Genomic DNA, 115,343 nt, shown 5'->3' on the forward strand with positions numbered 1-115,343 from the left:
CACCGTCAGGGGAACCGGTGGCTTTGGTTCCACGGGCCAGCTTTAAATATCGGCTGCTTTTGGTATTTTAACTATTTTTATAACAACAGGCAACCTGTTGTTTTTTTATTCATATTTCCTGCCTGTCCCAAATAAGATAGCTATGGGGTGAGGCGAATGTTAAGCGGGATAATTCTCATTATCGTAATCTTATTTCTGGTGAGTATATCAGTCCGGGAGCGTATCCTGCTGTACAAGTACCGGGAAAAGGATTGGAGCTCTATTGGTGAAGCAAAGTCAAGTCCTCTATCGCAAGCTCTGGCAAACCTGGTCGGGGTTGCCGGCGGCATTTATATTTCCCTGGTGGTTATAGCCACTTTTATGGAAGTTCAGCTGCCTGAGCGTATTTACCTGGGAGGGCTCAGCATGGAACCATTGGCTTTTGTGTCCATTTTAATGGCTGTCGCCCAACCATACATGCAAAGAATTATTAATGCTTGGAGAAGAATATAATTAAGATAATAAGGAGGACCTTCTAGTGCGGATGGGTGAACTTGCCGGTAAGGAAATTGTAAATTTATATAACGGGTCGCGTCTTGGCGTGGTGGGAGAATCCGACCTGATCCTGGACACAGAATCGGGGGAAATCCGTTCAATTATCCTGCCCAAGAAAAACAACCTGATTAATATCTGGATCGATAGACAGCACCTGGTTATACCCTGGGAAGCGATCAGAAAGGTTGGCGCGGAGGTTATTATTGTCGATTTAGATCAGACAAGTCCAAGTTACCAGCGATACAGCTCGAACTTTTAAAAACATCTGGGGTAGGGGGCAGGGGGTTATCCTCCGCTCTCTGCGCAATTCTACATTTCAGTAAGACAACATTACATCGACCGCATCTACAGACAGCCATGCGGTACCTACGCGCTATTTAAGCTTTTCTGCAAGCTATGCACGCGCTAAGGAACGCATCCAAGTGCTCCGTTCGCTGCGGATAACCCCCTGCCCGCAAGTCGGGTCTTTTTGAAAGCATTTCTAATATGCATTAACTAATCCTCCATGCTGGTCATGGAGTTTTTGTGTGCGTAGTTAAGGTCAAACTTAAATTATTTTGATTGTTATTAATCCAGGCTGAAATGGCATAATAAACGTGTTGACAAAATAACCGGAGGCGTAACATGGCCCGTGAACAAAGGGTTGCGTTAATCAAAAAAATATCTGAGCTTAGAGGTTCTAAACTGCTTTGCTATATCACCGGCGACCGTGAGAACGTCAACACCAGGATTGCCCCGGATGTTACGCCGGTCTTCTACAGGCATCTGGAAATGTTTGGTGAATGCAAGCAAATTGACCTGTTTCTGTATACAAGGGGGGGGGACGTCCTAACGCCGTGGCGTCTGGCTCATCTGATTAGAGAATATACCAATCGTTTTGCTGTTCTGGTGCCATTTCGTTGCTACAGCGCCGGAACTCTCTTGTGTCTGGGAGCGGATGAAATAGTGATGGGTAAAATGAGTGAACTTGGGCCAATTGACCCCAGCGTTGTGAATGCTTTTAATCCACAGGATCCCAATAACCCTGCTGCTAAGATTCCTGTGAATATTGAAGATGTCTATTCGTACCTTGCCCTGGCCGGTGAAAAAGCCGGTGTATGCAGCACCGACCAGCAGGTTAAGGCTTTTACCCTGCTGGCAGAACGTATTCACCCGCTGGCTTTGGGAAATGTGCACCGAAATTATCTGTTGATCAGGTCACTGGCTAAAAAAATGCTTGCGTTGCACCACTTGCCTCTGAAAGAAGGACGCATTGAACACATTGTGGACAATCTCACTGAAAAACTATATGCGCATAACCATATGATTTCCCGTCGGGAAGCTATGGACGAGATTAACCTGGCTGTATCAATACCGGACACAAGCTTTGAACCGTTGATGTGGTCATTATACCAGGACTACGCCGAAGAGTTGGCCTTGTCTGAGCCATTTAATCCGTCTGAAAAGCTTATAGGGGCCAAGACTGAATTTGAGGTGGTTAGCGGATACGTTGAATCGATGCAGGGCGCAGACGCTTTTGTTTTTTCGGGTGTGGTCGAAAAGCGTGATTTTCCCGAGGCCAGCCAGGTAAACGTAAGCATACTTAAACAGGGGTGGAAAACAATATCATAATGGGAGATGAATATGCATGGAAGAAAGCCGGACAGCCTTTGATAACAAGAAATTGCATTTTAATTATTATACAGATACCACAAAGTATTATCTTTTGACAGGCGGGTCTGGTTACCCGCTGGCTGATTTCGATTTTTCCAATATCCCTTCACTAAAGCAAACCAGCTTTGTAATACCTAAAAAATAGTGCATGCTTGTCTAATTTCATAAAACACAACACCGTCCTGACTGTTTCTATACAGGGCTATTTTGTTTTCAAGTCCTGAATTAATATTGACATAAACAATTATATATAAGAAAATTAATTTTAAAAGTCAAAGGGGTTTCTTCTTTCGGGATTAGCTGCTTAAAGGAGGCATACTATGATTAAAGTTATCGTCACCGGGGCTTATGGAAAGATGGGCCGTGAGGTGGTGAAATCGGTCCTGCGAACCGAAGATATAGAACTTGTCGGAGCAGTCGACAGTGTTGGTGAGGGTACAGATGTAGGTTCACTGGCCGAAGCAGGCAGTACAGGGATAATTATTGAAAAGGATCTTGAAGAAGTGCTGACGCGGGTACGTCCTGACGCAGCAGTGGACTTTACCGGTCCACATTCTGTTTACAATAACACGATGATCTACCTCAAGCACCGGGTCCGCCCGGTCATTGGAACGACCGGCTTAAGTCCGGAGCAAATCAATGATATTGTCGCATATTCGGAGAATCTGGGAGTAGGTGGATTAATAGCGCCCAACGTTGCTATCGGAGCTCTGTTGATGATGAAGTTTGCGGCAGAAGCATCCCGTCATTTCCCCCATGTTGAAATTATCGAACTGCACCACGATCAGAAACTGGATGCGCCTTCGGGCACGGCTATTAAAACGGCCGAAGCTATTATTGAACAGAGGGGTACGGAAATCCAGCAGGGTTCGGCAATGGAGGTTGAAAGATTGGCCGGAGCGAGAGGCGGAGAATTTGCCGGGGGTATACGCATTCACAGCGTAAGGCTTCCAGGGTTGGTGGCGCACCAGGAAGTGATCTTCGGAGGACTCGGCCAGACTCTGACCATCAGGCATGATTCAATAACCCGGGAATCTTTTATGCCCGGTGTATTGTTGGGTATTCGCAAGGTAATGCGTCTTGAAAGGGTGGTTTATGGATTAGACCGGTTGCTCTTTGAATAAAGACATCTAAATACGAGGTAAATGCAGGACAAGCACCTCCGTTTAACGGAAAACATATACTGTACTGTATTTTGGGGTAAACGTGTTTAGGGGGGCAAAACTATGCGGCCAAACCTTAAGGGGTTGAAGGTTGCCGTTATGGGCGGTGATGCTAGAGACCTGGTTATTGTGGAAGAACTGGCTGCTTCCGGAGCGCTGGTCAATGTTACCGGCCTGCCGGCCAAGGTGAAGCCGGGGGTTGCCGCCTTCCAGGAGCAGGAAGAGTGTTTGCATGGGATTAACGCCCTGGTTTTACCGGTACCCGGTATCAATGAGGACGGGCTTATATACGCCCCGTTGGCGGATCAGCCACTGACCCTGACCGAGCAACTGATTTCAATTATGCCCTCCAACATCCCGGTCTTTGTCGGGGTGGCCGGACAGAAGCTGGTAAGGTTAATGGAACAAAAGGAATTGCGTCTTATAGAACTAATGAAAATTGATGAGGTCGCAATTTACAATTCCATACCTTCCGCTGAGGGAGCCATACAAATGGCTATGGAGATGCTGCCCATTACTATTCACGGCTGCACAGCTTACGTCCTTGGCTTTGGCAGAACCGGCGCCACGCTGGCGCGCCTGCTCGGCGCCATGGGGGCAAAAACACGGGTAGCGGCAAGAAGGAAAGAACCCCTGGCACGTATTGCTGAGATGAACCTTACCCCAATACCGTTTGACCAAATGTCAAAATCCCTGAGAGAAGCGGATGCCATTTTCAATACTGTCCCGTCTATGGTCCTGACGGGTGAAATACTGGAAAATGTATCACCTGAGGCCGTAATCATAGATCTTGCATCGGCTCCAGGAGGTACAGATTTCCAGGCGGCTAACAAACTCGGGATTAAAGCAGTCCTGGCGCCGGGGTTGCCCGGTCGTGTCGCGCCCAAGACGGCAGGCCGTATACTGGCCAGGACCATACTCGGGTTTCTGGCGGAGGAGATGGCCGGCAGGTAATTGGTTTCGGTTTCGGAGGTGCTTATGATGCGTTTAAAAGGGGTTAAAGTGGGATTTGCCCTTACGGGTTCTCACTGCTGTCTTGCTGATGTAATACCGCAGTTGCGTATTCTGGTTAGTGAGGGCGCTGAAATATTACCGATTATCAGCCAAACGGTTGATACTACCGATACCAAATTCGGCGCCAGTAACACATGGAAGGAAGAAATAAAAGATATAACCGGCAGGGATGCTATTACGAGCATGGTGGACATTGAGCCGATCGGGTCACAAAAACTTCTCGATATTTTGCTTGTAGCTCCCTGTACAGGCAATACTCTGGCCAAACTGGCAAATGGAATCACTGATGGGCCGGTCTTGTTTTCTATCAAAGCCCAATTGAGAAACCAGAGGGCGGTTGTTCTGGGCATATCCACTAACGATGGCCTCAGTATGAACGCGAAGAACATCGGACTCTTGCTTAACGTAAAGAACCTCTATATGGTACCATTTGGGCAAGACAACCCAACCAGCAAACCAAATTCACTTATGGCCAAGTGGGATCTGATTACTGAGACGCTCCTCGAGGCTATGAGAGGCAAGCAGTACCAACCGTTATTGTTAGGATATCATCCATAGGTTCAAAAAACCGGTATGATACCTGACCGCAACCCGGCACGTTCTTATAAAACATATGCATTTAAACTGTATTTGGAGGGGTATATTTGAAGAAGTTCAATGTAGTTATCGTTGGGGCGTCCGGAGCGGTGGGCCAGGAATTGCTCAAAATACTTGATGAAAGAAATTTCCCGGTCGGCGAATTAAGACTTTGCGCAACCTCACGCTCCGCAGGTAAAGTTATGCTTTTCAAAGACCAACCGTATCAGGTGGAAATCACTACACCTGACTCTTTCAACGGAATGGATATAGCTCTGTTCGCAGGGGGCATTGCAAGCAAGGAATTTGGATCTGCCGCCGTTGAGCGTGGCGCAGTCGTTATCGACAACAGCAGTAATTACAGAATGGATCCGGCAGTTCCGCTGGTGGTACCGGAAGTTAACCCCGAAGATGTAAAATGGCATCAGGGTATTATCGCTAACCCAAATTGTTCAACCATACAGCTGGTGGTTGCATTAAAACCAATACATGACGCTGCCAAAATTAAGAGGGTGGTGGTAGCAACATACCAGGCGGTGTCTGGAGCGGGACGCGAGGGTATTGAGGAACTTACGGGGCAGACCAGGGCTGTGCTTGATCAGGGTGAAATAACCCCAAAAATTTTCCCTTACCCTATAGCCTTTAATTTAATTCCTCATATAGACGTCTTTATGGATTTGGATTACACCAAAGAAGAATGGAAAATGGTCAAGGAAACCCAAAAAATCCTGCACGATGACGCTATTGCCGTAACGGCCACCACTGTACGGGTACCGGTCTACCGCAGCCATTCGGAAGCTGTTAATATTGAGACGCACCGAAAAATAACTGCTCAGGAAGCAAAGCGTTTATTTGAAAGTTTTCCGGGTATTGTAGTTATTGACGACCCCGGCGCCAAGCTTTACCCCATGCCTTTGTTTGCTTCCAACCGCGACGAAGTTTTTATCGGTCGCATCCGGGAGGATAATTCAATCCCCAACGGCTTAAACATTTGGGTGGTAGCGGATCAAATCCGCAAAGGGGCCGCTACAAATGCTGTCCAGATTGCGGAGTTGCTTGTCGAATACGGATGTTTGATGAATAATTAATGCCTCAAACTGTCATTCTCTACTGAAGCCCGCAGCAGCGTCATGGCGCCAATCGACCGGTGTCGAGGTTGAAGGCTGAAAAGGAGATTGTTTAATGAGATTTATTGTCCAGAAGTTTGGCGGCACCTCCCTGGTGAGTCAGGATAAACGGGATATTGCTGTATCCAGGGTGATCCAGGCTAAACAGGAAGGCTATGCCCCGGTTGTGGTGGTGTCTGCCATTGGACGCGCGGGGGATCCTTATGCCACCGATACCTTGCTCTCCTTTGCGTGCAGCGGCAATACAGAGCTTGCTCCCCGTGAGAGCGATCTACTAATGTCATGCGGTGAAATTATTTCGGGTGTAATTATGGCGGCAACCATCCAAAAAACGGGTTGCCCTGCTGTATTTCTTACCGGCTCACAAGCGGGTATTATTACCGACTGTGAATACAATGAAGCAAGAATATTAAGGGTTGAACCCGAGTATATAATGAAACATGCTTCTGCTGGGAAGATTGTGGTTGTGGCGGGATTTCAGGGTGTTACGCAGCAAGGGGAGATTACGACCCTTGGCCGGGGGGGGAGTGACACTACGGCGGCTGCGCTGGGTGTGGCTCTTGATGCTGCCTGGGTTGATATTTATACCGATGTCGAGGGAATAATGACGGCGGACCCAAGAATTGTAGAAGACGCCTTGCCGCTGGAAAATGTTACTTATAACGAAATCTGCCAGCTGGCTCATGAAGGGGCCAAGGTAATCCACCCCAGGGCAGTTGAGATTGTTATGCAGAAAGGAATCCCTTTGCGGATTAAATCAACCTTCAGCGGCGGGCCGGGTACGCTGGTAACCTCACAGGGTGAAATGCAAAATGGCTCCATTGATATTACCAGGGACCGGACAGTGACCGGCATTACCTATATTTCAGATATTACCCAGATAAAAATAATAGCCGATACTATTACGGATAAAATTGATTTCCAAAAAAAAATATTCAAGAGTCTGGCACTGGCCGGGATTAGTGTGGATTTTATTAACGTGCATCCCGATGTAATATTGTTTACTGTTAAAAACACAGACGTTTCGAAAGCCGTACAGGTTCTGGACAATATTGGTATCTCCCCGCAGGTGCTGCCTGACTGTGCCAAAATTGCAACCGTAGGCGCGGCAATGACCGGCGTACCTGGTGTGATGGCAAAAATCGTTGAGGCGCTCGCCCGGGAACAAATCACGATCCTGCAGTCCGCTGATTCTTATACTACTATTTGGGTGCTGGTTAAAAAGGAAGACATGGAGAAGGGCATTCGCGCTCTTCACCGTGAGTTCCGGCAACAATGAGTAAAACAAGGAAGGTGAACAGAATTGAATGTGGATTTTGGGCGGATCTTGACCGCCATGGTCACGCCTTTCCATAAGGACTTGAGCGTCAACCTGAGCCAGGCCAGGAAGTTAGCGCGCCACCTGGCTGCTTCCGGTTCGGACGGGCTGGTCATAGCCGGAACAACAGGGGAGTCGCCGACACTTACTAAGGACGAGAAGGTAGAACTCTTCCGGGCCGTGGTGGAAGAGGTAGGAGGAAAGGCCGTTGTTTTGGCTGGAACAGGCGGCAATTCAACCGCGGATAGCATTGTGTTAACCCGGGCAGCCGAAAAAGTTGGTGTTGACGGGGTAATGCTGGTAGTCCCGTATTATAATAAGCCATCTCAGGAAGGGATTTACCAACACTTTAAGACTCTGGCAGAGAGTACCGACCTTCCTGTAATGATCTATAACATACCGGGCAGAACAGCTGTAAATCTGCTGCCTGCAACCGTGGCCAGGCTCGCTGAAATTGACAATATTGTCGCGATTAAGGAAGCCAGTGGCAGTATGGATCAGGTCAGTGAATTACGCAGGCTTTTGCCGGACAGTTTTGCGATTTACTGCGGCGATGATTCTTTGACCCTGCCAATGCTGGCGCTGGGCGGGAAAGGTGTTATCAGTGTGGCATCGCACCTGGTGGGACCCCGTTTGCAGGAACTGGTTAATGCGTTTACATCCGGAAACACCACCCTGGCCAACGAAATTCACCTCGAACTGTTCCCCCTCTTTAAAGGTTTATTTATCGCCACCAACCCGGTTCCAGTAAAAACCGCCTTGAATTTGAAGGGGTGGCAGGTTGGAGCAACACGCCTGCCTTTAGTGGAAGCAACCTCGACAGAAAAATCAGCTATCAAAGAACTTCTGGAAAATATCAACCTTTTTTAAGCGCCAACCATCGTTGATAATCGAGTGTGCCAACTAAGGGGATAGAAGAGGAGTTGCTTATTAAAACGCAGCTCCTTTTTATGTATGATATGCGGTTTTTTGGGGGAAATTATGCTCTGGCCTATTTTGAGAGATTATTTGCTGCAATATCAGGCTCTTGGCTGTTAACATTATGTTTTAAATTTTGTTGTTATTGGTAATAAAATATAGTACAATTATATTTGAGTGTTTTTTAACTGTGCGGATTTCCCGGGAGCGGTCTAATTATATATTTCCCCACCTTCTCCTGAATTATCTCACCTGTTGCAAACGTGAAAAGGATTTTTTTTTGGAAATGGTTAGGAGGTGTGGATTTGTCAAAAGAACCTAAATTGTCCCTGATACCCCTTGGCGGGTTAGGGGAAATCGGCAAAAACATGATGGCGGTGAGATTTGGGGAGAAAATTTTAGTTATTGACTGCGGTTTAATGTTCCCTGAAGAAGGTATGTTGGGGATTGACATCGTTATTCCGGATATTACCTATCTTTTGGAAAACAGGGATTCCGTCCTCGGAATTGTGCTTACCCACGGTCACGAGGACCATATCGGCGCCCTGCCGTATGTGCTGCGCCAGCTAAATGTACCGGTTTACGGGACCAAACTCACTTTGGGGCTGCTGCATGGTAAACTGAAAGAGCAAAATATGATCAGTGAAACCATTCTGCACACGGTAAAACCGAGAGATGTGGTACAGGTTGGTCCTTTTAAAATCGAGTTCATCAAAGTATCACACAGCATTCCAGACGCAGTGGCGATTGCTGTGCATACACCGATTGGCGTGGTTTTTCATACCGGCGATTTTAAAATTGACCAGACGCCGGTGGACGGTCAGGTAACTGATTTTCAGCGCTTGGCTCAGCTGGGTGAAAAAGGCGTGTTGGTCTTACTTTCCGACAGCACCAATGCGGAAAGGCCCGGTTATACCATGTCCGAACGTTTTGTCGGAAACACTTTTGATGAAACTTTTCGCCTGGCAGCCGAAGACAGGATTATCATTGCCACTTTTGCCACCAACGTGCACAGGCTTCAGCAGGCCATTCAGGCAGCATACAAGCACAACCGCAAGGTTGCTGTGGTGGGGCGGAGCATGGTCAATGTGGTCAGCGTCGCCACCGAACTGGGATATCTGGACATCCCCGACGGTATCATGATCGAACTTGAGGAGGCTAACCGCCTGCCCAAAAACAGGGTTGCGATCCTTACCACCGGAAGCCAGGGTGAACCAATGTCGGCTTTGACCAGGATGGCCCTTTCAGACCACCGTCAGGTAGAAATTTTACCTGGCGACACCGTTATTATTTCGGCTACACCGATACCCGGCAACGAAAAGCTGGTTGCGCGCATTATCGACCAGTTGTTCAAGCTTGGCGCCAAGGTAATTTACGAGTCAATGTCCGGCATTCATGTCTCCGGCCACCCGAGTCAGGAGGAATTGAAGCTCATGATTAACCTGACCCGGCCGAAGTTCTTTGTCCCTATCCACGGCGAATACAGAATGATGATCAGGCATGCCGAACTCGCCAGGGACGTAGGGGTTTCACCGGAGCACATTTTTGTGGGGGAAAACGGCCAAATATTGGAATTCACTCGTCGCTCGGGCAGAGTCGCCGGCAGAGTCGCTGCCGGAAAGGTGCTTGTCGACGGGCTCGGTGTTGGAGATGTAGGGAATATTGTCCTCAAGGATCGTAGAATGCTGTCTCAGGACGGTATCCTGATCGTAGTGGTCACAATAAACCGTGAAACAGGGTTAATCATGGCAGGTCCCGATATTGTCTCAAGGGGATTTGTCTATGTCCGGGAATCCGAAGAACTGCTCGAGGAAGCAAGGATGAGAGTAAAAGCATCATTAGAAAAATGCACTTGCAAGGGAATCTCCGAGTGGTCCTCAATGAAGTCTCAGGTAAGAGACGTTTTAGGAAAGTATTTATTCGAAAAAACCAGGAGAAGGCCGATGATACTGCCAATTATCATGGAAGTTTGAGGAAAGGTTATAGCTTAATGTTTTAATAAAGAGCGCCGATGCCGTTATTCGCGGCTTTTGGCGCTCTTTTCTTTTATTAGGGGACTGTCGGCGGGAATGTTGAAGCCGGGTCTGGCCATTGCCGAAATGATAGCCAGTATGTCCAAGCCGACTATTTCGGTTGTCCTGGGAGGTGGCCACTCTATCGGCGTCCCGATTGAGTCCTTGTCACTACCCTATAGAAAAAGCCAGGAATACCAAGGCTTCGAAGTTATTTTAAAGGCTCTGAGCTCAACAAGTTAGGAGCCTTTTTTTAGCCTTATTCGCAATGGTTGTTTTTCCCCCGCAGGGTGTATTCCGATGAAAAAATTTTTAACATGGAGTGCAGAGCACGGTATGGTATAAATCATAATGCAGGAAAAACGAGGTTCTCGTGGAAATACTTATTAAGGTGATTGTTGGGAGTTGGTAGATATGGATAATGAACAATTCCAAAGGCTTGTGCTTGACCAACTGAAAATGCTTACGGAGGGCCAGAAGGAACTCGGACAAAGCGTAAAAGCACTTGAACAAGGTCAGAAGGTGCTTGAACAAGGCCAGGTAGAAATTAAAAATGAGCTTAAGTATATTTGGGCTGACATTAAGAAGATCGACAGCCGGCTTTCCACTCAGGAAGAAGAAGTAGGCATAATAAAACGCCTAAAATAGGGACGTAATTAAAATAATATCAGGAGAGTGATTTTGGTGTTCAAGAGATTGTTCGCACTTGCGGCAGTCTTTCTTTTTTTGACTGCCGTGCTGCCGGCCGTCGCCGGACAGCTCATCTAAAAAGGGGACAGGTCCCTTCTCCCACAACAATCCTATTATTACGAATCCCTGAACAGGCTGACCAAACTCAAGTTTGACAGTTAAGAGCTTACAACAACCTGAACAGATTGACCACCTTCAGCGCCGACGGCAAGAGCTACAGCTACGAATACTACGGCGACGGGATGCCCAAGGTCGTCAACTATCCCCAGCTGGCCACCTTCACCGCCAACGGCCAGACAGACCTACAGCTGTGATGCCGTTACTTGCGGCTTTTGGCGCTCTTTCTTTTTATTAGGGGCTACCAGGCACATGGGTGTATTTTTTATTTGATTTGAAACATAATAGAGAAGTCATAGAATGGTCCGCGTATATCCAAGTACAAGTCAGGAGTGAAATTCGTGTCGTCAATGCATGTTGAACCTCAGCCGGGAGTTTTCCCCTTTACCCCGGCGCCTTGTCCGGAGCCGGGGATTGCTCCTGAACCGGAAAGGCGGGAAGAACCTGATAAAGAAGCGGATCCCGGACGGGACCCGCAGCACGGTAAAAGAGTTGCCGGTAAATCCAAAGGAGCCATGGAATCCATGAAGGAAATGGGTTCGGCCCCCATTCCTGAAGTCAAGTCCAATATTCACTGCCTGACCATCATCGGGCAAATCGAAGGGCACCTGGTCCTTCCGCCGCAGAACAAGACCACCAAGTATGAGCACATGATTCCGCAGTTGGTAGCTCTGGAGCAGGCAGCCGAGGTTGAGGGTGTATTAATCATCCTTAATACCGTTGGCGGGGATGTTGAAGCCGGCCTGGCCATTGCCGAAATGATAGCCAGTATGTCCAAGCCGACCGTTTCGGTTGTCCTGGGAGGGGGTCATTCTATCGGAGTTCCGATTGCGGTTGCGGCCAAGTATTCCTTTATATCCGACACCGCCAGCATGACTATTCATCCCATTCGCCTCAACGGCCTGGTCATCGGCGTTCCACAGACCTATGAATACCTTGACAAGATGCAGGACAGGGTAGTCCGTTTTACTACAATGCATTCAAACATTACTGAAAAAAAATTTCGCGAGTTGATGTTCCGGACCGGAGACCTGGCAAGAGATATTGGGACTGTTCTTATTGGTAAGGAAGCCGTTGAGGTTGGTCTGATTGACGCGGTTGGAGGGATTGGCGACGCTGTCAATAAAATCAACACCATGGTTGATGATTGGAAGCAAAGAAGAAAAGAGGCGGTACTCCAGTGATTCTTTATACTCCGATGCAGTTGGAATTGGTATTGGAAGGCTTCGACACTACCAGGTACCCTGCGTACCGGGACATCGAATATCAGGGAGTAGCGATGGTGGTGGAATCGGCAGGGTTCGGACGTCAGAAGATTGTCAAGCTGTTAAGTACGAATCCTTTCGACTACCTGAAGCCGGAACTTGCGCCGGGCAGTATCATAAATTGTTAAACACCATTCCTGGTCTAACCAGGAATTTTTTTTGGAAGGATTTTCACAGTCCGGTCAACCTCGTGATATAATAAAAAGTATTGTGTTGAAAATCTACAAAAGGAGGTATTCGTTTGACCCTGACAGAAGCGCTGGTGCTGGGTATAATACAAGGCCTGGGAGAGTTTCTTCCTATTTCCAGTTCGGCTCATCTGGTCCTGGTTCCATGGGCCTTGGGGTGGCAATATGCCGGGCTTACCTTTGATGTCGCACTGCATATAGGAACTCTTATATCAGTGGTAGCTTTTTTTTGGAAGGACTGGCTTACACTGCTCAGCTCTGCTGTTACCAGAAAAGGGAGCAAAGAAGCTGCGCTATTCTGGTACCTGGTGTTGGGGACAATACCGGGGGGCGCTATCGGCTATCTTTTTGAAGAACAGGCCGAAACAGTATTGCGCACACCTTTATTGATCGGCGTTATGCTGATTGTGATGGGGATTATTCTTTACTGGGTCGACCGTAGAGCTGCCAGCGTAAAGAGCATAGATTCTGTCTCTCTCCTTGACAGCCTGCTGATAGGTCTCTCCCAGGCATTGGCTATTATTCCCGGCGTGTCCCGTTCCGGGATTACTATGACCGCCGGCCGGGCCCTGGGTTTTACCCGTGCATCCGCCGCCAGGTTCTCTTTTTTACTTTCAACCCCGATTGTTGTTGGAGCAGGGCTTTATAAAATGAAAGACCTGTCGCCCGGGGACCTGGACGCAGCTTTTTTGACGGGGGTAGTCTCTTCCGCGGTGGTCGGCTTTATTGCCATAGGCTTTCTGATCAGATACCTGTCACAACGCAGTTTCGCGGTGTTTGCCTGGTACCGCTTCGTTGTTGGTTCTGCCGTAATTATCCTGGCGCTGGCCAGGTAATCTCATATTGGACGCGTACTTTTGATATGCCAAATTAATTTTTCATGCTGCCCTCCGGTGGCCCCGGAGGGTTAATAGTATTTAGTTTTCTAGGATTTTTGCCGATAACTATGGTATATTATTTCTGGGGGGAGGGAAATTCATGGGAATTTTAGGTCAAATGAAGGAAGAGCTCAAATATGAAATTATCGGGATCGCCCTCATAGCCTTAGGGGTGCTTGGTCTACTCAGCATTCTGGTCCCTTCCTCCGGGCTGGTCAGTGTATGTATAGACAGGGTCTTCAAAAGTATTGCGGGAGAAGGGCGCTACCTTTTTCCATTGCTTCTTGCCATGGGAGGCGCCAGGCTGGTGCTAAAGCGGCGCAGTACCACCACGGTGTCCGAAAGAATGTATGGAGCGCTGCTCTTGTTCCTATTGATCTTGACCTTTTGCCACCTGATTATACCTGTGGACGACTCCTTCAAGGCGGGTTGGAACGGTGACGGCGGAGGCCTTTTGGGAGCTGTATTCAGCTATATTTTAAGAAAATCCTTCGGAATTGTCGGCACCTATATAATTCTTGCCGCCGCCGGGATTATCGCGCTCCTGCTTTTAACCAACCTTTCCCTGGCAACCTTGACCAAGGGATTTGCATCCGGTTTGTGGTCCGGGGTTAAAAGCAGCTTGCAGGGATTGGACAACTTTTTCTTCACCAAGGTAGAAGAAGACAAGGAGGCTCCAGCCAATGCTCCTGTCATTATAGATAATACGGAGGAACCATTCCCAACCGGGGCGCCGCCCGCAGGGCTGAAAGAACGGGCCGGTAATGAGCAGAATATCCCCATGATTTCTGACTATGACAGCAAAAAAGAGGTTGTCAACCCGGACAGGCCGGAAGCTGGACCTGGTGAAGAAGCAAAAGAAGATGAAGAATTGGATGCCCTGTTTAACAAGGACTTCTCAGGGGATCTGGGCGCTTACAAACTGCCACCCCTGACCATACTATCACGTCCCTTGAAGGCTAAAAATATTCGTTTGAGTAAAGATATCAATGAAAATATTCGTATCCTTGAGGAAACCCTGGAGAGTTTCGGCGTGAAGGCAAAGGTAATGCAGGTTTCCCGGGGACCCGCCATTACCCGCTATGAAATCCAACCTCCGGCAGGGGTTAAGGTCAGCAGAATTGTAAGCCTGGCCGATGATATTGCCCTGTCCATGGCAGCGCCGGATGTGCGGATCGAAGCTCCTATCCCCGGGAAGGCTGCGGTGGGTATCGAGGTCCCGAACAAGGAGATATCCATGGTCCACATTAGAGACTTGCTGGAAACTCAGGAGTTCGGGCAGGCCAAATCAAAGCTGACCGTAGTTTTCGGTAAGGATATTGCCGGAAACCCTATTGTTAGCGATTTGGCTAAAATGCCCCACTTGCTGATTGCTGGAGCAACAGGTTCAGGTAAGAGCGTCTGCCTCAATACCCTGATCGCAAGTATACTATTCAAAGCCACGCCCGATGAAGTAAAGTTTTTAATGATAGATCCGAAGATGGTCGAACTGGCTACCTATAACGGTATTCCCCACCTGGCGTCCCCGGTGGTTACAGACCCAAGAAAAGCGGCAACGTCTCTGCGTTGGGCGGCCCGGGAGATGGAACGCCGCTACACGCTTTTTGCGTCTGTTGGCGTTCGTGATATCACCCGCTACAATACCGTAATTAGAACAAAAGATCCGGGCGGCGCCCAGCCGCTTCCCTTCATGGTGGTAATTATAGACGAGCTGGCCGACCTGATGATAGTCGCCCCTGCCGACGTTGAGGACGCAATATGCAGGTTGGCTCAGATGGCCAGGGCTGCCGGCATCCACCTGGTGGTGGCGACCCAGCGCCCTTCCGTGGACGTAATTACCGGCCTGATCAAGGCCAATATTCCTTCCAGAGTTTCATTTGCGGTATCTTCCCAAATAGACTCGCGCACCATTCTGGATATGGGAGGGGCTGAAAAACTCCTCGGTAAGGGGGACATGCTGTTCTTCCCGGTGGGAGCATCTAAGCCGGTCCGGGTTCAGGGCGCCTTTCTTTCCGATCGCGAGGTGGACGACCTGGTCAACTACCTTAAAAAGCAGGCCGAGCCCGTATATGATGATAAGATCCTTGTTGAAACCCCTGCAGAGGAGCCCGCCCCGGAGATTGAGGATGAACTGCTGGCTCAGGCGGTTTTAATTCTTATCGAGAGCGGGCACGCCTCTATTTCAATGCTGCAACGGAGACTGCACATAGGCTATGCCAGGGCCGCGCGCCTTATTGACATTATGGAAAAGAGGGGTATCGTGGGGGGTTATGAGGGGAGCAAACCGAGGGCAATACTAATGTCACTGGAGCAGTACCAGCAAGTTTTTAAGAAGAGGTGATATGTTCTACCTTTAACTTGACAGGACTGGCGTAATATATTTACTTAAAAAAGGAGACCCTAAGATTGTATGGTTTAGCTGGACCGGCAGGTGCGCTCGATGGTTGAAGAAATAACTATTGAAGAAGCCCTAAATTTAAAAAACGCTTTATTCATTGATGTCCGTTCGGAAGGTGAGTTTGCAGAAGCGACCATTCCGGGCGCTGTAAATATCCCTGTTTTTGAAAATGAAGAGAGAGCAGCTATTGGAACCTTGTATCATCAGGCAGGGCCTGATCACGCGCGAAGGCTGGGCCTTAAGTTGGTTGCCCCAAAGCTTCCGCAAAAACTGACAGCCGTTGACCAGCTGGCAGGGGATAAAAGCCTGGCAATATTTTGCTGGCGGGGTGGACAACGCAGCCAGTTCATGGCCGGCCTGTTAGATATCATGGGCTATCCCGTTTACCGGGTAATTGGCGGCTATAAGGCTTACCGCCAATATGTCAACATCTACTTGGGCCGGGAGGAGCTTACCCAGAAAGCAGTTGTGCTGCATGGCCTAACCGGTGTTGGAAAAACCGAGGCGCTGGTTGCGCTGGAGGAAAGAGGACTGCCGGCGCTTGACCTTGAGGGCCTTGCCGAACACCGCGGCTCGGTTTACGGTAAGATCGGCCTGCCGCCCTCACCCTCCCAAAAGGCGTTTGAAAGTTCTATTGTAAAATTTTTAACCACCCTCGGAGATAACAGCATTTTTTTCGTCGAGTGTGAAAGCAGGCGGATAGGCAACCTCCTGGTACCGTCCCCATTGATGTCCTCTATTAAAAATGGAATTCGCGTTCTTCTGTACGCGCCGATTGACCAGAGGGTAAAAAGGATCCGCGACGTCTATACCTGTGGTCCTGACAATAATATCAAGGAACTGCAAAGGGCAACCGCCTCTCTCGAAAAGAAGATAGGCCGCAATAGGGTGGAAACGTTAAACAGCATGCTGGCCGAAGGCAATTTCGAACCGGTTTTCACCTATCTTTTGAAGTATTATTACGACCCCCTCTATAAGTACCCGGAAGTACCGGACGATAATTACGACCTCTGTGTGGATACCACTGATATGAAGAAGGCTGTAGATGATATTGTGGAATTTGCCAAAGGGCTCTGAAGGCAGTTTCACGGCGAGTTGGATGTTACTTTGTACTAGTTAAGCCGGCGTGGGAGGAGATCATATGGAAATCGGCAACAGCTTAAAGGAAGCCAGGGAAGCTCGCAAGTTGTCCCTGGAGGAAGTTGAAGAAGAAACCAAGATCCGCCGCAAGTACCTGCAGGCTTTGGAAAACGAGCAGTATGAGGTCCTGCCCGGTCAGGTTTATGCCAAGGCCTTTTTGAAAAATTATGCCCGGTTTTTAAACCTCAATGTTGAAGAAGTTATGGCCGCCTTTAACCACTCCCCTGCCGAAGAGGCGCCTCAACCTCAGGACAGTAACAATATCAGCCGGACTGAACCCGAATTAAAACGCGGCCAAAAACCCCGCTATTGGCTTTACCTGGCGACGGTGGTGATTGTGATGGGGCTTACTGTATCTGTCTATTACACAGTACGTAGCATAGGGTTCAACCATCCCGCCAGAGGGGAGTTCAAGACCGAAGAACAGAACCAGGCTCCTCCCAATCCATCCGTCGGTCAGCAGCCCCCGGCAGAGGAGCCAATCAACAAGCAGGAGGGGGTTCGGCTGACTTTCAGCGTGACCAAGAATACATGCTGGATGCGGGTAATTGTGGATGGCGCGCCCGCCTTTCAGGGTGAGGTGTCGGCCGGTCAGACCCAAGAGTTTACGGGCACAGAGAAAATTTCTTTTAGACTGGGCAACGCCGGTGTGGTTCAGGTACAGCTAAATGGGCAGGACCTCGGTTTTCTTGGTGAGGAAGGAGCGGTTATCGACCGGGAGTTCACATCTTCCCCGACGGGCTAAAGGAAAACTGCCGGTAACCGGCAGTTATTGAGCACAATGGGCTATATTATGCAAAAGGGTTAGCCGTATCGCTGATCCTACAGAGAAAGAGCAAACATTTGTGCGAATGAATTCGCACCTACATTTTTGGGGTATCGCTTCGTATGCCGGACTCTTGTTTTCAGGGTAGTGCCGTACCGCTGAAGCTGCGCGGTTTACTCAGTTATAAAGACTGCTCCCACCACGCCTGGCCCAACGTGTGTCCCTACAACCGGTCCGACTTTAGAAATAATCGGCTTATCGCAGTTCACAATTGGCGTTAATAATTTCAGGACCAGCTCTGCGCCTTCCGGAGCGTCACCATGTAAAACACAGCATTTGATCCTTTTACCGCCTGCTTTCTCCGCAATAATTTGCGCCAATCGTTCAATCGCTCTGGCTTTGCCCCGAACCTTTTCATATGGCTCAACAACACCCTCATTTAAGTATAGAATTGGTTTTATACTGAGGATGGCGCCCAACAAAGCCTGAGCTTTCCCGATTCTGCCGCCTTCTTTAAGGTATTTTAGACTGTCGACGCTAAAAAACAACCTGATTTTGGGAATTGTCTTATGTATGATATCCATGATATCAGCCTTGCTTTTGCCCATCATGGCAGCCCGGGCTGCCTCCAGGACCAACAGGCCGAGCCCCATACTACACGACTTGGAATCAACGACTTCGATATCACTTCCCGGAAACATATCCCTGGCCACTCGCGCTGACTGCGCAGTGCCGCTCATAACTGAGCTGATATGAATAGAAATGATGCTATATTGAGGCAGTAGGTGCCCGTAACAATCGGCAAACTCAGCAGGGGAAGGCTGGGATGTGGTTGCTGTTTGCCCCTTTTCCGTTAAGCGCTGGTAAAATTCTTCTGTTTGCATGTCCACGCCATCAAAAAACGTATCATTACCGTTAAAAATCACCTTAAGCGGCACCACTGTAATACCATATTGGGAGACCAGCTCATTTGGGAGGTCGGCGGTACTGTCGGTTACTATGGCGATTTTGTTCATGTGATATAACACCTGCTTATTCTACGGAAATTATAAAGTCATATACCGGCTGACCGCCGTTTTGCACTTCAAACTCGTGCCCGCTGAATTTCTGCATCATCTGATCAGCCAGCCTTTCAGCCTGCTCTGAAGACACTCCCTCTCCAAAGTAAAGGGTCACCAACCGTCCTTCACCATGAAGCATGGCCGCCAGCAAGTATTCCATTACTCCAGACAGATCTTTCCCGCTGGTTTTGAGGTCCCCATCAGCCAGGCCAATAATGCTGTCCTTGGTAATTTCCATCCCCGCGTAGTTGGTATCACGAACCGCCCTGGTAATCTCCCCCGTCCGGACCGATGACAGGGACAGGTTCATTTTTTGTGTCGCAACGGCAATATCGTCTCCCGGATTAAGGGTCAAAAGAGCGCTTAACCCCTGGGGTATGCTTTTAGTAGGAACTACAATAGTATCCTTAAGTGATAAACTGCCTGCCAGCTCCGCCGTCATAACCACATTTTTGTTGTTGGGCAGGATGACGACCTGTTCAGCTTTCAGCTCCTCAATAGCCCTCAAAATTTCACCGGCGCTGGGATTCAAAGTCTGCCCCCCGGCAATAACCATATCCGCCCCGAGGTTTTTCATGATCTCGATAATACCCATACCAAAGCCCACAGAGATAATACTAAAAATATTATCCGGGTCTGTCTGAGCGCCTTTTGAACGCATGGCCTTATTTTGTTCGCGCATATTTGTTATCTTTAAATCGTTCAAGGCGCCGTATTTCAAGCAGTATTCAATGACAAGTCCAGGGTGGTTGGAGTGTATATGGATTTTGGTCAGATCCCCTGAGCCAACCACCATAAGACTATCACCGTAAGTTGATAATTCCTGTTTTATTTTTTCCAGTGGCAGGCCGTTTCCAGTGAGCAAAAACTCGGTACAGTAACAAAAACCTATGGTTTCTACTGCCCTTGTGTTTCCCAATTTTACACCTGTCTCGGCCTCCCGGCCGGCGACTGGCTGCAATATGGCCTTGGCGGCCGGTGAGGCGCTTTTTAGGGCGCTCAAACATCCTTCCAGGATAACAACAAAACCTTTCCCGCCTGCGTCAACAACGCCGGCCTCTTTAAGAGCCGGAAGCTGATTGGGCGTCTCCTTCAGGGCCGTAAAGGCTTTTTTAAAAACCGCGACCATCATGCGGAGCAGATTGTTGCTGCGTTGAGCCGCAGCTTCTTCAGCAGTTTTTCTTACTACGGTTAAAATAGTACCTTCCACCGGACTCAATACCGCCTGGTAAGCCATACTGGCGCCATCTTCAAAAGCCTCTATGATATCTACAGCAGTTGCTCTTTCCTTAACCCTCAGCGATCTGGCGAACCCTTGCAGAACCTGAGAAAGAATTACACCGGAATTACCCCTTGCGCCAATAAGACCGCCCCTGGCGGCAGCCTCCGCCACCAAACCGATATGATTGGAATTTGTGGCGACGGCTTCTTTCACAGCCGAAGCCAGGGTATGGTACATATTAGTCCCGGTATCACCGTCGGGAACCGGAAAAACATTGAGAGCGTCAATACCTCCCTTTGACTGTTCCAGCAGGTCTACTGCTCCCCGAAACATCAATTTTAAATCGTCGCCGTCGAATGAATATACTCCCACAGGATTTCCCCTCGTGAATCTTTTTTATATTTATTTCGACGTTTTCACTGCTTTTCCTTTGCAGGCTACGGTAAGGGAGAAAATTGAGGCTTTTATTGAAAGATACAGAAAAAAGCCTTGTGTCTACACTGAAAATGTAGGTGTGAATTCATTCGCACAAAAGTTACATTAACCACAAAAGTCCGGCGCTAACGCGCCGTGTTAGTGAGATGACTGCCTAGTAGAAATAAATAGGGACAAGGTAAAGCTCATCAAGGTTGTTGTCAGCATCCTGGTCGTTGCCTATTATTTCTTGTTCTTGCCTCAGGTCGTCCATTCTTCAACCTCCCGATATTGATCTATCCGTTATCATAGCAGATTGGACTTGCTGTAATAAAGATATTCATTTCAGGTAACCTTTGACATTTCTCTGTTTAGGTTGTAACATTTAAAAAAATAGCAGCTAGGCAGGTGTAAAACTTTTGGCAAAAGAAAATACATTCGATATCGTTTCACAGGTTGATCTCCAGGAGGTCAACAACGCCGTCAACCAGGCGCTTAAGGAACTTCAAACCAGGTTTGATTTTAAAGGCAGCAAAAGCGGAATAACCTATGACGGCGAACAGATTACTCTTGTCGGAGATGACGAGTTTAAACTAAAGAATGTGGTTGACATTTTGGAAGCAAAGATGGTAAAAAGGGGTATTAATTTAAAAGCCTTAAGGTACGGTAAGATTGAACCCTCCGCCAGGGACACCGTCCGCCAGCGGGTTAACCTTGTCCAGGGGGTGGACAAAGAACTTGCCAAAGTAATAACCAAGCTTGTTAAGGAAAGCAAGCTTAAAGTACAGGCTGCGATTCAAAACGACCAGGTTAGAATAAGTGGTAAAAACCGTGACGACCTCCAGGAAATCATGAAGATTATCAAAGGCCATGAATTTAATATCCCGCTGCAGTTTATTAATTACCGGACATTCTAGCGCATTCCCCGCATCCGGCTTATATTGCCATATCTTTTGATGTGGCGCCGTACTGGGTTATACTATATAAAACTGCTTAAGAAAGGACATCCTGATGACTATAAAAGTCGGACTGGTCAGTCTGGGCTGCCCGAAAAACCTGGTTGATTCTGAAATCATGCTGGGACTCCTGAAGGAGTCCGGCTTTATTATTACCAACCGTGAAAAGGAAGCGGATGTCATCATTGTTAATACGTGTTCGTTTATCAACGACGCCAAAGAAGAGTCCATCAAAACAATTTTTGAACTGGCGCGGCTCAAGGAGGAAGGAAATTGCCGCGCGCTACTGGTGGCGGGGTGTCTGGCCCAGCGCTACCATCGTGAGCTGACAGAGGAAATGCCGGAAGTTGACGGTCTTATCGGAACAGGCGCAATACATGAGGTTCCTGTTCTGGTACGACGGGCTCTGGCTGGAGAAAAAGCTTTTTTGGTAGAAAGTCCTGGTTACCTCCACACCTCGTTGCAGCCCAGAATGCAGGCAACGCCATCCTACACAAGTTATTTAAAAATTGCAGAAGGCTGTGACAACAGGTGCTCTTATTGTACAATTCCTCTCGTAAGAGGCCCGTTCAGAAGCAGGGAGGCGGAGGATATTATCAACGAGGCTGCCGGTATGGTTAAACAAGGGACCAAAGAGCTGGTCCTGGTAGCTCAGGATACCACCCGTTACGGCCTGGATCTATATGGCCGGCCGTATCTGGACAGCCTGCTCGAACGCCTGGCCGGTTTGGAGGGACTTATCTGGATAAGACTGCTCTACACTTACCCATCTCTCATTAACGATCAACTTATCCGTCTTATAGCCCGGGAAAAAAAGATTTGCAACTATCTGGACATACCCCTGCAGCACGCATCAAACTCAGTCTTACAGCGGATGAAGCGGCAGGGCGGCAATGCAGAAATACAGCGGCTAATAAAAAAGCTGCGGGCCGAAATCCCCGGGATAATTCTACGGAGCACTTTTATAGTAGGTTTTCCGGGCGAAACCGAAGAGGATTTTGAGGAACTCTTAAGTTTTATGACCTCGATGCAGTTTGACCGGGTTGGTGTGTTTACCTATTCCAGGGAAGAGGATACTCCGGCAGCTTCCATGCCGGACCAGGTTCCCGAAGAAATTAAAATGGCCAGACGGGATAAAGCGATGTCTCTCCAGCAAAAGATATCTCACGAAAAAAATCGCGGGAAAATTGGCGCCCAGTTGTCAGTTCTGGTAGAAAAGAAAAATACCGGGAAGACTTATACCGGAAGAAGCGAAGGTGACGCTCCCGGTATTGATGGCAAGGTAAAATTCACATCCGAGACCCATTTACAACCTGGTGATTTCGTAAAGGTACTAATTACTGCAGCACAGCCATATGACCTGACCGGTAAACTGGTTCGTGAATAGATTGCACAGACGTCAGGACCGTTTTTTACCCAGATATTTACTAGGGAATGATAAAGCCCGTTATGCTATAATTATTAGACGACAACGCCTTTTTAGAGAGGAAGGTCGGTATGAAGTGGCAGGGCTTAAAAATCCCTATTATTATTGTTTCTTTGCTGGCCGGTATGGCTTTATTTTTTGCAGGCCAATGGTTGTATCAAAAATACATTTTTAATGATCCGCTCAATTATGCCTTGAACAGCAACCAGTCAATTGAATCATTTAGCATAAGCAATAAAGGAAGCGTACTTCAGGTAAATGTAACTCTGAAATATGACGCGGACATGATGCTGTCTTACAAAGAGCTCCGTAAAGAACTTACCGATGCCATGGGCAAAAAGGACTTCCAACTGATCTTGGGTGACAATCGCAATGATGTGTTAAGACAGGTTTGGTTCAACTCCCAGTATGCCGTTTACGAGGCGTCCTTTCAAGGCAATTTCCAGGACATGGCTGCTGCGGTTAATGAGGAAGCCCGTGCCTCCGGAGTAGATGCGATCATTAACGTTGATCAGGAAAATATCTATTTGAGACTGAAACACGAAGGGCATACCCTTGATCAGGTAATTGCTCTCAGTGTAAATAAGAATTACGGTAATGGCCAGGCGCCTGCCACCGGAGGTGGGAATAATGATCAAGGAAATTAGCATCGGACTGGGGCTTGCCGCAATAATTTCCCTGCTGGTGCTGGGATACGATATTACACCAATTTTGTTCCTTGCCGCGGCCGGCGCCGGGGTATTTTTCCTGGCCAAAACAAGAGGACTTTTTAGCGCCAAGAGTTTTAAAAGTACAGATGGCGCCGGACGATATCAAGTCTCATTCAGGGATATCGGCGGACAGGACTCGGCGATCCAGGAACTGAGGGAAGCGCTGGATTTCATTAAAAACCATCAAACCCTCAAGCGTCTGGGCATCCGCCCCTTAAAAGGAATTCTGCTCACAGGCCCCCCGGGTACCGGGAAAACATTGATGGCCAAGGCGGCTGCAAGCTACACTGAAGCAGTTTTTGTAGCGGCATCCGGAAGTGAGTTTATCGAAATGTATGCCGGTGTCGGAGCCCAGCGGGTCAGGAAATTGTTCCAGACTGCCCGGGAAGATGCCGAGCGGCAGCATAAAACCAACGCCATCATTTTTATTGATGAGATTGAAATCCTGGGCGGTAAAAGGGGACAGACCACCAGTCACCTGGAATACGATCAGACTTTAAACCAGTTGCTTGTGGAAATGGATGGCTTGCGAATGGAAGACAGTGTGAGAGTCTTGTTGGTGGCCGCTACAAACCGGGCCGATATGCTTGACCCCGCCCTCTTAAGGCCGGGACGTTTCGACCGCAGGGTCAAGGTGGATTTGCCGGACAAGGAGGGGCGGAAGGTAATCCTAAACCTTCATACCAGGAACAAGCCTCTTGGTGAGGATGTCAAATTGGATGTAATCGCCAGAGAGACCTTCGGCTTTTCCGGCGCCCACTTAGAAAGCCTCTCGAATGAGGCAGCCATCCTGGCTATGCGGGAAGGCTCCAAGGAAATTTGCCAGCACCACTTTAACGAGTCAATTGACAAGGTAATGATGGGGGGCAAACTTGACAAGCGTCCCTCGAAATTAGAAATGAAAAGGGTAGCTATTCATGAAATCGGACACGCGTTAATTAGTGAAATGGTGAGAAATGGTTCGGTTTCCACACTGACCGTTACCCCGCGGGGGGACGCCCTGGGGTATATGCGCCAGACCCCGGAAGACGACACCTACCTCTACACCAAGGATCAACTGGAGAACCAAATTGCGGTGATGATGGCCGGAGCGGTGGCTGAGGAAATTGTTTTGGGCAATCGCAGCACCGGTTCAGCAGGTGATTTTGACCAGGCCGTGCGGACAGCTGAACAAATGCTGCGTTCCGGCATGTCAGAGTTAGGTGTGGTCTGCCTGGACAGCCTGCCTCAAGAAATGAAACATAAAACAATAGCCGGCCTTGTGAAAGAGCAGGAAGATCGAGTCAGAGAATACATTAAAGGTTCAAAACATGTATTTGACAAAATTTTGGAAGTCCTGTTGGAAAAAGAGAAAATTACCGGAGAGCAGTTTCGTTCGCTGGTCCATTAAGATGAAGTTATCTTAGCCGCGCCAAGGGTTACCCAACCCCGGCGCGGTTTATTTTATAACGGTGATAATCTTATGACTTCAGTTCCAAAATGTGTTATAATATTAAATTGGGGTTCCAAACTTATATTGCTTTTACTGATAGTCGCTCCCGTTTTTATCCCAGCAGCAAGACATGCTCATCTTGCGGTTCTGTAATGGATAGCATGCCCCTGTCTATTCGTGAATGGGACTGTCCTTGCTTGCGGAGCGCATCACGACCGTGACGTTAATGCTGCTGTCAGCCTGAAGAAATATGCAAGAATCATTGCTTATAATGTGAGTACCTGAAGTTCTCCGGCAATTTACGTCTGTAGAGATCCCTTTCGGCTGGGATGGGAAACCATCTAATCACGGGTCGATGATGCAGGAATTTCGTAGTAGAAATATTTTTCTATGAAGAAAGGAACGATAGAGAAATGAAAGACGATTTTCTTAAGGATGCGGCAACAAGATCCAGAGTGTTCAAATTAGCCGGGATTTCCGAAACGGCTGTTCGGGAGCTGATTAAAGACCTGGCTGTTGAGGATAGCGCCAGTATCGGCTACCTGACCGTTCCCGGCGAAATACAAGTCAAAATTACGGTACAAAATGACAGCGCCAGCCTTGACAGCAAGCTGGAGGCTATTGCGGCCAAAGTGCAAGCCCGCTTGGAAGAATATATTTTTAGCTGTGACGGTGAAGTTATCGAAGATTTGGTGGGTGCGCTGCTAAGACAAAGAGGATTAACTATCGCCCTCGCGGAATCATGTACAGGTGGACTTATTTCGGCCAGGCTGACCGACCTGCCGGGGAGTTCCGTATATTTCAAAGGCGGCGTAGTAGCCTACAGCAATGAATTAAAGCAAAGCTTTCTAGGCGTGCCTCCGGAGGTCCTGGAAAAACATAGCGCTGTCAGTAGAGAGACCGCCTTAGCTATGGCCGGGGGGATCCGCAACAGAGCGTCTTCCGATATAGGCCTGTCCGTTACCGGTATTGCCGGGCCAGACGGCGGCGCCCCGGACAAGCCGCTTGGTTTGGTTTATATAGGCCTGTCCGCTGCAAGCGGCGATCTATGCGGCCGGTATGTTTTTCCCGGCAACCGCGCAGGAGTAAGGCAGGGAACCGTTAATGCGGCGCTGAACACAGTCAGGCGCTTTCTGTCCAAAGCGTGAAGGAGTATTCTTGTTGGAACCCAGGGTTTTAAGTTTTATGCCAGTATAGTTTCAAATTATCCGCTTAAACATTTTAATTATGGGAGTATGATTTAATGACCATTGATCTAAAGGACGTAGTAAGCTTTGGCAATATCGAAATCAACAAGCGTGTAGCCCAGGCCTTAACTGATATGGGCTTTGAAGAACCGACCCCGATCCAGCAAATGGCGATCCCGCTGCTTTATGATGGCAGGGACGTTGTTGGGCAGGCGCAAACCGGCACCGGTAAAACGGCTGCCTTTGGCATACCGATAGTTGAGATGGTAAATAACCGTTATGGCGGCGTGCAGGCCCTGATTATTACACCAACCAGGGAATTAGCCATCCAGGTCGCCGAAGAAATATCAAAGATTGGGAAATACCGGCGGGTGAGAACCCTGCCTATTTACGGAGGTCAGTCAATAGAACGCCAAATCAGGGGGCTAAAGCAAGGGGTACAAGTCGTAATCGGCACTCCTGGCCGACTGCTGGACCATTTAAACAGAGGAACCCTGCGTCTTGAAAATGTTAAAATGGTTGTCCTGGATGAAGCGGATGAAATGCTGGATATGGGTTTTATCGAGGATATTGAGTCCATCCTGCAAGCGACGCCTGCACAGCGCCAGACGATGCTTTTCTCCGCGACCATGCCCGATGAAATAAAGCGCCTCTCCAGAAAATACCTGCAAAGTCCGGAATTTATCACGGTCAGCAAGCAAAACCTGACCGTGCCGCAGATTGAGCAGATAGTTTACGAAACCCGCGAGCCTAAAAAACTGGAAAGCCTCTGCAACATTTTAGACTCCAGCAGCATTACTCTATCGATTATATTTTGCAGGACCAAAAGGGGTGTGGATGAACTTGTCGCCGGGCTTCAGGCGCGTGGTTACCAGGCTGCCGCTTTGCACGGCGATCTAAGTCAATATCAGCGCAACCATGTGATGAGACAATTCCGGACCGGACAGATTGATTACCTGGTCGCGACAGATGTGGCGGCCCGGGGGTTGGATATTGAAAACGTCTCTCACGTCATCAACTATGACGTCCCCCAGGATCCCGAATTCTATGTGCACCGTATCGGCAGGACGGGCCGCGCCGGCAAAAGCGGGATAGCCATCACCCTGGTTACCCCAAGGGAATACAAGCAGCTAAGACTTATTGAAAATCTCACCAAAACTCGCATCCGCCGTGAAAAACTGCCTTCTCAGGCGGACATCCACGAGCGAAAAAAAGAAGGCATCATAGATAGGCTCAACTACCTTTTGAGTGAAGGCAAACTGGCTTACTACAGGAATATTGTCGACTCCCTGGTTGATGAATATGATCCCATAGATATTGCCGCCGCAGCCCTTAAAATGTCCCTGGCCTTAGATGATGCCGAGGATATGACGGCTGAGTCTTTTGGCAATACCGGGGCGCGACCGGGGATGGTGAGATTATTTATGACCATCGGCAGGTTAGATAATATTTCACGGGCAGACCTTGTCCGGATCTTGGCGGAAGAGACCGGCATGCCCGAGAGCAGTGTCGGGAATATCAATATATACGAAAAATTTTCATTTGTTGAAGTGTCGGAAGAATGGGCTAACTACGTCATCAGCTGCCTGCACCGTCAGACCATCAGAGGCAGGAGAATAAGTATCGAGCCCGCCCGCGGCAGAAGTTAAGCCAGGGTAAATGGTCTTGGGCTGATGCTTCAGCTGGAAGATACAATATATCATTTTTATTGTTGAGTAGTTCGACTATGGCAGCCAATGTCGCATTTGTGCGAGAGAATTCGCACCGCATTTGTTGAAGCGCCCTGTGTTTATTTTATTAGGGATATTTTTAGATTGCTGTTGACACCAGCCAATATTCACCAGTATAATTAACACAAGTAAGCGAACGTATGTTTTGCTTTAATTTAAAGGGGGGATATTATTGTCGGATAAGCAGAAAGCCCTGGAACTGGCCCTGATGCAAATTGAGAGGCAGTTCGGCAAAGGTTCAATTATGAAGCTTGGCGAGGCATCAGCAAAATTAAACATTGAAGTGATCCCTTCCGGCGCTTTGGCGCTGGATATTGCCCTGGGTGTAGGAGGCCTGCCGCGCGGCAGGGTAGTTGAAATATTTGGGCCGGAGTCTTCCGGCAAAACAACGGTAGCCCTTCACGTTATCGCCGAAGCGCAGAAATCAGGTGGGGCGGCCGCTTTTGTGGATGCGGAGCACGCGCTTGACCCTCTTTATGCCAGAAACTTGGGTGTAGATATTGAAAACCTGCTGGTCTCTCAGCCGGATACCGGTGAACAGGCCCTTGAGATCGCTGAAGCGCTGGTGCGCAGCGGCGCTGTTGACGTAATAGTGATAGATAGTGTGGCGGCGCTGGTACCACGCGCGGAAATCGAAGGTGAAATGGGAGACTCCCACGTGGGCCTGCAGGCGCGCCTCATGTCTCAGGCCCTGCGCAAGCTGACCGGAGCTATCAGCAAGTCAAGGACCACTGTGGTTTTCATTAACCAGATCCGTGAAAAAGTGGGTATTGTATACGGTTCACCGGAAACAACCACTGGCGGAAGGGCTCTGAAATTTTATGCTTCGGTCCGGCTGGAGGTGCGCAAACAGGAAAATATTAAACAAGGTACGGATATCATCGGGAGCCGGACCAGGGTCAAGGTTGTCAAAAACAAGGTAGCGCCGCCTTTTAAGCAGGCTGATTTCGATATTATGTACGGAACCGGTATATCGAAGGAAGGCAGCATCCTGGATATCGCCGCCGAAATGAACATCATCAACAAGAGCGGAGCCTGGTATTCCTATGGAGATGAAAGGTTGGGCCAGGGTAGAGAAAATGTGAAGGAGTATCTGAAGGAGCACCCTGAGGTAACCAAAGAGGTCGAGCTTAAAGTCAGGCAAGCTTTGAACGTTGGCGGAGCTAAAGATGCCCATGCAGCCGCTCCCGGGGAAAGCGGCGCGTAATAGTGAATTCTGAAGTCGATAAAGCAATATCCTTTGCCTGCCGGGTTCTGGCCTATCGCCGGCGAACCGCCCGCGAACTGACCGAAAAACTTGAAAAGCAAGGCTTTGCTGCTGAAGTCAACCGCAGCGTGATTGACACCATGTCGCGATACGGTTACATTGACGACAAGGCTTACGCCCGTCTCTGGATAGAACAAAGACTCTATAAAAGAGGTTTTCCCGGACTCAAGCGTGAGCTGCTGCAAAAAGGTGTTGACACCTGCATTATTGATGAAACCATTGCGGAAGCAGGCCCGGAGGCGGAATTCAAAGCAGCGTTCCTATTGGCCTTAAAGAAAGCAACTCAAAACGGCGGCGCCTGTTCTTACCCACGGTTGGCCCGGTTTCTGCAAAACAGGGGATATTCTTACGAGTCAATCAGCAGAGTCGGTCGCACCATCACTACTGATAGCGGGGCTAAACCTTGACAGTTTTTTAAAAAACCTGTACAATATAGGCTGGTAGAAAATAGAATTAGATACTACTTGTACGGGTTTTATAATAGATAAAATCCTATAGTTTCGGGGGTAGGAGATATAGCCGGGAGTTTATTTTCGGCTATTAAGATAGTGTCCGTTATTGGGGCTATTTACTTACCTTTATCTGGACAAGTATAAAAGTAGTGTCTTGTGTTTTCTGCCGAGTTTCTAGCTCGGTTTTTTTTATGGTTGCAGTCATTTATATTAAAAGGAGGTGAATTTAATGGACATGAATACGGTTCTAATTATTGTAGGAGCCGCAATCGCGGCTTTTGTTGTGGGTTATTTACTCAGGAAATACCTGGCTGAAGCAAAAATCGCTTCAGCAGAGTCTGAAGCAAAAAAAATACTGGAAGAAGCCGAGAAAGAAGCCGAGGCCAGGAAAAGGGAAGCTATTCTGGAGGCCAAGGAAGAAGTCTTAAAATTACGTAACGATATTGAAAGGGAAAACAGAGATCGCAGGAATGAACTCCAGCGATTGGAGCGACGACTGGTTCAAAAAGAAGAGACCCTGGACCGCAAGGTCGATGCGTTAGAAAAAAAGGAAGAAAATCTGACCCGGAAAGAGTCGGAAATAGAAGCTGTCAAAGGTCAGCTTACAACGCTCTACAACCGCCAGGTAAGTGAGCTTGAACGTATCTCCGGCTTGACTTCCGAGGAAGCAAAACAGATTCTTCTTTCGGATATTGAAAAAGAAATCCAGCATGATGCGGCTATAATGATTAAAGAAATTGAAGGCAAGGCCAAAGAGGAAGGGGATAAGCGTGCCCGGGAGATTATATCCCTGGCTATTCAGAGGTGCGCCGCAGATCACGTCGCTGAAGCGACGGTGGCAGTGATTCCACTGCCGGGTGATGAAATGAAAGGGCGCATTATCGGGCGCGAGGGTAGGAATATCCGCGCTTTTGAAACCTTAACCGGGATTGACTTGATTATTGACGATACTCCGGAAGCTGTAATTCTGTCCGGTTTTGATCCGATTCGCCGGGAGGTAGCCCGGATTGCTTTGGAAAAGCTGATTGTGGATGGGAGGATTCACCCGGCTCGCATTGAAGAGATGGTGGAAAAGGCTCAAAAGGAGGTTAACAACCAAATCAGGGAGGCTGGTGAACAGTCCACCTTTGAGACTGGCGTGCACGGCATTCACCCTGAGCTTATTACCCTCCTGGGCAGGCTGAAATTCCGCACCAGCTATGGTCAGAATGTTCTAAAACACTCCATTGAGGTAGCCCATCTGTCCGGTCTGATGGCGGCCGAATTGGGCGTTGATGTACAACTGGCCAAGAGAGCAGGCCTTTTGCACGACATTGGTAAGGCTGTGGACCATGAGGTGGAGGGACCACATGTAACCATAGGTGTAGATTTGGCTAAAAAATATCGTGAGGGGCATGATGTTATTCATGCCATTGCAGCTCACCACGGCGATGAAGAACCTCAGACCATTGTCGCGGTGCTGGTCCAGGCGGCTGACGCAATTTCCGCGGCCCGGCCAGGCGCGCGCCGTGAAACTTTGGAAGCATACATCAAGCGTTTAACTAAACTTGAGGAAATTGCCAACTCCTTTGATGGTGTTGAAAAATCCTTTGCCATTCAGGCCGGCCGTGAAGTACGCATAATGGTCAAGCCGGATAAAGTGGATGACCTGGGAGCCGTCCGATTGGTCCGTGATATTACCAAAAAAATAGAAGGTGAGTTAGACTACCCCGGGCAGATTAAAGTTGTCATCATCAGGGAAACCAGGGTGGTAGAATACGCCAAATAACTTTAAGCAAACAGGCGCCTGTAATTTATGAAGTATTATTGAGCTTGTAACTATCGGCCTAATTGGCCGGTTTTTTTATTATCAGAAAAGCAAATCTTAGAAAATAGGTTGACAAGTGGGTTGACAAGGGGACGGGCTTGTTGACAACTTTTTTAACGCAAGCCCGGGAATGATTCAAATGTGTGCTTATTTATCCAACATTCCTAGATATTTTAAGCTCGTGATAAGAAAAAAAAGCAGGAAAACTCTATTCAAAACAGAATCTCTACATATTGCGCAGGTCATAAGGAAGGTGACAGTTTTGGCATTCCGGTACAAAGGCAACAGGGGTAATGTTACAGACAGCGTTGGCCTGTTGATTTCAATTTTAGTCAGATATCCTGAAGTAGCTACCATTAATTTCGATCCTGAAAACCATTTGCTTAAATTTACCTTTATATACTCTCAGTCGCTTGGTAAAAATGAATTGGACAACCTGCACGATAAGCTCATGGACAGTATTGAAGTATATAATTTACTGGAAGGCAAGGAGCCTAAATTTGTCTCTTTAAACCACCAGGTTTGCAGCAACTTGACCATGATCGAAATACAGAGGGACGTAGATACCCTGGTTCAGGAAGAGATCACTCTCATCGTGAATCTCTTTCATCAGTACCTCCATAACAACCTGGTGACGGAAGATAATGAACAATTAGTCGAAGAAGATCTAATTGCCCAGGATGAATTAATTGAACACATGCTTGAGAATATCAAGTGCTCGAAACAGGAAAAATCTCTTTTTGCCTTTCGTGAGGAAGGAAGGGTGCTTGTTTTTAATAAATGATTGGGGGTTTTGGGCTTTTGCGCCTGCTGATGATAGGAGATGTGGTCGGGCGTGCGGGGCGCCGGGCCGTTAAGGTTAACCTGGAAGACTTAAAAAGGGAATTTAACCTCGATTTGGTTATAGCTAACGGGGAAAATGCCGCCGGCGGCGCCGGTATTACCAGGGAAACTGCGCAGGAATTGTTTGCATCCGGGGTTGATGTTCTAACCATGGGTAACCATGTCTGGAATGTCAAAGATGCCATTAATTACATTGAGCATGAGAAAAGAATCATCAGGCCGGCAAACTACCCGCCCGGTACACCGGGCGCCGGATCCAATATATTTGAAACCCGCCGGAAGGTTAAAGTTGGTGTAATCAACCTGGCCGGGCGGGTTTTCCTTCAGTCTCTTGACTGCCCTTTCCGCAAGGCGGATGAAGCCTTAACCAGAATAAAGAAAACCACTGACATTGTTGTGGTTGATTTCCATGCCGAGGCCACTTCGGAGAAGGTAGCCATGGGATGGTACCTGGCGGGCAGGGTATCTGCTGTCGTGGGAACGCATACCCACATTCAGACCGCCGATGAACGCATTTTACCCGGCGGCACAGCCTACCTTACCGATTTAGGCATGACCGGCCCGCGAGATTCAGTGATTGGTGTAAAAAAGGAAACTGTTATTGACAAATTCATTTCCCAAATGCCTCAACGCTTTGAAGTAGCAAACGGACCTTATCAGTTTAACGCGGCTTTACTGGAAATTGACGAATATAATGGTGAGGCTTCTTCTATCATACGGATCCAAAATTACGAATAAAATATTTCAATAATTAAGCACGAGTTTTTATTTAAGTCTTCTCAAAAGGAATTTTCCAGCCATTAGCGAATATAATTTCTTACAGGGAGTTCGGGACAACAAATCTATCACAGTCATGAAGGAGGTTGCTTGAGTGGATGTATTAAAGGTTTCAGCAAAATCCAACCCAAACTCTGTCGCTGGCGCCTTGGCAGGTGTACTCCGGGAACGTGGTTGCGCCGAAATGCAAGCCATTGGAGCGGGCGCACTCAACCAGGCAGTAAAAGCTGTAGCAATTGCAAGAGGCTTTGTGGCGCCAAGTGGTGTTGACCTGATCTGCATTCCGGCATTCACCGATATCATCATTGACGGGGAAGAAAGAACAGCAATCAAGCTGATCGTGGAGCCCAGGTAAGCGTATGTTTTTATCCGCCAGCTAACCAGGACCTGTTTATTCAAAAGGATAAACAGGTTTTATTATATTTGCGGGGGAATTGACTCTTGGTCTATCAGGTTAATAGAAGAGCGGCAGAACTGCACAGGCAGAGTGTGGTGGTAGACGCTCACTGCGACACCTTGACCGCGCTGCCGCAGCAAAATAGACGTCTTGGCCAGTCAACCGGCCGCGGTCATCTAGACCTGCCTCGCTTAAAGATGGGCGGCGTAAAATTGCAGTTCTTTGCCGCTTTTATCTCTCCGGAATATAAACAAGAGCCGCTGAAGCGGGCTCTGGAACTGGTTGATATTTTTCTGGAAGAAATGGCTGAAAACACAAAAGATGTCCAGCATGTAAAAAATCTGGATGAAATATACCAGGCCTGCAATTCCGGTAAAGTCGCCGCCCTGCTCACCGTGGAGGGCGGTGAATGCCTGCAGGGCAGCGCCGGGGTCCTGCGGCAATTATATCTTTTGGGTGTACGAGGCCTTACCTTGACCTGGAACAACCGCAATGAACTGGGTAACGGGGTCAACGCAATGGAAACCGCAGGCTTAACCGCTTTTGGCTTCAACGTGGTAGAAGAGCTAAACCGCCTGGGAGCCCTGATAGATGTTTCCCACCTGTCGGAAGAAGGGTACCGGGACGTTCTGCGATATTCCATTCATCCGGTTATCGCGTCACACTCCAATTGCAAAGCTCTCTGCAACCACCCCCGCAACCTGAGTGATGAACAAATCAGATTGCTTGCTGAAAATGGCGGGGTGATGGGGATAACCTTGGTACCGGACTTTTTAGGTGGAAGTAAGCCTTCCCTAAAAGAGGTACTTGACCATATTGACCACGCTGCAGCTGTCGGAGGTATAGACTGTGTGGGGCTTGGTTCTGACTTTGACGGTACAGGTACCCCGGCGGTAGGACTGGAGGATTGTTCCTGCTGGCCTGCTTTAACCGCCGGCCTAATCGATAGAGGATACTGTGACGGAGATGTTAAAAAAATAATTGGTGACAATTTTTTAAGAGTAATCGGGCAGGTTTTAAAATAAATAATGTCGAAGTTTCAAAGGGCGGTGATGTTAATGGAGGTTGACCTGCATGTCCATACCAATTATTCAGACGGCACGGAGAGTCCGGATGAAGTCACAGCAAAAGCAAAAGCAATGGGCCTGGGCGCAATAGCCATTACAGACCATGACACGCTGGAAGGAATTGAGCCTGCTATAATAGCCGGGAGACAGCATAACCTTGAAATTATCCCTGGTATTGAGCTTGGCTCGCAGTATCAAGGTCAGGACGTTCATATATTAGGATACCTGGTCGATGCGCAAGACCGGGAGTTACTGGCAAGGCTTTCGTCAATCCGTAGTGACCGGGAGCTGCGCATGGAAAACATGGTGAAAAAACTGCAGGATTTAGGCTTTCCGATTAACCTGGACCGGGTCCGGGCTATCGCAGGCATTGGTTCGTTGGGCCGTCCCCACCTTGCCGCAGCCATGGTGGAAACAGGTAGGGTAAAGACTATGTCCGAGGCTTTTGAACTTTATATAGGGCACGGGCGACCGGCTTACGTACCCCGCGCCAGACTCACTCCGGCAGAGGCGATCCATCTGATCCGCGCTTGCGGAGGGGTTGCTGTCCTGGCTCACCCCGGCCTGCTCAGCGATCAAGCGCCGCTAGAAGAGTTGATAGATCAGCTGATAAAAGCAGGAATCGCCGGTCTGGAGGCCCATCATCCGGCGCACGACAGGGAGCTGGCCGGTTATTATGAGCGACTGGCCCTCAGAAAAGGCTTAATTGCCACGGGCGGTTCGGACTACCACGGTCCGGAGCGCTATGCCGAAAGCAGACTGGGTTTGGTTGCTGTGCCTTACGGAGTAATTGAGGCTTTAAAAGCAAAAAGAGCGTGCGCTTCTTAATTTCAGGAGGTAATTATGGACATAGCAAGGAGAATGCAAAGCCTGTCTTCAGGTGTTTTTAACGAGATGGAAATACGCAAAAAAACTGTTGAGGCCAGAGGCGTAGAGGTTATCAACCTTGGAGTGGGTAGTCCCGACCAACCCCCTGCGCCCCACATCGTTGAGGCTCTCCGCAAGGCAGTCAGCGACCCGAAAAATTATTCTTATTCTCTGGGTGGGACACCCCGCCTGCATAAGGCCTTATCTGGTTGGTATAAAAAACGTTTTCATGTAGACCTTGACCCTGACCGCGAGATCCTGGTGCTGATGGGTTCCCAGGATGGCCTCGCTCATTTGGCCATGGCTTATGTTAACCCGGGAGATCTGGCCCTGGTACCCGACCCTGGATACCCAATTTACAGCTTCAGCATTCAGATGGCAGAGGGAAACATTTATCCTCTTCCCCTCCTGGCAAAAAACCGGTTCCTGCCTGATCTTTCCCAAATTCCGGAGGAAATTGCCGCCAAGGCCAAAATGATGTGGCTTAATTACCCCAATAACCCGGTTGCCGTTTCAGCTGATTGGGAATTTTTTGGACAAGTGGTAGAGTTTGCGCGCAAATATGACATCCTCGTCTGCCATGACGTGGCCTACGCCGAACTGGCTTACGACGGGTTTAAACCGATGAGCTTTTTGGAAGTCCCCGGCGCAAAGGAAGTGGGGGTTGAGTTCTACTCACTTTCCAAGACCTACAATATGGCTGGCTGCAGGGTCGGCTTTGCCGTAGGCAATGAAAAGGCCATATCCAATCTGGCCCTGGTCAAATCCAACATTGATTACGGAGTGTTTTTTGCGGTCCAGGAAGCTGCTGTAGCAGCCCTGACCGGTCCACAGGAATGCGTCAAAGAGAATGCGCGTACCTATCAGAGGCGCCGCGATGTGCTTGTTGACGGACTGGCCAAGTTGGGTTGGCAGATTCCCAAGCCCAACGCGTCCATGTTTTTATGGGCGCCAATTCCACGCGGGTATACTTCCTCCAGCCATTTTGCCGCCGACCTGCTGGAAAGAGCCGGCATAATTGTTATTCCCGGTATCGCTTTCGGTGAGATGGGAGAGGGTTACGTCAGGATTGCCCTGGTCAAAGACGAAATCGTGCTGGCTGAGGCAGTACAGAGGATTGGTCAAAATTTTAATTTCCTTTAGCAATCACTTAGTGAGGGAACCTGCTCAAATGTCTATTAGCCTTCAAGCCGGCATATACTAGGATCGAAACACCTGGTGAGGAGATGCCGCCGTGGAAGAAAGGATGGATGTTGATTTCTTAAGGGATAGGGTCCTTGAGCTTGAGGAAAAAGTTGAACAGCTCAGGTTAAGCCGGAGAGTACTCATGAACTTGATTGAAAAAATTGAAAAGGATAAAGCTGGATTTTTATCCCGCCTGGAAAGGGAAAATCGTAAACTTCAACATAACAATTATCGCTATGCCCAACGGTTATTACATAAAAACAGGCAGATAGTGGAGTTGGAGTCAAAACTTCAGGATGGCGCCTCTCAAAATTTTCGCAAATAAATAATCTATCCACAGATATATACACAGGATGGCAATAATTGTTAGTATTAGCATAATACGCCTTGATTAAGGTTTAATCGACAAGCAATAGACCCGGGGGGGTCTTTTTTTTGGTCATATATGGTATAATGCTATATATTACAAATATTATGAATGGCGGCGGTTTTGGTGCGAATAGCCGTGATTGACGGGCAGGGCGGAGGTATAGGCAAACACCTTACTGAAAGACTGCGCCGGGAATTACCTGAAAATATTGAGTTTTTGGCCCTCGGAACCAATGCTCTGGCCACTTCCGTGATGTTGCGGGCAGGCGCCAACGAAGGAGCAACCGGCGAAAATGCCGTGCTCTACAATTCCTTACGGGTTGACATCATTGTCGGGCCAATCAGCATTCTTTTTCCAAATGCCATGCTGGGTGAGTTGACTCCCAAAATGGCGGAAGCCATTGCTTCCAGTCCCGCCCGCAAGGTGCTCCTGCCGCTTAGCCGCTCCGGCATTGATATTGTCGGCTTAAAGGCTGAGCCGTTACCGCACCTGATCGAAGAATTGGTTAAAAAGGTAAAGGATATTATTACATGATAAATAGTTCTTGCTCTGCAGGATAATGGTAGATGATGTGGAATATGAAAAATTAAATTGCCGCAGTCGCCCTTTTGGGTGTAATTGGGGAATCAGGTGCGATACCTGAGCGGTCCCGCCACTGTAACCGGTTACGCGCACAGCGCTTTAATGCCCGGCCAGGCTTATTAAAGGGGAGTAAATGCGGGTAAACGGAAGCCAGGATACCTGCCTGCGGGTAACGACCGAACTTCCTTCGAGGTAAAGGGGACGGCGGGTAAAATTGCTTTACACAAACCCCGTTCCTTTAAGGAGGCGGGGTTTTACTATGGTAAGCCCATTTAAAGTATTGATCGGCTGGTGGATTATGAAAGGTAAACTTATCCTGGTATTGGGAGGAGCCCGCAGCGGTAAAAGCGAGCTGGCTGAGAACATAGCTTCACGGCTTGGGGGGGCTGTTAAATATATTGCCACTGCCACAATACAAGACCCGGAAATGGCTGAAAGGGTCAAACTGCACCAGGGACGAAGGCCTGCGTCCTGGCTCACGTTCGAAGAACCGACAAATATCCTTGGGGTTTTAAAAGATGGAAAGCAGGGCGATGTGTTTCTTCTGGACTGCGCCACCCTTTGGCTTACCAATCTTCTTTTGGCAGAAAACCTGCCACGCTGCGGAGCTGCGACTGCTGAAAAGCAGGAATATATCCTTGGGCAGGCTCAAGCCGCAGCCGAAACGATTCACCAGGGCCACCACCTGATTATCGTTTCAAGCGAAGTCGGGTTGGGCCTGGTTCCGGACTATCCCTTAAGCAGGACGTTCCGGGATCTGGCAGGAAAGGTCAATCAGCTTCTGGCCTCAAAGGCGGACCAGGTCTACTTAACAATAGCCGGGCTTCCTCTGGAGATAAAGTCGCTGGCAGAGCAAAAATGGAGTGATTGATTATGTCGGCCAAAACGATCATGATTCAGGGAACAGCTTCACACGTAGGCAAGAGCGTTCTGGTTGCTGCGCTTTGCCGCATTTTTAAACAGGACGGTTACCGTGTCGCCCCTTTTAAGTCACAGAACATGGCCCTGAATTCCTTTGTCACCAGAGACGGCGGTGAAATGGGGCGGGCTCAGGTGGTGCAGGCCGAAGCTGCGGGTCTGGAGCCTTCTGTTGACATGAACCCGATTCTGCTCAAACCTACCGGACACGCATCGTCCCAGGTGGTGGTCCTGGGCAAGCCGGTGGGCAACCTGTCCGCCATGGGTTACCATACGGATTACGCGCCTAAAGCCCTGGCAATAATCGAAGGAGCTCTGAACCGGCTGCTTGCGGCAAATGACATGGTGGTGATCGAAGGCGCCGGAAGCCCGGCTGAAGTCAATCTTCAGGAGCACGAAATTGTCAACATGCGTATCGCCAGGATGGCGCAAGCCCCGGTTTTGCTCGTAGCCGATATTGATAAAGGGGGAGCCCTGGCCTCAGTAGTAGGCACCCTGGAACTGATAGCTCCCGACGACCGCGCGCGTGTACGCGGAATTATTATCAACAAATTCCGCGGTGATATCAGCCTCTTTCAACCCGCGGTGAAATTTTTGGAAGAGAAAACCGGTAAACCGGTAATCGGGGTGGTCCCTTATTTTCAGGGGTTCAGGGTCCAGGAGGAGGATACCATACCTGAGGATAGAAGCCGTGCCGAACTGGTCGAAGAACAGGGCTGGGTTGATATAGCGGTTGTTAATCTACCGCACATCTCCAATTTCACGGACTTTGACCCGCTGGAGGACGAGCCTGACGTCAGGCTCCGGTACGTAAGCAAGGGAAGCAACCTGGATGAACCGGATTTAATCATCCTGCCGGGCAGCAAGAATACCATCGGCGACCTGGCATTCCTGAACCGTTCCGGATTAGCGGCGCAGATCGTTGAGTTTTACCGTAGGGGAACCCCTGTCATCGGCATCTGCGGGGGGTTTCAGATGCTGGGCAGGGAACTAAATGACCCTCTGCATACCGAGTCTGAAATTCCACGCCTAGACGGGCTTGGGCTCCTGGACACTTCAACTACTTTTGCTCCGGAAAAAATCACCACCCAGGTGGAGGCTGAAGTTGCCGGTTCCGGGCTTTTTCTTTGCGAAACCTCAGACAACAGGATTAACGGTTACGAGATCCATATGGGCAGAACCGAACTGGCTCCGGACGTGAGGCCCGCCTTTACCATACTGGTACGCTCAGGAGAAAAGGTTTTCTTTCCAGACGGAGCCGTAAGCCCGGACGGCCTTGTTTTCGGCACTTATATCCACGGTATCTTTGACAGTGATTCCTTCCGCAGGCGCCTGATTAACACTCTGCGCAGGAGAAAAGGGCTTGAACCCCTGCAGGCCTCCGATACCCTTTTGGTCCACGAACAGAGGGAGAGAGATTTTGACAAGCTGGCAGCTGTTGTCCGGAGCAGTCTGGCTATGGAAAAGATCTATGGCCTGCTTGGCATGGAGGGACCTATCTGCCATGGGTAAATTGAAATGCCTATAAACGCCGGACTTTTTATATTTGCCGCCTACCTGTTGGACCTGGTTTTGGGAGACCCGCATGGTTGGCCCCACCCGGTGGTTTTAATCGGCAAGGTCATCTCCAGCCTGGAAGCTGGGGTGCGGCGTTTTTTCAGGAGTCCCACGGCTCTGCTGGTATGCGGCGCTCTGGTGGCGGTCATAGTTGCCGGGGGCAGCTGGCTGGTAACCGCCTGCCTGGTCAGGTGGTCCTATGCAATAAACTACTGGTTTGGCTCTGTCCTTACCGTTTGGATTATTTACACCACAATCGCAGCCAAAAGTCTGGCCGCGGCAGCCTGTGATGTTTACAACTCTTTACAAAAGGGCAATTTGGCCGAAGCCCGCCGCAAGGTGGGATGGATTGTCGGACGGGACACAGAGCAAATGGATGCCGCTGACGTCACCAGGGCCACGGTTGAAACCGTCGCCGAGAATATTGTTGACGGAATTGTTTCACCCGTTTTTTATGCCCTGCTGGGCGGCGCTCCACTGGCTATGGCTTACCGGGCGATCAATACCCTGGACTCGATGCTGGGCTATAAAAACGAACGTTATATAAATTTTGGCAAAGCCTCCGCCCGCCTTGACGATATAGCCAATTATATCCCGGCAAGAATCACCGGCTTTCTGATCCTGGCAGCTTCCTGGCTGCTCGGGATGAACACCAAAGGAGCAATTTCGTCGATGCTCAGAGACTCTTCCAGTCACCCCAGCCCCAACAGCGGTATCCCCGAGGCTGCCGTTGCCGGCTCACTGGAGATAAGATTGGGCGGACTGAATTACTACCAGGGCAGCCCTTCTTTCAGGGCCTACATGGGGGAGGATTTGGCTCCTCTCAAACCGTTTCATATTCTGCAAACCGTCAAGATTATGTACGTAACAGCAACTTTAACAGCAGGTCTGGGCCTTGCGGGCTGGTACCTGCTGACATAGGAGCGACCTCATGTCAAGCATACCCAGGCTGCTGATTGCCGGCACCCATAGCGGGGTAGGGAAAACCACCTTATCCACAGCTATCATGGCCTCGCTAAATAAGCGTGGTTTAAACGTACAACCCTTTAAAGTGGGTCCCGACTATATTGACCCTGGATATCATAACGCTGTCACCGGCCGTGTGTGCCGCAACCTGGACTGGTGGATGCTGGGTGAAGAAACGTTGCGGGAACTTTTCATTCGCTCAGCGGCAGACGCCGATATATCCATTATCGAGGGAGTGATGGGACTATATGACGGGATCGGCGCGACTGCTAACAGCAGTTCCGCCCATGTGGCCAAAATCCTTGAGACCCCGGTAATTTTGGTCCTTGACGCCCGTTCCATGGCGCGCAGCGCCGCCGCGGTTGTTTTGGGCTATCAACAGATGGACCCCGCTGTCAACATCCGTGGCGTCATCCTTAACCGCGTATCCAGCCTGAGGCACTACCGGATATTAAAAGAAGCAATCGAGTCTAACTGTCGGATCCCTGTTGTCGGCTATGTTTACCGTCAACCGGATATTCAGCTCCCGGAAAGACACCTGGGGCTTTTGCCAACCACGGAAAAATCAAGATTGCCGGAACACTTGACAGCAATGCAGCAAGCTGTGGAGGAAGGGATCGATTTTGCACATCTAATCGCCCTGGCGGGGGAAACAGTAAACTTGCCGAAACCTGGCAGGCGTGTTTTCCCGGATATGCCTGGAGAGCGCCGGGTAAGGCTGGGTCTGGTGCAGGATCGGGGTTTTAATTTTTATTACCAGGACGCCCTTGACCTGCTCACAGCATTTGGCGCTGAACTGGCGCCGTGCAGTCCACTGAGCGGGCAAGGACTGCCTGCCGACCTGCATGGCCTCTATATAGGGGGAGGCTTCCCGGAAATGTTTCTTGAAGAACTGTCCCGCAACACCCTCTTCCAGAAAGACCTGAAAGCCGCGGTCACCTCCGGCATGCCCGTATATGCTGAGTGCGGCGGCTTAATGTACCTGACCACATCCATTGTGGACTTTAACAACCGCAAGTACCCCGCGGCAGGCCTTATTGACGGCTGCTGCAGGATGGGGCAAAAGCGGGCAGGTCTTGGTTACGTCACCGCTAAAGCCCTGGATGACAACATCATATGCAGCCGGGGCGTTTCTTTGCGCGGCCATGAGTTTCACTATTCGACGTTGGAGCTTGGACGGGAATATCAAAGAGCCTACCGGCTGGCCAAATGGGGAGAGCAAACTGCCTGGCAGGACGGAGTAATAACTGCGAATATTCTGGCATCCTACGTTCATCTGCATTTTGCCGGCTGTCCAGATACGGCCAGAAGACTGATCGAGAGCTGTGAAAAATATAAGAACTCCTGGTAGTTAAATAAGGATCATTGTTAACTAGATCTCGAAAAGCCTTTGGGGTAGTGGTCTTGGGGTTATCCTCCGCTCTCTTTGCAATTCTACATTTGTGAAACAAGAGCGTCATACCGACCGCATATACAGACAGCCACCCGGTAGTTACGCGCTATTCAAGATTTAATGCAAGCCACGCACGCGCTAAGGAACGCACCCAGGTGCTCCGCTCGCTCCGGATAACCCCAAGCCCGCAAGTCGAGCCTTTTCGAGCAACATTCTTGAGACAAGTGAGGCAGATGACGTGACATATGTCTCCCCATTGTCACTTCCCAGTGTACATTTTCATTGGTATTAGATGATTGAAAAACATGGCTGGTTCCAGGGGAATTCAGCAACAGTATCTGTAGAAATCCTTTATAGTATATTTTTGTGATAAATGGTGCCCGTTTGGACAACTACCCCCTGAATAGTACCTTCAAATAATACCCCTTCAAACCGGGAGGCCGTTTTGAAAAGTATCCTTTTAGCTTTTTATCAGTTAACAAGACTGCCCCTGCCAAATGTAGATTTTGACGAAAAAGCTTGCGGCCGGTCCACCCTTTATTTCCCTGCCGTGGGATTGTTTTTAGGAGGCCTGTTGGCCTCTCTGGCATGGGGGGCAGGATTTTTATTCCCTGCGGGGATCAAGGCTGCACTGATTGTCGTTGGTATGGTTGTCCTGACCGGCGGCATGCACCTGGACGGCTTTATGGACAGTGTTGACGGCCTTTTTAGCGGGCGGCCGCGGGAAAGAAAGCTTGAGATTATGCGGGACAGCAGGGTAGGAGCTTTTGGCGTTATCGGAGTAATATGCCTGCTGTTATTGAAATACAACCTCTTGCTCGAGCTTCCGGACGGTGTTTTATTTAAAGTCCTGCTGGTCCTTCCTGCGATAAGCAGGTGGGGCATGGCCATTGCTGTTATAGCCTTTCCTTATGCCAGACCGGATGGGCTCGGAAAAGTTTATGCCGTACAGTCAGGCAGCAGGGAGCTGGCAGGCTCAACCATTATTACCGCTGTTGCGGTCGCATTGATTCTAGGGCTGCAGGGGGCCTGGCTGGTGGCGCTGGCGGCTTTTGCCGCCTGGTTGGCAGGCAAAAAGATTGTCAAGGAGTTGGGCGGGTTAACCGGTGACACCTACGGGTTTATCAATGAACTGCTTGAGGTGGTCCTGCTCCTGGCAGCTTACCCCATACTCCGGTGGACCTGCGGCTTTCATTCTGTTTTCTAGCTGCCAATATACAGGCGCTTGTTTCATTTTGAAAGGAGTCATGCAAGTTGCCTCTGGAACACACACACGGCGGAAACCTGAATAAAGCCGCCCGTAAGTACGGTCTGCCGGTCAAAGACATTACGGATTTCAGCGCCAATATCAATCCTCTTGGACCCTCCCGCAAGGCGCTTTCAGCCATATCGAAAAACCTTGACCTGATTTCCGCCTACCCGGATCCGGACTGCACTGAACTCAAGTCTGAACTGGCAAAATATCTGGGGATAAAAGAAGAAAGGCTGCTGATGGGTAACGGGGCAGCTGAACTGGTTTACCTGCTAGTCCGCGTGCTGAGGTGCAGGAGGGCGCTTATCCCGGTACCGACTTTTTGTGAATATGCCCTTGCGGTCTTGTGCCAGGGGGGTGAAGTGCTTGAACTGCCCATGCCCGAAGAAAACGGCTTCAGGCTTCCGGTTGACGAGATCATCGCCTCATTGCCTGACGCAGACCTCCTTTTTCTGTGCAACCCCAATAACCCCACCGGGCGGTTAACCGGCCGCAAAACAATCCTGACCATTCTTGAAAAAGCGTGTTTGCACGGTGTTATGGTCCTCATAGATGAAGCGTTTATGGATTTTGTCCCCAGGCGGGAGCTTTTTTCTGTTATCAAAATGGCCGGACAACAACCCAACCTGGCGGTCCTTTACTCCATGACCAAATTCTTTGGCATCCCCGGTCTGCGCTTGGGGGCGATAGCCGGGCCCGGGGAACTGCTGTCCCGCATGAGCGCCGCCAGGGACCCCTGGAATGTTAATGTACTGGCCCAGGTTGCCGGCGTAGCCGGCTTGATGGATTACCAACACATGCGGGATACCTGCCGAATAGTGAACTGTGAAAAGAAATTTCTTTTCGGACAGCTTGCCTCACTGCCCGGTGTTCAACCACTGCCCGCAGCCGCTAATTTTATCCTGGCAGATGTTGCCGGCAGCGGGTTCACTTCATTTGAATTAACCGAACTGCTGGGCAGGCAGGGGGTGCTGGTCAGGGAATGCTCTGATTTTAACGGGCTGGCCGGTCGTTTTTTGCGACTGGCAGTAAAAACTCGCCCGGAAAACGAGAAGCTGTTGCTGGCTCTTAAAGCAATAGTACAGGGAGAGAATAAATGAGCTGCCGTGTGTACTTAATCAGACATGGGGAAACAGAGTGGAATAACACCATGAAGTTCCAGGGAGTGACCGACATACCGTTGTCGGAGCGTGGCCGCCGGCAGGCGGTTAGCCTGGGTAAACGGCTGGCGGCACTGAAGCTTGACGCGTTTTATGCCAGCGACCTGGTCAGAGCGCGTGAAACAGCAACAATTATCTCCAGCCGGCACGGCATGTCCATTGTGACTGTCCCCGCACTAAGAGAGCTGAATTTTGGAGCCTGGGAAGGGTTAACCATTGCAGAAATAAAAGAGCTTTTTGCCGGTGAAATAGAACAATGGTGGGAAAACCCGTTTTCAATCAGGATCCCGGGCGGTGAAACCTACAATGAATTGATTGAAAGGTCCGTTAACGCCATCAAGGAGATTATAGCGCGGCACAGCGACGGCCGGATAGCGGTAGTGTCCCACGGGGGTCCAATCAGAAGCATCGTGGGCAGCGTTCTGGAAATGGATTTGGGTAAATACTGGCGGCTGGGACTTCATAACGGGTCTTTGAGTATCCTTGACTTCACCGGTTGGGAGTACGGAATTCTTACGCTTTTCAACGACTGCTCCCATTTAGCCGGCAACAATGCCGGCAGTTCTTATTAGTAAGCCATTGGCTTAAATGACAAATTGTAACATTATTTGCTCTTGCAATTTAATATGCCTGTTATTACCATTAATGGTGACAGATTGTTTTATAACGCCCAAATGATAAACATTATCCGAAGTCATTTTACCTATGGCCATGTTGGCTAGGGTAACTTGACCGGCAGGGTGCGTACCGGAAACGGTCGTACCTCCCATTGTGGAAAGGATAGTATATGTTGGGGTTTATAAAGCCCTTCATTGCAATTTATTTCGCAATGAAGGGCTTATTCTTTATTCCAAAACCATCATTTTAATAAAATAAATCGAAAAAGCGCAATACAGCCGGCGGAGGTGTCTAACGGCTCCAAAGCAAGGTTTTATTAATGCGATATAGGGTTTATTACCCAAAAAGCATGTGGTCTACTAATATTTTTTTAGGGGGAGAAAAGTTGAAAAAAGCAGTAATGAAGATGGTTCTTTCTTTGTTTCTGGCACTGTCTCTAACTCTTACAACAACGTCTCTGCCGTTATCGGTCAATGCAAATTATAACGGCATAAATGAAAAGAACCAAAAAAGCAATGAAACCGGCGCTCCAAGCATACAAGAAGATGTATATGCCGGCAGGGACGAGAATGGCAATTTAGACCAAGATGTTGCCGATGAAGTTTACGCGCAAATGCAGTTTGACCCTCTTTGCCCGTTAGATCTGAACGAGTATAAAACCGACCGCTTTATCGTTAAATACAAAAGCGGCAAAAGCAAGGGCAGTCTGGCCGTTTCTTTAGGTCAAGATTTGAAAGAAATAAGAAATATCAACAACAGCAAGTTTAAAAGCTTTAATGTCATAACGACAAAAACAAAGATGAGGAAAGAAGATTTCATAGCGAAAGTAAAAAGTAAAAATGCAGAAAGCGAAATTGAATACATTCAGCCTGATTATGAGCTGACGGCAGCATCGCTGGATGCGGAAATAGATGCACAGCAAAACGAGCAGGACATAACTGATGCAGTGCAACAGGATGAGAGTCCGGACAATCAAGCTGGACAAGCTAGCGCCCGGCCGGGAGAAGAAAACTTGCCGGAATTCCTGCAAGGACTTCCGCCCAATGACCCGATGGTAGAACAATGGCTAACAACCTACCAAGCAAAAAAAGAAGCGCAGAAAAATACAGCCAATGCCGGAACGCCGGTGAACATGGCTGACGTCAATATAAAAGCCGCCTGGGGAAAATCCCAGGGAGAGGGAGCCATAGTCGCCATATTGGATACAGGAATAGACATCACCCATAAGGAGTTATCGCAGAGAATTTGGACAAACAAAAGCGAAACGCCCGGCAATGGGACCGATGACGACGGCAACGGCTACATCGACGACACAAACGGCTGGAACTTCAGTGACGATAACAACGAAGTACACAGGCATGGCCGGGAATACGACGAATGGCACGGGACACATCTCGCGGGTATCATTGCCGGGGCAGCGCCTGAAGCAAAGATATTGCCGTTGAAAGTATTTAAAAACGGTACGGCCTATACCAGCGACATCATTGAAGCCATTGAGTACGCTGAAAAAAACGGCGCAAAAATCGCAAACTGCAGCTGGGGGACAAGCTTCGACAACCCGGCCTTAAAAGAAGCCATTGCAAATTCCACCATGCTCTTCGTATGCGCGGCAGGCAACAGCAATGCCGATATCGACACCAGTCCGGTTTACCCGGCGTCATACGGCGAGAATAACATTATCACAGTCGCCTCCATCAACAAAGACGGAAATTTATCAGGCTATTCAAACTATGGTGAGACATCGGTAGATGTCTCAGCTCAGGGTGAGAATATCGTCAGCGCCACACCCGGCGACAGGCATGGTATGAGCAGCGGGACATCCCAGTCAGCCGCCTTTGTATCAGCCGAAGCCGCGCTGATACTGGGAGCATGCAAAAATGCCGCTGCGGAGGGGCTCAAACAGATAATAATACAAACCTCCGATAAACTGCCCAGTCTGCTCAATCAAGTAAGCGATGGGAACAAGATCAACTGCGGCAGCGCGGCATCAACTGCCATTCCGGAAAAGAGTGAAACGTTAATCAGAGAAGATAATAACGACATATCAGTCAGTGATTCAGTATACGAGGACATTTCAGTAACTGATTCAGTATATGGCGAAACCATAGATAAAGAGCTTGCTTATGGCAATCCTACCGTCTCGGATACAATTTATCAGACCGCTGGCGAATACAGCCTGTACTCCGGAGAGATCTGGAATATTAAGGCGAGCATGCCTACGCCAAGATTTCGTTTGGCAGCAGCAGAGGTTAACGGGAAGATATATGCAATAGGCGGCGAAGGCAGTAGCGGCTATTTAAATACAGTAGAAGAATACGATCCTGCGACAAATACCTGGACTACAAAAGCAAGCATGCCTACACCAAGGGACGGCTTAGCTGCTGCAGCAGTAAACGGGAAGATATATGCCATAGGCGGCGGTAATTATAACGGCAAGTTAAATACAGTAGAGGAATATGATCCGGCAACAAATACCTGGGCGGTAAAAGCAAGTATGCCCACATCAAGGTTTTTGTTAGCAGCGGCAGCGGTAGATGGGAAGATCTATGCGATAGGTGGAAATAACAGCGGATTATTAAATGCAGTAGAAGAATATAATCCTGCCACAAATACCTGGACGGCGAAAGCAAGTATGCCTACAGCAAGAAATTATTTGGCGGTGACGGCTGTCAATGGGAAGATTTACGCTATAGGCGGTTTTAATGATACCGGTTATAACAGCTTAAATACAGTGGAAGAATATAATCCCGCAACAAACACGTGGACGGCAAAAACAGGTATGCCGATGCCGAGATTCGGACTGTCGGCGGCCGCTGCAAACGGAAAAATTTATGCAATGGGAGGACGATACTTCTACGATGATAATAGCCGGAACGTGGTAGAAGAGTATACCCCAGCAACAAATACGTGGAGAACAACAGCAAGTATGCCAACACCCAGACATTTACTGGCGGCAGCGGCTGCGGGCAACCGGATTTATGCAATCGGAGGAGCAAACGATTATAATATATTAAATGCAGTAGAAGAACTAGTATTAGGAACTGACGACTATGGCAATGACTTTGCAGATTCAACAGCAATTGATATTGGCTCAACAGTTCAAGGATGGATTGACTACGCTAATGATGTTGATTGCTTCAATTTCACTCCGGCAGTGAGTGGTTCATATATTATTGAAAGTCTAGGTTCAATAGATACAATCGGGGAATTGTATGATAGCAATCAAAATTTTATTAAATATGATGATGATAGTGGAGACAATTACAACTTCAGGATTATAGTTAGTCTTCAGGCCGGCCAAACGTATTATATAAAAACAAGGGAATATTCTGACGGAACAGGGCCATATACGCTTTTAATCTCAAATGTGCCAAATAACTTTAAAGCAACTTCAATTGATTCCTCCACCATCACAGTATCGTGGGACCCTGTGCCCGACGCAATCGGGTACGACATTGAGATCGACGGCGCGGTCATTGACAATGGCGCAAGCACCGCTTATATACACAGCGGCTTGGTAACCGATGTTACGCATATATACAGGATCAGGGTAAAGTATAATGCTACAACGGGTGGATGGAGCAAAAAAGTTTATTCGCTGACAAAAGGAAGTTGTTATCAAATTAGGGCATCCATGCCCACACCAAGAGGAGAATTGGCAGCGGCAGCGGAAAATGGAAAGGTCTATGTTATAGGCGGTTTTAGCAATAACTGGTGTTTAAATACAGTAGAAGAATATAACCCTGCAACAGATACCTGGGTGGCAAAAGTAGGTCTGTCCACACCAAGATATCGTTTAGCTGCGGCGGCAGTAAACGGGAAAATCTATGCCCTAGGCGGTTATAGCAGTAGCGGGTATTCAAATACAGTAGAAGAATACAATCCTGTGACAAATACCTGGACAGCAAAAGCAGGTCTGTCCACACCAAGATATCGTTTAGCTACAGCAGCAATAAATGGGAAGATTTATGCCCTAGGCGGTTATAGCAGTAGCGGATATTCAAATACATTAGAAGAATATGATCCTGCTACAAATACCTGGACGGTAAAAGCGGCTATGCCGACGCCTAGATATGGATTGGCAGCGGCGGCGGTGAACGGGAAGATCTATGCAATAGGCGGTTATAACAGTAGCGGTTATTCAAATCATGTAGAGGAATACGATCCTGCAACAAATACCTGGACGGTAAAAGCAGCTATGCCAACCCCTAGACATGGATTAGCAGCGGCAGCAGTAAATGGGAAGATCTATGTAATAGGCGGTTATAACAGTGGTTATTTAAATCAAGTTGAGGAATACGATCCTGCAACAAATACATGGTCAACAAAATTGGACATGCCAATAGAAGACAATTTTCTGGCAGCAACGGCGTTAAATGGTAGGGTTTATGCAATAGGCGGACATAATTCTGATGGGTACTTAGACTATGTCCAGGAACTAAATATGCAGAACATGCAGAACGGAATATACACAATAAATACCATTACAGGGGACACCTTCAACCTGGCGTTTTCAGCAAAAAACATGACCGTTACAAGCCATACGTTTACAGTAACATATGACCCAGCCCAGCTCCAACTCCTTGACCCGTGTGGCCAAACCCCAACTATAGAAACAGAGTTAGGGCTTGTTAGTGGTACGAATGTTACCATCGTCCAAAATGAGCCTGGGACAATTGTATTTTCAATAAACAATACTGTCTCTTCTGGTAAATCATGGTCAGGCTTGGTGAACACCTTAAAATTCAAAGCAAATGTGAATAACCCAGCGATATCCTACAAAGTGACATGAGAAAGCGTACCTGTGCTACAAGAGCAGATTAGCTGATTAACTATATGAAGCGACTGTTACTCTACTGTTGGAAGCATCTTAAAGTTCGTATGCACAACAAAACGCGGGAGGCTTATGAAATTGAAAAACAAGAGGAAATGGATAAAAGAAGGCATAAAAAAGTCTATAGTAACGCTTCTAGCGTTAATAATCCTATTTTCATCTATTCCATATCAGGTAGCATATACACAAGACATAGAAGAAACATTTCCAGATAGCAATAAAGAAATACTAGTAAATTTCCCAAGTGAAAGTGGAAAAGAACAATTAACAGAAGCTCAAATTCCTAATAACAGCAAAGAAACATTGCTTAATTATGAAAGCGAAAATAAAAAAGAGCTATCAACAGGAAACATGAGTTCTAATGCGAATAAAGATGTATTGGTTAATATTAATGAGAATATAAATAAAGTCACAGAAGAAAATGACAATTCAACAAAATATATAGGAGAAACAATAAAAAACAGAGAGAAAGCTTCATTCAAAAGCAATGAAATTTTAGTTAAGTACAAAAATGAAAACACAAAAGAAGCTTTAAAAAATAATGCAAAAAAGAATTTAAATCTAAATAAGTTGACGACAAAAAAACAATTTGTCAAGTTGCAAATCGACTTATTGGAAATAGATAAAGATTCTAGTATCGATAGTGTAATAGCTGAGCTACAAAAAGATCCCGATATAGAATATGCGCAACCAAATTATACGGTCAGTGTTCTTGATAGTGTCTATTTAGATAGTAACCAAGACTTATTATCATTGTATGAAATTGGTCAAGTTGTTGAAGGACAGGAATGTATACCCGGCACAGCCATCGACGTATTGTCGGCATGGAAGCTGACCAAAGGTTCACCGGGCATGCTAGTCGCAGTTCTTGATACGGGTATAGATATCAATCATCAAGAGCTTGTTAATAATATATTTGCTAACCAGGCTGAAATACCAGGTGACGGTATCGATAATGATTACAATGGATATATCGATGATGTGAAAGGCTGGGATTTTGCCAATCACGATAATTCAATCTATGATACCGCCGACGAGTTCCATGGAACACATATAAGCGGTATTATAGCAGCGACAGAAAACGGTTCAGGTGTCTGTGGCGTAGCGCCTGGCGTAAAGATACTGCCTATAAAGTTTATTAACGGCAGTATAGGCTATACCTCAGATGCTATAGAAGCCATAGAATATGCTGAAAGTATGGGAGCCAGGATTATTAACTGCAGTTGGGGCGGCAGCGAGAATAACACCGCATTAAAAGACGCCATTGCCCAATCAAACATGGTGTTTGTATGCGCCGCCGGCAATGATGATTCTGCTAATCCGGTATATCCCGCAGCTTTTGATTTGCCTAATGTAATTTCTGTAGGGGCGGTAAATCAGAGTGGGCAAAAGGCCAGTTTTTCCAATTACGGAGCATATGTTGATCTGGCTGCTCCCGGAGTTAGTATTATAAGCACAACGCCCCAGGATAATTATGGTTATATGGGCGGCACATCTATGGCCGCAGGATTTGTTAGCGGCGCTGCAGCCCTGTTATTAAGCTATCAAACAGACTTAGATGCAGGACAAGCAGTTAACCGTTTAAAAACATGCGCCTCGCCAAATGAAACCATTAAACAATTTACATCGACAGGCGGCATAGTGAATGCGTCTGCAGCGCTTACCAGTACCAATGTTATTGGTGATATTGACAATAAAAACAATGCGGTAAACCCAGATGAGGTACATAGCATTATAGCGAGCTACAGCAGCATAAACCAGGTAACAGCAACCCAGAAAGAAAAAATACTTGACTTCTATCATATAACCGAGCAACAAATAATAGAAGCCGAACAGACAGGTTACTCGCTAACAGATAGCATTAATATTGCAAAAGCCGCAACCGAGTACCAATTTACCATAAACGAAGTTATTATAGTATTACAGAAATATGGAAATATTCTTGATGCTGAGGCTGAGTTAAGCAACTTTAAACATTTTTCTGAGCGTTATGTTGTGCCTGTCACAAAATATGGAGAATTAAAAAGTTATTTTCTGGCAGGATACACTTCTAATGAAATACGTTCTGCATACGTAGCTTCGTTGGTAAGTAACTTGAGTATAGCTAATCTGTTAAAGATTCAGAATGAAGATCCACTCCAGACTATCATCAATTCTTTGAATATGGGTCTGAGCCAGGTGCAAATAGATATTCTTAACGAACTATTCGCCGAATATGACGTCAATAAAAGAAACCTCCTGATATACATGCAGCAGGATAATATAAGTGCTGAACAAATTAAAAGCTTGTTTGAACAATTGGAACAAGATATACTTACCCAGTATATTAATGCAACCGGACAAACAGTCAACCCGTATGGTACAGGAGAAAATGATCAGATAAACTATGACAAGTATTTTAATGCGCCCTATGTGAGCAATATTAAAGATAGCGAAAATATAGAATTAAACACGGGGGCGCTGAAGCTTCAGAATACAGAATTGAGCTTAAAAGGACGTAACGGACTTGATTTGAATATTACAAGTCAGTATGATTCTTCAAAAGCAAATCTATATAATGTAGGATATAGTACGTCTGTTTCATTTAGTTATCAAGTATATGTGCAAGAAGTGCGTTATATCCGATATACCGACTGGAGTACGAGTAGTGAAACAACATCCAGACCTTTTTGTGTAGGTAATTTTGGTTCATATAGTGAAGCATCGCTATGCGCATATGGTTATAAATTTACGCTACCGGAATCTACGGGTTATATATATGACTTTATTACTAGTTCAAGATATTTTAATAAAACCACTTCTTATCAAATAACTTATACTGGTTATTATAATGGTTATTTTTGGTCGGAGTACCAATCGAGTTATTATAGTCCTCCTAACTCCCAGTTTATTTATGAGGATGGTTATTTTGGCTCAATACCTTTATCTTATACCCAAAAAACCTATGATACAGGCAAGATGTACTCTTGGGATGGAAAATCTTACACCCAGACAGTAACCTACAATGCTAATTACCGTGGCGAATTGCGAAAAACTACTTACGAGCGCATAGGGGAAGGTTTTAAAAAATACAACGCATATGTTGAAACAAGTTTGCCAGATATACGTTTTGTGAATGTAACCAACTCGGACACCTATAATGAACTTCATAACAACCTTGGCTCAGGATGGTCACTTGGCTTTCCCTCAGTGGAAATTGATATGGATAACAAATACTTACACCTTTCAAACGGTGATGCTTATAAGATCAACATTACTTCAGCAACTGGGGATTCAAACCTTGAAAAATACCCGCTTAACGATATTATCTTCGATAATGATAGTGGCAGTTATTCAAATGGAGTTTCAACCTCCAGTTACGTGCTCACTCGCAAGGACGGAATTAAAGAATACTTTTCCAGTGATGGTCGGCTTCTTGGTATTAAAGACAGGTTTAATAACGTCATAAAATTTGAACACACCAGTATTAATGGAGAGATGGTAATAAACAAAATTACCGATACGGTAGGCCGTATTGTAAATATTTCCTATCAAGATATTTCAAGTACCAGCAAAAAAGTTGTTATTACCGCTCCTGACAGCTCTACCATACAATTTATACTTGAATCCATACCCGCTTGTCATGGAGAATATAAACTTGTTAAAAAAATAGACCGGTTAGGCAGGGAAACAACATTTAATTATAATATTAACTCGGCTAATTTTACCTTCTATAAGTACAGTGGTGAGAAGGTGAATAAATATGCCAACATAACCGAAATTCATTATCCAACCGGTGCCTACAGCAAGTATACCTATGAAAAAGCCAGAGGCGTTCTGGGAAACCATGGCTCACTGGAGTATTACAGAATAAAGACCAGGGAAGACATTGAAAACGGCAAATCCTATAATAATCAAACTTACAGTTATATAAACAACTTTACCGGATATCCAACCTGTACGGACTCTAATTCCCTGCCTACGAATTTTACGTACCGAGTAGACGTAACAGATGCGTATTTAACAAAAACCAGCCATACATTTAACAGTAAACACCTGGAAATTAGAGCGGAGTCCAAGGCGAATGGCACAATGCTAAAAACTAGCATCGACGTAACATATGATGCCAATAAGCTGCCGGTAAAAGGTGTAAGTAGAGTATATAATACAAATGGGCAATATATGGAGAAAGTCGAAAATTACTCCTATGACACGAATAAATACGGAGATCTTTTAGGATTCTGGGATGTCCAGAATAGCCGGAATGCAGATAACTCACCTGCCAACGATGAACACAAAACTACCTATACTTATGATCCAAGCTACCACCTTGTAACGTCAAAAACATACAAAAAAGATGCTGCCACTACCATACAGGAGGTAATGACCCCATATTCCAACAAAAAATCCATTGAGTGGCATAAAATATATGTAAATGGTTTGTTGAAAAAGCAAACCCGCTATATCTATGATGTTTATGGTAATGTTATTGAAGAGCAGAAATATCTCGATAACTGGACAGACTATGTCTCGGATAAATCAAGTTATGATGATAACAACCCTGCACGCCACGGTCAGTTCAACGGGTTGTACCTTACCAGGAAATGGGTTGAAGGAGTCAAGAACGCAGACGGTAACCTTGTTGATGCCAAGCTAGGAAACTCTGCCGGGGTAATAGATGAAATAAGCAAATATGATTTAATGGGCAATTTGCTCGAAAAACATGATGGCGTGGGTAATGCGACTTCTTATCAATATGATATTGTAGGCAGGTTGCTTAAGGAGACAAATTGTGATGGAACCTTTAAATCGCTGAGTTACAATGATGCCGAAAATAGTGTTGTATTTACCAATGAAAAAGGTGACAGCCTAAAACGTGACTATGACGGTTTTGGTAACCTCATCTATGAGCAGGACACCTCAAGCGGTGAAATGCTCAAGCAGTTCGAATACGATCAGAAATTTAAGCTGGCAAAAGAAACAGGTCCTAATAACAAAAATACAACCAGCTATAGCTATAACGATGAAGGCAAGCTGCTAAGAAAGGAAGTAAAAGACAATAGCGGGGCCTTATTGGCTGCCGAATCATATATCTATGAAAATGCTTTTGCAGCCGCTAAGTATAACAAAATAACCAAAAATGTCCAGGGTGATACCAATTCACCTTCCCAAATAACCACTACTTATGAAAATAAGTACGGCTTTACTGAAAAACAGGGCAAAATGCACGATGGAAAAGAGTATCTGGATACCTTTAAATACGATTACTTAGGCCATAAAATCGAAGAAAAATCAGCTAGAGCATATGCTGAAAGCTGGACGGAACCTTATACCAAAAAATATCAGTACGACTATGCGGGCAATGTTGTACAAGAATACAATATAAAAGGAGATTATATAACAACCGCATATGACTCCCTGGGCAGGAAGATAAAGGTAACCGATATTAAAGGCAATAAATCTTCCACCCCATATTCTACTACTTATGTATATGACAACCTTGGCAGGCTAATTAAAGAAAACATACCGTTTGAGGATGTAAACGGGACAAAATACTATACTATTAAGAAGCATTACTATGACCGGAACAAAAATATAACAAGAGAAAGCGCCACCATAAATAAACCTGGGGGAACTGAAGCTTACAGCAGAATAGATTACCAATACAACAACCTGAACAGGCTTGTTATGGTAACAACCTTTAATGGGGCAACGCCTGTCAACTACACGCAGTTTTACTACGACGCAGCAGGTAATAAAATCAGAATGTACACAGGACTTGCCAGTCCGCTGACCATTAGCGGTCTCGACACCGTAACCGCCAATGGTGATTCAGATTATTCAATAACCAAGTACAGCTATGACAGGTTTGGCAATCTCACTGACATGACCGACCCGGCAGGCCAGCATGAGACCTATCGCTATGATTTGAGCGGCAATATGATTGGCCAGACAGATAGAAACGAAAATATAATAACAATTAGCTATGATGGGTTGAATAGAGTATTAAATAAATCAGTTACCACGCCAGACGGCCTGGGCAATAAAAGCTACAGTAACACCTACACACTGACCGGCAGCTTATTGACAACCACTGGCGATAAGGTCAATACCACCTACGCCTATGATGATTTAGGCCGGACAAAGACCGAAACTCGGACTGACGGTGTAACAAAAACATACACCTATGATGCTGGCAACAACAGAACATCAGTAATAATAAAAAAAGGCGGCAACCAGATTCAAAATACCGGCTATACCTATGACAAAATTAACAGACTGTATCAGGTAAAAGACAATGGACAAGTTAGGGCTACCTACGCTTATGATGACAATGGTAACAGGCAGACCCTGACCTATAATAACGGAAATATTACTGAATACCATTATAACCTGGCAAATAAGATAAAAACCCTGACAAATAAAAACGGCGCGTCAATACTGTCCCAGTATACCTATAATTACTATCTGGACGGGAATCAAGCAGATAAAACGGAAACTGTAACGAATCAATCCACAGAATATCTCTATGACGGCCTTGGTAGACTGCAAACAGAAACAGAAAAAGAAAACGGAAATGTCACCTCCGCCGTAAACTATACCTATGATGACTATAACAGCAGGGCGTCCATGACAAAGGACGGTGTTACAACCAGTTATAATTATGACAGCAATAACAGACTGGTAACTGAAATCAAAGTCACAGGCGATGTAACGGAGACAACCAGGTACGGTTATGACAATAACGGCAACCAGCTTTACAAGACGTCTGAAACCGTCAAGCCGGCTACAGCAGGAGAGGCCGAGAGTATCAGTGTATCGGTATCAGGCGTAAGCGGTGACGGTAGTGTAAGTTTTAATGAGTATGATGGATTTAACCAGTTAGTAAAAGTGACTTCCGGAGATATGACTTCCACTTATGAATACAACGGGGCTGGGTTGAGGAACAGCAAGGCGGTAAACGGTACAGTAACCACCCATATTTGGGATGGCAACCAGATAGCTCTTGAACTTAATGGCGCCGGTGCTGTAACCAATAAATATTTGTTAGGTATAAACCTGATTTCCGTCCAGGATGGCACAGGAACAACAAGTTACTATCTGTATAACGCCCACGGTGATGTGGTACAATTAACCAATAGCAGCGGCGCTGTCACCAAGACCTATACCTACGACGCCTTCGGTAACGAAAAGAACCCTGACCCGAATGATCCAAATGCATTCAGGTACTGTGGCGAATACTTTGATAAAGAAACAGGGACATATTATCTCAGGGGAAGGTACTATAACCCGGCAATAGGCAGGTTCATAAGCGCAGACAGTTATCTGGGCAAGGACAATGATCCATTAAGCTTGAATTTGTATACTTACTGCGCCAACGATCCTGTAAATTACAATGACCCAAGCGGCCATTTTGTTTTCAATGCCTTAGCTGCAGGCATTGGAGCTGCTATAGGAGGAATTTTTAATACAGCATTCTCAGTAATAGGTGACTTGTGGACAGGAGATTTGCAATGGAATAACTGGAATAGCTGGCAATCACACGGAAGAGAATACGGGGGAGCATTTATTACCGGTGCGATTGGAGGAGCTGCTGCAGGACTCACTGGTGGATTGTCGTTATTAGCAGGAGTTGGTATCAACGCTGGAGCATGGGGAATAGGAAGTATTGCAGGAGGATATGTAGCTACAGGCGCATTCAGTTGGGGACAAGCTGGTTGGTCTGCTTTAGGCGGAGGCATTGGATATGGTATAGGAAGATATGCTGGAGATTATCTTGGCAGTGCTTTAAGCAGGGGTTATTCAAGTATTACGAGTAATTCGCTTTCTGATACATTTAATGCAGGTTGGATATATAAGCCGAGCTATAATATAAATTTGCAACAGTTTGCAAATAACGAAATTAGAAATTTTCCTAATATTAATGGCTTTAACACGTTTAATAATTTTAAGAAAGCTTTTGGTCCTGCAGGAGACAACTTAGTATGGCATCATATAGTAGAACAATCACAAATAACTAAATCAGGCTTTAGCCCTACACGGATTCATAATATTGAAAATATTATAGCTGTAGATAGAGCAACTCACGCGAAGATAAGCGGATATTACAATTCAATTGATTCATTTACAAATGGTATGAGAATAAGAAACTGGTTGGCTGGTCAAAGTTTTGAAGAACAATACAAATTTGGTTTGGATGTTTTAAGAAGATATGGCATATGTCCATAATATTACAATCTCTTTTGGGGTGATATATAAAGTGAAAATTAATTACGAAGATGTTAGGCAAAAATACATTAATGCAGCCATTCTACATCGGAAATCTTCTTATAATGGAGACTACAAAACCGCTAACAAACAGTATAAAGTTTTGAAAAAGATTTATGATCAGATTGAAAAAAATGTTATAGAAAAGAAATTGCTTTTAGATTTACTTGAATATAATGATATTTCTGTAAAAAGTTGGGCAGCCGCTCATATGCTCGGAATTAAATACGAAATATCAAAGGCTGAAAAAGAATTGATAAACATTGCTACTATACATGACGCAGAAATGATAGGATTCAGTGCTAAGATGACTTTAAACGTATGGGCGCAACAAGGTTTTTTGAAATTTTAGTTTACACTCTATACGTGTTGTTTAGCGATTATGTGATTTATAATACTTTAACTGAATATTTTACTTATTATAAATTACACTAATGCATTCAGGTACTACGGCGAATACTTTGACAAAGAAACCGGGACGTACTACCTCAGGGCAAGATATTACAACCCGGCCACAGGCAGGTTCATAAGCGCAGACAGTTATCCGGGCGAGGACAACGACCCGTTAAGCTTGAATCTGTATACCTACTGTGCTAACAATCCCGTAAATTACCATGACCCAAGCGGCCACTTTTTCCAAGCAATCACTGCTGCCATAGGAGCTGCAATTGGTGGAATTGTAAACACCGCTATATCTATAGGACGAGACTTGTGGACGGGAAATTTGCAATGGAATAATTGGAATAGTTGGCAATCGCATGGAAGAGAATACGGTGGAGCATTTGTAACTGGTGCAATTGGGGGAGCTGCTGCTGGATTCACTGGTGGACTGTCACTAGCAGCAGGAGTTGGTATAAATGCTGGAGCATGGGGATTAGGAAGTATTGCAGGACAATATGTAGCTACGGGCTCATTCAGTTGGGGACAAGCTGCTTGGTCAGGAATAGGCGGAGGCATTGGATATGGTATAGGAAGATATGTTGGAAATTTGTTTATGGGTACTGGGATTACGGGAGTCAGTGAGGTTAAACAAGGGTTAAGAATTAATAACCTACCTTTAGCAAAACCTGGTGAAGACTTGTATGTTGGTACATATAGTAAATCAATATATTGGAATAAGAAAACTGGCTTAAATTTGACACATACGCCACATCATATTGTACAAGATGCAGTAAGTGGAACATCCCACGGACGAGGAATGACAATTAATATCAGACAGGATATTCACAAGTTAACCGAAACATTTGGTTCAAGTAGAAATCTTCCAAATCCACGTCAGCACCTTGCTGCGGATATAAAAGAAATGAGGAATTTATTAAAGGAATTTGGATACGATAGAAGCATAATTAATGCTCAGCTTTGGGAACTATTAAAGCAGAATAAATCATTAGGAGAAGTCTATTAAGGGAGGATTCATAAAATAAATGGACAAAAAAGATGCAATTGACTTTTTAAAAAAACATCAGCCAATGCCTGATGATAAAAATTTAAGCAAGGATGTTATAACAAAATATAATGAGATAAGAGAATACTTTTTAACAAACCCTGATGAAGATTGTATTCCACTATTTCTAAACTCTTTTGGAGAAAGAGACGGATTTGGGGTATATCAATTAATAGAAGGATTAATTGCAAAGTTTAAAAAGAATCATGTAATGCCCCATTTGCTAAAAGCACTTGAGAGTCACTATAGAAGCATTCGATATTGGAATGCTTCTATAGCATCCTCATTTCCCAGTGAAGAGTTGTTTGAGCCTCTGAAAAAAATGCTTTTTGAAAATGATGTAGATATTCGGTATGCGTCCATTACAGCAATTGCACAGTTGGCATTATCCGGGATTAAGTGTAATGAAGTTATTGATGTTTTAGAGGATGCTTTGTCAAGAGAAACAGGAGATGATATATCAGAATTTATTCAAGAAGTAATTGATGATATAAAATCAAGTAATTAATTCTACCACTTACCGAAGCGACCTATGCCTCTTATTGCACTGGACTTATCCTAAAAAATTATCATCAGTATTCTAATACTTTCTCAGCCCTCCTAAATATAGTCCTTCCTTCAACCATAACCAGAAACGGGTCGAGGTTGGTATCCAGAATGTCGAGGGGACGGGGTTATTGACAATATTTGATGGGAAAATATATTTTCATCTAAGGGGTGGTAGGGTCAGGCTTGAAATATATCCATAACCTACGACTCGAAAGGGTTAAGGAATAAAAGGTTAAACCCTCTGGAACCACTAAGTATCATTATGATAACGGGGGCGATGTTCAGGTTATTTTCTCATTTTTGTGGTCTTATGACCTTGTGCATAATCTTCCAGTTCGGCACTTGATATTTAACTATTAGCAATCTGGGCAGGTAAGCCTCAACAAGTTGCTCGCATTATCAGGTAACCGCTATGTCTAAACAGATCGGGTTATCTGGAAGTAATAAATCATTCGCATAAGTGATTGTTAACTGAAGCAGATACTCTTGAGATGGAGAATCCTCGTGTTAGTTTTGCTTGTATATGATCATATGGAGCTAAGTACACCCTGCAAAAAGTTTAGTTAGTCCTATCTTCGCGCAGAATAAATAGTTCTTGGGCTTCTGCCAGATTCTAAATTGCCGGATGGTGAAGTTTAATATGACAAAGCATTTAAAAATATTAATGTTATTAGTTTTTCTTTCTTTAGTTGTTTTAAGCGGATGTGAGAACTCTGCAACTTCATTAGATGCAGATAAAATAAAGATAAAAGAAGCGCTGGAGAATGAATTTAACTTGATCCAGATGATGCCTAATGTAATTAAAGGTAAAAAAAATTTTCTTAATAATAGTATTTCAATGGTGCTCAGTGAACGCTATACAACTAAAAACAGCTATGAAGAAATAATCAATTATTATGATGAACAGCTAAAGGAGCACGGTTGGCAATTTTATAAGGAAGAAAAACTTACGGATTGGGGTAGGGACTATGGTGGAAAAAGTGTGAGATATAAAAAAGGTGATTTTGTTGCTATAGTGCAATATGCAGGTGAGAAGGCAGATTATGGTTGGACCTATGGTTTTGCTATAACTTGGGGACTGTATGAAGAAAAGTAGAGTAGAGGAAGTGATAGGAGCTGATAGGGGGGCTGTCGGGGCTGATAGCGGTCAGGCTGGAAAGCTGATAGGAAGCTGAGAAGCTGATAGGGTCAGGCTTGAAATATTACCTTATTGATAATAATTCGAAACTTCAACCCCATCCAAAACATGAATACAATTGGTTGAGTTTATACCCGGCGAATTCAGCTATAACAATTGGGATTTTAATAATTATTCTAACACTTTCTCAGCCCTCCTGAATATAGTCCTTCCCTCAACCATAACCAGAAACGGGTCGAGGTTGGTATCCAGAAGGACCAGGTCGGCGTCATACCCCGGCGCAAGGCGTCCTTTTTTTTGCAGCCCCAGGACAGCGGCCGGGTTTGCCGAAGCCAGTCTTACTGCCTGCGGCAGTTTCAGACCGGCGATTTTAACCATATTCCGAACGGCGTCGAGCATGGTGATGGTGCTGCCTGCCAGCCTGCCGCCGGGAATTTCCGCCCTGGATCCTTTGACTACAATTTCCTGTCCTCCAAAACGGTAACGTCCGTCCGGCAGGCCTGCCGCCGCTATGGCGTCGCTGACCAGGACCAACCGGTCGCCTTTTATATGCCACAAGAGCTGCAGCATGGCAGGGTGTACGTGTATGCCGTCGGCTATTACCTCAACAGATAATTCTGGTGAGACTAAAGCTGCCCCGGCCGGACCGGGTTCCCGGTGGTGTATGGGAGCCATGGCGTTAAAGATATGGGTGATGTGTTTTAAGCCTGCTCTCGCGGCGTTTATAGTTTGGGTAAAGGTGGCTCCCGAATGGCCAAGGGAGGGGATTACACCGCAGGAAGAAAGCAGCTCCATAACCTCAAGGGCCCCCGTAAGCTCCGGAGCCAGGGAAACCATCCTTACCTTACCCTGACCGGCTGCCAGCAGTTCATTCATTTCATGCTTATCGGGCTCTCTCAGGAAAGGAATGCCCAGGGCGCCGCTGTGCGACCGGTTCAAAAAAGGGCCCTCGAGGTTAGCGCCGATAATAGAAGCTCCCGCAGCTGATGTAGTATGCCTGGCCGCCGTCTCCAGCGCCAGGGCCATTCGCTCAAGCGTTGACGGAGCGACGGTGGCCAGCATTGCCGTGGTGCCGTGTCGCCCGTGATACCCCGCGATCCGCTGGAGTGAGCCGGGGTCACAGTCCAGGATGTCCGCGCCATCGGCGCCATGCACATGCAGGTCAATAAAACCTGGAGCAATAATGAGCCCCGCAGCGTCAATACTCTCCACTGCCGCCGCAGCGTCCATTTGCTCCAGGGATACGATTTTTCCGCCTGAAACAACCAGGGAACGGTTGTTGATGAGTTTTTCTTCCCCCACCAGTGTTCCGTTGTTAATTATAAAATCGAACATGCTCTCACCTGCATTTAAATTGTAATACACCTCATGATACATTAATTTATCAGCCCAGGGAACAATAATTGTAAAAAGGGGGATAGTTATGGATCAAAATGATTCCTTTATTCAAAGCAGGGTTCCCTGGAGTACTGAACCAAGCCTCAAGGATATGGCCCAGGAGGTAGGGGTCGATTATGACCGCTTAATTGACGGGATTAAAGAAGATAAAAGCGACTCAGAAATAGCAGGTGAACTTGCTGTCCCGGAAAAGCTGATTTACCACCTGAGAGACCATTTTTACACGCGTGGCGTACATTCGATCATGGGACAGGATTAACCACGAAATAAATATTGATTTGAAGCGGCCCGGTGCAATTGACCGGGCTTGATTGTAAAAGCAGGCTGTTGCAAGAAAACCAGCATATTTCTTGCAACATGTTCGTCTCCCGCTGATATGTCTGCCTCTTTCTTGATTAAACAATTAAATATGTCCATGTAGCTGTAAAATAACTGTGGGTGATCACCAGTAATCTCCAGGCGAAAAGACAAGGAGTTTTTCCACGGAGAAAAGAAGAAAACCTCCAATGCAAGTAAGCCAAACCGACAAAGGAGGTTTCTTCTAGTGAATACATCACCCCAAATCCAAGCAGCCCAAGACTATCTGAAAGAAAGTTCCTGGCTGCAAGAGAAAAGAGTGAGTACTTTACTTAACAGTGTACTTGCCGGAAAGACAAATTTCAATACTTTAGAAAAAGAACTATTTACCATTGCCAGAGACTACTTGATTCAGATGCTGACTGCATTTTTAGAACACCTTGATCGGCTCATACTTTACTCGGCCGAACGGGAGGGTTGGGAAGTAGTTGAAATAAGGGAGCGAAGCCTCGAAACCACCCTGGGGGTGCTCAGCTACCCAAGACGCTACTACAAAAAGCGCACTTTAAGCGGAGCTTACGCTTACACCTTTTTGCTGGACGAACTGCTGGGTATACCAGCAAGAGCGCATGTCTCTGCCCGGTTGAGCGAAATAGCCGTAATGCTTGCCGCCGAACAAACCTACAGGAAGGCAAAAGAAACCTTAAAGACCACTTTGGGGGTGAGCATCAGCCACGAGACCATCCATCGGGATGTCCAAGTAGCCGGTGAACACCTCAAGAAATGGGATGGGGAAACTGGCTTAGACGGTACCGGTATCCGTGTTGTCCCTTTATTGGTTGTCGAAGTAGACGGAGCGATGATCAAACAACAGCGCCGGCACAAAAGAAGTGAGCAGAGACGCTTTGAGTTAAAAACAGCGGTAGTTTATGAAGGGTGGGAAGAAGGTCCGAATGGCAGAGCAAAACTGATCAACCCCACTTACTTCATTTACCACGGAAAAGGAGAAGAATTTTGGGGCGCCTTAGAACGGCGTTTAAGCCGGCTCTACGATCTTGACGGCTGCCCAAGAAAAATTATTGCCGGGGACGGAGCCGACTGGATCCGGGAAGGAGCCGATCTTTTAGGGGCCGAATATCAATACTGCCGGTTCCACTTAAAAAGGGATCTTATTAGCCTGTTTAACCCCCAGCACAGAAAAAAACTCGAGAAAATCCTCTATACGAACGACACGAACAGCCGGGCCGCTTTCAATATGTTTTTAAGGACGTTGATCATTGAAGAACCAAACGAAACCAGAAAAGAAAAACTAAGAGCTTTCCAAAGCCTAATCAATAGCGTTTGGGAAGGGATTACCGACTGGCGGGAAAGAAACCGTCCCTGCCCTTCCCCGGCCCGGGGATTGGGAGTTATCGAACCCAATGTGGGGCATACCATTGCCCGTCGGTTTAAACATCAGGGGGCTTCCTGGTCGGTAAACGGATCTGACAATCTCGCCCATGTTCGTTGTGCAAAAAGAAACGGTAATCTTATAGATATTCTTCGCCTGCCAGGGCCGCCTACTCCAGAGAGTGAGCCGGTACGAGTTCAGGACGGCTATTGGGCCAGAAGACAAACAGATGGCCTGGCTGCAAAAGATCCTGGGGATTGGGTACGGGCATCCTTGCCGGCAGCTTATGGACCCAATCAGAAAAGCCGGGAACTGGCATTACTAATTAGCCGTCTCACTTTAGATTGGATTTTTTAGACATGTTTTTGGTGAATCCCTGAGGCTTTTTTTGGGCGGCGCCGTCAGGGTAGCCTTGACTGCCGGGGGCCACACGCATGGTATAATGGGAGAAACGACGGGTTCGCTATCTTTGTAGACATGTTCCCGGAGCCACCCCGTCGGCATGTTTTATCAGACCATGCGTGGGGGTGGCAGTCAAGGCCGCCGCCACCGTGTTTTAAATTTTTTGCAATCTATATCGTGTCAAATTTATAACCTGGTTGAGTTGCATTGGAAATTATCGGATACGACCCACTTTAACTTGACAGCATCATATGTCCATATAGGTAATGCAGATCCTTGTTGACTGTGCTATAATAGACGGAATATATCGCTTTAAATTGCCGGCCTTGCCGGTGGAGGGGGTAGAAATCAATGCGGCCGGAAAAATTTGATAAAATCGGCTTAACCTTTGATGATGTTATGATTGTCCCGGCAGCCTCGGAAGTCCTGCCTAGGGAAGTCGACACGGTTACCAGTCTTACGAGAGAGATCAAGTTAAATATTCCTCTAATGAGCGCAGGTATGGACACGGTCACAGAATCCAGAATGGCCATCGCTATCGCTCGGGAAGGCGGAATCGGTGTTATTCACAAGAACATGACTTCTGAACGACAGGCCCTTGAGGTTGACCGGGTCAAACGCTCAGAACACGGGGTAATCTCGGACCCCTTCTACCTGTCTCCTGATCACCCCGTAAGCGACGCGCTGGTACTGATGGAAAGGTACAGGATCTCCGGTATTCCGGTCACGGTTAATGGGAAACTGGTTGGCATTTTGACCAACCGCGACCTTCGCTTTGAGCTTGATTTCACTAAAAAAATTGGTGAAGTTATGACCAAAGACAACCTGGTAACAGCGCCTGTGGGGACAAACTTGAATCAGGCCAAAGAAATTCTGCAGAAGTATAAAATCGAAAAGCTGCCGATAGTTGACGAACATTTTAACCTAAGAGGCCTAATAACCATCAAAGATATCGAAAAGTCCCGCCAGTATCCTTACTCCGCCAAAGACAAACGTGGCCGCCTGCTGGTAGCTGCGGCAGTCGGTGTCACGGCGGATACCCTTGCCAGGATCGAGGGCCTGGTAAAAGCCGGTGCGGACGCAATAGTGGTTGATACGGCGCATGGTCACTCCCGGGGAGTAATTGATTTGGTTTATAAAATAAAACAAAAACACCCGGAAACCGCGATTATAGCCGGCAACGTCGCTACCGCCTCAGGAACCCGGGCACTCATTGAGGCGGGCGCTGACGCGGTCAAAGTTGGGATCGGACCCGGTTCCATCTGTACCACCCGGGTGGTTGCCGGAATCGGCGTTCCACAGATTACGGCTATTTATGACTGCGCCCAGGCGGCGGCAGCTTACGGAATTCCCATTATTGCTGATGGCGGCATTAAATACTCCGGGGATATAACCAAGGCCATCGCGGCGGGAGCAGATGCTGTAATGCTTGGAAGCGTTCTGGCCGGTACGGAAGAAAGCCCCGGGGATATTGAAATATACCAGGGGCGCAGTTACAAGGTATACCGCGGTATGGGTTCACTGGCGGCGATGAAGGAAGGCAGCAAGGACCGCTACTTCCAGGAGCAAACGGAAAGCGATAACAAGCTGGTGCCTGAAGGGGTTGAAGGAAGAGTACCCTTTAAAGGGTCCCTCTCCGATACGGTGTATCAACTGATTGGCGGACTAAGAGCCGGCATGGGTTACGCGGGCTGCGGGAATATCTACGAGTTGAAAACAAAAACACAGTTTATACGCTGCACTCCGGCAGGGTTGAAAGAAAGCCACCCCCACGATGTGGTCATAACCAAGGAAGCCCCAAACTATAGTCTCTAAGCAAAAAAAAGCCTGCAGTTTCACGCTGCAGGCTTCTTTTTATATTTTATATCCGCTATCCTCGAATAGCATGTTGTCAAACTTCATGTTATCCTCACAGCTTACATTTGCCCCTACCCGAACCATTAAAACATTAGCCGGGTGTTCAACAATATCGGGGTCGTCAGTGTCCCGCCTGCTCAAGCCTACCGAGCCAAAAAGTCTGGCCAGCATTTTTTGGTACATAAACAGGTCCAAACCACTCGATTTTAAGTCCCAATGCCAGCAAAACTCAACGGTAACGATAATGTGGTTTTCCATAACCGGATTGCTGAACGCTTCCCGCAACAGCGCAACTCCAATTCCGCGTTGCCGCCAGTCAGGGCTGATCTCAATACCGCCGAGCTCTAAAACTGCGGGGTGTTTGCTCCACCGGCTAAAACCATCCGGGTAGTGGAAAGTAACATAACCGGCGATCTCACGACCATACCTGGCAATATAGACCATGCCCTCGGGCAGCCTGGCAATAGCTGCCAGGGCTTCCTTCTGTTTGGCAGGCGGGCGGAAAACAGTCAGCTTATTATTCATACTAAGCTCTTCAAGTTTTGCTGCTTCCAGAGGACCTTCTATTAATATTTCTCCCAGGGAGGTCTTTAGCGATTCGACTGCGCAACATGCTGTGCTCATACAGGCTCCCCCCACAAGACATTTGAAAACCCCCGGTTACCATTGGAAATTGAATATCGACCATTCAGGGTAAATATTTAACCTTTCACAATTATTATATGCATGTGGGACTTTCTAATCAATAATAATATTCGCTCATGTCCCTATTTCATGGAGCAAACGGATATTGTTGAATAATGCAGGAAATAATTTACAATTATTTATTTACATTAAAAGGAAACTACTTTTCCATGATGAATTAATAAGTACAGTTACAGTAATAAGCACAAGGAAGGTGAACTTTTAAAAATGGCCGGTAAATTAAATTCCCTTACAGACGTTTTAAAGAAAACATTATTCTTTTTCGAAGCCCTGTCAGTAGGCGAGCTGGCTCCACACGTCCACAGGAGGATGCTCAAAGATTACACCCTGCAGCAGGTGGAAGAAAAGGTAAAACTTTGCCTCAAACAAAATGAATGCTTTTACAGGGAAAAAGAATACTGGCGTTTAAACCTTGAAGGCAATAAAGACAACGATCAATTTTACTCACTGCTGCTCAAAAAAGGCCAGCCTCAAAGCCTCCGGGAAATATCCAAAAATATAAACGTGAAAAGAAAAAAGGTTAAGAAGCTTTTTTCGGAGGAAGCCGGCCTGATTTCAGACGGAAGATTTATCCAATTGGAAAACGGGTACTGGGGTTTAACTGAGTGGGAAGTTGAAACCAGCCACTACTCTCTGAAAAACTTGGTTATAAAGGCTATGAAGATTCATCCCGGCGGCCTTTCTATTCAGCAATTGCACCAGTTGTTGAATACCTGGCGGGAAACCGACAGCAAGACGCTTGAAGGGGTCCTCAATAAGTTTCCATATTTTGAAACAGTGGGGGAGGGCGTCTGGAGCTACAATCCAACGGTAAGGGTTGTCTATGAAGAACTGCTCAAGAAATTCCTAAGCATGATCGACAGGCAAAAACAAAGATGGCATCGCGACCGGAATAACTGGAAAAACAAATCGGCCCTTTTGCAAAACAACCTGGAGGAAGTTATGGCCGGGCACAGGGAGGTGGCGGCAGCTCTGGCTGAAAAAATGGAACTGACCAACCAGCATGATTACCTCCTGACACAGATGGCCGAAAAGGACTTGCTGCTTTCCCTGCGAAAAAGAGAAATTTTCCGTTACCGGGAGCATATCAATAAGCTGGAGTCCAAGTCCAACAGCATTCTATACCAGTGCCGGCTTTGGGTGAAACGCGCAAGGGAGGCGCAGGAGGAAATTACCAGGCAAAAAGAACTCCTGGCCAAAAACCAGGGGAGTCTGGAGGGTCTTTTTACCAAGCTTCAGCAATATAAGGAAAAAGATAGGGAAAACAAGGTGAGGATCTCCGAGTTGAAGGAGCAGCACAGCACCAGGGTGGCCGAGCTTCAAACAGAAATTGTAGAATTGAAACAAAAGATCGAGCGGATACGCGAGATGTCGGCAATAGAAGAACGCCGGCTCCATGAAGAAATCAACTCACTGAGCAATGACTTAAAAAAATCTCTCAGAGTTGAAGAGGAACAGCAGCGTTCATTCCTGATGGCCCAGCAAGAATTGGCAGCAGCCAAAGAGGACTGCCAGGAAATGGAATATCAACTGAGAAATCCTTTGGTCAGAATGGTCATCAAAATATGTTCTTTCTTAAACCGGAAGCATGCTAAAACAACCATATAGAACTATCAATATTGGCGCATAACGCTGCGCAGAGGAAAGAGAATGTCAAAGCTGCTATGACAATAAAGAGGGAAATACCTGGCAGTAACAAAAATATCCTGATACAGCATAGTATGGATTGGTAAGTAATGGATTGCTTATGTTAAAATCCATAGCATCTGTATGGGAGGGCCGTTTTTGCGACGATATGACAGCATGATATCCTTTGTCCCCATAGTTCAATTCAGTTGCAATCCTGATGATCTGGAATTAAACGCTGACGAAATATTGCTGTTGAGCAAGGTCAACGAGGAAAGAGCTATGTCCGGTTTACCACTGTTGTCAGTCAACCAGAAATTGGTTGAGTTAGCCCGTATAAAAAGTAATGAAATGTTCGAAGAAAATTATTTCAGCCATATTTCACCAGCCTACGGTACTGCGCTTGACATGGTAAAAAGAAGTGGTATAACGGCCAGGGTCATGGGCGCCGAAAATATAGCCAAGGCTAAAACAGCCCTGCGGGTTCATACCTTGTTAATGAGCAGCAGGGAGCACAGAGACAATATTTTGAACCCTCTGCATGATACAATCGGCATTGGAGTACACAGGAGCGTGTATGGGGTTATTGCAACCCAACTCTTCCTTGGCACACTAGATAAGTAAAAGCCTGCTAATGTAACAGGCTTTTGCTTATTTGTTTTCCTTGGTAATTCAGTCGAGCCGGCCACCGACCGGAATTATTTTCTTCTTTCAGGTGAACTGGTATACCGGCAGCCCGTCCTTAGTGGCTCCGGGGAATGCGCCAACCCTAACGAATCCTTCTTCCTCCGGTTTTCCTACCGGTTGAAGCTGCTGTCCCCAATATTCATGCCCGTACTGATAGGTCTCAGGAACCGGCAGGTAGGGAGCAGCAACCGGACGGTGGTGTTTGAATTGAAAAACCCCGGGCGCTACCTCTTGAAAACGGGAGTGTTTATACGGCGCCACTGGCTCCAGAGTCTTATCCTTAACCGGCTCACCCTTTGACTGGCCAGCTTGCTTCTCTTCTTCAACTGTACGATCTGTAACTGCAATAACTTTATTTTCCTCACCAGCTGCATCTTTGCTGGGTTTTTTTTCAGGCTCATCCTGGATAACGCCTTCTTTGGACTGACTTTCCCCAGTAAACTGCTGGCGGTAATAAAAGTATGGTTTCCAGTTCACAGCCTCTCACCTCCTAAAGTATAGTATGCAAAAGTTTACCAAGAGGTAAATAGTTTAAACTAAATTCCAAAAGCTTCACCAATTTATATATACTGACATATTTATGAACTAAAAATATAATTATACGGGACTAACGGTAATCCGGTCTATTGTTAGTTCCCTAAGGAGGTTAATTTATGGAAACTGAAGGCTTAAGGCCATTCCCCCCATTTGAGACCGTTTGCATTGAAGTCCCGAAGGTATACGATTTCTGCTTTCAGGCAGAACGCCGTGAAAACGTCTGCACGCCTTTAGGTAAATGCTGTCCGCCTGAAGGCGCCACGGTCAACTGTATCATCAACTCTGCCGTTTGTTCTGAAGTTGGCAGGAGCACACCCGATCAAACAGGACGGGCAAATGTCACTTTCGCTGTAACGGTCACTTATACCCTGCAGGTCCTGGATGCCGGCGGAATGATAGTTTGCGAGTTTGAAGACCTGATGTTCAGCTTCACCAAAACTGTAGTTCTCTGCGCACCGGTTGGTACCTTTACCAACTGTGAAATTGTCAGTTCCGCATGTACCTGCCTGATTCTCGGCAACCAGATTTGCTGTACTTTCGATCTTTGCTTGGTCATCCAATCCCTGGCTATAGTCAAATTGCTTATACCAAGCTTCGGATTCTGCACGCCGGCCATGTGTGAACAGGTTTCGCCCCAACCCCCGTTCGTCTGTCCGCCTACTCTATTCCCGCCGCAGTGCAAACCGCTCTGCTAAAGAAAGGGGCCGGGCATAACCCCCTTCCCTTCCGGATTGGCATGCACGCAAGGAGGCAAAGGATGTTGCTATATCAGACGCATTTTACTGTAACGGGTCTGGGCGATTTAGAAAAAGTAAATAAGATGAAAAAGACCATTTTATGCCTAGAAGGGGTTAATAAGGTAGAAATAACAGGACTGAACAGGGTAAGTATAACCTATGACCCCACTAAAACAATACCCGGTGTATTCAGTTCTATTATGAGCAGCTTAGGTTTAAGAGCGCCAGGTGGATGAGGAAAGTGCTAGACACGGTAGTTGCCGGGTAGAAAAAGGTTTGGGCTTTTAGAAAAAGCCCTTTCTTTATTTTTCAAATAAATATTACCATCTTACTTTAATTTTCAACTTCTTATATCTATATGGAGATAAAAATATCTCATTAAACTATAGACTCATTCATCGTTTGAAAACGATTTTGTCTATATTGATCATAAAAAATATAATCTGACAGTAATAGTATTAAAAATGCCGAATCCCAGTAATATTTATACTGGGTACGGGGGAACCAATTACTTGGGGTGAATCCCATTTGCGCCATGCGTGTAATATTAGTGTGAAAGAGGACAAGCCTGCCCGTTATTTTTGGTTGAGAGTAGCCATGGGGCGCCACGACACACTAATTTGGCAAAATGGGTAGGGTATCTTTCACCGAACCCGCCAGCTAACCCCGGAGGCGCTAAGAAAGGGGCAATCCTGTTGACAAGCATCAAGCGTTTACTGTTCGTACTCGTCCCTTGTTTATTATTAATTTTGGTCGCCGTACCGGCAGCTATGGCAGCGCCATCAGATCAAGGTGAGGTAAGTTCAAACTGGGGCGATATTTATGGCTACAATGATTACTATGGTTACGGCAATCCAACCGCTACAAATGAGGCCGTACTTGCCGCGACACCAACAACTGCCGCAACGAACCCGCTTCAGTCTTATTGGAACAAGTACTATGGAACTGGATTTAACCAGAAACCGGTCACTACTACACCAACTACACCTACGACCCCAACAACTCCAACAACTCCAACAACTCCTACGACACCGACCACCCCTTCCGGGACCAGCGGATTAACAGCCGACGAGGCGCTTATGTTCGATCTGGTCAACCAGGAAAGGGTAAAAGCCGGACTGCCGGCTTTCACACTCGATCAAAAGTTGACGGAACTGGCCAGGATGAAAAGTCAGGATATGTACCAGAACAATTATTTCAGCCACACATCACCAACATATGGCTCAGCCCTAAACATGGAAAGACAAGCGGGCTATTCGGCCAGGGTCATGGGTGCGGAGAACATCGCCAAGGCGGCGACAACGACACGGGCACATGAACTCTTTATGGGCAGTGAGGGGCATAAAGCCAACATTCTCAATCCCCTCCACGACTCAATTGGTATAGGCGTCACCAAATCAGGCAGCGGGGTAGTTGTCACCCAACTGTTCAGTGGCGACTAAACAACTGACTAAGATTAAAACCTAGAAATTTTATAATCATTATTCTTCAGGATTCTTCAGGCACGCGAGAGCGTGCCTGTTTTTTTTGCTGCCTCCACAGGGAAATAGAAACGAATCATATGATACAGAATAAAATATAGTTATACCAAACAGAATAAACCCTGCCAGCTTTTGAATGAAAACAGGGCCTGGACCAAGAAAGGGGATACAATTTGATTTATTTCGATAGCGCGGCCACCTCCTGGCCGAAACCTTCTAAAGTCTGGGAAGCCATGGAGCACTGTATAAAATTCGTAGGAGCCAACCCAGGCAGGTCAGGACATCAAATGGCACTGGAGGCGGGACGCCTCGTAGATGAAGCCAGAGAACTTCTGGCCGCCCTGTTCAATATCAAGAATCCTGATCGTATTGTATTTACCATGAACGCGACGGAGGCGCTTAACCTTGCCATTAAAGGCTTGCTCAAGGAAGGCCAGCATGTAATCACCAGCTCTATGGAGCATAACTCGGTAACCAGGCCGCTCTATGTGTTACAGGGTAAAGGTGTCGAAGTCACCAAGGTTCCCTGCGCTAAAGACGGCTCGATCAGCGTCAAAGATATTGAGTCGGCTATTAAACCGAACACCGCTGCCGTAGTAATCACACACGCCTCAAACGTTACCGGGACGATAATGCCGATCGGTGAGATTGGCCAACTCACCAAGAAAAAGGGACTCTGTCTGATTGTTGACGCCGCTCAAACAGCCGGGGTTTTTGACCTGGATGTTTCATTCATGGGTATAAACCTGCTTGCTTTTCCGGGCCATAAAGGGCTGTACGGGCCTACCGGAACAGGTGGCCTTTATATCGACGAGAGGCTGGAGTTGACGCCCCTGAAAGAAGGAGGCACAGGCAGTTATTCAGAGGCGCCCGGACAACCGGAAGTATTGCCGGAGCGTTATGAAAGCGGCACGGTTAACTCGGTAGGTATTGCCGGATTGGCGGCAGGTTTAAAATTTATACGGATGGAAGGGATAGACAGGATTAGAAAACACGAGATGGACTTAACCAAGCGCTTCCTGGAGGGAGTTTCCGGACTGAAAGGTATCACGTTGTACGGACCGGAAGAGCTTTACAACCGCGCGCCTGTCGTATCATTCAGCCTGGAGGGAAAACCGTCCGGGAAAGTGGGGTATGCGCTGGACCAGCAATATAAAATAGCCTGCCGGGCAGGCCTGCACTGTGCGCCTGATGCGCACAGGACCCTGGGTACCCTGGAGCAGAGACTGGTACGCTTCAGTTTTTCCTATTTTAACACTGAAAAAGAAGTTGACTTTGCCATTCGTTCTTTGGCCGAGATTGCTGAGATACCGCCCGGGGAGTTTAACAAGGGCGAGGATAAATCTTGCGGCTGCTGAAATTTGGCGAAAAAACCGGTATCAAAAACTCGATTCTCATCGCCTTTTACCGGAGCTAAATTACGTCCCATTTTGCACAGCGGGATCCCCAGCGGCCAATTACTTTTTCATTCTCATAAATCTCAACTATCTCGCATACATTCGAGCACCCGTTACAGTCAAAGCTTCCAGTGCGATAGGGAAGACCGGTTACAGCAAATCCTTTAAAACTGGTACTATTACCTCCCGCTGTCTTTTCCTTGGCCAACTGCGCGGCTCCGATTGCACCCATTATATTAAAGTATTCGGGTATAATCACCGGCAAACCCAAGGCTGTTTCAAAGGCCGTCCTAATCCCCACATTGGCGGCAACACCGCCCTGGAACACCACCGGAGGTAATATTTCCTTGCCTTTGGCCACATTGTTAAGGTAATTGCGAACCAGCGCGTCACACAGCCCTTTAACAATGTCCGGGAGTCCATAACCCATTTGCTGTTTATGAATCATGTCCGATTCGGCAAAAACAGTGCAGCGCCCGGCAATGCGCACAGAGGCTTGGGAATTAAGAGCAAGTTCGCCAAAACTGGTAATGGGGATGTTGAGGCGGGCAGCCTGCTGATCCAGAAAGGAACCGGTTCCTGCGGCACATACTGTGTTCATGGCAAAATCAGTAACGATGCCATTCCTCATAATAATAATTTTGGAATCCTGGCCGCCTACCTCCAGTACTGCCTTGACATCCGGCACAAGCATGGAAGACGCGACGGCATGGGCGGTAATCTCATTTTTTATAACATCGGCGCCCACCATAACTCCTGCCAGGTAGCGACCGCTGCCGGTCGTACCTGCGCCGGCTATCTCAATGTCCGGCGGCACTGCCGCCGCCGCTTCTTTAAGACCTTCCTGGATAACCTCTATAGGTCTGCCCATGGTACGAAGGTAAAGGCCGGTTAGGACATCTCCGGCCTCGCTCATTACAACAATATTGATACTGACTGATCCGACATCAATACCTAAATATGCTTTCATAACAAGTCCTTCCTGTCACTGTTTAACCAGTTACACAATTTGTTCTCGCCTGCAGGAGTTTTTTCCTTCTCAGCAGGTCGGTAAATGCCTCCAACCGGGTAGACATGCCTGCTTTCCCGGTCTGCTCGTCCAGGAAAAAAGTAAGTACGGGAATATCATAATCCCTGCTGACCCTGGGCAGGATGGTGCGGGCGACAATTTCCGGGATGCAGGTAAAGGGGGCCAACTGGATCATGCCATCAAACCCGCGCTTGGCGCAAAGAATGGTGTTGCCGATTGAATCCCGGCCGTGTCCTCCTACCAGTTCAGGGAGATAGGGGGCGGCGGCTTCTTTGACGGTCATTCCTTCAGTTGTTTCATTCCAGGTGTTGTCCCTGGTCCAACCTGTGAGGAACATAGATCTTTCCACTTCAACCCCCAGATTGCCGAGTGTTTCTTCAATCTCCAGGTTGCTGGCAGGTTCCAGTAATACGTAGATTTCCCCAACAATACCGACCTTCAGTACCATACGTTGGGGGTCCTGCGGGATATTTTTCAGGGCTTCCAGAGCAGCCGCTTCAGCTTCCATAATTTGCGGCGTGGTGTAAGCCTGGTCAATCCACTCAAGCGCCTTGCGGTAGACCCTGGAGGTGTTGCCGCTGGTTAGTTCGCGCGGTCTGGTCACATGGCTCATTTTTTCTACGTTGTCCAAAGCCTGTAGTTTGCGCCAGGCCCGCTTTATATGGGAAATGATGCCCCTTATGGAAACACGCGCTTTGTTAAGCGCCAATACGTTTCTGATGAAGTTTAAAGGGTAATGGCGGGGTGGTTCAAATACTATCATTTTGATATCATGACCAATGTCTTTTAGGATCTTGTGATGAAGCATGGCGTATTCCCCTGCCCGGCAAGGGCCCACACCGCCTGTCGTGACAATGGTATCGGCGCCCATTTCAATACATTCCAGGTAGGTTCCCATCAGAATTTTTAGTGGAAAACAGGCAAATTCGGGTGAATACCGCACGCCAAGATCGAGCGTGCGCTTGCTGGGACGCGGGGGGGCCACCACTTCGTTGCCGAGGTCCTCCAGGAGCATTTTAAATGTTCGCCACGATTCACCCATTCTTGGAAAAGTTACTTTCGGCATGCAAGCGCCTCCTTCCTGCGCCTGACCATATCAACGAATGCCTCCAGGCGGGTGGTCATGCCTGCTTCTCCGGTTTGCTCATCAATCATCAGGGTCATAAAAGGAATATCACTGTGTTTTTTGGCTTCCATTTCGATTAATTTATTCAACAGGGAGTCAGGGCCGCAACCGAAGGCTGTTAAGTGCAGGACCCCGTCAATTTTGTTCTGGTTAAAAAGAAAGTGGGCCGCCTTGAGCGCCCTGTCACTGAAGGTCCAGAAAAGACGTTTTGGCAGGCTGCAGTTTTTCTGAAGGGCAAGTAAGGCCGGGTGAATATTTTCGGCCGTGATGACTTTAACCCCATACTTCCTTAACTTATCAATCAAATTCACGCTGATGAAACTGTCGTAAATAGCATAGGGATAACCAAGTACGGCAAACTTCAAACCGGACTTGGCAGAACCGTCAAAATCCGCCCCCCCGGCCTGGTTCTCCAGGAAATCCATGGCCTGAACGGGGCTCCATCCTTTTCTCAAAAGTCTGTTATAGCGGTGCAAAACCCCCACGGCTTTCAAATATGCAAGGAGTACCGATAGTATTGGCGCTCCCAGGCGCTTACCGATTTCAAGGTACGCTTTTACAACCGCAAAGCGGCCTTGTCTTGTATCCATGCGGACGTCGATAATAGGCGGTACATTCTTAATAGAATACCGGATCATATCGGGCAGGCCAAGAAATTTGGGACAGTAAACTGTCCTCCGGTTAAGGCAGACCACCCTTGGGATATAAAGGTAATCGACCTTGTCTTTAATATCCATAACATGACCGTAGAATAGTTTAACAGGTACACAGGCGTCAGCCAGCGCCTCACGAGTCCCTTGATCTAAAATATTTTTGGTGGTCCTGCCGGATGTCACTACCTGGACACCGAGTTCATTGAAAAAAGTCCGCCACATAGGGTAGTAAAGATAATATAAAAGAGCTCCCGGAATGCCAACCTTAATAGTCACACCGGTCACAGCCTCCTTAGTTGATATTGAGTTCTTATTACTATACTGGCTGCGGGGATGGGTTATGCCCGTTCCTTTTTCGTTTAAAATTCTATATGTCTAGGGAAATTCCTCCAGCAAAAATCAACAAAAAATGAGCCTTGACAACTAAAAAGGCCGCCACTGCCGGGCGGCCCTTTTGTTTTTTTATTGTATTTTAACCCGGTGCATTTTCTTTTGACCTCTTTCAGTCTTAGGCATCCGGATCTCCAACAGTCCGTTGTGATAGTTGGCCAGGGTTTCTTCGGGTTTTACCTCCGCCGGCAAGGGCAGCATCCTGCTAAAAGTACCATAGTATCTCTCAGAGTGGAAGATGTTATCTTCCTCAACTTCTTTAAATCTTTTCAACTCGCCTTTTAGGCTCAGTGTGTCAGGAGTTACCGCGACTTCAATATCATCCTTGGACTCAATACCGGGTAGTTCAGCTGTTGCAACAACCTCCTGATCTGTCTGGTAAAGGTCAACTCTCGGTCCAAACTGTTCGGTACCAGTCATAAGACCCCGTCTTAAAAAATTGTGATCAAAAATTTTGTTCATCTGGTTACGCAAATTGCTGATTTCCCCAAAAGGATCCCAACGTACTATACTCATTTTTTCACCCCCGGATTAATGTTTTAAATTAATATTTTGCAAATTGCTTATATTTATACCTGTATGAATGCTCGGCGCCATATAGATATTTTGATATTGAGGAACGTCTTTGCGGAGTATATTGGCAGGCATGGCAGGATAATGATACCAGTGAGGCGAATAAGTAGGAGCAAAACAATTGTGTACTGGAGTGATTATGATAAGCGATCTTACCGAAAAAGTTCTTCGCTCGAATATAATATACCGTGGTAGAATTCTAAACCTCAGGGTTGATACAGTAGAATTACCCGACGGTCGTACGGCAAAAAGGGAGATTGTGGAACACACGGGGGCCGTGATCATCGTCCCGGTAAAACAGGATGGTCAGCTGCTTCTGGTAAGACAATACAGATCCGCTACCGGCAGGACCGCCCTGGAACTACCGGCTGGGAATATCGAACCGGGAGAAGAATTGGAGTCAGCAGCCCTGCGGGAACTACAAGAGGAAACAGGTTACAAAGCTAAAGAGTTAGTCAGGTTGTGCAGCTTTTTCAGTACTCCCGGTTTCTCTGATGAGGAATTGCACCTATTCTTTGCATCAGGCTTGACCCTTCTAAACCAAAACCTTGATGACGACGAATTTGTTGAGGTGTTAACGGTACCCTGGGAAAATGCAATTCAGATGATCTGGTCGGGTGAAATCTGTGACGCCGCGTCAGTGGCCGGTATTCTGGCCGTGGACAGCTATATGAAAAACCGGCTGTGAGCAAAATGCTCCGCCGGTTTTATGGTCAAACTAGCTAAAAATCATTCTTCGCATGATCTTATTCAAAAACAAATTCCTTGCCGGACAAGCGGGCAGTACGGCAGTAACCGGCATGCTGTCCGGTAAGGTCGGGAGTAAACCTCTTGCCCGCAATGCTCAATACCGTTGGAGACAGCCGCATGGCCACCACCTTGGCGGAGCTGTTTCCATCAATACCTGCATGGATTACCCCCCGGCAGTTCCCCAACACCAGCACGTTGCCGCCTGCCATCACCTCTGCGCCAGGGTGGATATCGCCCAGTACAACGACATGTCCCGCATAAACGATACGCTGTCCCGAACGCAGTGAACGCCTGACCATGAGCGCTGCTTCACCATCACCAACCGGCGAAGGAATTGCGCTCTGGCTCTGGTACGGCCGGGCCGCTTTAGAGCGTGTCACAACACTGCCGTCAGGGTTGGGGACCATTCCGTATTGCCGGCAGATATCCTCAAGCTCATCCTTTTGGCTGGTGGGGATTTTTTGGTGCATGTCAGCTATGGAAAACTTGGCGCCGCTAAAAAACCCCCTGGCCGACTCCATCTTTGAGCGCAGTGTATTTTTGATATCTTCAAATTCCCGGCTTGGGTCAAGGACAATTACCAAGCCGTTCCTTGTTCCTTTAAAACTAACCATTTGACTGCCCAAAGGTAACCGCCTCTTTCCACAATTTTCTCAACACCTTGTTTTAATTCGATTTTGCTTGACTTAATCCTTTAAAATTCAGAAATATTATCAATAAAAAAATCGCACCCTGCATAAAAAGATCACTTTTGCGGCAATCTCAATTTAAGTGCACTTAATTGTCCCTTGTGCCCGGCAAAAACAAATGGATCAATAGCGCTACATAGCTGGTAGTAACTGGTTCACAATTGATTTTGTGGCTGACTATAATGTTTAGTGTCAAATTTAAGCTTATTTTGCGGGAGGTACTAATATGTCCGAATGGAGGAAGGACCCCATCGTTGACCGGTGGGTTGTCATCGCCACAGAACGCTCCAAACGCCCTTCCAACTACAAAGAGATCAGGGATGAAAAGAGTTCTAACGAATGCCCTTTATGTGAAGGCCACGAAAAAGAGACCCCTCCGGAAATAATCGCATATCGCGAACAGGGAACCGGCAGGGACACTCCCGGCTGGTGGATGCGGGTAGTGCCAAACAAGTTTCCCGCAGTTGACATCGAGGGCCAACCCTACCTGCAGGAACGCGGTGTTTACCAGTTCATGCGCGGGGTGGGCGCGCATGAGGTTATCGTTGAGTCAACCAAACATGAGCCCGGGCTTGATACGCAATCAGTGAAACAGGTGGAGGAGGTTGTCTGGGGCTGGCGTGATCGATCCCTGGATCTTCGCAAAGACCAAAGGTTGAAATATATTCAAATATTTAAAAACACCGGCCCCACGGCCGGCGCTTCACTGGAACACACCCATTCGCAGCTGATTGCGACACCTCAGATACCAAGCGAGGTCAATGCGGAAATAACCGGGATGAATGAATACCATAACCGCCATGGCAGATGCGCGCTGTGCGATATCATCGCGCAGGAGTTGAGGGAAGGGGAAAGACTGGTTGCTGAGAACCGGCATTTTGTCTGCTTTGCGCCTTTTGCTTCACGTTTTCCCTTTGAAACCTGGATTGTCCCTACTGAACACCAGTCCGATTTCGGGCAGATCAGAGCACAACAGGTGCAGGACCTGGCGGCTATGCTCAGGTCTGTTGTTCGCAAAATGACCTTGATGATTAAGAACATACCCTATAACATAGTGCTGCACACATCACCCGTTAACGTACAGGATGACCATGGAAATTATCACTGGCATCTGGAAATACTGCCCCGCCTGACTACTATAGCCGGTTTTGAACTGGGTACGGGATATTATATCAACCCCACCCCACCTGAGATAGCTGCCCAGGCCTTGCGAGAAATACAGGAATTCTATCCTTTACAAAAAGAATCTGAATTGGAGGTAGCCCGGTATGTTTGATCGTCCCTTAAAAATCCTGTTAGTATCCTCAGAAGTTGTCCCGTTCGCTAAAACAGGCGGACTTGCTGATGTAGCCGGTTCGCTGCCTAAGGCACTTGCTTTGGTTGGAAATGACAATGCCGGCAATGACGTCAGAGTCGTTATGCCCCGTTACCGCCAAATTGAAGGCGCTGCCTACCGTCTTGATTTTCCCGTGCACTTTAAGAACCGCTATGAAACCGCCATTATTAAAGAAAGTTCTATTGAATCTCACTACCAGGGCGCACATAAAACAATTCCCGTGTATATGGTTGAAAACTATCATTACTTTTATCGTGATAGAATGTATATGTTCGATGATGAGGCGGAGCGGTTTGCTTTCTTCTGCCGGGCTGTCCTGGAAATGCTCCCCAAGTTGGAATGGCAGCCTGATATCATCCACTGCAATGATTGGCAAAGCGGGCCGATACCACTTCTTTTAAAAACCCACTACCGCCAGGATCCTTTCTACAACCGGATAGCTACGGTTTTCACCATTCACAATCTGCAATACCAGGGTAATTTTTCGAAAGATACCTTAAAACTGCTGAACTTAGGGGAGGAATATTTTCACCCGGACCTCCTTGAGTTCTTTGGCAGCGTTAGCTATATGAAGGCCGGCATTCTGTATGCGGATATCATCAACACCGTAAGCCGCACTTATGCGGCAGAAATTCAGCGACCCGATCTGGGTGAAAGAATGGACGGGCTGCTCCGTAAGCGCTCTGCCGACTTGTTTGGCATTGTTAACGGGATTAACTACCATGAGTTTAATCCGCGGACAGATCCACGGATCCATCGCAATTTTGATCAGTTCAGCGTTTCTAATAAAAAAGAAAATAAGTTTGCGCTCCAGAAGGAGATGGGGCTGCCGGAGAGGGATATCCCGGTAATTGGCTTAATTACGAGGCTGGTTGACCAAAAGGGACTGGACCTGATCAGCGAGATAATAGACCGGCTCATGCAGGAAGATATCCAGATTGTTGTTTTAGGAAGCGGAGAACCACATTATGAACAGCTATTTGAAAATATTAAAAGCCGCTATCCTGAGAAAATAGGCTTATATATTGGATTTAACGCTATACTGGCGCAGCGGATTTACGCGGGTTCGGACATGTTCCTGATGCCGTCCAGGTTTGAACCTTGCGGGCTGGGTCAGCTGATCAGCCTTCGTTATGGAACCATACCAATAGTACGCTTTACCGGTGGTTTGGCCGATACGGTTAACGATTACAATCCCGCCACCGGTTCCGGAAACGGCTTCGGCTTCTCTGAGTATGCAGGTATGGCCCTGCTTCACTCTATAAAAAAGGCCTTACAGCTGTACCGGGAGCAACCGGAACAATGGCAGTATCTGGTTAAAAACGCTATGGAACTGGACTTTTCCTGGGCCCGCTCGGGGGTGGAATACCTCCAGCTTTATCAGGAGGCCATAACACGGCATCTGGATATGCAAAGAATTGCTTAAAAACCACAAATGCCCTTCCCGGCGGGAGGGCATTTGTGGTTTTTATCTCGTCATCTGCCTCACTGTCTCAAAAATATTGCTCGAAAAGGCTTGACTACTTACATTTTTATTTTTTAGGTAGGGTTAATGTCTATTACAGAGAAGTAATAATTTAAGATGCTCCAAAGTCATCTTATTTTTATCGCCTTTTCCAACCGGTCCTTGGAAAGAGTCACTGAAGAGAACGATAGGGGGGAAGCGGTAACCGCCGGGCCGGTTACCCTAAAATGCGGACAGTAAACGTCACCGCTGCAATTATTGAACGTGGCCGCGAGATATTAATTTCCCAGCGTTTGAAAGGTTCCCACATGGGTCTCAAATGGGAATTCCCCGGCGGCAAGATTGAGCCTGGCGAAAGCCCGGAGGAATGTCTGAGGAGGGAAATCAAGGAGGAGCTTGACCTTGATATCCGGGTTGGGGATCGCTTGATGATTGTAGAACACCAGTACGAAGAATTGAAGGTGATTCTATACTGCTACCGGTGCAGTTATCTGGGAGGAGAGACAAAGGCAAAGGATTGCCATGACTTCAGGTGGGTGGTTATCGGGGATTTAAAAAGTTTCGATTTTGCCGAAGCAGATCTCCCGGTGGTAAGATATTTAACAGCGCAAGCAGGATCTGATGCAGGATCTGATTAATGCATTATCCCACTATTTTGTAATTGCCGGATAATCTACACATCCTGGGGCTATTGCTTGTCACCTAAAAGAACGAACAAAAAGGAGACAGGTTTCCTTCTTCAGTAAAAGTAATATCCTCCGGCGCTCCTAGAACCTGAATGAAAGGCAGGTGTTCAATCTCCTGAAGGACCTTTACAGAAACAAGCATCTCGGACAGGTGCAGGGTGTTATAGATACGGGCTATCTTTAACTCAGCGCCAGCCCTCCCGCCAAGGCTCCTGATCGCTGCTGCAATCGCGTCCCGGTCATTGGGCAGGCTCATGGGGATCATGGCCCGCTGGACGAAGGTACTGGTGAGAGCATTGAGATTTATAACCCGGCGATCCAGCCTGGCCACCAGGCGCTCAGTCGTAAAGTCAGCCAGTCCTATACCATAAGCGTTGCCGTGCGCTTCCCTCGCTACGTCCAGGACTACGATTCTTTTAAAACTTGGGATTTGCGGCTCTGTTGAACCTTGGATCCTTAACCGGCCGATGACATTTGTATCCATTCCAGTGCCGCTGATGTTTTTACCTATTTGGTCAACAACAAGGACATCCAGGTCAGCCGTCGGAAGGCCCGGTAAAAACTGTCTGGCTTCCTCCAGCAGGAGCTTTTCACCATGTAAAAAATCTTCCGGTTGCAGGGCAACCAGCTTGCGCGTCTGTTCGTAGGAGTCTTCCAGCACGGCCAGTCCCAGTACCACCGGAATATTATTCAATACTACCAGACCACCCTCTGCCACCGCTCTGGACAGGAGTCCCGGCTCGCAGCCATGCAGGGAAGCGGCCCCCGCCGGCCCGCCCAGGCCTACGGCCAGCATTTTCAGCAGACCGCTTTCGTGGTCTCCATGAAATGAGGTATGAGGCTTGATACGGTTAACAACAACAATAGCGTCACATTGCAGCGCACTTTTTTTAATGAATACATCCCCGTAAAAGGCCCTGCCGACAACCAGCGAATCGATTGAGCAATCCAGGGGAGCTCCCAACCTGTCTTCCGATATGCCGAGTGAATTAAGCAACGCTAATTGTCCTTCCGGGACGCCGCCGCCATGGCTGCCCATGGCGGCAAGTATAATCGGCCTTCCACCCAGAGATTTTACCAGATCAACAACTTGCCGCAGGATTAAGGCAATATTTCTGATCCCCCTGCTGCCGGCAGTGATACCCACCAGCGCGCCCGGCCTGATTTTAGACGCAAAGCCCGCGTCAACCAGCGTCTTTCTTACTTCTGCTGCAGGATCAGCCAGCGGCAGGCTCGGCAAGGTCTGCCTGATTCTAACCATCTTTGGGAAAATCATCTCTATTTTATCCGCCCGTCTTCATCCTTGTTCTCTGTGCCAAAGGAAACACCCTGTACATTTACGTTGACTTCCAGGACTCTTAAACCGGTCATGCTTTCCACGGCGTTTTTTACTTTTGTTTGAATCTGGCAGGCCACATCTTTGATAGGGGCGCCGTATTCAACAATAACAAAAATATCTATAGTTGCTTCTTGCTCGCCAACTTCTGCTTTAACTCCCCTGGACAGGTTTTTGCGTCCCAGTTTCTCGGCAAGTCCACCGGCTATTCCCCCGGTCATTCCGCTTACGCCCTGGATCTCCATGGCGGCCATGCCTGCAATGATTTTGACCACTTCATCGGATATCTTAACGGAACCGCTATCACTACCCTTTATAATAAGCTGGTTAATTTGGTCTTCCAACCTTTTCACCTCCCAATATTTTCAAGTTCAATTATATCATTCACATTAAATCCATGTCCATAAAAAGGCTCTTAAAAGTTCAGGCAGAAAAAGGAAAGGGCATAATCGGGTAGAATATTCAGTAAAAGAATCCTTAGGAGGAGGTATAGCCGTGTCACTTTACCGTACCATGTTATTTGTACCCGCCGACAACCTGCGCAAGGCGGGCAAGGCGCTGATGTTAAACGCCGATGGGGTTGTGCTCGACCTGGAGGATGCCGTGGCGATCAGCGAAAAGGCCCATGCCAGGCAATCGCTTAAAGAAGCCCTTACATTACCCCGCCGGGGGGATGTATTCATCCGGGTTAACAGCGCCCAAACTGATTTTATCCTGGCCGACCTCCAGGCAGCGGTGGTTCAAGGTATAAAAGGCGTTGTGTTGGCAAAATCCGAGTCCGCCGAGGAAATCCGTCAAATTGATTGGCTGATGAGATTGTTTGAAAAGGAAAGAGGACTCCCGCCAGGCGCCTTGGAAATAATACCTTTTATCGAAAGCGCTAACGCGATTATGAACGCCTATGCCATTGCCGCCGCCTCCCCGCGTGTCAGCAGGATGTTCCTGGGAGGAGTCGACTATGTCCAGGATATCGGAACCAGCTTTTCCAAGGCCGGTTCAGAACTCTTTTACGCCCGTTCACAGCTTGTCGTGGCTTCCCGCGCGGCGGGCATAGAAGCTCCCATTGATACGGTTTATCCGGATTTTAAGGATATTGAAGGTCTGGTGGCGGACGCCAAATTAGTGCGCCAGATGGGCTTCCAAGGCAAACTTGCCATCCACCCTGGACAAATCGCGCCTTTAAACGAAGTATTCGCCCCCACGGCGGAGGAAATTGCCTGGGCCAAAAAGATTGTAGTTGTTTTTGACGAGTCCGAAGCCAAGGGACAGGCTATTTTACAGGTGGACGGGAAAATGATTGAATACCCTATCGCCAACCGTGCCCGCAGAATCCTCCAACTGGCTGAACTGCTGGCAAATAAGCTCGAGTAAACGAATATAGTTTGGTATTTCAGGTAGTCTCTGGGTAAAATATCCTTGTCCGTTGCGTTTATCACAAGAGTTTGGCAAAAGTAAGAAGACTCACAAGGAGGAGGCCCTTATGCTAAAAAGCAAGGTGTTGCTGCCCAGTGACGGTTCGATCACTGCGGCAAAGGCTGCAGCCTACGCTGCGCGATTGATGAAACTCAACCCGGATATGAAGCTTGATGTCCTGGTTGTTCTTCCGGAAAAGGAAGGTCTTAACAATCAAACGAAGGATATGTTTGAGACCATTGACGGGACTATTGAGGCCAAAGGTAAGGATATTTTGGAAAATACGGTCCGGATATTCACCAGTGAGGGCCAGAATGTACAGGGTTACATCGGAAAAGGTGACCCCGCCGCAGTCATTATCGCATTTGCTGAGCGGGGCGCCTATGATCATATTATCATGGGCAGTCGCGGGGTAAGCGAACTCCGCGGTACAGCCATCGGCAGTGTGAGTCATAAAGTTATTCACGAGGCCAATTGCCGGGTTACGTTAGTCAAGTAATTCCCCTAGTCCGAAATCTTCCTTATATAGACAGCAATAAAAGGAAGGATCGCAAAAAATTCTTTTTTGCCAAACTCAATCAACCAGACCATCGGCTTTTTCATCCTGGACCAGGAAGGGCTCGCCGTTAACAGTTCTTCACGGAGTTCGAGGAGGTGTTGGCGTGCTTCCTGCAATACGGCAGGGTCTTGTATGCCAGATAAAATTTCAGCTATGGTGCGGTCCAAGGGCGAGACTTCCTCTGAATTTAACAACGCATCTAAATCATTAAAAAGCCTTGAACCATCCGGATGGCTTTCTTCAGCCTGGTTACCGGCATTTGAACGCTGGCGGTTTTCCAGTTCCCGGATCAGGTTTTCCAGGTAGTCCTTTTTGCAGTTGAGAATTTCTATAAAGTCCTCACGTCTCTGGTGCTCTGAATAGGACTCGAAAACAGAAAAACAACCTCCCCGGCCGGCCTGTTCGAACCCATGACGCTGGGAGGATTCATTTCCATATATGCGATCAATAATTTTAGCGGTGAAGTCCTCCCAGAATGTGTATTCAAACCCGTAGGGCGCCTTGGTGATAACATGCGCAATATCTTTTATTTGCATTTCAATTAGTTGCCTTGCCGCTTCCAGGTCTTCTATCAGCACTTTTACTCCCTCCCTTACCGGCCACAGGCAGTTGAAGCAGTTACTTTGCGCTTGAAGAACTGAATAAAAAAATTATATCATGATCATATGGCAGGGAAAAGGGGATAAAGTAAAAGATGTTCCCCGGCGCTGCCGGGGAACTCTTAAAATACCTTTTCGCATCTCTGCTGGGCTTCTTGTAACAGCACTCCTGTTTTTTGACACAGCTCCATTAAATGTGGTTTTTCGCTATGGCTTTGCTCAGGAAGCTTATCCAGAACTTTTCCCATTTCCATCATACAGTCCTGGGCGTTTCTGATGCAGTGTTGGATTTCAGCCTTAACACCGGTATCTACCAATTTTAAGAACACCTCCTTTTAACGCTAACTGAAGTGTTCCTAAACCGGTGATTTTTATACCTGCTTTGCAAATTCTATCTGAGGTGATTATTATGGCGACTAAACTGCTTAACTACTGTCCTAAATGCGGCTCCACCGAACTGGTTGTTGAGATCGAGCCGGGGCAGCATAATTTATTATGCCGCAGCTGCCACTTGTACTGCGAAATTATTATTTTTGACGAGGGCAACAATTAAGCTTGCCCGTCATCAATCATTTCCGTTTAAATGGCTCACCTCCAGGATATACCTGCCCCTGACCTTAACCTTTATTTTATCTCCTACTTTAATTCCGGCGCCTGTTTTTAAGCTGGCTTGCCCATAATATACATCTGACCATCCGGTCCTTATGGAGAGAACACAGTGCGTAGAAAGACGCTTATATTCAATACATACTCCCTCAAACTCAACAGCCGGGTTGTGCAGGTGAAACCGGATATACCGGATTCCTGCGACTGTGACCGTGGCCAAAAGGAGTAGAATCCCATATGTCCTGATTTGGTTTGAGTTAATAAACTCACCAACTACAGATAAAATTAGCCCTAAAATCACTATGATTCCCGCTAATTTTTCCAACATCCCGGCTCCTCCCGTCATACACTGTGTGGTAATACCTACAATTGGTATTCTTCAATTAATGGAAAATTCCTCGTTTATCACCAGGACACATTATTGTTAATTACATTCATCACTAGATAAGCTAATTTGCATTCAGTATTATTTACCTGTATAATAGTTTTGCATCTTTAGGAAAAGGAAGGTTTTTATTGCATTTTGAAATCCTATATCATTAAAACCTTCGGCTGCCAGATGAACGAGCACGATTCAGAAATTCTGGCCGGTATGCTTGAGGCAAAGGGGTACCGTTCAACAGAAGATACCGGTAAAGCCGATCTGGTCCTCCTGAATACATGCTGTATCCGGGCAACAGCTGAGAATAAAGTCTTTTCTTATTTAGGCCGGTTAAAGAGCCAAAAGCTTTCGAATCCAGCTATGATTATCGGAGTTTGCGGCTGTATGCCGCAGCAGGAAGGTATGGCTGCCAAGTTGCGGCAGCTTTTTCCCTATGTGGATCTGATTTTTGGGACCCATAATGTACAACAGCTGCCTATTTTTATTGACCGGATTTTAGCTGAAAGAAAACCCGTCCTGGAAATCTTGGCTGAACCGGACGAAATCGTAGAAGGTCTTCCCGCTGCCAGAAAGGAAGGCCTGCGGGCCTGGGTGACCATCATGCATGGTTGCAACAACTACTGCACCTACTGTATAGTACCCTACGTCAGAGGCAGGGAAAGGAGTCGCGAGCCGGATGATATAGTCAAGGAAATGGCCGGTCTTGCAAGGGACGGATTTAAAGAAGTAGTTTTGCTGGGCCAAAATGTTAACTCGTATGGTAAAGATTTAAAAAATCCCCTTGATTTTGCGGGCTTACTGGAAAAGCTGGATGGTGCGAGCGGTATTGAACGGATCAGGTATATGACCTCCCACCCGCGTGACTTTAACGAAGAGCTAATACGCACAATAGCCCGGCTAGGCAAGGTATGCGAACACTTTCACCTTCCGGTCCAGTCGGGCAGCAGCCGCATCTTGGAGAAGATGCACAGAGGCTATAACAGAGAGCATTACTTGAGCCTAGTTGAAAAAATCAGGCGACATATCCCTGAAGCAACAATAACCACAGATATCATGGTCGGGTTTCCGGGTGAAGACGATGGCGATTTCCGGGCTACCATGGACCTGGTCAGGGAGGTCCGCTTTGACAGCTCCTATACTTTTGTATACAATGCCAGGCCCGGCACACCTGCGGCCGGAATGACAGAACAGGTACCGGATGAAATAAAAAAGCAGCGCATTCAGGATTTAATTAAGCTGCAAAACACCATCAGCATGGAAAAAAATGAGGAGGAGGAGGGTTCACAGCAGGAGGTTCTGGTCGAAGGAGAAAGCAACATCGGCCCAGGTCTTTTGTACGGCAAGTCCAGGGGCAATAAAACTGTTGTTTTTGCCGGGGACAAAACGTTAACGGGCTCTACTGCGCATGTAACGATTACCAGGGCTCACCTGGCTTACCTGGAGGGTCTATTAATAAAACAATGAAAGGATAAAAAGTTTCTAGCAGTTAAAGCCGATGATGCGTCGCAACAACACGCGGGCGAGGAGGTCAGGGCAACTAGAGTGGTTGGCTGGAACCCCTTTCGGTTGTACGCCAGGTACTTAACCAGATTCGCCAGGTTGACCAAACGGTTCGTAAGCAGGCCTATGGCTAAGCAGTTGAATTCTGTGACACTGCCTCCTGTTTAATCGGCAGGGGAAAAATCTGAAAGAAAATATTTATTTTAGGTTTAAGAAACGAGGTGAAAACATGTCGGAAGCTATCCTGAACAAGGCCAGGGAACTGGGCCTTGAACTATCCAATTCGAAGGAATTCCAAAACGTAAGGGAAGCGGAAATGAGAATGATGCAGAATCCTGAGGCCCAAAGCATCCTCCAGGAATTCTATAGTTTGCAGCATGCCTTGCAGAGTATGCAGGCCCAGGGACTGCCCCTTTCAGAGTCCCAGCAGATAGAATTTGGGGATTGTCAGAAAAGAATGTTTAACAATTCCTACATCAATAATTTTTTTCAGGCCCAGGAGAAATTTGAAACAATTCTTGATCAGGTTAATAAAATTATCAGCGACTTTATCGGTATTAGTGGGGGATGTGGTTCTGAAGACGAGTGTCACCCCGGCCACGACTGCGGGTGTGGCTGCAGTTAACTTTTCTTTAATGTAATTTCTATGATGGTGTTATTAATATTTTGTGTATATATTTGACCCTGTTTGGACTTGACTTAGCCCATACCGGGTTTTTCTTTTGGTTTAGAATACCATATGTTATAATGAACACCAGGAGGTGTTCCGGTGAATTTCACACCTATGATTAAGCAGTATCTTGAAATAAAGCAGCAGTACCCGGATACTATCCTTTTTTTTAGATTGGGCGATTTTTATGAAATGTTTTTTGACGACGCCCGCCTGGCTTCACGTGAGCTTGAGATCGCTCTGACCGGCAGGGATGGTGGGGGAAGCGAACGAGTACCCATGTGCGGCTTTCCCTATCATGCGGCGGACGGTTATATATCCAGACTCCTGGCCAAAAGGTATCGGGTAGCGATTTGCGAGCAGGTGGAAGACCCCGCTCATGCCAAAGGAATTGTCAGGCGGGAAGTAACCAGGGTGATCACACCTGGTACGGTCATGGAAGGCCATCTCCTGGAAGAAAAGCAAAACAACTACCTTGTGAGCATTGCCAACGATGGGATCAACTACAGCTTTGCCATGACCGATATCTCCACTGGTGTTTTTATGGTCAGCGCCTTCACCGGCAATAAAGGGAGGGTAAGGCTCACCGAGGAACTGGCCCGGTTGTTGCCTGCTGAGGTTCTTCTCCCGCTCTCCCAGGCAGAACGCCTCAGTGAAGACCTGGCGCTGGCTGGTTCAGTAACAATCAGCGCTTACCTGGACGAGGCTTACGACCGTGTACAGGCCCTGCGTGAACTTGAAAACCAGTTTGGACGGGACTGCCCGGGAGATATCAAAGACCCGGGCTTTGAGTTGACAATTCCAGCAGCAGGAGCCCTTCTCAAATACCTCCGTGATACGCAAAAAAGAGATCTATCCCATATCAGGCAGATAAACTATTACCATCCCGGCAGATTTATGCTTTTGGACGCTTCAACCAGGCGCAACCTGGAGCTGACCAGATCCCTGTCAGACGGCTCCCGCCGCAATACCCTGCTCGCCGTTATAGACTATACGGTAACAGCGATGGGGGGGCGTCTGATTAGAAATTGGCTCGAACAGCCGCTTCTTGAAAAAGATGAAATCTTACTGCGACTGGACGCAGTTGATGAGCTTTTGCAACAGATGATGATTCGCAACGACCTGAAGGAGCTGCTAAAGGGCATCTATGATCTGGAACGGCTGGCCGGCAGGATTTCCTTCGGGACCATCAATGCCCGCGACATGGTTTCTCTGAAAAAATCATTGGGCTGCCTCCCGGACTTGCAGGGTCTTTTAACGAAGTGCAAGGCGCCTCTTTTACAGGAAACAGGTCATAGCATCGACCTCATGGAAGACCTTCGTGAATTGCTGGACGGCGCCATCACTGATAACCCGCCTTTATCGCTCAGGGACGGCGGCATTATTAAAACAGGCTTTCATGCTGAAGTTGACCGGCTGAGGCTGGTCAGACAGGAAGGAAAATCAATGCTGGCCGGCCTGGAAGAACAGGAGCGCGCCCGCACCGGTATAAAATCCCTTAAGATTGGCTTTAATAAGGTATTTGGCTATTACATTGAGGTTACCAGGTCCAACCTGGAGCAGGTCCCGCAGGATTACCAGCGCAAGCAAACCCTGGCCAATGCGGAGCGCTTTATCACCCCGGAACTCAAGGAATATGAGGATCTGGTTTTGGGCGCCGAGGATCGCCTGATACAGTTGGAATATCAAATTTTCTGTGAGGTCCGGGATCAGTTCACCGGGGCCATCCAACGGCTACAAGCAACAGCTGCAGCTGTTGCCAGAGCTGACGCGCTCTATTCACTGGCCGAGGCTGCAGCGGTGGGCAGGTATGTGCGCCCGGGAATTGACGGGGATGGGAAACTGATCATCAAGGACGGGAGACACCCCGTTCTGGAACAAGTACTGAGAGAGAAGTTTGTCCCCAATGACACAATCATGGATAATCAAAAAAGCCGACTGGTCATGATTACAGGCCCTAATATGGCCGGCAAAAGCACCTACATGCGACAGGTAGCCTTAATCATCATGATGGCGCAATCAGGCAGCTTTGTACCGGCAGCGTCAGCCCAAATCCCGCTGGTAGACCGGATTTTCACCAGGATAGGAGCCGCTGACGACCTGGCCACAGGACAAAGTACTTTTATGATGGAAATGAACGAATGCCGGGCTATAGTACAAGGCGCTACGAAAAGAAGCCTCATCATCATGGACGAGGTCGGGCGCGGTACCAGCACTTACGACGGGATCAGCATCGCCCGGGCGCTGGTTGAGTACATCCATACCAGAATAGGCGCCAAAACCCTATTTTCAACCCACTATCACGAATTGACCGACCTTGACCAGATCGATGGGATCATAAATTGCAACGTAGCGGTAAAGGAAGACGGAGAGAACATTGTTTTTTTACGCAAGGTAGTGGCGGGTAAATCAGACCGCAGTTATGGTATCCATGTCGCCAGACTGGCCGGACTGCCTGACGAAATTGTAAAACGGGCAACTGATGTATTGCGGGGACTTGAAACAGGCGAAGGCGCTGTAGAGACAGCAGCCTGCAGGGAGAGTCACCGTGAGAATGAGGCAGTGACGCTTAATGAACGCGAACAAGCTCTTTTACAAAAACTCAGACGCCTGGATGTCCTCAGTATGACGCCACTGGAGGCGCTTAACCAACTATACCACTTACAGCAGGAACTGAAAACAGATTTTTAAGTGAGCTGCATTATGGTAGAAGGTGGGATATAGTATGTACATAGGAGTTGATGTAGGAGGTACTTATACCGACGCGGTATTATTAGAAAAAAACCAAATAAAGGCAAGCGCCAAGGCGCCAAGCGGAAAAAACCTGCTTAGCTCAATTCTCGAGGCTATAGATAAAGTCTTGCAGGGAGTGGACCCCGGCCGTTTAAAAAGGATTGTTTTCAGCACCACCATGATTACCAACCTGATTGCCGAGCGAAAATATGATCCGGTGGCTTTGCTCCTCATCCCCGGTCCCGGCTTGAGCTATACGTATTACCAGTTTAACACCTTCACTCGCATTTTAACCGGTACAATTGACTACCGGGGAAGAGAAACTGTTTCCTTAAAGGAACGGGAGGTCGAAGCGGCGCTTGATGAAATAGCTGACCAGGGCTTTAAAAAAGTATGCGTAATCGGCAAATTTTCACCACGCAATACATCCCATGAAAAACGCCTGGCGATGCTAGTCAAAGAAAAATACCCCGACTGGGAGGTTGAACTCGGTCATCTGGCGGGTGGACAGCTAAACTTTCCAAGAAGGGTTGTAACCACCTACCTGACCGCTGCCACGCGTGAGTCTTTTCACCACTTTTTGAACCTGGTACGGCAGTCCCTGGCCGAGCGTCAAATAACTGCCGAAGCATTGATCTTAAAAGCTGACGGCGGTACGCTGCCCATGGAAAATTCTGATAAGATACCGGTGGAAACTATCTTTTCAGGGCCTGCTGCCAGCACCCTCGGGGCACTGGCCTTAACCTCTCCGGGTGAAACTGCGGTAATCGCTGATATCGGCGGAACAACCACAGACCTGGCCCTAATCTTAAACGGACAACCTCTTCTCTCAGCTAAAGGCGCCCGTATTGAAGGCCAGTTGACGCAAGTGCGCACACTGGCAGTTAAATCCGTTCCCATAGGCGGGGATAGTGTACTCGAGCGAATGGGAAATGAAATAATTATCCACGGCAAAAGGATGGGTCCGGCCTACTGCATGGGGGGGCCTGTCCCAACACCAACCGACGCGTTAAGGGTACTCGGCTTAACAACCCTGGGTGATCAAAACAGGGCTGCGGAGGCAATGGCGATACTGGGAGAGAGAAACGGGAGCCGTGTCATCGCTGAGAAAATTCTTAACCTGGTAGTAGATGGTATTTCATCCCAGATTAATAAGATGTTTCAGGAGTGGGAACTGGAACCGGCCTATCGGGTATGGGAAATACTGCAAAAGAGAAAGGTGCGACCTTCGACTGTTGTAGGAGTAGGGGGCGGGGCCAACGGTTTGGTAGACCGGATTGCGGAAAAGTTGGGATGCCGTTCGATCATACCTCCCTACGCTGCGGTCGCCAACGCCGTCGGCGCTGCAGTGGCTAAAACCACCCTGCAGCTCAGCCTGAGGGCTGATACTGAGCGGGGCAGCTACCTGTTGCAGGAAGAAGGCTTCGAGGGGAAAATTGACAGCAAGCAATTTAATGAAAAACAAGCCCTGGATATTCTAAGAGAGCGCTTAATCCGGATGGCCGCAAGACATGGACTGGATGTTAAACCGGAACAACTTGAGGTAACCCATCAGGAAGTTTTCAATATGGTCAGGGACTGGCAAACAAAGGGCAGGCTTATAGATATAACAGTACAAACTCCCAGGGGTATTACGGGGAGAATTGAAGCAGGGGGGCAAGAAGGGTGAGAAAGATCAGGTGCAAACAGACCGGGCTGATTTTTTTCCCTGCTTTTGACTGGGCCATTTCCCCCACCCACCCGGAACGGGAAGAGCGGCTCCTCTACACCCGTGACCAAATATTTGAGGAAGGGATTATCGACTTACCACAGATAGCTGAATTCACACCTCAACTAGCTTCTATTCATGATATTGCCAGGACCCACTTCTGCGTCCCGCAGGTTGAATCACAGACTACCGAAGCCCACCTGATTGCGGCCGGCGCGGCCATCACGCTGGCAGACCAGATAGTTGCAGGGCTTATTGATAACGGTTTTGCGCTGGTCCGGCCGCCCGGCCATCACGCCATGCGGGTGGTACACGGCAACCGGGGATTCTGCAATATCAACAATGAAGCGGTTATGGTCGAGTACCTGCGCAGCCGTCACGGGCTCAAAAGGGTTGCCATTATCGATACAGATGTACACCACGGTGACGGAACACAGGATATTTTCTGGCACGATCCGGATGTTCTTTTTATTTCCTTTCATCAGGACGGCCGCACGTTGTACCCTGGTACTGGTTTCATTTACGAACTGGGCGGTCCGTGCGCCTACGCGCGCACTATCAATATCCCGCTACCGCCAGGCACAACTGACGACAGCCTGCTGTATATCGTAGACAACCTTATTTTGCCGGTCCTGGAGGAGTTTAGACCGGACTTTATCGTAAATTCGGCAGGACAGGACAACCACTATACCGATCCTCTCGGGAGTATGCGTATCACCGCCCAGGGATACGCCAGACTCACTGAAAAACTTCGACCGGACCTGGCTGTGCTGGAAGGTGGCTATGCCATCGAAACCGCTCTGCCTTACGTGAACATGGCCATTATTCTGGCTCTGGCGGGCCTTGACTACAGCAATGTACGGGAACCTGACTTCTGGCCGGGCCGTTTCAAGGAAACTTCCCAGCGGACCGAACAGTTAAAAAGGCTGGTGGACGGACTATTAAAGCACTGGAAGAATCGTGATACCACTTTAACCGGCCGGGGTAAAACAGTAAACGGATATTACGAGAGGGAAAAATTAATTTTTTACGATACCGACTATATTGAAGAACACCAGACCGAAAAGCTTAGGATTTGCAGCAACTGCACCGGTTACTTATCCATTGAATCAGAGGTGTCCCACGGTTTTGGCCAGGCCGGTAAAGTCCTGTGCCTTTCGGTGCCTTTCGGCGCCTGCTCCAAATGCCGTAATGAGGCTGCGGACTTGTATACCGGCGCAAAGAAATCAGTTGTATACAACTATATTTATCTACAGGATAAGTCTTCAGATTACCTTCTGGGTTATGACACGAAAGCGGGTAAGGAATGGCGTCCATAGGACGGAGGAGCAAAACTTGGCCAGGATAATCGTACTTGATAAATATACTGCGGACCAGATCGCTGCCGGAGAAGTTGTGGAGCGTCCTTCCTCGGTGGTAAAGGAACTTGTGGAAAATTCAATTGACGCCGGAGCCCGCCGTATAGCCATAGATATCGAGGACGGCGGTCTGTCGATGATAACCGTCTCCGACGACGGCTGTGGTATAGAAGGAGATGATTTAGAACTCGCCTTCCAGCGACACGCCACCAGCAAAATCACTTCAACCGGCGATCTTGCCTGTATCTATACTCTAGGCTTTAGAGGTGAAGCCTTGCCCAGCATCGCCGCAGTCTCTAAGCTAACGGTTACAACCAGGACTCATGACGCGATGACCGGCGCCCAGGCGCAGATTGAGGGAGGCGCCCTCGTTGCCATGGTACCGGCCGGGGCTCCTCCTGGTACCACCGTGACTGTAAAAGAACTTTTTTATAATACGCCGGCCAGGCGGAAAACCATGAAAAGCCCCGCCACTGAAGGTTCCCTCTGTGGGGAACTGGTTTCCCGCCTGGCTTTGGCCAGGCCTGATATACGCTACGAAATGAGAGTGAAGGGGAGGGATGTATTTTATTCAGCTGGCTCAGGTCGACTGGCAGATGCCGCAACAGCAGTTTACGGAGCAGCTATGGCCAGGGAAATGGTACCCCTGAATTTTACAGAAGAGGGGATAACGATTACCGGCATGGTAGGAAAACCCAGTATTAGCCGCAGCACCCGCAACCATATCACGCTCGTTATCAACGGTCGCTATGTGCGCTGCACACCGGTTACAGCAGCTGTTGAAGCAGCTTACCAGACCTTGCTTCCACAAGGGCGAAAACCGGTTGTCATACTGTCGCTGTCCATCCCCCCGGAGCTTCTGGATGTCAATGTTCACCCCGCCAAGCTGGAGGTGCGCCTTCTGGAGGAGGAAAAAATGGCTGTGCTGGTCAAACGGGCTTTACTTGAAGCTCTTAGGACCAAAGCGCTCATTCCTTCAGCAGCCTCAGCAACCCATAGAAAGTACCAGTCAGGACTGGTCGTCATGCCCCAGTTTGATACGCCCGTCCGGCAGGAAAGATTCAGCGAGCTGGTACAATCGCGATCCAGCGCTCAAACCATACCGGAGAGTAATAACAGCCCAAGCATAACGTCAACAACGCCACAGCCATATGGTCAACTGACAGAAAGCCGGTTAGCCGGCGCAGAGGAACCGGCAGGCTACGACAACCAGGTAGTTCCTTTCCCTGAGTTGCAGCCCCTAGCCCAGCTGCTCCCCTTATATATCCTTGCAGCGGGGGAGGACGGCCTTTACATTATTGACCAACACGCCGCTCACGAAAGAGTTTTATACGAAGATTTCTTGGCCGGGCAGAGCTCTACCCAGAGCCAGTGTTTATTGGGGCCGGTAACACTGGAACTGGACTACCGGGAAGCAGCTCTTCTCACCGAAAGGATCCTTTGGTTTACTGAAGCAGGTTTTATCATAGAGCACTTTGGAGGAAACACTTTTTTATTGCGGGGAGTTCCCTCACGCTTCCCGGCAGGACAGGAGAAAACGATATTTTTCGACCTGTTGGATTATTTCAGGGAAAAAGGAAATGATTCCTCACGTACTGAATTTTTTCACGTGCTGGCTGCCTCCTTAGCATGCAAGAACGCTGTAAAATCAGGGGAAAAACTTACTTTGGCCGCTATGGAAGCGCTGCTTAGAAGCCTTTCCGGAAAGGTGAACCCCTTTACTTGCCCGCACGGGAGACCTGCCGTAATTAAAATCACCTACCGGGACCTGGCTACACGCTTTAAAAGGTAAATCCCGCTTAAACCTGATAGGAAGGAGTAGATTAAGTGACGGGCTGTCACTCAGGCATCACCTACAATCAGCAATATTTTGCCGTAACGACCTCCCACCGCCCGTCGCCGGTTCAGGTTTCTCTGGCAAATAAGCTGTCTGATGAGCTCTCAGTACCATTCATACCAAGAAATGATTTATCTATTGAAACAATGATATCTAATACCGGGGTTATCGGTATGATGGTTGTATCTGCACAAAGAATCAGCTTTTTTACCGGAATTTCAGAATTTTTTTTCCATCCCGGGCTTGCCAAGCTCCGCATAAACGAGTTAAAAAATGGGAAAACTGACCAAATGATACAAGCGATGTCGCTTGGAGCGGGGGACACCTTGCTGGACTGCACGCTGGGCCTGGGAACCGACGCCATCGTGGCAAGCTATGTATCCGGCACGAGCGGCAAGGTCACCGGGATAGAAAGCTCGATCTTGATTGCGGCTATTGTCGGACATGGGTTGAAAACCTACCAGGATGAAGACATCAGCCAGGCTATGCAGAGGGTTGAGGTAGCGCATTCCCATCACAAGGATTACCTGGCCGGCTTGCCGGCCCGAAGTTACGACGTTGTCTATTTTGACCCGATGTTCCGTACACCCAGAAAAAAATCCCCCGCCATGGACGCCATGAGAGCTATTGCCAATCCTGACCCTATTGATCGTGAAACAATAGCCTTGGCCTTAAAGGTCTGCAATAAAAGGGTTGTAATGAAAGAACGACGGTGGAGCAAAGAATTCGAGCGTTTGGGCTTCAAGGAAATCCGTGGCGGAAGGTATGCCCCTGTGGTTTATGGTGTAATTGATCGGCAGGGTATGGTATGAAGGATAAAGCAGAGAATGCAATGGAACCCCTGATAGTAATAACAGGTCCTACAGCTACAGGGAAAAGCGAGGTTGGCGTCCTGGTGGCTGAACATGTCGGCGGAGAAATCATCTCGGCAGACTCCATGTTGTTGTACCGCCATATGGATATCGGAACCGCCAAGCCTACCCTGGCGGAAAGACGCGGCATTCCACACCATATGATTGATATTGCGGAACCAGATCAGGAATACAGCGCCGCGCTCTACCAAAAAGAGGCTCGCCATCTAATCACCGAAATTTTGCTTAGACGCAATTTGCCAATTTTAGTTGGCGGGACCGGGTTGTATATAAAAGCTGTAATTGACCCTTATGAATTTGGCGCCACCAGTAGTGCGCCGGCGTTAAGAGAACGTCTCTTGATTGAAGCAGAACAAGATGGTTACGACAAACTCCACAGGAGTCTGGCGGAAGTTGACCCCGAGGCAGCCGCCAAGCTCCACCCCAGGGATACCAGGAGGGTTATTCGTGCCCTTGAGGTGTATTATCTAACCGGGAGACCAGCTTCAAGCTATATGAAACGAAACCAATACCACCTGCCGCTTTATCGCCTGTTTATGTTCGGCCTGAATATGGATCGGGCAAGCCTCTACCGGCGCATAGAGCAAAGGGTTGACGCCATGATTGCGGCCGGGCTTGTGGAAGAAGTCCGCCGGCTTTTAGAGACCGGCTACAGCAAAGAATTAAACGCCATGCGCAGTCTTGGCTATAAGGAGATTGCCGCCTACCTTACTGGTGAGATATCCTTGGAGCAGGCAGTTGAGCTCTTAAAGCGAAACACCAGGCGTTTTGCCAAGAGGCAGCTGACCTGGTTTCGCAGGGACGGCAGGATTAGATGGCTTGATATAGACGAGTTCGGCAGTTTAAAGGCGGTTGCAAAAGAAATAACCAAAAGTTTAGAAGGAGTATTTTAAGGTTTGTAGAACATAATAACAAAAATATCCAACGGAGGTAGCTCCTATAATGACAAAACCCCAAATTAACCTACAAGACGCTTTTTTAAATCAGGTAAGGAAGGAGAATATTCCCGTTACTATATTCCTGGTAAATGGTTTTCAGTTGAAGGGAATGGTGAGGGGCTTTGATAACTTTACAGTAATCCTGGAAAGCGACGGCAAACAGCTTATGGTTTATAAGCATGCCATATCAACCATAAGCCCGCTTAAACCTGTCAGCACATCTTTTTCCGAAGCCAAGAGCTCCTGATCAATAGAGTTGGTTTTTGCCTCTCTATCTGAGGGGCTTATTTTTTGGTAGTAAATGTCCACCGCTGGCGTATACATTAAATGATTTAATGCCCTAGCAGAGGTGGCGAAAACCGGGTGAAAATAAAAATTTGGAATGGTCAGGAGTATGCAGGAAACCCCGGCAGAGGTCCTGTTAGGACCAATAAACCTGTCTATTCTAGCCAACCCTTGTATATTGCAGCCCGGCCTTCCGACGACCAGGCAGCGCGTCGTAACGCCAAGGAAATAATCAATGAACTCAATGCCTTAATCGGACTCAAAGGTGTTAAAAAGCTTATTGAAGAAATCTATGCTTTCGTGGAAATACAAAAATGCAGACAAATTGAGCGGCTCGCCGTGGAACCATTGTCGTTGCATATGATTTTCAAAGGAAACCCCGGCACAGGAAAGACAACTGTGGCCAGAATTCTGGGAAAGCTTTTTAAAGAGGTCGGCGTCCTGCCAAAAGGCCACCTGGTTGAAGTTGAACGGGCCGATATGGTAGGTGAATTTATCGGGCACACCGCTCAGAAAACCAGGGAACAGATTAAAAAGGCCCTGGGAGGCATACTCTTTATTGACGAGGCCTATTCCCTGGCCAGGGGCGGGGAAAAGGATTTCGGAAAGGAAGCCATCGACGCGCTGGTAAAGGGAATGGAAGACCACAGGGACAATTTAATTCTAATCCTGGCAGGTTACCAGGACGAAATGGACTGGTTTGTCGAATCCAATCCGGGCTTACGTTCGCGTTTCCCGGTACATCTGTCCTTTCCTGATTATAGCAGCCTGGAGCTTTTAGACATTGCCGATTTGATGCTTAAGAAGAAGCAGTATGAACTATCGAGCGGAGCCAGAGAAGAACTTCGTTTTGTGATTGAAAAGGAACAAAAATGCCATGAAAACAGCGGCAATGCCAGACTTGTCCGGAACCTGATTGAGAGGGCCATGCGCAGGCAGGCGGTACGGCTTCTAAAGCCCGGGAATAAAATGACACGAGATGATTTGATGCTCCTAAAAAGGGAAGACCTGATCGGAGAAGCAAATGATATTTAAGTTATATTAATAATTAGGAGATGTAAATGCGGCTGGTGAATAAGCTATATGATCTTGAACTCCTATCAGATGAAGTTGAAGAGGAGGTTCAAGTTTTCTACAGACAAATTGATAAAATAGCGCTCGCTAATCACGGCAAGGTGCTTGATGCCTTCAGAGCGGCCAGAGTAAGTGAATACCACCTGAAAGGCTCCACCGGCTACGGCTATGGCGACGCCGGCAGAGAGGCGCTGGAAGAAGTGTACGCCAGGGTATTCCATGCTGAAAAGGCGCTTGTGCGAAACCAGATCGTCTCCGGCACCCATGCCATAGCCCTTTGCCTCTATGGGGTGTTGCGCCCCGGAGATGAGCTCCTGGCTGTGCAGGGTCAGCCTTATGATACGCTGGGAGCCATTATAGGAATCAGAGATAATGCAAGCGGTTCCCTAAAAGACTTGATGGTATCGTACAAACAGGTCGAACCTACACCTGAAGGTGATATCGACTATGACAGAGTCGGCCAGGCACTGGGCGACAAAACCAAGATGGTGCTCCTGCAACGTTCGTGCGGTTACGGAGCCGGTAAGCCACTTAGTATTAAGGAACTGAAAGGAATTATTGAATATATCAGGCAGCGAAACCCTGAAACGGTGATATTTGTTGATAACTGCTATGGTGAGTTTGTTGAGGAGGAAGAGCCCCTCGACGCTGGAGCAGACCTTGCCGCCGGCTCACTGATTAAGAATCCAGGTGGTGGTGTCGCCCCAACCGGGGGTTATGTGGTCGGCCGGGAAAAATACGTGAACATGGCCGCCAACCGGTGGAGCGCGCCGGGTATAGGTTCGGAGGTCGGGCCTTCCGCAGATAACCAGCGTCTGTTTTTTCAGGGATTATACCTGGCGCCACACATCGTTGCCGAAGCAATCAAGGGGAGTATTTTTACAGCCAGATTTTTTGAGAAACTGGGATATGAGGTTCTTCCCATGTTTAATGAACAACGGTATGACTTGGTACAATTGATCAAACTTGGCTCCCAGGAAAAAGTCTTAGCTTTTTGCCGCGGCCTTCAGGCAGCCTCGCCGGTCGACTCATATGTACGCCCGGAAGCGCAGCCCATGCCTGGTTACGGAGACCCGGTGGTAATGGCGGCGGGAACTTTTGTTCAGGGCGCTTCTCTTGAATTGTCGGCAGACGGACCGCTGCGGGAGCCCTACAACGTTTATGTACAGGGCGGTCTTTCCAAGGAGTATGTCAAGCTGGCCATCATATCGGCAGCCAGAGAAATAATGAAAACGGTCCTACCTGACAGGTAGTGACACCCCAAATGATTAGAAATTAATATTTTCATGATAAAGAAAGGTTTTTTAATATTTTTATCGAAACAATAATAATACCTTATTAAACACCGTGGAAAGCATGGTGGTGTCATGAATTTTAAACAAATTGAGGCCTTTTTGTGGGTAGCTGAAATGCAGAGCTTTACGAAAGCTGCCCGGCAACTCTATATGAGCCAGCCTGCCGTCAGCTTTCAAATTAAGGCGCTGGAGGAAGACCTGGAGGCTGATTTGTTCCAGCGTGGCGACAAGAAGGTAATCCTTACCGAAGCCGGTCGTCTATTGTATCCTGAGGCAAAAAAGATGCTGCGGCATTATCATAAAATTAAAGCAGGTCTTGACGACCTGAGAGGTCTGAAAACAGGGACCCTCGTGGTAGGCGCAAGCACCATCCCGGGAGAGTATATTTTACCCCTTTTGATCGGAGGCTTTAAGGAAGCTTACCCTGGAATTCGAGTTACTTTAAAAGTTGCCGGAAGCGGGCTGGTAACAAGGTGGGTGCGTGAGAGAGAGATAGACTTAGGGATAACCGGGGTTCCAGTGGAAGGAGATGGAATAGAATGCTCACCCTGGATGCAGGATGAGATGGTACTTATTGTCAACCCCAGCCACCCGTGGGTCAAATCAGGTGTTATTGACATTTCCGAACTTAAAACATCAGTTATGATCTTTCGCGAGCAAGGCTCAGGGACAAGGCGGACCCTTGAAAAAAAATTGGAGACAAAAGGGTTATCTTTGGAAAATATTCCCCATGGGATGGAGCTTGGCAGTACCAGGGCTGTTATTACGGCCGTGGAGGCTGGTTTGGGGGTAAGTATTGTCTCCCGGTGCGCGGTAAAGGACGCTCTGGAATTAAAAAGGATATCTGAAGTCAAAGTGCAGGGGCTTGATCTCAACCGCTCCCTTTATTTGATTAAACAAAATCAGAGTATAGGTGGCTTCGCTGTTGAGGCTTTCTGCAATTTCATTAATAATGGTGAAATATGCAAGCGTTTCCTAATAAAATAGGAAATGCTTTTTGCTTTTTACGCAACAAAATGTTGATTTAGTTCTCTTCTTGCAGGATATTCAAAGTATTTTGTCTAAATAACCTCCATGCTGTCTTCCTTAAAAAAATTATTTCTATTAAATCCTAAATTCTATACTCTCCGAACAAAAATGGCGATCCTCTCTTTTTGCTCAGTTTTATTGGCGATCACCACCGGCGGAATAATTGTGGTGGAGAAAATATCCTCCACAATTGAAGATGAAACGGGCTTAAGGGCTATGGCTATCGCCCGGACCCTGGCTCAATCCGATGAAATCCAAAATAATATCGGGACACCTGACGGAACATCCTACATCCAGCCGCTGGCCGAACGTACCAGGTTGGCCACCGGAGTGGAGTATATTGTTGTGGTGGATATGGATGGTATTCGCTACTCTCACCCTGTTGAGGACCGGATCGGCAAGAGATTTAATGAAAGCGATCTGGTACCGGCCCTTGCCAATAATGAGTACATCTCACGTGCCGAAGGGGTGCTGGGGCCGTCAGTCCGGGCCTTTGTACCGGTTAAAGTAAATGAAGGGACCAGACAGGTCGGTGTTGTGGTGGTGGGTATTCTGACTCCCACTATTAGTTTCCTGCTCAGGACCATTCAAACCGAGCTCTACTACTCGCTAGGCATAGGGTTGTTGGTGGGCCTGCTGGGATCCATTTTCATGGCCAGAAAGATTAAAAGCGGTATGTTCAGTCTGGAACCCAAGGAAATCGCCCGATTACTTGAAGAGAGGGTGGCTATATTTCAAGCTATGAGCGAGGGCATCATCGCTATTGATACGAACAGCCGCATTACCGTAGCCAATAAGGAAGTCCAACATCTCCTTAATAAAACCAACGAAGAGATTGTAGGGCGCAACATCATGGAATTGATCCCCAACTCAAACCTGCCGGAGGTCTTAAGGACAGGCAAAGCCCAAATCAACAGTCAAATGTATATCAATGATACCGCCGTTTTGGTTAACCGCGTTCCGATCCGCTTTAAGGAGGAAATCGTCGGCGCCGTGGCCACGTTTCAGGATAAAACAGAAGCTAACCGGTTGGCCGAGGAGTTAACCGGGGTTAAAGCTTTCATTGAGGCTCTGCGGGTGCAAAACCACGAGCACATGAACAAGCTGCATACCATCGCCGGACTAATCCAGTTGGAAAAATACGAAAGAGCGCTGGACTACATCTATGACCTCACTGAAGAGCAGCAGGAAATCACGGGGCTTTTAACGAAAAACATCTTTGACCACAGCATAGCAGGCCTCCTGTTGGGGAAATACACCCGGGCCAAGGAGCTTAGAGCTGAATTAATTATTGACCACAAGACCAGGTTAAGAGAGTTGCCGTCGCGGCTGGAGACCGGTGACCTGGCAATTATTGTCGGCAACCTCATAGAAAACGCCCTGGATGCCGTCCGGTTGGTTGAACCGGCCCGGCGTAAGGTCTATTTTTCGATGTATGACCAGCACGACTCACTTTCGATAATAGTCAGGGACATGGGACCCGGTATCCCCGAGGAAAAACATGAGCTCATTTTCCAGCAAGGCTTTTCCACCAAGGGTTCGTCAAACCGAGGTTTGGGTCTTTTCCTTGTAAAGCGCTACGTTCACCTGGCAGGAGGCTCCATAACCCTGAAAAATCTTGTCGATGGTGGAGTAGAGTTTAATATATATATCCCCAAAAAAGAGGACGTAAATATCACAAATAGCGAGCAAGAAGGTGAAAAATAATGCTCCAAATAGACGTGGTAATTGTTGAGGATGACCCCATGGTAGTTGAAGTTAACCGGGGATTCATCAACGCTGTGCCTGGATTCAGGGTCGCGGGGGTGGCGTCATCCGGCCGGGAAGCTGTGGAAATTATTAAAGAGATAACGCCGGACCTTGCTCTTCTGGATATTTATTTGCCCGATATGGACGGTGTAACAACGCTTCAGGAGATTAGACGACTTGGTTTGCCTACAGACGTAATTATTGTAACTGCCGCGCATGATGCTGAAACGATTCAAAACGTGTTCCGCTACGGCGCTATAGACTATATTGTAAAGCCATTTAAGTTCGCACGCTTAAAAACCGCCTTGAATTCCTACGCCACGCTGCACAGTAAATTCCGCCGGCACAAACAGATGAATCAGAACGAAATCGACAGTCTTGCCTTAAGCCGGGGGCAACAGCTTGATGAGGGTGTTCCCAAAGGGTTAAACGAAATAACCTTAAAGCAGGTATACCTTCATTTATTGAAGGAAGGGGGAGCGCTCTCAGCCGAAGAGGTGGCGGAAGGAGTAGGTCTGGCCAGAGTAACGGCGAGGCGTTATCTGGATTTTCTGGAAAAGTCAAACCGTGTTGTATTAGAACTCCAGTATGGGTCTGTTGGCCGTCCGGTCAACCGGTATCGTACTATTGAGTAATATTGCATATCAATGATATCACCAAGAAAACCAATCATTGCCCTGGACCAACAATCATATAAGCTTTTGTAGCTGTATACAGCAATTGTTTTGGAAGTGGTGGTAAAAATGAAAATCCGGTTAACTCTGTTCCTGCTTATCATTTCATTATTAACCATCACCGGATGCGGGAAAAGGGTTGTAGATTTGGAGCAGGTAAGCCCGGAAGAAAAAATTGTAATTAAGTTTTCGCACGTAGTTGCTGAAAATACCCCCAAGGGATTGGCAGCACAGCGTTTTGCGACACTGGTCAAGGAACGCACACATGGCAGGGTCGAGGTGCAGGTGTTTCCGAACTCCACCTTATATAAAGATGGTGAGGAGATACAAGCTCTGCAGAATGGGCTGGTGCAAATAATAGCTCCAGCCACGTCAAAACTATCAGGACTGTATCCCCAATGGCAAGTTCTCGACCTTCCTTATGCCTTTGAGGATGTAAACGCCGTACACGAAGCAATGTCTGGTTATATCGGAAACCGGTTGTGTGATAGCTTAAAACAGAACAACATGCAGGCTCTGGCCTTCTGGGACAACGGCTTTAAACAAATGACCAACAGCCAGCGGCCTCTGGTCAATCCAGCTGATTTTCAAGGGCTCTCATTCAGGGTAATGATAAACAGCCAGGTCTTAAAAAAAGAGTTTGAAAGATTAAATGCCCGTGCCGTAGAAGGTACTTTTAACGACCTCTACCGGGCACTGGATTCCCATGAAGTAGACGGCCAGGAAAATACCATGTCAAATATATATTCTAAAAATCTATATAAGGTACAGCCTTACCTGACTTTATCGAACCACGGCTACATGGGTTACGTAGTCCTGACCAATCAACAATTCTGGACAGGACTGCCGGAAGAAGTGAGAGAGGTGCTGGAAAGCACACTGGTGGAAGTCACTGAATGGGAACACGAGCAAGCCTTCATATTGGACAAACAAAGCCTGGAAAAAATTGTAGATTCAGGTCTGGTACAGGTCCACCAACAGACGGAGGCCGAAAAGAAACTATGGTTAATTATGCTGAAGCCCGTTTATTCGGAATTCAAAAATCTCATCGGAAACGACATGATAGACTATCTTGAAAAAATGCATTCGCAGTAAATCCATATTTAGATTTTACGTACAAGTCCGATGACTTTACCAAGAATTTGAAGCTCCTTCGCATATATTGGTTCCATCGCTCTGTTTTCCGGCTGTAAACGAACCCTTTCTTTTTCTTTAAAAAACCTTTTTACCGTAGCTTCTTCCTCAAGCAGGGCAACCACGATATCGCCGTTATTCGCGTCTTGCTGGCGTCTGACTACAACCATATCCCCGTTCAGAATGCCTGCTTCGATCATACTTTGGCCCTGAACCCTCAGCATGAAGAATTCTCCAGTGCCGGTAAAATGAGTAGGCAAAGTAAATAATTCCTCTCTGTTTTCAACAGCAAGGAGCGGCAACCCCGCCGCTACGCGTCCGACCAGTGGAACATTGATACATTTCACCGTTTCACCTTCCGGGTCCAAAACCTCTATGGCTCTCGGCTTTGTCGGATCCCTTCTCAAGTACCCCTTTTTCTCAAGCTTTCTAAGGTAACCGTGGACGGTAGAACTTGAACTTAGACCAACAGCCTGGCCAATTTCCCGTACAGAAGGAGGGTATCCCTTATGTCGCAGATTATCTTTTATCACCTTCAGGATCTCCGCCTGCTTTGGAGTCAAATCCGCCTCCATTTGTTGCACCAGCCTTTCGATTAGGTTTGCTATAATCTTAGTATAACATAAAAACCTTTAAGGCAAAACACTTGTTCGAGCTTGACCGGAAATTTTTGTTTATTATTTTTAATATTTAGAAGGAAGCTGGTTAATTTTTGTAGAAATACTTATTTCAGCAACAATAAATCGGAAAGGGGCAGATCTGTTGCAAAAGTTTAAGGTGGCAATTGTAGGAGCCGGCCAAGGAGGTTTTGCAATTTACAGAATGCTCAAGTCGATGGAAGAAGTGGAAATTACTGGTTTGGCCGACATAAATCCTGCGGCTCCAGGCATCGCAGCTGGTTCCAAGGACGGTATTTTTGTCACTGACGATTACCGTGAGATAGTCAAGATACCTGATCTGGACGTGATTATTGAGGCGACCGGAGTCCAAGAGGTGCAGGAAGTCCTGCTCAAAATTAAACCTAACAGCACCGCAGTAATGGAAGCGCAGGCAGCCAACCTGATGATGACCGTCCTTAGAGAAAAAGAAGAACTATTGGAGCTGACAAGAATCCAGGGAGAACTCTCAACAATTTTAAACTCGATGCAGGAAGCTATTGAAGTTGCCGATATTAACGGCACTATTAAATACGTAAACCCTGCCTTTTGCCGTATAACCGGTATTACTGAACAAGAAAGGATCGGCCAGAACATTTTTCAGGCATCACCAGATGGAGCACTCGCCAACCTTTTAAAAACAGGTAAAATTATGTCCGGACAGAAAACTAAAGTGGGTGGAAGCGCAGCTGAAGTTGTGGCAAACGCCGCGCCGATTATTATTGACGGTAAAATGGAGGGGGGGGTTGTAGTATTTCAGCATTTTACCGATATCATGAAAATGATCGAAGAGCTAAAAAAAAGCACTACCATCATTGAGAACCTTACTGACAAATTAGGTTTGGTAACCACCAGTAAATACTCTTTTGATGACATTCTGGGTAACAGCGTGGAAATAAACCGGTGCATCAACCTGGCTGAAAAATCAGCCCACAGTAATTCTACAGTTCTCCTTTTGGGTGAAAGCGGTACAGGTAAGGAATTATTTGCCCACTCCATCCATGGAGCTTCCATGCGTCGCGAGAATCCATTTGTTAAGGTAAACTGCGCTGCTATACCTGAAACACTACTGGAAAGTGAATTCTTTGGCTACGCTAAGGGGGCGTTTACTGGAGCGGTTAAATCAAAAATAGGAAAATTTGAATTAGCCAACGGAGGAACTATCTTCCTGGATGAGATCGGTGATATGAATCTCCTGCTGCAGGGCAAGCTTTTGCGTGTTTTACAAGAAATGGAGTTTGAGCGTGTGGGCGGCAACCAGACCATCAAGGTTGACGTCAGAGTCATTGCGGCCACCAACCGCAACCTGAGGGAGTTAATCCGGCAGGGCATTTTTAGAGAAGACCTGTATTACCGTCTTAATGTGGTGGAAATAACAATTCCCCCGCTCAGGGTGCACAAGGAAGACCTTCCTGAGCTGGTTATCCACCTTATTACTAAATTCAACAGGAAACTTGGTAAAAAGGTCAAAAGCCTTTCCAAAGACGCTCTTGAAGCGCTCTATAGTTATGACTGGCCCGGCAATGTCCGTGAACTCGAAAACGTTATCGAGAGAGTAATGGTAACGGCTGATGAGGAAATTCTGGTTAAGAAAAACATACTCCCACATGTTAATCAGGCACGTATCTTCCCGGAGCGCGACGTTGACCTGATGCCCATTGATCAGATGGAGGAAATGCTCATCCGCAAAGCTATGGCCAAGTACGGCAACACGGTGGAGGGTAAGCGAAGAGCCTCACAGACTCTGAATATATCTCTGGCAACCCTCTATAATAAATTAAAAAAAATCAAACTGACTAATTACAATTATTAGAATTTATTATAGATTTAAGAAATACCGCTTGTCTCAAGGGATAAGTCCCGGTTGATTCTACAATTTAGAATATTCTATATTTTGTCACATCTATAAGATACACGCCATAATTCAAGCCGGCATGACCAAGATGCTGTATTATTAAAGGATTACACAAGAACCAAACGCAAATAAGACGCTCTTGACAAGGTCATTACCGCGATGGTATGGATCTTGCTTTTTTATTCAACAGGAAAAGTGGTAGCTACCATACAGCAAGGGGGGGGAATTAAAATTAAAACTGTTAATACCACTGCTATAACTGAAGCCGTGGCAAGGATGAGTCAGGAGGCAAACTATTACCTCGGGCAAGACGTTCTTGAGGGGTTCCAAAAAGCGCTGGATGAGGAGATTTCCGTAACAGGGAAAGAAATACTCCAGCAACTGATTGAAAACGCAAAAATAGCGCGCGAAGAGCTGGTTCCGATGTGCCAGGACACCGGCTATGCCGTTATTTTTGTGGAGCTCGGACAGGATGTCAGGATTGAAGGCGGCGACTTCTACGAGGCGATTCATGAGGGAGTGAGGAGGGGTTATACCGAAGGCTACCTCAGAAAATCCATTGTAAGCCACCCATTGGAGCGTAAAAACACCGGAGATAACACCCCGGCTGTAATTCACACCAAGATTGTGCCCGGTGAAACGCTACGGATTATTATCGCCCCTAAAGGCGGCGGCAGCGAGAACATGAGCCAGATCAAGATGTTAAAACCGGCTGACGGCATAGAAGGCGTCAGAAAATTCGTCATCGACACTGTTAGATCGGCCGGGCCCAACCCCTGCCCGCCAATAGTTGTGGGAGTGGGGATAGGCGGTACATTTGAGAAGTGCGCTCAACTGGCCAAAGAAGCCCTTTTAAGAGAACTGGGCGAGAAGAGCAAGTATCCCGATATAGCTAAACTGGAAGAAGAACTTTTAGAAGAAATCAACAAGCTGGGGATTGGACCGCAGGGCTTAGGTGGTAAAACAACAGCACTCGCCGTCAATATTGAAATCTATGCCGCTCACATAGCCAGCCTGCCTGTGGCGGTTAACCTTAACTGCCATGCAGCACGACATAAGGAAACCGTTTTCTAACTATATTTTTGTTTTCGCACCATAATGTTACCACTAAAAAGGGGAGGTGAAACGATTGACCCAAATCAGGTTAACAACTCCGTTAACTGATGAAGATGTTGAAAAACTGAGAATTGGTCAACGGGTTTCCTTAAATGGGACAATCTATACCGGACGTGACGCTGCTCATAAAAGGTTGGTAGAACTGATTGCGGAGGGAAAGGAATTACCTTTTGATCCCAAGGGGCAGGTCATTTATTATGTGGGGCCAACGCCGGCGAAACCGGGAGCTGTTATCGGTTCAGCAGGGCCTACAACCAGTTACAGGATGGATCCCTATGCTCCAAAGCTTTATGAGTTAGGCCTTAAGGCAAGCATCGGCAAAGGACGCCGGTCGGAAGGTGTGATCAACGCTCTGAAGCAAAATAAGAGTGTATATTTTGCTGCGGTTGGCGGAGCAGCTGCCTTAATTTCCAGGAGCATTAAGTCCTGCAAGGTGATCGCTTATCCGGATCTGGGGGCTGAGGCGATCCATGAACTGGTCGTGGAGGATTTCCCAGTTATTGTTGTTAACGATACACTGGGTGGAGACCTCTATGACGAGGGCATCAAAATTTACGCAGCCAAGTAGGGGTAGGTAGAACAAAAACTGCTAAAGGAAGATAACTATAATTTACCCCGGTAGCATTAGAAAATATTTTTACTGCACCAATGGTGCTATAGTGTACCAGGCAAACCTGACTTGTGAGCAGGAAACCTGGATTATGACAAGTGCCCGACCGGTAAGGAATAGCAGGTTGGGCTAGGTTGTTTTCTAAAAAGCTTATAGCTGCAACTCTGGCTATAAACAATTAACAGACTTGATAACCCGGCCACAGGATCTTTGTAAAACAAATTAACTTACCGCCCCAATCACTATTCTTTTAGCCATTTATATAATTTCTTTGCTTGAGGCGGTGGAAAGGAGTGAAAAGGCGACAGAATTGTAAACAAGTCCAAAGGAGATATGGAAATCAACAGCTGTCAATATCAGAACTATGTTTTAAATCTTTATCGTGATTATTGAATGGGAATAGAGATTATAGCTATGCTTATTGCAACATAACCCCAAACGACAAAGATTCGCGTATTCACGGTTATAAATGACCAGAGGGGAGAGATTCAGCCAGTGAAAATGTTTGAGTATATGGGTAAGGAGCTTTTTGCCAAATTCGGCCTTCCAGTCCCGAGCGGCAGAATGATCACCAACCCGGAAGAAGCAGCCGCTGTTGCAGCGGAAATCGGAAAACCAGTAGTTATTAAATCACAGGTTCTGTCAGGTAAAAGGGGTAAAGCCGGGGGAATCAAGTTTGCCGACACTCCTGAGCAGGCTGTGGCAGCCGCAAAGGAAATTTTCGGGATGACCATCCAGGGCCTGCCGGTAGAAAGGCTTTTGGTTGAAGAGAAATTAAAAATAGATAAAGAACTCTATATGTCCATCACTGTAGACGGCGCAGCTAAAATGCCTGTTCTTATCGCCTCTGCGCACGGCGGCATGGATATCGAGGAAGTTGACGAGGAGTTTATCATTAAGCAGCACATTGACCCTGAACTCGGTATGCATCCCTTTATCGCACGTGATGTGGTAAGAAGGATGGGCATACCTTTAAGCGGTCCTCACGGCAAAGAAATCGTCAAGATTATACAGACCCTTTACAGGATATTTAAACAGAAAGACGCCGAACTGGTTGAAATAAACCCGCTGGTATTCAGCGACGATAAAGTAATCGCAGCCGACTCCAAAGTAACCATCGACGACGACGCCCTTTTCCGTCAGAAAGATCTGCCTTACGTTGAAGAGCGCTCCGCTACTGAAAAAGCCGCCAAAGACCTGGGCCTTTCCTTTGTCGACCTGGACGGCAATATCGCTGTTATGGCCAACGGCGCGGGCATTACCATGGGCACGCTGGATACCCTCCAGTATTACGGTGGGGCTGCCGCCAACTTCCTTGACTGTGGCGGCGGAACCGGACGGGAAGCAACAGCGGAGGCGTTGAAACTACTTATCGCCAAGAATCCCAAGTCCATGATCATCAACATTTTCGGTGGCATTACCCGTTGCGATCAAGTTGCTCTCGCATTTAAAGATATTAAGGAATCAGTAGGATTTCCTTGCCCAGTGGTGATCCGGCTGGTCGGCACCAACCAGGATTTGGGCCGGGAAATTCTTGCTGAAGTCGGTGTTGAGGCATTCGATTTCATGCAGGACGCCGCTAAAAAAGCAGTTGAACTTGCCGCCCAGGGCTAGCACAAATATCTGGAGCTAAATTTGCCCTTAAAAGGCAAATCGCAGGCTTATGAAAAGCTTTGACAAGGAGGAATTGTTAAATTGGCCATTATCATTGATGAAAATACGAATGTACTAGTCATGGGAATGACCGGCAGGCAAGGTACCTTTCACACCAAGCAAATGCTTGACTATGGCACCAAAATTGTAGCCGGCACCAGCCCTGGGAAAGGCGGAGCTATTGTTGAAGGGATACCGGCATACAACAGCGTCCGTGAAGCCTGTGCAAACCACAAAATTGACGCTTCAGTGATATTTGTTCCCGCTGCTGGAACAAAAGACGCCGCTCTTGAATCCATTGAGGCCGGCATTGGCGTAGTTGTGGTTGTCACCGAAGGAGTTCCGGTACATGATGAGATTGAGATGGTTGCCTATGCCAAGCGCAGAGGGACCATCGTTCTAGGCCCGAATACTTTCGGGATCGTGTCTTCCGGCAAATGTAAAATGGGTATTCCCCCCAACAAATACTTTGTGGAAGGTCCTGTCGGCGTAGTAGCCCGCTCCGGGACCTTGACCTATGAGATCGTAGGCAACCTTACCGCTAACGGGCTTGGCCAGACCACCGTTGTAGGCATGGGCGGCGACCGGGTGGTAGGCACAACTTTTATCGATGTTTTACAAATGTTTGAAAAAGACCCGCTAACCAAGGCAGTCGTACTGATTGGTGAAATCGGCGGCAACGCTGAGGAAACAGCTTCTGAATATATCAAAACGATGAGCAAACCGGTAGTTGGCTACATCGCGGGCAAGAGCGCGCCTCCCGGCAAACGGATGGGACATGCCGGCGCCATCATTGAGCGGGGCAAAGGAACATTCCAGGGCAAGGTGGAGGCTCTAACAGCTGCCGGAGCCAAAGTGGCGACCCTTCCTTTTGAAGTACCTGGTCTGATTAAAGAAATGCTCGGCATGTAATTGTTGATCGAAAGGAGGAGATATCTTGTATACAAAAGATGAACTCGATAAAATTGCCGCAACAAAAGAAGCCTGGGCGGCAAAACTAGCAGCAACCACAAAAAAACGGCCTGAAAGAGAAGCCAAGTTTGCTACTGACTCGGGGTTTGAAATCGATACCGTTTATACCCCGAATAACCTGGCTGAAATGGATTACGAACGCGACCTGGGATTACCCGGAGAATTTCCATACACCCGGGGCGTTCAGCCCAACATGTATCGCGGCCGTCTCTGGACCATGCGCCAATATGCCGGTTTCGGGTCAGCTGAAGAGACCAACCAGCGCTTCCGTTACCTCCTGGAGCAAGGGCAGACAGGTTTGAGTTGCGCCTTTGACCTGCCTACCCAGATCGGTTACGACTCCGACCACCCGCTGGCACGGGGCGAAATCGGCAAAGTTGGGGTGGCCATCGACTCCTTAGCGGATATGGAAACCCTCTTTGACCAGATCCCGCTGGGCAAGGTCAGCACATCGATGACCATCAACGCCCCGGCAGGCGTTTTGCTGGCCATGTATATCGCATGCGCGGAAAAACAAGGTTTTACCAAAGCGCAAATTAACGGTACCATCCAAAACGACGTCATCAAGGAATATATTTGCCGGGGCACTTATATCCTGCCGCCGGAGCCCTCGATGCGCCTGATTTCCAACATCTTTGAATACTGCTCCAAGGAAGTCCCGACCTGGAACACGATCAGTATCAGCGGCTATCACATCCGTGAAGCCGGCGCAACCGCCGCGCAAGAGATTGCCTTCACCCTGGCGGACGGTATCGCTTACGTCGACGCAGCTATTAAAGCCGGCTTAAATGTCGACGATTTTGCACCGCGCCTTTCCTTCTTCTTCAACGCCCACCTGAACTTCCTGGAGGAAGTGGCCAAGTTCCGGGCGGCTCGCCGCTTGTGGGCAAGGATTATGAAAGAGCGTTTTGGCGCCAAGAGCCCGAAATCAATGTCTCTGCGCTTCCACACGCAGACGGCCGGTGTCAGCCTGACAGCCCAGCAGCCCATGGTAAACATCATGCGGACTGCCTATGAGGCCCTCTCAGCTGTTCTGGGAGGCACCCAGTCCCTGCATACCAACTCCTACGATGAAGCCCTGGCGCTTCCGAGCAACGAGTCGGTTATGATCGCCCTGCGCACCCAGCAAATCATCGGCTACGAAATCGGTGTTTGCGATGTAGTTGACCCACTGGGCGGCTCATACTATATTGAAAGCCTGACCAATGCGCTGGAAGAAAAAGCCATGGATTATATCGGCAAGATCGACGCCCTGGGCGGCGCTGTAAAAGCCATCGATTACATGCAGAAAGAAATCCACAACGCGGCATACCAGTACCAGCTGGCTATTGACAACAAGAAGAAAACCGTTGTCGGCCTCAACAGGTTCCAAATGGAAGAAAAACCGGTCGAGGGCTTGCTGAAAGTCGACCTTTCCGTTGGAGAACGCCAGGTGGCGAAACTTACGAAAATGAAAGCGGAAAGAGACCAGGCCAAGGTCGCAGCCCTCTTGCAAACGGTTAGGGAAGCAGCACAGAGCGACGCCAACCTGATGCCGGTCTTTGTCGATGCGGTTAAAGAATACGTTACTTTGGGCGAGATCTGCGGCGTCCTGAGAGACGTTTTCGGCGAATACAAGCAGCAAATCGTATTCTAGGGGAGGAGGAAGGCAGATGAGTGAAAAACGCATACGTGTATTGGTAGCCAAGCCTGGCCTTGACGGGCACGACCGTGGCGCCAAGGTTATCGCCCAGGCATTGCGCGACGCCGGGATGGAAGTTGTTTATACCGGATTGCGCCAGACGCCGGAGCAGATTGTCTCGGCAGCGCTGCAGGAAGACGTCAACGTTGTAGGCATGAGCATTCTTTCAGGGGCGCACGGAACCCTGTTCCCTGAGGTAGTAAACCTTCTTAGAGAAAAGGGCGCTGGTGACATCCTGGTTATTGGCGGCGG

Annotated in this window: 103 protein-coding genes, 2 pseudogenes and 3 riboswitches (2 of these 108 only partly in view); of the genes and pseudogenes, 89 read left to right on the forward strand and 16 right to left on the reverse strand. The window is 47.6% G+C overall.

Going from position 1 to position 115,343, the window contains the following annotated elements:
* From dut to Psch_RS01555, 20 genes and pseudogenes are all read left to right on the forward strand, one after another.
* A protein-coding gene (dut, locus tag Psch_RS01460; RefSeq protein WP_134217626.1) for a dUTP diphosphatase crosses the window boundary here: on the forward strand, positions 1–46 show its 3' portion. Its footprint begins 419 nt before the window's first position; only the last 46 of its 465 coding nucleotides appear in the window; the start codon falls outside the window, past its left edge; it ends in the stop codon at positions 44–46.
* A gap of 110 nt (positions 47–156) precedes the next feature.
* Positions 157–492: a hypothetical protein gene (locus Psch_RS01465; protein ID WP_134217627.1), complete on the forward strand. Its 336-nt coding sequence runs from the start codon at positions 157–159 to the stop codon at positions 490–492.
* A gap of 25 nt (positions 493–517) precedes the next feature.
* Positions 518–793 carry a YlmC/YmxH family sporulation protein gene (locus Psch_RS01470; RefSeq protein WP_134217628.1) on the forward strand — a complete coding sequence of 92 codons (276 nt, stop codon included), beginning with the start codon at positions 518–520 and terminating at the stop codon, positions 791–793.
* Between the two features lie 365 nt (positions 794–1,158).
* On the forward strand, positions 1,159–2,145 hold the full coding sequence (locus Psch_RS01475) for an SDH family Clp fold serine proteinase (protein ID WP_190238910.1): 987 nt from the start codon (positions 1,159–1,161) through the stop codon (positions 2,143–2,145).
* A 16-nt stretch (positions 2,146–2,161) separates the two neighbouring features.
* Entirely contained in the window at positions 2,162–2,332 is a 171-nt protein-coding gene (locus Psch_RS01480) for a hypothetical protein (RefSeq protein ID WP_190238911.1), read from the forward strand.
* Positions 2,333–2,507: 175 nt separating this feature from the next.
* On the forward strand, positions 2,508–3,311 hold the full coding sequence (gene dapB, locus Psch_RS01485) for a 4-hydroxy-tetrahydrodipicolinate reductase (protein WP_190238912.1): 804 nt from the start codon (positions 2,508–2,510) through the stop codon (positions 3,309–3,311).
* Positions 3,312–3,413: 102 nt separating this feature from the next.
* Entirely contained in the window at positions 3,414–4,304 is an 891-nt protein-coding gene (dpsA, locus tag Psch_RS01490) for a dipicolinate synthase subunit DpsA (protein WP_190238913.1), read from the forward strand.
* 27 nt (positions 4,305–4,331) lie between these two features.
* Positions 4,332–4,922, forward strand: coding sequence for a dipicolinate synthase subunit B (locus Psch_RS01495; RefSeq protein WP_190240186.1), 591 nt, complete (start codon positions 4,332–4,334; stop codon positions 4,920–4,922).
* 86 nt (positions 4,923–5,008) lie between these two features.
* Positions 5,009–6,028: an aspartate-semialdehyde dehydrogenase gene (locus tag Psch_RS01500; RefSeq protein WP_190238914.1), complete on the forward strand. Its 1,020-nt coding sequence runs from the start codon at positions 5,009–5,011 to the stop codon at positions 6,026–6,028.
* 94 nt (positions 6,029–6,122) lie between these two features.
* Positions 6,123–7,346 (forward strand): aspartate kinase, encoded by a 1,224-nt coding sequence (dapG, locus tag Psch_RS01505; protein WP_190238915.1) that lies wholly within the window; start codon positions 6,123–6,125, stop codon positions 7,344–7,346.
* Positions 7,347–7,370: 24 nt separating this feature from the next.
* Positions 7,371–8,255 carry a 4-hydroxy-tetrahydrodipicolinate synthase gene (dapA, locus tag Psch_RS01510; RefSeq protein WP_190238916.1) on the forward strand — a complete coding sequence of 295 codons (885 nt, stop codon included), beginning with the start codon at positions 7,371–7,373 and terminating at the stop codon, positions 8,253–8,255.
* Positions 8,256–8,608: 353 nt separating this feature from the next.
* Positions 8,609–10,276, forward strand: a complete 1,668-nt coding sequence (locus Psch_RS01515) for a ribonuclease J (protein WP_190238917.1) — start codon at positions 8,609–8,611, stop codon at positions 10,274–10,276.
* Positions 10,277–10,359: 83 nt separating this feature from the next.
* Positions 10,360–10,474 (forward strand): annotated as a pseudogene (locus Psch_RS01520) (ATP-dependent Clp protease proteolytic subunit); the annotation flags it as partial.
* A 255-nt stretch (positions 10,475–10,729) separates the two neighbouring features.
* The gene (locus tag Psch_RS01525) at positions 10,730–10,963 is read left to right on the forward strand and encodes a hypothetical protein (RefSeq protein ID WP_134217639.1); all 234 of its coding nucleotides are present in this window, start codon (positions 10,730–10,732) and stop codon (positions 10,961–10,963) included.
* Positions 10,964–11,472: 509 nt separating this feature from the next.
* Positions 11,473–12,306, forward strand: coding sequence for an ATP-dependent Clp protease proteolytic subunit (locus Psch_RS01530; RefSeq protein WP_190240187.1), 834 nt, complete (start codon positions 11,473–11,475; stop codon positions 12,304–12,306).
* Positions 12,303–12,515 (forward strand): YlzJ-like family protein, encoded by a 213-nt coding sequence (locus Psch_RS01535; protein WP_134217641.1) that lies wholly within the window; start codon positions 12,303–12,305, stop codon positions 12,513–12,515. Before Psch_RS01530 ends, Psch_RS01535 begins: the two co-directional genes overlap by 4 nt.
* Before the next feature lie 113 nt (positions 12,516–12,628).
* A complete protein-coding gene (locus tag Psch_RS01540; RefSeq protein WP_190238918.1) occupies positions 12,629–13,411 on the forward strand; it encodes an undecaprenyl-diphosphate phosphatase in 783 nt (260 codons plus the stop codon).
* A 142-nt stretch (positions 13,412–13,553) separates the two neighbouring features.
* Positions 13,554–15,794, forward strand: coding sequence for an FtsK/SpoIIIE family DNA translocase (locus Psch_RS01545; protein ID WP_190238919.1), 2,241 nt, complete (start codon positions 13,554–13,556; stop codon positions 15,792–15,794).
* A gap of 99 nt (positions 15,795–15,893) precedes the next feature.
* Positions 15,894–16,928 (forward strand): tRNA 2-selenouridine(34) synthase MnmH, encoded by a 1,035-nt coding sequence (mnmH, locus tag Psch_RS01550; protein ID WP_190238920.1) that lies wholly within the window; start codon positions 15,894–15,896, stop codon positions 16,926–16,928.
* Between the two features lie 64 nt (positions 16,929–16,992).
* Complete coding sequence (locus Psch_RS01555; protein ID WP_190238921.1) at positions 16,993–17,736, forward strand: helix-turn-helix domain-containing protein; 744 nt, start codon at positions 16,993–16,995, stop codon at positions 17,734–17,736.
* A gap of 194 nt (positions 17,737–17,930) precedes the next feature.
* On the opposite strand, the gene Psch_RS01560 is transcribed toward Psch_RS01555, so the two are convergent.
* Both Psch_RS01560 and Psch_RS01565 read right to left on the reverse strand, forming a co-directional pair.
* Complete coding sequence (locus Psch_RS01560) at positions 17,931–18,773, reverse strand: DegV family protein (RefSeq protein ID WP_190238922.1); 843 nt, start codon at positions 18,771–18,773, stop codon at positions 17,931–17,933.
* A gap of 16 nt (positions 18,774–18,789) precedes the next feature.
* Positions 18,790–20,412 (reverse strand): DAK2 domain-containing protein, encoded by a 1,623-nt coding sequence (locus Psch_RS01565; protein WP_190238923.1) that lies wholly within the window; start codon positions 20,410–20,412, stop codon positions 18,790–18,792.
* Between the two features lie 461 nt (positions 20,413–20,873).
* Between Psch_RS01565 and Psch_RS01570 the strand changes: the two genes are divergently transcribed.
* The 31 genes and pseudogenes from Psch_RS01570 to Psch_RS01725 all read left to right on the forward strand — a co-directional run bounded on the left by Psch_RS01570 (position 20,874) and on the right by Psch_RS01725 (position 61,543).
* Positions 20,874–21,371: a YajQ family cyclic di-GMP-binding protein gene (locus Psch_RS01570; RefSeq protein WP_190238924.1), complete on the forward strand. Its 498-nt coding sequence runs from the start codon at positions 20,874–20,876 to the stop codon at positions 21,369–21,371.
* A gap of 94 nt (positions 21,372–21,465) precedes the next feature.
* Positions 21,466–22,797: a 30S ribosomal protein S12 methylthiotransferase RimO gene (gene rimO, locus Psch_RS01575; protein WP_190238925.1), complete on the forward strand. Its 1,332-nt coding sequence runs from the start codon at positions 21,466–21,468 to the stop codon at positions 22,795–22,797.
* Between the two features lie 110 nt (positions 22,798–22,907).
* Positions 22,908–23,483, forward strand: coding sequence for a hypothetical protein (locus Psch_RS01580; protein ID WP_190238926.1), 576 nt, complete (start codon positions 22,908–22,910; stop codon positions 23,481–23,483).
* Entirely contained in the window at positions 23,467–24,936 is a 1,470-nt protein-coding gene (locus tag Psch_RS01585) for an AAA family ATPase (protein ID WP_190238927.1), read from the forward strand. The genes Psch_RS01580 and Psch_RS01585 overlap by 17 nt, the downstream gene beginning before the upstream one ends.
* Before the next feature lie 455 nt (positions 24,937–25,391).
* A complete protein-coding gene (locus Psch_RS01595; RefSeq protein ID WP_134217652.1) occupies positions 25,392–26,126 on the forward strand; it encodes a nicotinamide-nucleotide amidohydrolase family protein in 735 nt (244 codons plus the stop codon).
* Positions 26,127–26,221: 95 nt separating this feature from the next.
* A complete protein-coding gene (locus tag Psch_RS01600) occupies positions 26,222–27,814 on the forward strand; it encodes a DEAD/DEAH box helicase (RefSeq protein ID WP_190238928.1) in 1,593 nt (530 codons plus the stop codon).
* 253 nt (positions 27,815–28,067) lie between these two features.
* Positions 28,068–29,102 (forward strand): recombinase RecA, encoded by a 1,035-nt coding sequence (recA, locus tag Psch_RS01605; protein ID WP_190238929.1) that lies wholly within the window; start codon positions 28,068–28,070, stop codon positions 29,100–29,102.
* Between the two features lie 2 nt (positions 29,103–29,104).
* Positions 29,105–29,569, forward strand: a complete 465-nt coding sequence (locus Psch_RS01610) for a regulatory protein RecX (RefSeq protein ID WP_190238930.1) — start codon at positions 29,105–29,107, stop codon at positions 29,567–29,569.
* A gap of 274 nt (positions 29,570–29,843) precedes the next feature.
* On the forward strand, positions 29,844–31,382 hold the full coding sequence (gene rny / locus Psch_RS01615; RefSeq protein ID WP_134217656.1) for a ribonuclease Y: 1,539 nt from the start codon (positions 29,844–29,846) through the stop codon (positions 31,380–31,382).
* A 301-nt stretch (positions 31,383–31,683) separates the two neighbouring features.
* Positions 31,684–32,205, forward strand: coding sequence for a hypothetical protein (locus tag Psch_RS01620; RefSeq protein ID WP_134217657.1), 522 nt, complete (start codon positions 31,684–31,686; stop codon positions 32,203–32,205).
* A gap of 17 nt (positions 32,206–32,222) precedes the next feature.
* Positions 32,223–33,002 (forward strand): TIGR00282 family metallophosphoesterase, encoded by a 780-nt coding sequence (locus tag Psch_RS01625; protein ID WP_190240188.1) that lies wholly within the window; start codon positions 32,223–32,225, stop codon positions 33,000–33,002.
* Positions 33,003–33,135: 133 nt separating this feature from the next.
* Positions 33,136–33,396: a stage V sporulation protein S gene (locus Psch_RS01630; RefSeq protein WP_134217659.1), complete on the forward strand. Its 261-nt coding sequence runs from the start codon at positions 33,136–33,138 to the stop codon at positions 33,394–33,396.
* 86 nt (positions 33,397–33,482) lie between these two features.
* Positions 33,483–34,463 carry a dipeptidase gene (locus Psch_RS01635; RefSeq protein ID WP_190238931.1) on the forward strand — a complete coding sequence of 327 codons (981 nt, stop codon included), beginning with the start codon at positions 33,483–33,485 and terminating at the stop codon, positions 34,461–34,463.
* A gap of 33 nt (positions 34,464–34,496) precedes the next feature.
* Complete coding sequence (locus tag Psch_RS01640; RefSeq protein WP_190238932.1) at positions 34,497–35,333, forward strand: PHP domain-containing protein; 837 nt, start codon at positions 34,497–34,499, stop codon at positions 35,331–35,333.
* Between the two features lie 15 nt (positions 35,334–35,348).
* Positions 35,349–36,515, forward strand: coding sequence for an LL-diaminopimelate aminotransferase (locus Psch_RS01645; RefSeq protein ID WP_190238933.1), 1,167 nt, complete (start codon positions 35,349–35,351; stop codon positions 36,513–36,515).
* Positions 36,516–36,618: 103 nt separating this feature from the next.
* Positions 36,619–36,882, forward strand: coding sequence for a translation initiation factor 2 (locus Psch_RS01650; protein ID WP_134217678.1), 264 nt, complete (start codon positions 36,619–36,621; stop codon positions 36,880–36,882).
* Positions 36,883–37,050: 168 nt separating this feature from the next.
* Positions 37,051–37,461, forward strand: coding sequence for a DUF3842 family protein (locus Psch_RS01655; RefSeq protein ID WP_134217663.1), 411 nt, complete (start codon positions 37,051–37,053; stop codon positions 37,459–37,461).
* 47 nt (positions 37,462–37,508) lie between these two features.
* Positions 37,509–37,690: riboswitch (cobalamin riboswitch) on the forward strand.
* 78 nt (positions 37,691–37,768) lie between these two features.
* Entirely contained in the window at positions 37,769–38,380 is a 612-nt protein-coding gene (cobU, locus tag Psch_RS01660) for a bifunctional adenosylcobinamide kinase/adenosylcobinamide-phosphate guanylyltransferase (RefSeq protein ID WP_243123921.1), read from the forward strand.
* A gap of 2 nt (positions 38,381–38,382) precedes the next feature.
* On the forward strand, positions 38,383–39,939 hold the full coding sequence (locus tag Psch_RS01665; RefSeq protein ID WP_134217664.1) for a cobyric acid synthase: 1,557 nt from the start codon (positions 38,383–38,385) through the stop codon (positions 39,937–39,939).
* A gap of 6 nt (positions 39,940–39,945) precedes the next feature.
* Entirely contained in the window at positions 39,946–40,905 is a 960-nt protein-coding gene (cbiB, locus tag Psch_RS01670) for an adenosylcobinamide-phosphate synthase CbiB (RefSeq protein ID WP_206663712.1), read from the forward strand.
* A 10-nt stretch (positions 40,906–40,915) separates the two neighbouring features.
* Positions 40,916–42,301: a cobyrinic acid a,c-diamide synthase CobB gene (locus tag Psch_RS01675; protein ID WP_190238934.1), complete on the forward strand. Its 1,386-nt coding sequence runs from the start codon at positions 40,916–40,918 to the stop codon at positions 42,299–42,301.
* Positions 42,302–42,788: 487 nt separating this feature from the next.
* Positions 42,789–43,550 (forward strand): adenosylcobinamide-GDP ribazoletransferase, encoded by a 762-nt coding sequence (cobS, locus tag Psch_RS01680; RefSeq protein WP_243123922.1) that lies wholly within the window; start codon positions 42,789–42,791, stop codon positions 43,548–43,550.
* A 47-nt stretch (positions 43,551–43,597) separates the two neighbouring features.
* A complete protein-coding gene (cobD, locus tag Psch_RS01685) occupies positions 43,598–44,695 on the forward strand; it encodes a threonine-phosphate decarboxylase CobD (RefSeq protein WP_190238935.1) in 1,098 nt (365 codons plus the stop codon).
* Positions 44,692–45,327 (forward strand): alpha-ribazole phosphatase, encoded by a 636-nt coding sequence (gene cobC / locus Psch_RS01690; RefSeq protein ID WP_134217668.1) that lies wholly within the window; start codon positions 44,692–44,694, stop codon positions 45,325–45,327. Before cobD ends, cobC begins: the two co-directional genes overlap by 4 nt.
* A gap of 102 nt (positions 45,328–45,429) precedes the next feature.
* A riboswitch (molybdenum cofactor riboswitch) is annotated at positions 45,430–45,553 on the forward strand.
* A gap of 205 nt (positions 45,554–45,758) precedes the next feature.
* The gene (locus tag Psch_RS01695; RefSeq protein ID WP_190238936.1) at positions 45,759–50,165 is read left to right on the forward strand and encodes a Kelch repeat-containing protein; all 4,407 of its coding nucleotides are present in this window, start codon (positions 45,759–45,761) and stop codon (positions 50,163–50,165) included.
* A gap of 120 nt (positions 50,166–50,285) precedes the next feature.
* Positions 50,286–58,415, forward strand: coding sequence for a S8 family serine peptidase (locus Psch_RS01700; protein WP_190238937.1), 8,130 nt, complete (start codon positions 50,286–50,288; stop codon positions 58,413–58,415).
* Positions 58,416–58,446: 31 nt separating this feature from the next.
* Positions 58,447–58,806: a DUF2019 domain-containing protein gene (locus Psch_RS01705; RefSeq protein ID WP_190238938.1), complete on the forward strand. Its 360-nt coding sequence runs from the start codon at positions 58,447–58,449 to the stop codon at positions 58,804–58,806.
* 69 nt (positions 58,807–58,875) lie between these two features.
* Positions 58,876–59,073: pseudogene (locus Psch_RS21035) on the forward strand (RHS repeat-associated core domain-containing protein); the annotation flags it as partial.
* Positions 59,074–59,178: 105 nt separating this feature from the next.
* Entirely contained in the window at positions 59,179–59,859 is a 681-nt protein-coding gene (locus Psch_RS01715; protein ID WP_190238939.1) for a hypothetical protein, read from the forward strand.
* Between the two features lie 19 nt (positions 59,860–59,878).
* The gene (locus tag Psch_RS01720; protein WP_190238940.1) at positions 59,879–60,406 is read left to right on the forward strand and encodes a HEAT repeat domain-containing protein; all 528 of its coding nucleotides are present in this window, start codon (positions 59,879–59,881) and stop codon (positions 60,404–60,406) included.
* Positions 60,407–61,087: 681 nt separating this feature from the next.
* On the forward strand, positions 61,088–61,543 hold the full coding sequence (locus Psch_RS01725) for a hypothetical protein (RefSeq protein ID WP_190238941.1): 456 nt from the start codon (positions 61,088–61,090) through the stop codon (positions 61,541–61,543).
* 213 nt (positions 61,544–61,756) lie between these two features.
* Here the strand turns inward: Psch_RS01725 and nagA are convergent, their stop codons facing one another.
* Positions 61,757–62,920 (reverse strand): N-acetylglucosamine-6-phosphate deacetylase, encoded by a 1,164-nt coding sequence (nagA, locus tag Psch_RS01730; protein ID WP_190238942.1) that lies wholly within the window; start codon positions 62,918–62,920, stop codon positions 61,757–61,759.
* Between the two features lie 88 nt (positions 62,921–63,008).
* On the opposite strand from nagA, the gene Psch_RS01735 reads away from it, so the two are divergent.
* The 3 genes from Psch_RS01735 to guaB all read left to right on the forward strand — a co-directional run bounded on the left by Psch_RS01735 (position 63,009) and on the right by guaB (position 66,887).
* Complete coding sequence (locus Psch_RS01735) at positions 63,009–63,242, forward strand: helix-turn-helix domain-containing protein (protein WP_134218328.1); 234 nt, start codon at positions 63,009–63,011, stop codon at positions 63,240–63,242.
* 285 nt (positions 63,243–63,527) lie between these two features.
* Positions 63,528–65,027 (forward strand): ISLre2 family transposase, encoded by a 1,500-nt coding sequence (locus Psch_RS01740; RefSeq protein WP_190238768.1) that lies wholly within the window; start codon positions 63,528–63,530, stop codon positions 65,025–65,027.
* A gap of 396 nt (positions 65,028–65,423) precedes the next feature.
* Positions 65,424–66,887, forward strand: coding sequence for an IMP dehydrogenase (gene guaB, locus Psch_RS01745; protein WP_190238943.1), 1,464 nt, complete (start codon positions 65,424–65,426; stop codon positions 66,885–66,887).
* Between the two features lie 39 nt (positions 66,888–66,926).
* Here guaB and Psch_RS01750 read toward each other — a convergent pair whose 3' ends face one another.
* Complete coding sequence (locus tag Psch_RS01750) at positions 66,927–67,553, reverse strand: GNAT family N-acetyltransferase (RefSeq protein WP_190238944.1); 627 nt, start codon at positions 67,551–67,553, stop codon at positions 66,927–66,929.
* A 288-nt stretch (positions 67,554–67,841) separates the two neighbouring features.
* Here Psch_RS01750 and Psch_RS01755 point away from each other — a divergent pair, with 288 nt between their 5' ends.
* Together Psch_RS01755 and Psch_RS01760 are read left to right on the forward strand one after the other, a co-directional pair.
* Positions 67,842–69,242, forward strand: a complete 1,401-nt coding sequence (locus Psch_RS01755) for a phage-shock protein (protein WP_134218325.1) — start codon at positions 67,842–67,844, stop codon at positions 69,240–69,242.
* 177 nt (positions 69,243–69,419) lie between these two features.
* Entirely contained in the window at positions 69,420–69,884 is a 465-nt protein-coding gene (locus tag Psch_RS01760) for a CAP domain-containing protein (protein ID WP_190238945.1), read from the forward strand.
* 87 nt (positions 69,885–69,971) lie between these two features.
* Here Psch_RS01760 and Psch_RS01765 read toward each other — a convergent pair whose 3' ends face one another.
* The gene (locus tag Psch_RS01765; RefSeq protein ID WP_190238946.1) at positions 69,972–70,424 is read right to left on the reverse strand and encodes a hypothetical protein; all 453 of its coding nucleotides are present in this window, start codon (positions 70,422–70,424) and stop codon (positions 69,972–69,974) included.
* 176 nt (positions 70,425–70,600) lie between these two features.
* On the opposite strand from Psch_RS01765, the gene Psch_RS01770 reads away from it, so the two are divergent.
* The 4 genes from Psch_RS01770 (at position 70,601) to Psch_RS01785 (ending at position 74,060) form a co-directional block, all read left to right on the forward strand.
* Complete coding sequence (locus Psch_RS01770; protein WP_190238947.1) at positions 70,601–71,179, forward strand: hypothetical protein; 579 nt, start codon at positions 70,601–70,603, stop codon at positions 71,177–71,179.
* Between the two features lie 62 nt (positions 71,180–71,241).
* The gene (locus Psch_RS01775; RefSeq protein WP_190238948.1) at positions 71,242–71,457 is read left to right on the forward strand and encodes a hypothetical protein; all 216 of its coding nucleotides are present in this window, start codon (positions 71,242–71,244) and stop codon (positions 71,455–71,457) included.
* Between the two features lie 219 nt (positions 71,458–71,676).
* A riboswitch (cyclic di-AMP (ydaO/yuaA leader) is annotated at positions 71,677–71,910 on the forward strand.
* A 6-nt stretch (positions 71,911–71,916) separates the two neighbouring features.
* Positions 71,917–72,663: a CAP domain-containing protein gene (locus Psch_RS01780; protein ID WP_190238949.1), complete on the forward strand. Its 747-nt coding sequence runs from the start codon at positions 71,917–71,919 to the stop codon at positions 72,661–72,663.
* Between the two features lie 212 nt (positions 72,664–72,875).
* Positions 72,876–74,060 (forward strand): aminotransferase class V-fold PLP-dependent enzyme, encoded by a 1,185-nt coding sequence (locus tag Psch_RS01785; RefSeq protein ID WP_190238950.1) that lies wholly within the window; start codon positions 72,876–72,878, stop codon positions 74,058–74,060.
* Between the two features lie 55 nt (positions 74,061–74,115).
* Here Psch_RS01785 and Psch_RS01790 read toward each other — a convergent pair whose 3' ends face one another.
* From Psch_RS01790 to Psch_RS01805, 4 genes are all read right to left on the reverse strand, one after another.
* Positions 74,116–75,069, reverse strand: a complete 954-nt coding sequence (locus tag Psch_RS01790) for an acyl-CoA dehydratase activase (protein ID WP_190238951.1) — start codon at positions 75,067–75,069, stop codon at positions 74,116–74,118.
* Positions 75,070–75,091: 22 nt separating this feature from the next.
* Complete coding sequence (locus Psch_RS01795) at positions 75,092–76,195, reverse strand: acyl-CoA dehydratase activase-related protein (RefSeq protein WP_190238952.1); 1,104 nt, start codon at positions 76,193–76,195, stop codon at positions 75,092–75,094.
* The gene (locus Psch_RS01800) at positions 76,183–77,184 is read right to left on the reverse strand and encodes an acyl-CoA dehydratase activase-related protein (protein ID WP_190238953.1); all 1,002 of its coding nucleotides are present in this window, start codon (positions 77,182–77,184) and stop codon (positions 76,183–76,185) included. Before Psch_RS01800 ends, Psch_RS01795 begins: the two co-directional genes overlap by 13 nt.
* A 186-nt stretch (positions 77,185–77,370) precedes the next feature.
* Entirely contained in the window at positions 77,371–77,814 is a 444-nt protein-coding gene (locus Psch_RS01805) for an Hsp20/alpha crystallin family protein (protein WP_190238954.1), read from the reverse strand.
* Between the two features lie 196 nt (positions 77,815–78,010).
* On the opposite strand from Psch_RS01805, the gene Psch_RS01810 reads away from it, so the two are divergent.
* On the forward strand, positions 78,011–78,559 hold the full coding sequence (locus Psch_RS01810; RefSeq protein ID WP_243123923.1) for an NUDIX domain-containing protein: 549 nt from the start codon (positions 78,011–78,013) through the stop codon (positions 78,557–78,559).
* A 58-nt stretch (positions 78,560–78,617) separates the two neighbouring features.
* On the opposite strand, the gene minC is transcribed toward Psch_RS01810, so the two are convergent.
* Positions 78,618–79,247 (reverse strand): septum site-determining protein MinC, encoded by a 630-nt coding sequence (gene minC / locus Psch_RS01815; protein WP_190238955.1) that lies wholly within the window; start codon positions 79,245–79,247, stop codon positions 78,618–78,620.
* Between the two features lie 289 nt (positions 79,248–79,536).
* Between minC and galT the strand changes: the two genes are divergently transcribed.
* From galT to mutT, 3 genes are all read left to right on the forward strand, one after another.
* Positions 79,537–80,586 carry a galactose-1-phosphate uridylyltransferase gene (gene galT / locus Psch_RS01820; RefSeq protein WP_190238956.1) on the forward strand — a complete coding sequence of 350 codons (1,050 nt, stop codon included), beginning with the start codon at positions 79,537–79,539 and terminating at the stop codon, positions 80,584–80,586.
* Positions 80,579–82,072, forward strand: a complete 1,494-nt coding sequence (gene glgA, locus Psch_RS01825; RefSeq protein WP_134218312.1) for a glycogen synthase GlgA — start codon at positions 80,579–80,581, stop codon at positions 82,070–82,072. The genes galT and glgA overlap by 8 nt, the downstream gene beginning before the upstream one ends.
* Before the next feature lie 266 nt (positions 82,073–82,338).
* On the forward strand, positions 82,339–82,749 hold the full coding sequence (gene mutT / locus Psch_RS01830; RefSeq protein WP_190238957.1) for an 8-oxo-dGTP diphosphatase MutT: 411 nt from the start codon (positions 82,339–82,341) through the stop codon (positions 82,747–82,749).
* Between the two features lie 64 nt (positions 82,750–82,813).
* Here the strand turns inward: mutT and Psch_RS01835 are convergent, their stop codons facing one another.
* Together Psch_RS01835 and Psch_RS01840 are read right to left on the reverse strand one after the other, a co-directional pair.
* The gene (locus Psch_RS01835) at positions 82,814–84,073 is read right to left on the reverse strand and encodes a nickel pincer cofactor-dependent isomerase, group 22 (protein WP_190238958.1); all 1,260 of its coding nucleotides are present in this window, start codon (positions 84,071–84,073) and stop codon (positions 82,814–82,816) included.
* A gap of 2 nt (positions 84,074–84,075) precedes the next feature.
* Positions 84,076–84,477, reverse strand: coding sequence for an Asp23/Gls24 family envelope stress response protein (locus Psch_RS01840; protein WP_190238959.1), 402 nt, complete (start codon positions 84,475–84,477; stop codon positions 84,076–84,078).
* Between the two features lie 151 nt (positions 84,478–84,628).
* On the opposite strand from Psch_RS01840, the gene Psch_RS01845 reads away from it, so the two are divergent.
* On the forward strand, positions 84,629–85,504 hold the full coding sequence (locus Psch_RS01845; RefSeq protein WP_190238960.1) for an HpcH/HpaI aldolase/citrate lyase family protein: 876 nt from the start codon (positions 84,629–84,631) through the stop codon (positions 85,502–85,504).
* Positions 85,505–85,613: 109 nt separating this feature from the next.
* Positions 85,614–86,045 (forward strand): universal stress protein, encoded by a 432-nt coding sequence (locus Psch_RS01850; protein WP_190238961.1) that lies wholly within the window; start codon positions 85,614–85,616, stop codon positions 86,043–86,045.
* Positions 86,046–86,050: 5 nt separating this feature from the next.
* Here the strand turns inward: Psch_RS01850 and Psch_RS01855 are convergent, their stop codons facing one another.
* Positions 86,051–86,683 carry a hypothetical protein gene (locus tag Psch_RS01855; RefSeq protein WP_190238962.1) on the reverse strand — a complete coding sequence of 211 codons (633 nt, stop codon included), beginning with the start codon at positions 86,681–86,683 and terminating at the stop codon, positions 86,051–86,053.
* Between the two features lie 143 nt (positions 86,684–86,826).
* Positions 86,827–87,021, reverse strand: a complete 195-nt coding sequence (locus tag Psch_RS01860) for a hypothetical protein (protein WP_190238963.1) — start codon at positions 87,019–87,021, stop codon at positions 86,827–86,829.
* 92 nt (positions 87,022–87,113) lie between these two features.
* On the opposite strand from Psch_RS01860, the gene Psch_RS01865 reads away from it, so the two are divergent.
* Entirely contained in the window at positions 87,114–87,257 is a 144-nt protein-coding gene (locus Psch_RS01865; RefSeq protein WP_190238964.1) for a hypothetical protein, read from the forward strand.
* 12 nt (positions 87,258–87,269) lie between these two features.
* Here Psch_RS01865 and Psch_RS01870 read toward each other — a convergent pair whose 3' ends face one another.
* The gene (locus tag Psch_RS01870; RefSeq protein WP_190238965.1) at positions 87,270–87,638 is read right to left on the reverse strand and encodes a hypothetical protein; all 369 of its coding nucleotides are present in this window, start codon (positions 87,636–87,638) and stop codon (positions 87,270–87,272) included.
* Positions 87,639–87,833: 195 nt separating this feature from the next.
* On the opposite strand from Psch_RS01870, the gene miaB reads away from it, so the two are divergent.
* From miaB to Psch_RS01945, 15 genes are all read left to right on the forward strand, one after another.
* The gene (gene miaB, locus Psch_RS01875; RefSeq protein ID WP_190238966.1) at positions 87,834–89,156 is read left to right on the forward strand and encodes a tRNA (N6-isopentenyl adenosine(37)-C2)-methylthiotransferase MiaB; all 1,323 of its coding nucleotides are present in this window, start codon (positions 87,834–87,836) and stop codon (positions 89,154–89,156) included.
* Between the two features lie 265 nt (positions 89,157–89,421).
* A complete protein-coding gene (locus Psch_RS01880; protein ID WP_190238967.1) occupies positions 89,422–89,817 on the forward strand; it encodes a YlbF/YmcA family competence regulator in 396 nt (131 codons plus the stop codon).
* A gap of 159 nt (positions 89,818–89,976) precedes the next feature.
* Complete coding sequence (gene mutS, locus Psch_RS01885; protein ID WP_190240193.1) at positions 89,977–92,553, forward strand: DNA mismatch repair protein MutS; 2,577 nt, start codon at positions 89,977–89,979, stop codon at positions 92,551–92,553.
* Between the two features lie 34 nt (positions 92,554–92,587).
* Entirely contained in the window at positions 92,588–94,264 is a 1,677-nt protein-coding gene (locus tag Psch_RS01890) for a hydantoinase/oxoprolinase family protein (protein WP_190238968.1), read from the forward strand.
* A gap of 5 nt (positions 94,265–94,269) precedes the next feature.
* The gene (locus tag Psch_RS01895; RefSeq protein WP_190240194.1) at positions 94,270–95,622 is read left to right on the forward strand and encodes a histone deacetylase family protein; all 1,353 of its coding nucleotides are present in this window, start codon (positions 94,270–94,272) and stop codon (positions 95,620–95,622) included.
* A 16-nt stretch (positions 95,623–95,638) separates the two neighbouring features.
* Positions 95,639–97,453, forward strand: coding sequence for a DNA mismatch repair endonuclease MutL (gene mutL / locus Psch_RS01900; protein ID WP_190238969.1), 1,815 nt, complete (start codon positions 95,639–95,641; stop codon positions 97,451–97,453).
* A 35-nt stretch (positions 97,454–97,488) separates the two neighbouring features.
* Positions 97,489–98,310, forward strand: a complete 822-nt coding sequence (locus Psch_RS01905; protein WP_243123924.1) for a class I SAM-dependent methyltransferase — start codon at positions 97,489–97,491, stop codon at positions 98,308–98,310.
* Positions 98,307–99,263, forward strand: coding sequence for a tRNA (adenosine(37)-N6)-dimethylallyltransferase MiaA (gene miaA / locus Psch_RS01910; RefSeq protein WP_190238970.1), 957 nt, complete (start codon positions 98,307–98,309; stop codon positions 99,261–99,263). The genes Psch_RS01905 and miaA overlap by 4 nt, the downstream gene beginning before the upstream one ends.
* Before the next feature lie 49 nt (positions 99,264–99,312).
* Positions 99,313–99,555 (forward strand): RNA chaperone Hfq, encoded by a 243-nt coding sequence (hfq, locus tag Psch_RS01915; protein ID WP_134218300.1) that lies wholly within the window; start codon positions 99,313–99,315, stop codon positions 99,553–99,555.
* A gap of 116 nt (positions 99,556–99,671) precedes the next feature.
* Positions 99,672–100,628, forward strand: a complete 957-nt coding sequence (locus Psch_RS01920; protein WP_427910067.1) for an AAA family ATPase — start codon at positions 99,672–99,674, stop codon at positions 100,626–100,628.
* 26 nt (positions 100,629–100,654) lie between these two features.
* The gene (locus Psch_RS01925; protein WP_190238971.1) at positions 100,655–101,920 is read left to right on the forward strand and encodes a methionine gamma-lyase family protein; all 1,266 of its coding nucleotides are present in this window, start codon (positions 100,655–100,657) and stop codon (positions 101,918–101,920) included.
* 114 nt (positions 101,921–102,034) lie between these two features.
* Positions 102,035–102,949 (forward strand): selenium metabolism-associated LysR family transcriptional regulator, encoded by a 915-nt coding sequence (locus tag Psch_RS01930; RefSeq protein ID WP_190238972.1) that lies wholly within the window; start codon positions 102,035–102,037, stop codon positions 102,947–102,949.
* A 207-nt stretch (positions 102,950–103,156) separates the two neighbouring features.
* Entirely contained in the window at positions 103,157–104,698 is a 1,542-nt protein-coding gene (locus Psch_RS01935) for an ATP-binding protein (protein ID WP_345789054.1), read from the forward strand.
* Positions 104,698–105,375 (forward strand): response regulator, encoded by a 678-nt coding sequence (locus tag Psch_RS01940; RefSeq protein ID WP_190238974.1) that lies wholly within the window; start codon positions 104,698–104,700, stop codon positions 105,373–105,375. The genes Psch_RS01935 and Psch_RS01940 overlap by 1 nt, the downstream gene beginning before the upstream one ends.
* A 108-nt stretch (positions 105,376–105,483) precedes the next feature.
* On the forward strand, positions 105,484–106,509 hold the full coding sequence (locus Psch_RS01945) for a DctP family TRAP transporter solute-binding subunit (protein ID WP_190238975.1): 1,026 nt from the start codon (positions 105,484–105,486) through the stop codon (positions 106,507–106,509).
* Positions 106,510–106,517: 8 nt separating this feature from the next.
* On the opposite strand, the gene lexA is transcribed toward Psch_RS01945, so the two are convergent.
* The gene (gene lexA / locus Psch_RS01950) at positions 106,518–107,123 is read right to left on the reverse strand and encodes a transcriptional repressor LexA (RefSeq protein WP_190238976.1); all 606 of its coding nucleotides are present in this window, start codon (positions 107,121–107,123) and stop codon (positions 106,518–106,520) included.
* Positions 107,124–107,310: 187 nt separating this feature from the next.
* Here lexA and Psch_RS01955 point away from each other — a divergent pair, with 187 nt between their 5' ends.
* The 7 genes from Psch_RS01955 to Psch_RS01985 all read left to right on the forward strand — a co-directional run.
* Positions 107,311–109,017: a sigma-54 interaction domain-containing protein gene (locus Psch_RS01955; protein WP_190238977.1), complete on the forward strand. Its 1,707-nt coding sequence runs from the start codon at positions 107,311–107,313 to the stop codon at positions 109,015–109,017.
* Positions 109,018–109,290: 273 nt separating this feature from the next.
* Positions 109,291–110,133: a fumarate hydratase gene (locus Psch_RS01960; RefSeq protein ID WP_282432445.1), complete on the forward strand. Its 843-nt coding sequence runs from the start codon at positions 109,291–109,293 to the stop codon at positions 110,131–110,133.
* Positions 110,134–110,188: 55 nt separating this feature from the next.
* Positions 110,189–110,743: a Fe-S-containing hydro-lyase gene (locus Psch_RS01965; RefSeq protein WP_190238979.1), complete on the forward strand. Its 555-nt coding sequence runs from the start codon at positions 110,189–110,191 to the stop codon at positions 110,741–110,743.
* A gap of 537 nt (positions 110,744–111,280) precedes the next feature.
* Entirely contained in the window at positions 111,281–112,399 is a 1,119-nt protein-coding gene (gene sucC, locus Psch_RS01970) for an ADP-forming succinate--CoA ligase subunit beta (protein WP_190238980.1), read from the forward strand.
* Between the two features lie 81 nt (positions 112,400–112,480).
* Positions 112,481–113,350 carry a succinate--CoA ligase subunit alpha gene (gene sucD, locus Psch_RS01975; RefSeq protein WP_134218290.1) on the forward strand — a complete coding sequence of 290 codons (870 nt, stop codon included), beginning with the start codon at positions 112,481–112,483 and terminating at the stop codon, positions 113,348–113,350.
* A gap of 25 nt (positions 113,351–113,375) precedes the next feature.
* The gene (locus tag Psch_RS01980) at positions 113,376–115,046 is read left to right on the forward strand and encodes an acyl-CoA mutase large subunit family protein (protein WP_190238981.1); all 1,671 of its coding nucleotides are present in this window, start codon (positions 113,376–113,378) and stop codon (positions 115,044–115,046) included.
* A gap of 16 nt (positions 115,047–115,062) precedes the next feature.
* A protein-coding gene (locus tag Psch_RS01985; protein ID WP_134218288.1) for a cobalamin B12-binding domain-containing protein crosses the window boundary here: on the forward strand, positions 115,063–115,343 show its 5' portion. The gene runs 112 nt beyond the window's last position; 281 of the gene's 393 nt are visible here — the first part of the coding sequence; its start codon is at positions 115,063–115,065; the stop codon falls past the right edge of the window.

This window comes from Pelotomaculum schinkii (genome assembly GCF_004369205.1).
Lineage (GTDB): Bacteria > Bacillota > Desulfotomaculia > Desulfotomaculales > Pelotomaculaceae > Pelotomaculum_C > Pelotomaculum_C schinkii.

Bases quoted from the DNA above. Each gene is read 5' to 3' on its own strand.
- Psch_RS01465 (WP_134217627.1), top strand. From the start codon at position 157: ATGTTAAGCGGGATAATTCTCATTATCGTAATCTTATTTCTGGTGAGT.
- Psch_RS01475 (WP_190238910.1), top strand. From the start codon at position 1,159: ATGGCCCGTGAACAAAGGGTTGCGTTAATCAAAAAAATATCTGAGCTT.
- Psch_RS01480 (WP_190238911.1), top strand. From the start codon at position 2,162: ATGGAAGAAAGCCGGACAGCCTTTGATAACAAGAAATTGCATTTTAAT.
- dapB (WP_190238912.1), top strand. From the start codon at position 2,508: ATGATTAAAGTTATCGTCACCGGGGCTTATGGAAAGATGGGCCGTGAG.
- dpsA (WP_190238913.1), top strand. From the start codon at position 3,414: ATGCGGCCAAACCTTAAGGGGTTGAAGGTTGCCGTTATGGGCGGTGAT.
- Psch_RS01495 (WP_190240186.1), top strand. From the start codon at position 4,332: ATGCGTTTAAAAGGGGTTAAAGTGGGATTTGCCCTTACGGGTTCTCAC.
- dapG (WP_190238915.1), top strand. From the start codon at position 6,123: ATGAGATTTATTGTCCAGAAGTTTGGCGGCACCTCCCTGGTGAGTCAG.
- Psch_RS01525 (WP_134217639.1), top strand. From the start codon at position 10,730: ATGGATAATGAACAATTCCAAAGGCTTGTGCTTGACCAACTGAAAATG.
- Psch_RS01530 (WP_190240187.1), top strand. From the start codon at position 11,473: ATGCATGTTGAACCTCAGCCGGGAGTTTTCCCCTTTACCCCGGCGCCT.
- Psch_RS01545 (WP_190238919.1), top strand. From the start codon at position 13,554: ATGGGAATTTTAGGTCAAATGAAGGAAGAGCTCAAATATGAAATTATC.
- mnmH (WP_190238920.1), top strand. From the start codon at position 15,894: ATGGTTGAAGAAATAACTATTGAAGAAGCCCTAAATTTAAAAAACGCT.
- Psch_RS01555 (WP_190238921.1), top strand. From the start codon at position 16,993: ATGGAAATCGGCAACAGCTTAAAGGAAGCCAGGGAAGCTCGCAAGTTG.
- Psch_RS01560 (WP_190238922.1), bottom strand. From the start codon at position 18,773: ATGAACAAAATCGCCATAGTAACCGACAGTACCGCCGACCTCCCAAAT.
- rimO (WP_190238925.1), top strand. From the start codon at position 21,466: ATGACTATAAAAGTCGGACTGGTCAGTCTGGGCTGCCCGAAAAACCTG.
- Psch_RS01580 (WP_190238926.1), top strand. From the start codon at position 22,908: ATGAAGTGGCAGGGCTTAAAAATCCCTATTATTATTGTTTCTTTGCTG.
- Psch_RS01585 (WP_190238927.1), top strand. From the start codon at position 23,467: ATGATCAAGGAAATTAGCATCGGACTGGGGCTTGCCGCAATAATTTCC.
- Psch_RS01595 (WP_134217652.1), top strand. From the start codon at position 25,392: ATGAAAGACGATTTTCTTAAGGATGCGGCAACAAGATCCAGAGTGTTC.
- Psch_RS01600 (WP_190238928.1), top strand. From the start codon at position 26,222: ATGACCATTGATCTAAAGGACGTAGTAAGCTTTGGCAATATCGAAATC.
- rny (WP_134217656.1), top strand. From the start codon at position 29,844: ATGGACATGAATACGGTTCTAATTATTGTAGGAGCCGCAATCGCGGCT.
- Psch_RS01640 (WP_190238932.1), top strand. From the start codon at position 34,497: ATGGAGGTTGACCTGCATGTCCATACCAATTATTCAGACGGCACGGAG.
- Psch_RS01645 (WP_190238933.1), top strand. From the start codon at position 35,349: ATGGACATAGCAAGGAGAATGCAAAGCCTGTCTTCAGGTGTTTTTAAC.
- Psch_RS01650 (WP_134217678.1), top strand. From the start codon at position 36,619: ATGGATGTTGATTTCTTAAGGGATAGGGTCCTTGAGCTTGAGGAAAAA.
- cobU (WP_243123921.1), top strand. From the start codon at position 37,769: ATGGTAAGCCCATTTAAAGTATTGATCGGCTGGTGGATTATGAAAGGT.
- Psch_RS01665 (WP_134217664.1), top strand. From the start codon at position 38,383: ATGTCGGCCAAAACGATCATGATTCAGGGAACAGCTTCACACGTAGGC.
- cbiB (WP_206663712.1), top strand. From the start codon at position 39,946: ATGCCTATAAACGCCGGACTTTTTATATTTGCCGCCTACCTGTTGGAC.
- Psch_RS01675 (WP_190238934.1), top strand. From the start codon at position 40,916: ATGTCAAGCATACCCAGGCTGCTGATTGCCGGCACCCATAGCGGGGTA.
- cobC (WP_134217668.1), top strand. From the start codon at position 44,692: ATGAGCTGCCGTGTGTACTTAATCAGACATGGGGAAACAGAGTGGAAT.
- Psch_RS01720 (WP_190238940.1), top strand. From the start codon at position 59,879: ATGGACAAAAAAGATGCAATTGACTTTTTAAAAAAACATCAGCCAATG.
- Psch_RS01725 (WP_190238941.1), top strand. From the start codon at position 61,088: ATGACAAAGCATTTAAAAATATTAATGTTATTAGTTTTTCTTTCTTTA.
- nagA (WP_190238942.1), bottom strand. From the start codon at position 62,920: ATGTTCGATTTTATAATTAACAACGGAACACTGGTGGGGGAAGAAAAA.
- Psch_RS01735 (WP_134218328.1), top strand. From the start codon at position 63,009: ATGGATCAAAATGATTCCTTTATTCAAAGCAGGGTTCCCTGGAGTACT.
- guaB (WP_190238943.1), top strand. From the start codon at position 65,424: ATGCGGCCGGAAAAATTTGATAAAATCGGCTTAACCTTTGATGATGTT.
- Psch_RS01750 (WP_190238944.1), bottom strand. From the start codon at position 67,553: ATGAGCACAGCATGTTGCGCAGTCGAATCGCTAAAGACCTCCCTGGGA.
- Psch_RS01755 (WP_134218325.1), top strand. From the start codon at position 67,842: ATGGCCGGTAAATTAAATTCCCTTACAGACGTTTTAAAGAAAACATTA.
- Psch_RS01770 (WP_190238947.1), top strand. From the start codon at position 70,601: ATGGAAACTGAAGGCTTAAGGCCATTCCCCCCATTTGAGACCGTTTGC.
- Psch_RS01775 (WP_190238948.1), top strand. From the start codon at position 71,242: ATGTTGCTATATCAGACGCATTTTACTGTAACGGGTCTGGGCGATTTA.
- Psch_RS01790 (WP_190238951.1), bottom strand. From the start codon at position 75,069: ATGAAAGCATATTTAGGTATTGATGTCGGATCAGTCAGTATCAATATT.
- Psch_RS01795 (WP_190238952.1), bottom strand. From the start codon at position 76,195: ATGCCGAAAGTAACTTTTCCAAGAATGGGTGAATCGTGGCGAACATTT.
- Psch_RS01805 (WP_190238954.1), bottom strand. From the start codon at position 77,814: ATGAGTATAGTACGTTGGGATCCTTTTGGGGAAATCAGCAATTTGCGT.
- Psch_RS01810 (WP_243123923.1), top strand. From the start codon at position 78,011: ATGATAAGCGATCTTACCGAAAAAGTTCTTCGCTCGAATATAATATAC.
- galT (WP_190238956.1), top strand. From the start codon at position 79,537: ATGTCCGAATGGAGGAAGGACCCCATCGTTGACCGGTGGGTTGTCATC.
- glgA (WP_134218312.1), top strand. From the start codon at position 80,579: ATGTTTGATCGTCCCTTAAAAATCCTGTTAGTATCCTCAGAAGTTGTC.
- mutT (WP_190238957.1), top strand. From the start codon at position 82,339: ATGCGGACAGTAAACGTCACCGCTGCAATTATTGAACGTGGCCGCGAG.
- Psch_RS01835 (WP_190238958.1), bottom strand. From the start codon at position 84,073: ATGATTTTCCCAAAGATGGTTAGAATCAGGCAGACCTTGCCGAGCCTG.
- Psch_RS01850 (WP_190238961.1), top strand. From the start codon at position 85,614: ATGCTAAAAAGCAAGGTGTTGCTGCCCAGTGACGGTTCGATCACTGCG.
- Psch_RS01865 (WP_190238964.1), top strand. From the start codon at position 87,114: ATGGCGACTAAACTGCTTAACTACTGTCCTAAATGCGGCTCCACCGAA.
- Psch_RS01870 (WP_190238965.1), bottom strand. From the start codon at position 87,638: ATGTTGGAAAAATTAGCGGGAATCATAGTGATTTTAGGGCTAATTTTA.
- Psch_RS01880 (WP_190238967.1), top strand. From the start codon at position 89,422: ATGTCGGAAGCTATCCTGAACAAGGCCAGGGAACTGGGCCTTGAACTA.
- mutS (WP_190240193.1), top strand. From the start codon at position 89,977: ATGATTAAGCAGTATCTTGAAATAAAGCAGCAGTACCCGGATACTATC.
- Psch_RS01890 (WP_190238968.1), top strand. From the start codon at position 92,588: ATGTACATAGGAGTTGATGTAGGAGGTACTTATACCGACGCGGTATTA.
- miaA (WP_190238970.1), top strand. From the start codon at position 98,307: ATGAAGGATAAAGCAGAGAATGCAATGGAACCCCTGATAGTAATAACA.
- hfq (WP_134218300.1), top strand. From the start codon at position 99,313: ATGACAAAACCCCAAATTAACCTACAAGACGCTTTTTTAAATCAGGTA.
- Psch_RS01925 (WP_190238971.1), top strand. From the start codon at position 100,655: ATGCGGCTGGTGAATAAGCTATATGATCTTGAACTCCTATCAGATGAA.
- Psch_RS01930 (WP_190238972.1), top strand. From the start codon at position 102,035: ATGAATTTTAAACAAATTGAGGCCTTTTTGTGGGTAGCTGAAATGCAG.
- Psch_RS01940 (WP_190238974.1), top strand. From the start codon at position 104,698: ATGCTCCAAATAGACGTGGTAATTGTTGAGGATGACCCCATGGTAGTT.
- Psch_RS01945 (WP_190238975.1), top strand. From the start codon at position 105,484: ATGAAAATCCGGTTAACTCTGTTCCTGCTTATCATTTCATTATTAACC.
- lexA (WP_190238976.1), bottom strand. From the start codon at position 107,123: ATGGAGGCGGATTTGACTCCAAAGCAGGCGGAGATCCTGAAGGTGATA.